This is a genomic window from Streptomyces buecherae (genome assembly GCF_014295035.1).
GTDB lineage: Bacteria > Actinomycetota > Actinomycetes > Streptomycetales > Streptomycetaceae > Streptomyces > Streptomyces youssoufiensis.
In genome coordinates, this window is record NZ_CP060404.1 from 3624628 (window position 1) to 3739970 (window position 115343).

Consider the following 115343-nt stretch of genomic DNA (forward strand, 5'->3'; position numbering starts at 1 on the left):
CACGGCGAAGGACGCGTACTCCTTGGGCACCCCGAGCCGCTCGGTGACCTTCTGCGTCAGCGGCATGGTGCCCACCGACGAGCGGGAGACGAAGGCGAGCTGGATCGCCGGCCAGGCGCCACGGTAGAAGTGCAGCGGGTTGAGCTTGGCGACCGTGGCGAGCAGCAGCGGGTAGACGCCGAACAGGACCAGGGCGCAGCCGACGTAGATGTCGGCGGTGAAGGTCGCGTACTTGCTGATCAGGTCCCAGCCGTACTCGACGATGGCGGTGCCGATCAGGCCGAGGGTGCCGAGCGGGGCCAGCTTGATGACCCACCACAGGGCCTTCTGGAGCAGCTCCAGGATGGCCTGGCTGAGACCCAGGATCGGCTCGGCCTTCTCGCCGAGCTGGAGGGCGGCGGCGCCGGCGACGGCCGCCATGAAGACGATCTGCAGGACGTTCAGCTCGGTGAACGGGGTGATCACGTCGCTGGGCACGATGCCGGTGAGGAAGTCGAGCCAGGAGCCCTTGTGCTCGGGCTTGGCGCCGTCGGCGGGGGTGAGCCCGGTGCCGGAGCCGGGGTTGGTGACCAGACCGATGAACAGGCCGATGGCCACGGCTATCAGCGAGGTGGCCATGAACCACAGCAGGGTGTGGGTGGCCAGCCGCGCCGCGTTGTTGACCTTCCGCAGATTGGTGATCGACACCAGGATCGCGAAGAAGACCAGCGGGGCGACGGCGAGCTTCAGCAACTGGATGAAGATCGAGCCGATCTTGTCCAGCGTGGTGATGAGCCACTGGACGTCACCGCTGCGGGCGGCCCAGCCGAGCAGCGCACCGGCGACGAGGCCGAGGAGGATCTGCGCCCAGAAGGGAACCCGCAGGGCGCGCGGGACGGACAGGCGTGGGGACGACAACGGACACTCTCCGAGGACAGACGGATGCCAGGTCAGATGTGAAGCGGGGGGCGGCGCCTGGAGCTCCGCTGAGATACGGGGTCTCCGGCCGCTGTGCGCACGTACTAGAGGCGGCGACAGGCCGCGGACAGACAGCGGCAAAGATCGATGTGCAGGCGCGCCACGAGCGGAACGCTCGTGGGGAATCGGGGCGCGGCTGCGGTCAACATGGCAATGACGTTAACACTTTAACTTTGGGGAACCCAAAGGAGATCTTTGGGACAGGGCGCCCCCACGGGCCTCGCGGATCGGCGCGCGGGCGGCCGGATCGGGCCCCGGGGGTGGCCGCGTACACGCCCGGAGAACGCCAACGCCCCCACCGCGGGCGGCAATGCGCGGTGAGGGCGTGGGTGGGTCGGGTGGGACCGGCGACGCGCCGGCCCGACCGGGGTGTGAGGAGCCTTACACCCCGTCTTCCTGGGTCTGGTGGGCCACCAGGCGCTCCTTGGCGCGGTCCACCTTGACGACGATCTGCTCCGACATGGCGTCCCGCTGCTTGCGCAGCACCACGAAGCTCAGCGGCGCCGAGACCACGATCGCCAGGAGCAGCACCCACAGCAGGTTGGAGTCGCCCAGACCGGACGGCAGGATGCCGAAGTGAACCAGGCCCCACAGGACCAGGAAGCAACCGACGAAGATGCCCAGACGCATGGCGGTGTATCGGAGCGTGGCGCTCGGCGTGAGAGACACGGCTGGTCTTCTTTCTCCCGGGGGTGCTGCGGTATCGGCCGGATGGTGTTCGCCTGCCCGTCTAGTGAATCACGTCGGAAAAGCGCCGTGGGAGGCGGCTCCACCGTCCGTCGCCGGCCGGGCCCGTGGACGTCAGTCCAGCCGCAGCCACATGCAGATGTCGTCCCGGTAGTCGCCCTCCGCCACCCTGATCGACTCGGGCACGCGGCCGACCTCCTTGAAGCCGACCGTGGCGTAGAAGGCGTCCACTCCGGTGCCGCCGCGCACCCCGAGGCGCAGCGAGGCGAAGCCCAGGTCACGCGCCATGTCGATGGCCTCGCGCAGCATGGCCTTGCCGTGCCCGCCGCCCTGCAGGGTCGGTTCGATCATGACGGTGACCAGCGTGGCCCAGTGCGTCATCAGCCGGTGCCGGTTGGACGCGATGAACACGGTGCCGACCAGTCGCCCGTCGGCGTACGCGGCGAGCAGTCGCGCCCCTCCCCCGCGCACGGCGTCGAGTTGCCCCTCGGCCACCGGGCGGATGTCGCCGTCCGCGACGGGCGGCACGAAGCCGACGGCGCCGCCCGCGTTGGTCACGTCGACCCACAGCCGTACCAGTTCGTCCTGGAGGGCGGGGGTCAGCTCGGGATCACGTACGTACGTAAGGGTCATTCCTGGATCGTAGCCATTACCTACTGCGTGGCGCACCCCTCCACCGATGTGACGCACGCTGCACTGACCACCCTTGACCAGCGCGGGGGCCGCCCTTCCGGATACGGCGGCGCGGGACGGGTGCGGCCGGCGGGGGCGCGGCTGGCGGGGCGGGGCGGTCCGTGCGCGGCCCGGCGTACGGCCCCCGGCGCGGCCCGCGCACGGGCGGGCGGGCTCAGGGCTGGGAGTCGAGCGCCCGTACGGCCACCCGCAGGTCCGAGACAAGGCCGGCGAAGACGGCCTCGCGGTCGTCGGCGCGCAGTACCGCCGAGGGGTGGATCGTGGCCACCAGGCAGTCGCCCCGGCCCCGGTAGTCGCCGATGGCCGGACACGGCAGCAGCACGCCGCGCTGCTTGGTGACCCGGAACGACGAGCCGAGCAGCGCCTTGCCCGCGCTCGCGCCGAGCGCCACCAGCACCTCGGGGTCGATCAGCGCCAGCTCGGCCGCGAGCCAGGGGCGGCAGGCGCTCAGCTCGCGCGGGTTCGGCGGCTTGTGGATGCGGCGCTTGCCGCGCTCGGGGACGTACTCGAACGAGAAGTGCTTGACCGCGTTGGTCACGTACGTCCGCTCCGGGTCGATCCCGGCCTCCTCCAGGGCCCGGTTCAGCACGTGGCCGGCGGGCCCCACGAACGGGTGCCCCTTGCGGTCCTCCTGGTCGCCCGGCTGCTCGCCGATGAGCACCAGCGGCGCCTTCGCGTCCCCCGCGCCGAAGACGGTCTGGCTGGCCGGGCCGTGCAGCGGGCACCCCCGACACTCGGCCGCCGCCCGGCGCAGCCCGGGCAGCTTGGCCCGGGCCGGTACGAAGGGGGTCGCGTCATACGCCCGCTCCGGCTCGTCCCCCAGCCCCACATCGCCACGGCCCTCGCCACCGGCGGCGCCGCCGGCCCGGTCGGCCCGCTCGCGGGCGGGCTCCGCCGCGCCGGCCTCGTCGCGGGCGGGCTTCGCCGCGCCGGCCCTGTCGCGGGCGGGCTCCGCCACGCCCCGCGCGCTGTTGCTGCTGCTTCCGCTGCGGCTGGTCACGCGCGCCGGGTACCCGCGCGGGCCCGGCTCAGACGCCGCCGCCCGCGACACCACTGCGGGGGCGGTGTCGCGGGCGGCGACGGACGGGCTCGGCTCCGTGCGGCCGTGAGGCCGTGGAGTCAGGGGCCGTGGAGCCGGGGAGACCTGGTCAGAGGCGCATCGGCTGGGGCGCGTCGCGGCGGGCCGGGTCGGGGCCCTCGTACTCGCGGAGGATCTCGTAGCGCGTGTTGCGCTCGACCGGGCGGAAGCCGGCGTCCCGGATCAGGTCGAGGATGTCCTCGCGGGTCAGCTTGTCGGGGGTGCCGTAGTTGTCCGCGTCGTGGGTGATCTTGTACTCGACGACCGAGCCGTCCATGTCGTCGGCGCCGTGCTGGAGGGCCAACTGGGCGGTCTGCACGCCGTGCATCACCCAGAACACCTTCACGTGCGGCACGTTGTCGAACAGCAGCCGCGAGACCGCGAAGGTCTTGAGCGCCTCGGCGCCGGTGGCCATGGTGGTGCGGGCCTGGAGCCGGTTGCGGACCTTGCCGTCCTTCACGTCCACGAAGTCGTGCTGGTAGCGCAGCGGGATGAAGACCTGGAAGCCGCCGGTCTCGTCCTGCAGCTCACGCAGCCGCAGCACGTGGTCCACCCGGTGGCGGGGCTCCTCGATGTGCCCGTACAGCATCGTGCACGGGGTCTTGAGGCCCTTCTCGTGCGCCAGGCGGTGGATGCGGGACCAGTCCTCCCAGTGGGTGTCGTGGTCCACGATGTGCTGCCTGACCTCCCAGTCGAAGATCTCGGCACCGCCGCCGGTGAGCGATTCGAGGCCGGCGTCGATCAGCTCGTCCAGGATCTCGGAGGCGGAGAGCCCGGAGATCTTCTCGAAGTGCTGGATCTCGGTGGCCGTGAAGCACTTGAGGGAGACCTGCGGCAGCGCCTCCTTGAGCGCCCGCAGCGAGCGCGGGTAGTAGCGCCAGGGCAGGGTCGGGTGCAGGCCGTTGACGATGTGCAGCTCGGTGAGGTTCTCCGCCTCCATCGCCTTGGCCAGCCGCACGGCCTCCTCGATGCGCATGGTGTACGCGTCCTTCTCGCCCGGCTTGCGCTGGAACGAGCAGTACGCGCACGAGGCCGTGCACACGTTGGTCATGTTGAGGTGGCGGTTGACGTTGAAGTGGACGACGTCACCGTTCTTGCGGGTGCGCACCTCGTGCGCGAGGCCGCCGAGCCAGGCCAGGTCGTCCGACGCGTAGAGGGCGATGCCGTCCTCGCGCGTCAGCCGCTCCCCGGCGCGGATCTTCTGCTCCAGCTCCCGCTTGAGCCCCGCGTCATTCGCTGACACGGCCATAGACCCAGCCATCCGGCGCCTCCCATATACCTCTGTCCATCGGGCTGCACCGAGCGTACTCCCCGCCGCGCGCGCCCCACCCGCCCGGCTCACACCACGGCGGGCGACGGGTGGGACGCATCATGTTTAGGATCCCGGGCGCGCGGTCACACGTCCTCGGGCAGCTCCCCGACCCGGTTCTCCCACTTGGTGGAGAGCACGATCGTGGTGCGCGTGCGCGAGACGCCGGTGGTGCCGGACAGGCGGCGGATGGTGCGTTCCAGGTCGTCCACGTCACCGGCCCGGACCTTGAGCATGTACGAGTCGTCACCCGCGATGAACCAGCAGTCCTCGATCTCCGCCAGGTCGCGCAGCCGGTCGGCCACGTCCTCGTGGTCCACCGCGTCGGAGAGCTGGATGCCGATGAGCGCCGTCACGCCGAGGCCGAGCGAGGCGGAGTCGACGGTCGCGCGGTAACCGGTGATCACCCCGGCCGCCTCCAGGCGGTTGATCCGGTCCGTGACGCTGGGCCCGGACAGGCCGACGAGCCGCCCGAGCTCCGCGTACGAGGCCCGACCGTTCTCCCGCAGGGCCTGGATGAGTTGCCTGTCCACCGCGTCCATGTGACGGCACGCACCTTTCAAAGTTCTGCGATCAAGAGAGTTTGGGTGTAGAATCTAAGGCATGCAGGGCGAGATGCCCTGCGAATCTCTAGCTGAACTACCTCAATCAACGACGATTCTTCAGGAGTGAGCTACCCCTTGTACACGATCGAGATGGCTTATGCCCGCATGCGTGAGCTGCAGGAGCTGGCCAACCGCTCGCGTGCTCAGCAGGCTGCGCAGCAGCAGCGCGAGACCTCGGCCAAGGCCCACAAGGGCCGGGCCAAGAAGCGCTGACCGCAGCCGCACCGCATCGACCTGATGCGGCCTGACGCCGAGCGTCAGGCTCGCGCACTCCGGCGCCCACGCGTCCCGCCGGAGCCGCGCCCTCAGCAGGACGCGTCACGGCGGCAGGGCACGGGGCAGCACCAACCCCCCGGCCTGCCGCTTCTCCATGTCCAGGGCCCGCCCCGCGACGCCCGCACGCGCCACCGGCGCGCGCGCCGTCGCATCGCCACCGGCACCGGCGCGCCGATGCGGAGCTACCCCGCACGGCGCGAACCACTGGCACCACCGAGTTCCCCCTCCCATCGGCGGTACAGCGCGTGCGGCACCCCCGCCGCGTCCAGCGCCCGACCGGCGACGAAGTCCACCAGTTCCTGGATGTGCGTCGCCCCCGCGTAGAACGCCGGCGAGGCGGGCAGCACCACGGCGCCCGCCTCGTCGAGCGTGACCAGGTGCCGGAGCGTCTGCCCGGTCAGCGGGGACTCGCGCAGCGCGACGACCAGCGGCCGACGCTCCTTGAGCGTCACGCTCGCCGCCCGTTGCAGCAGGTCCTTCGAGAGCCCGAGCGCGACGCCGGCCACGCCCGCCGTGCTCGCCGGGACGATGATCATCCCCTGCGCCGGGTACGAGCCGGACGACGGACCGGCGGCCAGGTCACCGGCGGTCCAGTAGCGCACGTCGGCGGTCTTGTCAGGGGCCTCGTCGGCGCTCTCGACAGCGAGTTGTCGCACCTCGTCGGCGAACGCGTCCGCGCTGCCGTCGGCGCCCCGCGCCAGCCAGCGGACCAGGTCCGCGCGCCAGTGCGCGTCGCGGAAGGAGATGCCGGTCTCATCGAGCAGTGTCAGCCGGGCGGCGCGGCTGATGACCAGGTCAACGGGCTCGCCCGCGCGCAGCAGCGCGCGGATCACGGAGGCCGCGTAGGGCGTGCCGGAGGCGCCGGACACCCCCACGATCCAGGGTCGGCGCTGGGGTGCGGGTTGGAGTCGTTCCACGGGCCGAGCCTATCCGGCACCCCGCGGCGCCCATCCGGCCGCCGGTGCCCCGGCCCTTCCCGTGACGATGCCGCCGGGGGCCGCGCCGGGCGGGCAGGGCCCGGGAAACGGCGCCCCGAGGGCTGGACACGCCCCCGGATCGGCGGGCGCACGTGGGCAGTTGCGCGCCCCAGGGCGGCCCCGACCCGGGCGCCCGCGCGCCCCACCGCCGCCCGTGCCGAGACCGGGCCCGCCGCCCGGCCACCGGCTCAGAGCGTCAGGCCGCGTACGAACAGGTCGGCCAGCGTGCACACGAAGAGCACGATCCCGATGACGCCGTTGACGGTGAAGAACGCCCGGTTGAGCCGGGACAGGTCGTGCGGGCGCACGATGGAGTGCTCATAGACGAACGCCACCGCCACCACCGCCAGGCCCACCCAGAACAGCGCGCCCGCGCCCGTCGCCAGCGCGTACCAGACCAGCAGCCCCATCGTCACGACGTGGCTGCCGCGCGCGCCGTACAGCGCCGCCGGGATGCCGAACCGCGCCGGGACCGACTTGACGCCGTGCGCCCGGTCGGCCGCCACGTCCTGGCAGCCGAAGATCAGGTCGAAGCCGCCGATCCACACGCCGACCGCGAGGCCGAGGATCACCGCGTCCCACGACCAGGAACCGGTCACCGCGAGCCAGGCGCCGATCGGGCCCATCGCCTGCGCGATGCCGAGGATGGCGTGCGGGAAGTTCGTGAACCGCTTCCCGTACGGATAGACCACCATCGGCACCACCGCGACCGGCGCGAGCGCCAGGCACAGCGGGTTGAGCAGCGCGGCGGCGCCCAGGAAGAACACGAGCGCCACCAGCGCGCCGGTCCACGCCGAGCGCACCGACACCGCCCCGGTGACCAACTCGCGCCCGGCCGTGCGCGGGTTACGCGCGTCGATCTCGCGGTCGATGATGCGGTTGGCGGCCATCGCGAAGGTCCGCAGCCCCACCATCGCCAGCGTCACCAGGAACAGCGTTCCCCAGTGGATGTTCTCGTCCTCGCCGTACATCGCGGTCAGCGCCGCGATGTAGGCGAACGGCAGCGCGAAGACCGAGTGCTCGATCATCACCAGCCGCAGGAACGCCTTGACCTTGCCGGGCGGGGCGGGCTCGGGCCCGATGACTTCCGACGTTGCCGAATCAGCACTCATGGGGGCGGCCTCAGAGGCCGTACTCCTTCCAGCGGCGGGTGACCTTGTCGGCCGTGCCGGGGTCCGACTCGACCATCTCCGGCCAGCCACCGTCACGCGTGTACCCCTCTTCGGGCAGCTTGCGCGTCGCGTCGATGCCCGCCTTGCCGCCCCAGAACTTCTGGTACGAGGCGTGGTCGAGGTGGTCGACCGGGCCCTCGACGACGGTCAGGTCGCGGGCGTAGTCGGTGTTGCCGAGGGCGCGCCAGGCGACCTCGTGCAGGTCGTGTACGTCGCAGTCCGCGTCGACGACGACGATGAGCTTGGTGAGCGACATCATGTGCGCGCCCCAGATGGCGTGCATCACCTTCTGCGCGTGCTTGGGGTAGCGCTTGTCGATCGAGACGATCGCGCAGTTGTGGAACCCGCCCGACTCCGGCAGGTGGTAGTCCACGATGTCCGGGACCACGATCTTGAGCAGCGGCAGGAAGAAGCGCTCGGTGGCGCGGCCCAGCGGCCCGTCCTCCGTCGGCGGGCGGCCCACCACGATGGACTGGAGCAGCGGGCGCCGGCGCATCGTGATGGTGTCGATGGTCAGCGCCGGGAAGTCCTCCTGCGGCGTGTAGAAGCCGGTGTGGTCGCCGAACGGCCCCTCCGGCAGCGTCTTGCCCGGCTCCAGCCAGCCTTCGAGGACCACCTCGGAGTGCGCCGGCACCTGGAGCGGGACCGTCTTGCAGTCCACCATCTCGATCCGCTTGCCGCGCAGGAACCCGGCGAACAGGTACTCGTCGATGTCGCCCGGCAGCGGCGCCGTGGAGGCGTACGTCACGGCGGGCGGCGTGCCGAAGGCGATCGCCACCGGCAGCCGCTCACCACGGCGGGCGGCGACCTGGTAGTGGTTGGTGCTGTCCTTGTGGATCTGCCAGTGCATCCCGATGGTGCGCTTGTCGTGCCGCTGGAGCCGGTACAGGCCCAGGTTGCGCACGCCGGTCTCGGGGTGCTTGGTGTGGGTCAGGCCCAGGTTGAAGAACGAGCCGCCGTCACCGGGCCAGGTGAACAGCGCCGGCAGGCGGTCCAGGTCCACCTGGTCGCCGGTCAGCACGACCTCGTGCACCGGCGCGTCCTTGACCTTCTTCGGCGGCACGTGGGTCATCCCGGCCAGCTTGCCGAACGCCTCGCGCACGCCGGTGAAGCCCATCGGCAGCTCCGGCTTGAGCAGCCCGCCGATCTTCTCGCTGATCTCCTGGTACGACGTCAGGCCCAGCGCCTTGAGCAGCCTGCGGTCGGTCCCGAAGACGTTCATGGCCAGCGGCATCGCCGAGCCCTTGACGTTCTCGAACAGCAGCGCGGGCCCGCCCGCCTTCTGCACCCGGTCGACGATCTCCCCGACTTCCAGGTACGGGTCGACTTCGGCCTTAATGCGCTTCAGGTCACCGTCGCGCTCCAGCGCCCGCAGCAGCGAGCGAAGATCGTCATAAGCCATGCGGTCCAGTATCCGACACGGACTACCCTGGACACGTCACTGGGGCATCGCTCCCAGCACACCGCAACCGCCGCGACGTCTTTCAGGGGGCCTCCCAGCATGCTCAGGTATCTGCCGTTCCTGCTGATCCTGGCGCTGTGGATCTACGCCTTCATCGACTGCCTGAACACCCCCGAGAACGAGGTCCGCAAGCTCCCGAAGGTGGCGTGGGTCATCATCGTGCTGCTCTTCGGCGAGGTGTTGATCGGTCCTATCGCCTGGTTGACGGTGGGCCGCCCGCGCAAGGCGGTCGGCGGCGCGGGCGGGGCCGGCGGCGGCATCGCCGGGGCGTTCGGCGGCCGGCGCGGCGGCGGCGGTTGGGTCGCCCCGGACGACAACCCCGAGTTCCTCAAGTCGCTGCGCAAGGACCCGCGGCCCAACGACGCGACGGACCCCGGTTCCCCCTCGTCCCCCGACGCCGGTCCGGCCTCCGACCCGGACCCCGGTGCGGGCTCGGGCCCCACGACCGAGCCGGGCGCGGGCTCCGGGCCCGCCTCCGGCACGGGGTCGGGCTCTGGTACGGGGTCGGGCTCCGGCGCGGACTCCGGGCCGGCCTCCGGCACCGACCCCGGCGCCGCCGACCGCAAGCCCGAGGCCGACCGCCGCGACGACGAGGGACCGCAGGGCCCGCAGCGCGGCTGAGCCTCACCGACCCACCGCCTCACCGAAGCACCGCCTCACCGACCCGCCGGTGCCCGCCCCGCGCGCGGCTGCTCCCCGGGTCGCGCCACGACGCCACGGTCCACCACCGCCGTCGTGCTCGTCACCACGCCGGCCTTGGGCGTGTCGCACTTCTCACGGTCCGCGCCGGGCGCCTTCTCCGGGTCTACCAGGACGACCCGTACGCCGAGCAGCCGCAGGCTCTCCCGGTCGAACAGCCACTCGTCGCGCTCGCCCGTCACGTCGTCGACCCGGGCCACCGCGACACCGCGCCGGCCCACCGCGTCCACCGCGTTCCGGATCACGACCACGTCGGGGATGCGGGCCGCCGCCCGGTACAGCGCCGCCTCCGTCGCGGGCGGCAGCACCGTCTCGGCCAGCATCCCGCCGACCGTACGGAACACCTGCTGGTCGCTGGGGCGGCCGGCCGACTCGGCCGGGGACAGGGCGCGCAGCAGCGCGGCCGGGTCGCGCGGCAGCCGCTGGAGGTGGCGGAAGGCCGTCGAGGTGGGGCCCGGCGGATCCGGGTCGAGCCTGATCCGCTCGCCGGGGTACTGCTCGCTGCGCAGCAGTCCGGCCCGGGAGCCGTCCACCGAGCGCCAGATCTGGCGCTGTCGGAGCGGCTCGACGAAGGTGCACGCCGTCTCGTCGCCGGAGCCCGCCGCCACCGCGCTCTGGGAGCGCACGTAGGTGAACTCGCCGTCCCGTGGGTGGAAGCCATGGCCGCGCTCGGCGGCCGTGGCGGCGCGGGCGAGCAACTCCCGCGCCCCGCCCTTCTCGTCGCCCCCGCCGTGCGCGCCCGGCGCGTACGTGCTGCTCGCCGGCGGCCCCGCGGTGGGCCGGGGGCGCCCGAGCTGGTGCCCGTCTGACTTGCCGTCGAGCGAGGGGGCGACGGTGGAGACGACCTGGAAGACCATCGCGATGGCCACCACCGGCCCGGCGACGTCGGGCCCGAACAGCCGGGCCAGGCGCGAGCGCGCGGACGGCTCAGCCACCGCCACGGGCCCGTCCGCCGCGACCGGCTCCGCCGAGGCGGGCTCGGGGTCGGCCGGCTCGGCCGGGGTGGGTCCGGGGTCGGCCGGTTCGGCCGAGATGGCCCCGGGGTCGGCCGGCTCGCTCGACGCGGGCTCGGGCGCGGTCGACGCCGGTTCCGGCTCCGGCTCGGTCGGCGTGTCGGCCCCGGCCCCTCGCGTGCGCATCGGTTCCCCTCTTCCACGGGCCGGGCCCCGGCGCGGCCAGCTCTCCCCGCGCTCGTGGCCGGGCCCGAACACCGGCGTGTGTCGCCCCGGCGCCGCCCGTACGGTCGGCGCCGGACAGGGCAAGGCCCCGGTGCCCGTCCCGGACGGGGCGTCACCGCGTGAGCCGGCGCGCCGCGACACTCCGCGCGCCCCCTAGGAAGGGGACGCGTCAGGGGCGGCTGAGGTTGTGTCAGCGCGTCAGGTGACCTGCGGGAGAGGGGGTCAGCGAGGGGTGACCCGGGGGCGGCCCACCGGATACTGGCCCAGCTTGTCGACGATGGCCGTATAGAACACCGCCTCGCTGCGGGAGACCATGCCCACCTCGATGGGGCCCGAGTCCTTCAGCCACACGGTGCGCTGGCCGAGGTACTGCCCGGTCACCCTGTCGAAGATCAACTCCTCGCGGTCGTCGCCTCCGTCGCCCGTCCGGGCGACGGCCACCCCGCGACGCCCCGCGGCGTCCACCGCGTCCTCCACGACGACCGTGCCGGGGATGCGGGCGGCGGCCCGGAACAGGGCGGCGCTGAGGCCCGGCGGCATGGCGGCGTCACTGATCGTGTGGGCCACGATCTCGAACATCTGCTGGACCTCGTCTTCGCCGTCCCGCGCGTCGCCGTCCCACGTGTCGCCGTCCCGCGTGCGCGCGGCCTCCCGCAGCCAGGCGTACAGGGCGTCCGGCTCGGTCGGCAGGGACCGGAGGTACCGGTAGACGCTGCTGCCGGGGCCGTCCGAGATCCCGGCGCGCGGCCCGTAGGACCACTCCCCGCCCTCGGCGACCGTGCGCTCGCCCGTGCCGTCCACCGGAGCCCACACCGCACGCCGATGCGGCTCGGGAATCCTGATGGGTTTCTGTCCCACGTCGGCGACCGCCACCATGCCGTCGACGTACACGTACTGGTCATCCCGGACGGGCCCCTTCGCCCGCACCCGTTCCCGCTCGGCGAAGGCCGCCGCGTGTTCGAGGACCCGCGCCGCGCCGTCCCGCTCGTCGGCGCCCGCGTGGGGCGCGAAGGCGTAGCTGGCCGCGCCGCCCCGGCCCGCTGTCGCGTGGTCCTCGCCGCCGACCGTCACGGTCGTGGTGGCCAGCACGACGAGGGCCAGCGTGCTCGCGAGGGCCAGGCCGGCGAAGGCCGGCCGCGGCCACCGGCGCGCGAGGCGCGGGGTGGTCGCGGCGGGTCGGTCGGCGGCGGCCCGTCGGATCTCGTGCACCAGGTGCTCGCGCAACAGGTGGTGGCGGCCCGACGGGAGGTCTCGTTCGGGGGCGGACGGGAGGTCGGTCATCGGTGTCCCTCCTGGGTGGGCCGGGCCGGGTGCGCCCGGGTGGCGTGGCCGTCTCGTACCGGTTCGCGGGCGGCGCCGAGGGTCGCCGCCGGGCGCGCGGCCCCCCGTACCGCGCGCCCGGTGGTGTGTCCCGCGCGCCCGGCGGCCACCGCGGTGGCCAGCTTGGTGCGGGCCCGGGAGAGCCGGGACCGTACGGTGCCCACCGGTACGCCCAGGGCCCGCGCCGCCGCCGCGTAGTCGAGCCCCGACCACACGCACAGCGCGATCACCTCGCGCTCGGGCCTGCGCAGGGCGCGCAGCGCGACCTGGACGTGCTCCAGGAGTTCCGCGTCGTCGACGCGGCTGGCGACCTCGTCGGCGAAGTCGCGCTCGGCGGCCTGCGGCGGCACCCGGGACAGGGCCGCCGCGTGCCGGCGCGCGGCCCGGCGCGTGTTGCGTACGGTGTTGGTCGCGATGCCCAGCAGCCACGGGCGCGGGCTGCCGCCGTCGGCGTCCAGCCGGGTGCGCAGCCGCCACGCTTCGAGGAAGGTCAGCGAGACCACGTCCTCGGCCACCGACCAGTCGCCGGTCAGCCGGTAGGCGTGGTTGTAGACGGAGCGGGCGTGGGCGTCGAAGAGTTCTGCGAAGGCGGTGGGGTCCCCCTGGCGTATGAGCGTGCGCGGTGTTGTCTCCACGCCCTGGAACTGTCCATACGACAGCGGCCGGTTCCCGTGACCTGGGTCACAGGAACCGGCCGCTGCCGGGGGCGTGCGTCAGACGTCGGAGGTCAGACGCCCGCGTACGAGTGCTTGCCGGTGACGAACATGTTGACGCCGTAGTAGTTGAAGAGGAAGCAGGCGAAGGCGATGAGCGCCAGGTACGCCGCCTTGCGGCCCTTCCAGCCGGCCGTGGCCCGGGCGTGCAGGTAGCAGGCGTAGGCGACCCAGGTGATGAACGTCCAGACCTCCTTGGGGTCCCAGCCCCAGTACCGGCCCCACGCCTTCTCGGCCCAGATCGCGCCGGCGATCAGGGTGAAGGTCCACAGCGGGAAGACGGTGGCGTTGATCCGGTACGCGAACTTGTCCAGCGACGCGGCGGAGGGCAACCGCTCCAGGATCGAGGTGGCGAAGGCGCCCGGCTGCTTGCCGTCCGGGTTCTCCAGCTTCGTCTCGTACCGGTCGCGGAAGAGGAAGAGCAGCGTGGAGACGGCGCCGAGGTAGAGCACCGCGCCGGAGACGATGGCGCAGCTGACGTGGATCCACAGCCAGTACGAGTCGAGGGCCGGCACCAACTGGTCGCTGTCGGTGTAGAGCACCGACACCGCCAGGCCCAGGTCGAGCAGGGCGGTGGTGACCAGCGGCAGGCCGATCCAGCGCACGTTCTTGCCGCTGGCCAGCAGCACCACGTACGCGACGACCGCCACCATCGACAGGGTGATGGAGAACTCGTACATGTTGCCCCACGGGGCGCGCTCGACCGAGAGCGCGCGCGTGAGGACGCCGCCGACGTGCAGCAGCGCGGCCAGCACGGTCAGCGAGACGGCGATGCGTCCGTAGAGGTCGCCCTTCTCGGTGCCGCCCGCCGCGCCCGGGCCGTCCGGCACGTCGCGGGAGCCGGGGGCCGAGCGGGTGACGACCTTGGGCCGCTCCAGGACGGCGGTGCCGCCGCCCTGCTGCTTGACCTGGACGGTGACGGTGGACGCCTTCTCGGCCCCGGCGGTCGGGGCCAGCGCCGCGGCGGTGCGGCCGACCTTGCTGCGGCTGCCGAACACCCACTCGGTGATGTAGGCGATGAAGGCCAGGGTGTAGACCGCCATGGCCGAGTAGATCAGCACGTTGCTGATGTTGGCCAGGTTCTCGTTGGCTGCGGCAGCGAGGTTCACGCGCGCGCTCCTTCGGCAGGATCTGGTGACTCAGATTCCGGTTCAGCTTCGGCGGGGGCGTCCGCCTGGAGGGCCACCGCGAGGTCGGCCAGCTCCTCGGGGAGCTTGGCGGACTCGCTGCGGCCGAGCCCGGCCATCTCGACGACCGTCTGGCCGTCCTTGCCGGGCACGGCCCGTACCCACACCCGGCGGCGCTGGATGAACAGCGAACCGGCGAGGCCGACCAGCGCGGCGACCGAGCCGATCAGCGCGAGCTCGTTGCCCGGCTGGTGGGAGATCTGGAAGCTGGCCCAGGTCTTGATGCCTTCGAACGTGAGGGTTCCGGCACCGTTCGGCAGCGTCATCGTCTCGCCCGGCAGCAGCTTCTGCGCGAACGCCCTGCCGTCCGGGTTCTTGAACTGCTTCATGTTGTCGGTGTTGAGCTGGTACACGTTCTGCGGCAGCCCGCCGTCGATGCCCAGCCTGCCGTGGTACGCGGTCAGGAACATCACCGGGTAGTCCAGCGCGGGGAACTGCGAGAACATCGTCTTCGCGTCCGCGCCGCCCCAGGTCGGCACGAAGAAGCCCTGGAAGCCGAGCTGCTCCTTCTTGCCGTTCTTGTCCCGGTAGTCGGGCACCTTGACCACGCCGGACGAGGTCAGGTTGGCGTCCTGCTGGAGGAAGGGCACCGCGCCCTTGAACGCGATGTCGCCCTTGCCGTCCTTGACCGTGATGACCGGCGCGTACCCGGTGGAGAGCAGGAAGACCTTGTTGCCCGCGATCTCCAGCGGCTCGTTGACCTCGATCGAGGTCCGCTTCTCCTTGCCGTCCGCGCCCTCCCAGTACTTCACGTGGGCGCGGAACTCGCGGGCGGTGCCGCGCTGCGAGCCCTCGCGCTCGTAGCGGGCGTCGAAGCTCTCCAGCGAGAAGCCGAAGGGCTCCAGGTTGTCCTTGTCGAAGAAGGCGCCCGACTTGAAGTCGTCGTACTGGGTGAGGCTGTTGGTGAAGCCGTCCTGGTCGCCCTCGGTGATCAGCTTGCCGCCCTCGGACTTCCAGAGCTGGCCGACCGCGAAGGCCACCAGGACCACGATCAGCGCCAGGTGGAAGAGCAGGTTGCCGACCTCGCGCAGATAGCCCTTCTCGGCGGCGACCGCGTCCCCGGCCACGTGCGCCCGGAACCGGCGCCCGCGCAGCACCGTGCGCGCCGCCGCGAGCACCTGCTCGGGCTCCGCCTCGGTGCGCCAGGTGGTGTACGCGGGAAGCCGGGTCAGCCGGCGCGGGGCACCCGGCGGGCGACCGCGGAGCTGGCCCACGAACTGCCAGGTGCGGGGCACGATGCAGCCGATGAGCGAGACGAACAGCAGGATGTAGATCGCCGAGAACCACACCGAGCTGTAGACGTGGAACATCCCCAGCTTCTCGTAGAGCGGGGTCAGCGTCTCGTGCTTGGCCTTGAACTGCTCGACCTTGAGCGGGTCCACGCCGGTCTGCGGGATCAGCGAGCCGGGGATCGCGCCCAGCGAGAGCAGCAGGAGCAGCAGCAGGGCCACCCGCATGGAGGTGAGCTGCCGCCAGCACCAGCGCAGCCAGCCGTAGACCTCCCGGCCCGTCCAGGCCAGCGCCCCGAGTACGCCGGGGGCGCGCACCCCGCCGAAGGAGCCCGGCACGGCCTGGCCCTCGGTCGGCGCGGTGGACAGGTGCGTGCCGGCCGCGCCCAACTCGTCGGCGCCCGCGGACCCGGCGTCGGCACCGCCGTCGGCGGCCGGGGAACCCCCGTCGGCCGAGGAGCCGCCCGCGCGGGCCGGCGCGCCGGCCGCTGCGTCGCCGGTGCCGGTATCGGCGTCGGTGTCCGTGTCGGTGGTGGCCATGGATCAGATCCCAACGTTGAAGCTGGAGGTCCAGACCCGCATGTCGTCCATCATGCGGTCCCAGACGCCCGTGACGAGCAGCAGACCGAGCGCGATGAGCATCCCACCGCCGATCCGCATCACCCATACGTAGTGCCGCTTGACCCAGCCGAAGGCGCCGAGGGCCCGACGGTAGGCCACGGCCACCGCTATGAACGGCAGGCCGAGCCCGAGGCAGTACGCGGCGGTGAGCAGCGCCCCGCGCCCCGCGCTCGCCTCATTGAACGCCAACGCGTTCACGGCCGTGAGGGTGGGGCCGAGACAGGGGGTCCAGCCGATGCCGAACAGCACCCCGAGCACCGGCGCGCCGGCCAGGCCCACGGCCGGCTTCTGGTGGAAGCGGAACTCCCGCTGCCCGAAGCCGCGCAGCACGCCCATGAAGGACAGGCCGAGCAGGATCGTGACGATCCCGAGCACCTTGGAGATGGTCTCCTTGTGCTGCTGGAGCTCCCAGCCGAAGTTGCCGAAGAGGGCGCCGCCGGAGACGAAGACGGCGGTGAAGCCCAGCACGAACAGCGAGGCACCGGCGAGCATCCGCCCCCGCCGCGCCTCCCCGAGGTCGGTGCCGGTGACGCCGGTGACGTAACTCATGTAGCCGGGCACCAGGGGCAGCACGCACGGCGAGAAGAAGGAGACCAGACCGCCGAGGACGGCCACCGGCAGCGCGAGCAGCAGGGCGCCGGTGAGGACGGTCTGGTTGGGGTCGGTGGCAGCGGCGAGGACGCTCATGTCGCGGCGATCACTTCTCCGCGATCAACGGCTTGAGCGCCTTGTCGAGCGCCTCCTCGCTGAGCGGGGTCAGCGCCCGCACCGCGATCCTGCCGTCCCGGTCGAGGATGATGGTGGTGGGGATCGCCTGCGGGTTCAGGCTCCCCTTGGGGAACCGCAGCATGAGCTTCCCGATCGGGTCGTACAGGCTGGGGTACGGGACCTCGTACTCCTTCTCGAACTTCCGCGCGTTGTGCTCGTTGGTGTCCCGGGTGTTGATCCCGACGAACTCCACGCCCTGCTTCTTCGTCCGCTCGGCGACCTTGACCAGGTTGGGCGCCTCGGCCCGGCAGGGCGAGCACCACGAGCCCCAGATGTTGAGGACGACGATCTTGCCCCGGTAGTCGTCGACGTCGAGCTGCTTGCCTTCCAGCGTCTTGCCGGACAGACTTGGCGCGCTCTTGCGATCTTCCTTGGCCACGGTGCTCACACCGCCGGTTCCCTGCACGAACTTCGTGTCGGCCGAGCCGCCGGAGGTGCCGCCGGTCCCGCAGGCGGTCAGGCCGATGGCGGCCAGCGCCACCATCCCGGCGGCCAGCGGCGAACCGCCCTTGGAACACACTCGGGCAACGCGGCGTCGAGGGTCACGGCAGGCACTCATGTGAAAAGTTTCGCATGGCTGCCGCACGGATCTTCCGCGCCCCCCTGTTCACTCCGCTTCGCCCCAGGCCGCGCCCCGTGCGCCGGCGCGGCGGCCCGTCGCGCCGGGCTCAGGCGCCGAACTTCTGCCCCACGCCGAGCCCGCGCAGGCTCGCGAGGACCTGCGGGTCCTGCGCGTCGAGCCAGTCCACGAGCTGCCGGAAGGAGACGAGCCGCACGTCCTTGCGCTTGTCGTCGGCGATGTGCTTGATCGCCTCCTCGACGGCGTCCATGTAGATGCCGCCGTTCCACTGCTCGAAGTGGTTGCCGATGAACAGCGGCGCGCGGTTGGTCTCGTACGCCCGCTCGAAGCCCTTGATGTACGCGCCGGTGGCCTCCCGGCGCCACTCCGGGTAGCGCGCGGTCGGGCCCTGGGTGGCGTTCTTGGACTGGTTGGCGAGCATGTTGTAGTCCATCGAGAGCACCTCGAAGGAGTGGCCGGGGAACGGGACCTGCTGGAGCGGGAGGTCCCAGATGCCCTGCTTCTTGGTCGGCCAGACCTGGAGGCCGCCGGGCGAGCTGGCGTCGTAGCGCCAGCCGAGCTGCTTGGCGGTGGGCAGCAGGTTGTCCTGGCCGAGCAGGCAGGGCGTACGGCCGCCGATGAGCTCTTTCTGGTAGTCGAAGGGCAGCGGCTCCAGGTCGGTGAAGCCGGTGTTGGTGCGCCACTCGGTGACGAACGACATGGCCTGGTCGATCTCGGAGCGCCACTGCGCCGGGGTCCACTGGCCGACCGAGCCGGAGCCGGCGCAGAAGTGGCCGTTGAAGTGGGTGCCTATCTCGTGGCCCTCGAGCCACGCCTCGCGCACGTTGCGCAGCGTGTCCTTGATGTGCCCGTCGGTCAGGTAGCCGATGTCGGAGGCGCCCACGGGGTTGTTCGGCGGCCGGTAGAGGTTCTTCTTCGACTCGGGCAGGCAGTAGATCCCGGAGAGGAAGAAGGTCATCGACGCGCCGTGGTCCTTGGCGATCTTGCGGAAGCGCGGGAAGAGGCCGTTGCCCACCTCGCCGGCGCCGTCCCAGGAGAAGACCACGAACTGCGGGGGCTTCTGCCCCAGCTCCAGCTTCTCGGGCTTGTCCGGCTGGCCCGGCTGCGGTCCGGTGTCGGCGGTCGAGCCGTCGCCTATCGGCCGCGCCTTGGCCTGCTGGGTGGCCGGCCCGCCGCCCGGCGTCTTGTTCCCCCCGCCGCCGGAGCCGGTCGAGCAGCCCGCGACGGTCAGCGCCGCCGCCGCGCTCGCTCCCGCACCGAGGCCGAGCAGTCCCCGTCGACTCATGTCGCGCATTACATCCCCATCTCGTACTCGATATGCGTACCGCCGCTTTCCCCGAAAAGGCGACGCCCGGTGAGAGGGGATATGAGCCGATGGGGTTCCCATTCCGCGCGCCGGATGCGGGAATTTGGCGCCGACTTTGCCGCTACCAAGCCGTACGTATGCGCGGCCCTACGCAGAGCCAACGCCCAGCGAATAACGCCGCCGGGGCGCGACGCCGTCCCGGTTCCCGCCGCGTGACCGACCTACGGAGATCCCGTGGAGATCTCCCGCCGGGCGGCGCCGGGCGGTGTCCGGCGACGGCGGCGTACCCGGGCCGCTCGCCAAGCGCGCACGTGAGAGGCGTGGCAGCGGCCCCAGGGGCTCCGCGATGAGGCGCCGACGGCGACCGGAGGGCGGGCGCAAGACAACGGCCGGGCGGCGCGCGCCGTAACGCGCGGCCACCCGGCCACAAACACCGCCCGCCCGCGACCGTCAGCCCACGGCGAAATCCACGGGAAAACCGGGGAATTACGGAACCGACGGCGAACGGACGCGGCTGAGCGTTAGGCGCCAAACCCCTTGGCGCCGCCCTTCGTTCGCTTCGCGCCCACCCGCAGGTGCACCGGAACCAGGTCAATAGCCGGCTCCGAATAACCCACCGAGACGATCTTGTCGCCGCGGTAGGTGAAAGACGTGAGACTGGCCAGCGTGCACTGCCGCTGCCGCGGGTCGTGCCACAGCCGACGCCGCTCCACGAAGCTGCGCACCACCCAGATCGGCAACTGGTGGCTCACGCAGACCGCCTCGTGCCCGCGCGCCGCGTCGCGCGCCGCGCCGAGCGCGGCCATCATCCGCACCACCTGCTCGATGTACGGCTCGCCCCACGAGGGCCGGAACGGGTTGGTCAGGTGCCGCCAGTTCGCGGGCTTGCGCAGCGCGCCGTCGCCCACCCCGAACGTCTTGCCCTCGAAGACGTTGCCCGCCTCGATCAACCGCTCGTCGGTGGCGAGGTCCTGGCCGTGCGCCTTGGCGATGGGCGTCGCCGTCTCCTGCGCCCGCTCCAGCGGCGAGGCCACGACGTGCGTGACGTCCCGCCCGGCGAGGTGTTCCGCGACCCGGTCGGCCATCTGCCGGCCCAGCTCGGACAGGTGGTAACCGGGCATCCGCCCGTAGAGCACGCCCTCGGGGTTGTGCACCTCGCCGTGGCGCATCAGGTGCACCACGGTGGTCTCGCCGTCGCCGCCGCCACCCACGGGGCGCACGTTCTCGCTGTCGCTGTTGGTCATGCCGTCCATCATTCAGTGGCGTCCGCGGCGGCCCGCGCCGCCCCCGGCAGTGCGGCGGCGATCTTCTCGACGGCCCGCTCGTCGTGCGCCGTGGAGACGAACCACGACTCGTAGCAGGAGGGCGGCAGGTAGACGCCCTGGGCCAGCATGGAGTGGAAGAAGGCCGTGAACCGGTACGCCTCCTGCGCCTTGGCCCCCGCGTAGTCCACGACGGCGTCGGCGTCCGTGAAGAACACGGAGAACATGTTGCCCGCGACCTGGATCCGGTGCGCCACGCCCGCCTGGTCCAGCGCCCGCGCGACCAGCCCGCGCACCTCCTGCGAGACCGCGTCCACCGTCCCGTACGCGGCGTCGTCCAGCAGCCGGAGCTGGGCGAGGCCGGCGGCGGTGGCCACCGGGTTACCGGAGAGCGTGCCCGCCTGGTAGACCGGCCCGGCCGGCGCCAGCTCGGCCATCACGTCGGCCCGGCCGCCGAACGCCGCGGCCGGGAAGCCGCCGCCCATCACCTTGCCGAAGGTCATCAGGTCGGGCCGCACGCCGTCGATGCCGTACCAGCCGGCCTTCGAGACGCGGAAGCCCGTCATCACCTCGTCCGAGATGAACAGCGCGCCGTTGCTCTCGCACAGCTCCTTCAGGCCGGCGTTGAACCCCGGCAGCGGCGGGACCACGCCCATGTTCCCGGGGGACGCCTCGGTGATCACGCAGGCGATCTCGCCGGGGTGCGCGGCGAACGCGGCGCGCACGGCCTCCAGGTCGTTGTACGGCAGCACGACCGTCTCGCCCGCCTGCGCGCCGGTCACCCCGGGAGTGTCGGGCAGCCCGAAGGTGGCCAGGCCGGAGCCGGCGGAGGCCAGCAGCGCGTCCACGTGCCCGTGGTAGCAGCCGGCGAACTTGACGACCTTGGCGCGCCCGGTGAACCCGCGGGCCAGCCGGATCGCCGACATCGTCGCCTCGGTGCCGGAGGAGACGAGGCGGACCTGCTCGACGGGGTCGATACGGGCCACGATCTCCTCGGCGAGCGCCACCTCGCCCTCGCCGGGCGTCCCGAACGAGGTACCCCGCGCGACGGCCGCCTGCACGGAGGCGATCACTTCCGGGTGAGAGTGGCCGAGGATCATCGGCCCCCACGAACACACGAGATCGACGTACTCGCGTCCGTCCGCGTCGGTGAGGTACGGACCGGCACCGGACACCATGAACCGGGGCGTACCACCTACGGCGCGGAAGGCGCGCACCGGAGAGTTCACGCCACCGGGTGTGACGACACCGGCGCGATCGAAGAGCTTCTGCGAGACTGGGGCTTCATACGGAAAAGGCACTTGGGTCCTGACCTGCCAAGACGTAGGGAGGGGCCGCGGCATGAGGACGCGGCCCACCGGCGGGCGACGGCGCGGGAAATCTCCTCGCTTTCGGCCGGGCGTCAGCCCCCGCGCGTCTGCGAAACTGGGGTTTCGAACGGATAGCTCACACAAGCCATGGTGTCAGAGCCTCATGGGGACCCGCGGGCGGGCGTTTCACGGCGTCCTCCCGGGGGAGGTCTCTGACACGATGATCGGGTTGCGCGGCCGTGGCCGCGAGTGGTCGGGTGGAGATATGCATCGCGGTGGCGAACTGGGCGAGGGGACCAATGACCGGGGCCCCGAGCGGCCCGGCCTTCCCCATGCCGCGGGCCGACAGGCCCGCGGCGGCCGGGAGAACCCGGAGGGGCAGCGGCTCGGCCGCCACCGGCGGCGTGAGGCGAGCGCGGACAGCAGAGGCGGCCGTATGGGGGTGACGTACAAGTACTTCGGCGCGCCCGACGGCGCCACCGCGGCCCGCGTCCCCATCTCGATGCGCCCCGAGGAACTGGGCGGCGACGAACTCGGCCACGGCATGTTCACCAAGATCAAGCCGGAGACGATGGCCGCGATGGTCCTCACCGGCATCGAGGGCATACCGCTGCACAAGGTGCCCCCGCTGGAGCTCGTCGTCCTGCACCCCGACTACGCCGTGGTCAAGCTCCCCATGACCGTCGTCGACCCGCTCCGCGGCGTCGGCGAGGAGGCCGTGGGCGCCGCGGCCTTCATCTGGTCCACGGTCCCCGACCGCGGCGGCCCCCGGGACGCGTACGGGGTCTACCAACTGCTGCACGAGTGGCAGGACTTCTCACACCGGCTGCACGAGGCTGGCCACCAGGCGTACTGCCTGGTCTGGCCGTGAGCCGGACCGAGCCACTGAGCTGAACCATCGCTGTTAGCGGGCGGGGCCGCATTGAGGGCACGTGGGTTTCGGCGAGGGCACTGATATGCCCTGGGCTACGGGCGGGTCGCCGTCGTCTTCCGCCTCGGCTTCCGTTTCCGTGAGGGCGTCGTCGGTCGCCTTGCGGATACGGGGCTCGCTGGACGGCAGCAAGTGCGTGTACCTCCGCAGCGTGAAATCCGGGACCGAGTGGCCGAGGTGTTCGGAGAGCGCCTTGGCGCTTTCCCCGCGTCCAGGAGCACGGAGGCGTAGACGTGCCGGAGGGCGTGCATGCCGTCTTCCGGGGCCGCGCGGGGGTAACTCGCGCCGCGTTCGCGGGGAGGGGTCACGCCGGCGGCGGCCAAGACAAGCTTCTAGGCGCCCATGTTGGAGACACTGCCGTTGTAGGCCCGCCTCTTCTTGTCGTCGAAAAGTGCTCTGGTGTACGTTGCGTGCGGCGCTGCTGCGGCAGCGTGTCTCGCTACATCCGGTCCCGGCGCCGGAGCGAGCAGTGGGCTCTTGAGAGTCACCCGCAGTTGGCAGTCAGTACGCCTTAGGACATCCGATCTGTCTCTTCTTGTCGTCGCCGGGCGGCAAATAAGGAGGGCCGACGCATGTCCAATTCACGTAACACAAACCGTCTGGCCAAGAGGATTCGTAGCCAGACATCACTCACGCTCTCGACCGCTTCCAGGCTCGCCCGGCAGGCCAAGGTCTATCTCGGATCCTCAGTCGCAAACGCCGCCGATCCTCAACAACGCCGCCTTGAAGCACACATGGCCCATGTGCTGGCGAGCAGCTTCCAGGACCGTCAACTCAACGGTGCTCTCCTTGGCGTGCGTGAAGCGGGGCCAGACGGTCAGCGCTTGGTCCTGACCCTGGACTCCGACATGGCGGATGAGGTTCTGCGTGAGCTCCTGCCACGGTTCGATCACATCTACGGAGGCATCCGCGGCGTCCCCGGACTTCGCGTCCGAGGGCGCGGGGACCGCGTGGTTCTCCACGACGCCCTCGGCCCTGCGCAAGTCACCGTGACCCGCTCCGACCACGGTCGCATGCGTCTACCGTCCGCGCGCGAGGGCGAGGTGCTCCTTTGGAAGCGCACCTCTGGCGGCCTCTCGCACGACGAAAAGCAGGAGGTCGAGGAGTGGGCTGTCCCGCAAGGCAGGACGGACCTACGGGTGCGCGATCTGTTGATGAGTCGAATTCTGCGTTGTCCACGGTTGGTGAACCGAACAGCAGAGCCGCACGGATTCGCCAACTGTTACACGCACCACTCGGGCGATCTTGTCATCGAGTGGTGCTGCGGCGACACCGTGGAGGCACTCTGTGCAAACCTTCTCGCTCACGGCATCGCTGACAGCGTGCCACGGGAGAAGGCTATCGAGTTGCTCTCTCCTCACTCGGCTCACCTCGGCGAACGCACAGTGATCTTGAATCGCCACAATTCATGCCTGTACAGCAATGAGGCTTGGGATGTCGTGGAGTACATCAAGAAAGGCTACGCCTCATGACCTTGTCCGCGATGATGCTGGTGGTGCCAGCTTGCATGGCCCTGGTCGTGATCGCGCGTTGCGGGCGAGACCTGGCGGTGATTCGTAGACTGGAGCGACTTCTGGAGGGCTGCGACCAGATGCAGCGTGTTGAGATTTGTCGGATCCTCGCCGCCTCGTTGCACACGGCTCGCGCAGCGTACCCGCAGGATGCCCCACCGCCCGAGGAGCCTACCTGGCGTTCTGTCAAGTAGCGGCCACTATCGGCGTGTGGCCCGAAGGCGTCCCAAGAGAGTTAGTTCATGAGCATCGTAGAAGCCCATAGGGAAAAACTCCCCCTGAGCCCGAAAGGCGGCTCAGCAAGGTGACCAAACTAGTGGCTATCATCCTCCTCTCCGCCGTCGCCGGCGGAGTAGCTCAGGCCGTAACAGGAGGAATCATGAGCACCTGAAGTGACTGGGATGAGTGGAATGCCGGCCGGAAGAGTCGGGCGGTTTTCGATGCCTTCTAAGGTGCACGCCCTGAGGGTCCTCGTCGCGCACCGCTGGCTGCCATGCGTGTGTACCACCGAAACGCGGGGATGCCCGGGCAATCGCGGGATCAGTTCGATGGTCGACAGGATGGATTCGGCAAGAGGCGTTAATTCCCATTAGCCGGTGGCCAATATCCTTGACGAAAAGACCTTCCCTGCCTAGCCCAAGCTGCAGGTATCGATCGCCGCTCTCCTACACGTCGCCAACGTCGAGGTCCCCGACCAAGAGAGCACGGCTATCCGCGAACTGCGGCTCGCGGCACACTACGAGGAATGCGGCGGCGCCCCGCCAGTCAGCTTCCGCAGCACGTCCAACAGCGATGCGGGCCCCACTCTGGCGTTGACTCACTACTTGACTCGGGTGCCCACTGTGGCGTACCGCCGTCGACATCGGGCGGCACGCGCGGCCGGGCGACGGCCCCGTGCCCCGCACGGCGTACGCGGGCTCGCGCGGGCACGGGGCGGACCGCTGATCGGCCGTTCTGTCGACTCGTGGAACCGTCAACGCGTCGTTTGGCGGAACGCCAACGCGCCGTTCCGGCGGACCGTCAGTGCGCGTTCCGGCGACGCGTGGACCGGTCAGGCGGTCGTGCCGGCGTCGCCCGGGCGGATACGGCCGCGCCAACTGCCGTCGGTGCCGCCGCGCTCGACGAACTCCTTGAAGCGGTTCAGGTCACCCGTCACCCGGCGGCCGATCACGCCCAGCGCGTCCGCGCCCTTCTCGGCGAGGCCGGTGGGCTCGACGTCCATCGTCAGCTCCACCCGGGTGCGCGCCTCGTCCAGCCGCTCGAAGCGGACCGTGCCGCGCTGCTGGGTGTCGCCGTCGACGGTCCGCCAGGTGATCCGGTCGTCCGGGAGCTGGTCAACGATCTCCGTGTCGAACTCGCGCCGCACGCCGCCGATGCTGGTGGTCCAGTGGTTGTGCCGGTCGTCGATCTGCCTGACCTCCTCGACCCCCTCCATGAAGCGCGGGAACTCCTCGAACTGCGTCCACTGGTCGTACGCCTTGCTCAGCGGAACCGCCACCTCGACCGTTTCCTTGACCGTGCTCACGGAACCTCCTCGTCGGTTCGTCACGGGCCGGTCGCCGTGGGCGGGCCGGCCCTTCCGGGGTGTGCATGACGCCGGGTACCCAGGAACGGCGCCGTGATGACCGTCCGTCCCGTCGTCATCTCGTGGACGTACGGGAGGGGTTGCCGCGCCGCCGTCGGGTACGCGCGCGCCGCGCGGGCGGGGGCCGGGCGGGGCACAGGTGGGGGCCGGGTGGGAGCACGCCGTGGTGGCGTGGTTCGATTCGCGCCGCGCGGGGAAGCGATCCGGACCCGTCGGGCCCGGTTGTGTGTTTCCCTGGCATCTCGTGTCATCGAGGGGGGTATCAGGAGTCCATGAGGTTAAGCGTGCTCGACATCGGGTCGAACACCGTCCGACTTGCCGTGAGTGACACGAGGGACGGCGTACCGCTCCCGGTCCACACCGCGAAGTGGAAGCTGCGGCTTTCCGAACACGTGGGGGCGCAGGGGCAGCTCGGCGAGGCGGCCACCGAGCGACTGCTCACGGCGGTGCGGGCGGCGACGGAGACGGCCGCCCACTGGGGCGCGCCGGAGCCGTTGGCGTTCGCCACCACGGTGGTGCGCGAGGCGCCCGACCGGGCGGAGGTCCTGCGGGCGGTGCGCGAGCGGACCGGGCTGAGCCTGCGGGTGCTCCCGGGCGAGATGGAGGCCCATCTGACGTTCCTCGGGGCCCGGCGCTGGATGGGCTGGAGCGCGGGCCCGCTGTCCGTCTTCGACATCGGCGGCGGCTCACTGGAGGTCGCCTTCGGCCGGGGCCGGATGCCGGACTTCGCGGTCTCGCTGCCGCTGGGGGCGAACCGGCTCACCAACGAGTTCCTGCACGTGAGCGACCCGCCGTCGGCCGCCGAGATCGTCGCCCTGCGCCGCCGGGTGCGCCACCAACTCCGCGACGTCGCCGCCCGCATCCGCTGGGAGGCGCCGCACACCTCGGTCGCCACCTCGCGCACGTTCCAGCAGTTGGCGCGGTTGTGCGGGGCGGCCCCCGGGCGTCGCGGCCCGTTCGCCAAGCGCGTGCTGCGCCGCCGCGACCTGCGCGTGGCGATCGACCGGTTGGCCGCGCTCCCCGCCGAGCAGCGGGCCGAACTCCCCGGCATCACCGGACCCCGGGCCCGGCAGAGCCTGGCCGGCGCGATCGTCGGCCACACGGCGATGAAGCTCAGCGGCGTGGAATCCCTGGTCATCTGCCCCTGGGCGGTGCGCGAGGGCATCCTGCTGCGCTACCTGGAGGACGGGCCCGACTGGTGGGCCGAGGTCGAACACCCGGAGGCGGCCGGCCGGCCGCCGGAGTCCGCGCCGCCCGTGGCGGCCACGCCGCCACGCCCGGACGGGGCGGCGTCGGGCGGCACCGTGTCCCTGGCCCCGGCACCGCCCCTGGCACGTCCCCCTTCCCCGGGCCAGCCTCCCTCCCCGGGACAGCCCCCTTCCCTGGGGCAGGCGGCGTCCCTGGGCGCCGCCTCGACGGGCCATCGCCCGCTGCGGGTCGCCCTCGCGCGGGCGCAGCGCTGAGACGGGAGCGCGGGGCGGGCGAAGCCCGAGGCGGAGGCGTGGGAGGCGTACGCGGCGAACGGGTTCGTGCCCGGGTTCGTACGGGGCGTACGAGGGAGCGCGGGCCGTACGGGTCCGTGCGGGCGCGGGTGGCTCAGGCCGGGTCGGGGGCGGGCTCGGCGTCGGTGTCGGGCTTGGGTTCGGCGCCGGGCTCGGCCACCGCTTCGGACTCGGCCACGGCTTCGGCTTCGGCCACGGCTTCGGGCTCGGGTGCGGCTTCGGATTCAGGATGAGCGTCGGGCTCGGATGCGGGGACGTGGGGCAGGAGCAGGGTCGAGTCCGGGTGGACGGTGACGCGCACCGGCGTGAACGTGGTGGCGTCGATGGGCGGTTCGGCCGCGCTGGAGCCGCGCGCGTAGCGCGGGTGGGCGCCGCCGCTGAGTTGCCAGCGGACGCGGTGGCCGGCGGCGAAGCGGTGGGCGGTGGCGCTCATCGGGACCGTGACGTACGCGGGTCCCCGCTCAGTCGCGCGTATCCGGCCGAGACCGTCGCAGACGTTGACGGAGCGGCCTCGCTCGTCCACGTCGCACAGCCTGCTGAACAGGTCGGCCTGGCCGCCGTCCGTGCTGACGCTCAGCCGCGCCGCGACCGGGCCGAGGATGTCGATCGGCTCGGTGAGCGGGGGGCTGGTGAAGGTCAGGACGTCGTCCCGGGCCTCCAGGCGGCCGTTGTCGCGGGAGCCGGCGGCGCGGGAGAGCAGCGGGCCGCCGACGGAGGGGGTGGGGTCGGCGGGGTCGTAGCGGAACGAGGCGAGCGGTGCGCGGGCCGCGGTGGCCTGCCGGGTGAGGTGCCCGTCCGGGGCGGGGAACCACGGCGTGTTGGGCCGGGCGGGGGGCCAGTCGGCCAGGTCGCGCCAGGTGTCCGCGCCGCCGACGTGCACGCGCGCCCGCGTGCGGCGCGGTGCGGACGTGTCGGCGCACAGGTGCGCGCGCAGCCAGTCGAGGCTTTCGGCGAACACCTCGGTCCAGCCCTGTCGCAGCGCCGAGGTGTGCGTCCAGGGGCCGACGAGCAGGGTCGCCTCGCGGCCGGCCCGCCGCAGCCGCGCGTACTGCTCGAAGGTCTGGTCGGCCAGCACGTCGTGCCACCCGGTGATCAGGCTGGTCGGCACCCGCGTGCCCGCCGCCACGTGCGCCAGTGAGGCGCCGCTCCAGTACGGGTCGTCGGCGTCCGGGTGCGTCAGCACGTCGTCCAGCCAGGGCAGCGGGCCGCCGAGGGCCGTGGGGTAGGCGTCGCGCAGCGGCTGGGCGCCGGTGACCGCGCGCAGCCGCCGCTGGAGGCGCAGGATCGCCTTCACGAACGGTCCCCACCCCTGGTGCTGGTACGTCAGGCCGGCGCCGACGGCGAGGGCGTTCTCCAGTTGCAGCGCACCCCGGGTGTGGAAGAGGGCGTACGGGTCGTGCAGCCCGACCTGGACCACCATCGCGCGCAGTTCCGGCGGCGGGTCCGCGGCCAGCGCCCACTGCGCGTACCCCAGGTAGCTGGGGCCCACGGTGCCCAGCGCGCCGTTGAACCAGGGCCGCTCACGCAGCCACGCCACCGTGGCCAGGCCGTCGGGGGTCTCGTTGCGCCACAGGTGGAACGCGCCGCCCGAGCCGCCGGTGCCGCGGCAGCTCTGCAGGACCACGTGGAAGCCCTGTTCGGCGAAGAGGATGCCGAACTGCGGGGACCACGGGAAGCCCCGGCCGTAGGGCGAGCGCACGAGGAGGGTGGGGAAGTCGCCCGTGGCGCGCGGGAAGTAGTGGTCGGTGAGCAGCGGGCTGCCGTCGGCGGCGGGGACCGCGAGGCCCGGTTCCCAGCCCACCGCGTACCGCCTGGCCGGCAGGCCGCGCCAGGTCGCGCGCGCCAGCCGGGCGGCCAGCGGCGGCTTTCCGGGCGGCGGCGCCCAGGTCGGGGTCGGCGCGGGGTCGTGTGTGCGTGCTGCCATCGTCGCCCTCCTCATTCGCGTACGTCGTACGAGAATAGAGGATGCTTGGATGGGCACCCGCGGGAGCTGGCACTTCACGGCGCCGCCGGCGCGACGGCCGGCGCCCGCCGGAGCCGGTGCCGGGCGCCGCGACGTTCGCCGATGAACCAAGGGACCGATGAACCCAGGGACCCAGGGACCGAGGGATTGAGGAGGGTGCGGCCGTGACCCGTGACCCGGACGCCGGTGCGGCGGGGATCGACCCCGAGCGGCTCTGGCTGAGCGACCCGCAACCCCGCAGGGGCCGCCGGCCCGCCTACAGCCGGGAGGCGATCACGGCGGCGGCCGTCGCGCTGGCCGACGCGGAGGGCCTCGAAGCGGTCACCATGCGCCGGGTCGCCGCGCGGGTCGGGGCCGGCGTCATGTCGCTCTACAGCTACGCGCCCGACAAGGAGACCCTGCTGGAGCTGATGGTCGACCACGTCAGCGGCGAACTCACCGCCACCGGCCCGCCCACCACGCCCACCGGCGACTGGCGCGCCGACCTGAAGGCCGTCGCCCACCTCCAGCGCTCCCACATGCTGCGCCACCCCTGGCTGCCCGCCGCCCTGGCCACCCGCCGCAGCCCCGGCCCGAACACCCTGGCCTTCCTGGAGCACGTGCTCGCGATCCTGCGGCCCACCGGGTTGGACGGCGCGTCGAAGCTGGAGGTCTTCGCCCAGCTCACCGCGTTCGTGAGCGGGCACGTCGGGCACGAGCTGGCGCAGGCGGCAGCCGCCGCCTCGGCCGACCGCGCCGCGGCCGAGGCCCGCTACCTGGCCGCCGTCGCCGCCGACGGCCAGCACCCGGAACTCGCCGCGGCCCTCGCCTCGCCGGGCCGCCCGCTGGCCCCCGAGGCCACCTTCGGCCGCTTCCTGGGCCGCCTGGTCGACGGCCTCGACGCCGCCCCCTGACCGACCGACCCACCGACCCACCGACTCGCCAACTCGCCGCCTCGTACGCGGCGTGCCCGCGCCCGGCCCGCCCCGGCACCCTCGCGCGGCGGCGTCGGGACCGCCGCCTACTGTGAGCCCGGTGACGGACGAGAGCGCGGTGCTCCTGCGGCTGGTGGGGGTCGGACGGCGGTACGGGGACCGGCCGGTGCTGCGGGCGGTGACGCTGGAGGTGGCGCGCGGCGAGTGCGTGGCGCTGGTGGGCGACAACGGCTCGGGCAAGTCGACGCTGCTGCGGCTGGCCGTCGGACGGGAGCGACCGTCGGAGGGGACCGTGGAGTTCGCCGGGTCGCCGATCGACGAGGACGAGGCGGGCGTACGGGCGCGCGTCGCCACGGTGCTGGACGCCGGCGCGCACTACCCGGATCTGACGGTGCGTGAGCATCTGCTGCTGGTCGCGCTGGCGCACGGGCTGCGCGTGGCGACGGCCGAGGAGGCGGTGACGGCCGAGCTCGCCGCGTACCGGCTGACCGACCACGCCGACCTGCTGCCCGCCGCGCTGTCCTCCGGGCAGACCCAGGCGCTGCTGCTGGCCTCGGCGTTCGTCCGGCCGCACGACCTGCTCGTCCTGGACGAGCCCGAGCAACGGCTGGACGCCCACGCGCGGCGGGAGTTGGCGTGCCGGCTGGCCGCGCACCGGGACGCGGGGACCGCGGTGTTGCTGGCGACCCACCACGAGGGCCTGCGCGCGGTGGCCGACCGGGTGGTCCCGCTCGACGCCGTGCTGGCCGGGGCGGCGGACGAGGGCTGAGGTGGCGACCCATCCGGCCCTGGCCTACCTGCACGAGGTACGCGCCGGCGCGCGCAGGGCCAAGCGCGGGAACGCGTGGTTCGCCGCGTACGCCTGCGCCCTCATCGGGGGCGCGTGGGGGCTACCGCTCCTGCTGGCGGCCTCCTGGGCGGGCGGCGACGGCGGGCGGGGCGGCGCGCTCGGCACGCGCGTGCTGGACGCCCTGCCTCTGCTCGCGCCGGCGGCGCTGCTCCTGGCCCTGCTGCTGATCGGCTACGGCGCGACCTGGCGGGGCCCGGTGACCGTCGAACGCCCCGCGCTGACCTGGCTGTTGTCGGCCCCGCTGGCACGGGCGCCGGTGGTGTTGCCGCGCCTGCTGGCCGCGCTCGGCCTCGCCGCGGCGGGCGGCGCGATCGCGGGCGGCGTGGCCGGTTTCCTGCTCTCCGCCCTACGGGGCGGGCCGTGGGCCGGCGCCACCACGGCCGGCGGCTGGGCCGGCCTGTGCACGGCGCTGGTCGGCGGCGCGCTCGGCGTCGCCGTCGAGCGCCACGAGCCGTTGCTGCTCCGGCGCGGACCCGGCGTGCTGCGCGCCACGCGCGCCGCGATCGCCGCGCTGTGCGCCGGCGGAGCGCTGGGCGCGATGTGCGGCGTACCGTCCTGGCTCGGCGCGGTGTGCCTGTGGTCGGGCCCCTGGGGCTGGGCGGCGCAACCGCTGGTCGCGGCCGTGGGCGGGCCGGCCCCTGGCTGGCGCGTGGCGGCGGCGCTGGCGGCCGGGTGCGCGGCGCTGGCGGTGTGGGCCGCGCGCCGGGCGGCTCCCCTGATACCGCTGGCCGCGCTGCGCCGGCGGGCGACGGTCGCCGCCCAGGTCACGGCGGCGCTGTACGCCCTCGACCTGCGCCAGGCCCGCGGCGCCGTCCGCACCCTCGGTACCCCCGGCGCCCGCCCCCGGCTGCGCCTGCCCCCGCCCCGCCGCCGCTGGCTGCTCATCCCCTGGCGCGACGCGACCGGCCTGCTCCGCTCCCCCGCCCGCCTGGCCTGGGCCGCCCTGTGGACGACGGTCGCGGTGACCCTCACGGCGTACGCCCCCACGGCGCGCGGCGGCGCACAACTCGTCGCCGTCGCGGGCGCGGCCGTCGCGGGCTACCTGGCCGCGGCCCAACTCGCCGAGCCCGCCCGCGTCGAGGCCGACGACATCCACCGCGCCGCGCCGCTGCCCACCACGACGGGCGCCCTCGCCCTGTGGCACGCGCTCGTGCCGGGCGCCGCGCTGCTGACCGGCACGGGCGCGGGCGCCCTGCTCTGCGCGCTGGCCGGCCGGTGGCAGCCCGGCCTCGCGCTGCTGGTCGCGGCGGCGCCGGCGTACGTGGCGGCGGCGCTGGTCAGCGCGTACCGCGGGCCCGTGCCGCCGCACGTGCTGATCGGCGTCGAGACCCCGATGGGCAACACGGGCGGCCCGCAGGCGGTGGCCTGGTACCTCCGCGGCCCGCTGGTGCTGCTGGGCGCCACCACCCCGGTCCTCACCGCCACGGCCCGAGCCGGCGGGTTCACCCCGCTCGCTTTCGCGCTGGCCCTGCTGTGGCTGTTGGGCGCGGGGGCGGCGGGCCTGTGGTGGGCGTGGCGGACGGGACGGCGGGTGCTGCGGGGCTGAGCGGGGCCCTGCCGGGGAGCGGGGCGGGGGCTGGCCCCGAAGGGGTTGGAATCGGGCGAGGGGCCGGGCTCGGGCGAGGGCCGGGCTCAGGCGACGAGCCAGACCCGGGCCCGGACGCGTACGCCAAGCCGCCGCCCACCACGTCCACGTCGACGCCCACTCCAGCGGCGCGCACATCAGCGGCGCGAGCGCCCCTGCCACTGGCGTACGACACGAACGCCGCGCTCCCTCCGACGGCGCGGCATCCTCGCCGGCCGCCGCTGGGCCCGCGCCACGGGCATCACCCTGGCCGCCCTCAGCCTGGTGGCCCAGTTCCTCTTCCTGCCGTACGCCCCGTTCCGGTCGGTCGTCGTGATGGCGCTCGACCTGTTCGTGATCTGGGCGTTGGCGGTGTATCACGGGGGTCGGGTGAGGTAGGGGCGTCCGTCGCGACGAGGGGCGGGGTGGGTCTTCAAGGCCCCACCTGTGACGTGCCCATTCGATCGACTCGCGGAAGCGAAGCAGGGGGCTGATCGCCGAACCAGGCGTACTCAAGACCCGACAGCATCCCCGATTCGGTCCACAAGAGGATCTCGCCCACGAGTTCGCCCCCCTCATCGACAACCGTGCACGTCACCGGAGCAGGCCCGGACGGGATGCGGGCGCGAGGAACGTCACCCATGACGTGCAGGTCAACACTCACAGAACGAGCTCCCCACAGCGCCACCACCCGCGCTTCATCAAGTTGCTGACGCAACTCCTCAGCTCCCGCGAAGTCCGCTCGGAGGACCCTTTCCACCACCGCCCGTTCCTCGGCGGTGAGCGGTCGTGGCGTGAGGCCGCGAGCACCTCGTGGCGGCACGACGGGCACGTCTTCACGACTGCGCAGGGCCGACCGATCGACCCGACCAACCTCACCCGCACCTTCGTCGCGCTCCTCCGCAAGGCTGGCCTCCGCCGCATCCGCTTCCACGATCTCCGCCACTCGACCGCCACCCTGCACCTGGAACAGGGCGTCCACCTCGTCATCATCAAGGAACTCCTCGGCCATGCCCACGTGGGCGTCACCGCCACCGTCTACGCCCACGTCCGACTCCAGCGCCAGGCCATCGACACCCTGAGCGACGCACTGGGTGAGGGCGACGACTCCGAAGAGCCGCCGCCCTCAACGGTGGTCGTCCGCTGACGTTGCCGTCAGCGCTGCCGTCGAAGGGCGTTACGCAGGACTCTGGCCATCTGCTTCCACAGATATGCGGGCCACAGTCACTACGCCAGTGAACGAACTCTCCACCACAATGCGGTCACCGGGAGAATATATCCAGAATTCCGGTACGGATTCCGCGATGTCTGGCAGGTGAGAGATAGAGAATTCGAGCCCCATCTCTACACTCGGGACCGCCAGACTCTCCCAGAAAAAGATTAGGGTGTCAGCTTTCGGGGTGAATCGCTGGATTGCGGCGCCCAGCTCGATGGAACCCAACTCCCTCGAACTGAGCACCAAACGATCAGCAACCGCGTCCCACGCGATTGTACCGTCAGAGCTACGCGGGTAATGACTGAGGCTTTCGCGCTCGTACTGGAGATGCTGATCTAGGTTCAGCAACTGCACACCCGGCCGCCCAACCCAAGTCAGCCGTCGACCGCCCTGCCGATCTGCACGAACCACTCGAACCATAGATCTGGGCAGGAGGTCGGGCCTGGTTCCGTATACACCGTCGAGCGTCACGAATTACCGCTACGGCGATTCAGTCATCGCTCAGGGCTGACAGAACCCCCGCAAGGCCAACCTGAATCGATAATCACCTGGAAGGAGTGCAGCATCGCTGCCAGGCCGCCTTCCGGAATGATTACGAGATCGGAGCACTGAAAGCATGCGCCGCTGGCGCATTCTCCAGCCTCTCGCCAGCGATGCATTGCCTGCTCGATCGCCTGTAGCGTCATGAACGTGGCGCTCCATCGCGTCCCATGCGGGAGGCTTAGTTCAGCGTCGACGCTCTCAACGGTTTTCTTGTCGTCCTCCGTACCTAACATGAAGAGGGCACTGAACTGTCGATCCTCTACGCGGTAGAGAGAATCACTGGCCATACAGCTGGTTCAGCCTCACAATCCTTAGACTCGTTTGCCGTATCGGATTTCCCGACGACTTCCGGCACTACCCGCAAAGACGCGATGAACAAGCTCACCGAGAAGATCGCCGTCAGCGACCGCGGCGTCCCCATCCCGTCCACGGCGGGCAGCGTGGCTGCGTACCTGACGTACTGGCTGGAGAACGTCGCCATCCACCCTCTCCGCGAGAACATCCCCCGCTACACCGTCTGTGTCCACCGGTACCTGATGCCCGGCCTAGGCAAGAAGAAGCTGGCCAAGGACGTCCGCCCCTGGCTCAACCAGCTCCGCGCCCACGTAAGGCTCCGCCTCCAGCGAGACGCCATCGACGCCCTCGGCACCGCGCTCGACGGCCCGACGAACACCGAGACGGCACGCTCCGACGGCGACGAACCACCACCCTGTGCCTCACTCGCCCGCTGACGTTGCCGTCAACTACTGCCGTCACCCCACGCAGAAGCCCCGCCAGGACGTGCCTGACGGGGCTTCTGTTTTGCAAGCGTAATGAGGCGACCCGCTCGACGACCTGCTTCGACAAATGGCAGGGCCAGAGTCGAGAAATCCTCATTCTAACGAATGCGAGTCATGCGTACCCGTCAACGCCCCAGGTACAGCATGGGGTCCACTAGGCGGAATCTGGGAGACACGACGACCCTGACCTCACACTTGAAGCCGGGAACGTCCACTTCCACGACGATCCCGCGCTCCCCCTCTCGCGAGTACAGGAGAATCCGATCCACCTGTTCGCGGTAGATTTCTATATCACACTCACCCATCGACTCTCTGGTCAAGCGTACAGACCTAGCTCCGATGTCGAAGCTCAGTGCCACAAGCTCGCCAGCATCGCCTACCGGAGCCTCGACCCGCCACACATCAGGGTCATATTCCGTAGGCTCGGGGGCTGAGCCAAGCACTTCGATGAAATCCAGATCCTCTGGAATCTCCATAATGTCACTTGCCATAACCCCTCCCTCCAATGGGGATCATTGTAGTGAGCCGTACTCCGTTGTCGGTTACTTCAAAGTTGGCGCGAATCAGGAGAGCGCCACGCGGCCCGTGCAGGAGTGACTCCGTTCGCATGTTCGTGAGTCCAGACTTCGAATGCACGTAAGTCTCCACGACCCCACTCCTCATCGCCTCATTGAAGTGCCCAGTCAGAACTTCGCGCCCCGCAGCGTTGTCGCGAATTCCAATCGATTCCAGCTGATAGGCGTTCTGGGCTGACCTTTCCGCATTGTGCGGATTGGATTTAACTCGCCCGAAGAAGTAATCCCACTTGCCGTCATCAATGGTCACGCCGCAGTTGCTGTTGTGAACGAGGACCGGCGTCTCGCCCGCCAGCACATAGTACGTATGCACCCCAGAAACCGTCAGATCATGTGTCCGCTGCAGATCCGTGAAGTGCCGCGTCGACGCGACCTGGACCGTGCCGCCTTCCGGCGTCCGCAACCGCATGCCCGCCGTTATGTCGCCCGCGTCCACCCAGGTCTTGGAGTCCATCACCCAGAACGGGTGCGTCACCGTCGCGACAAGGGAGTTCCGCTCGCCGCCGGCCACCTTCAGGTCGACGAACTCCTTGTCGTCCTCCGTGACGATCGTGCCGACCACCTCGCGGGGTGCGGTCTCGCCCGTTTCGGGGTCGGTGACCAGGACCTTGTCACCGGTCTTCACGTCCTTGATGGGGCGGGTGGTGCCGTCCGCCAGGAGGACGTCCGTTTCGGGGAGGAAGCTGTGGCAATCCGAGGGTTCCGGCTGCGAGCGGGCCTTCTTGCCGGGGCCTATCCGCTTGAGGCCCTTGCCGACGAGTGTGCCGGCCAACTTAAAGGCTCGGCCGGCTGCGAGGGCTGACGCCCCCTCCTTGGCGCAATCCCATTGGGCGGGATCCCCGGTACATTCAATGATCTTTGCAGCATCAGGCGCGAGCAGTTCCTTCATAAGCTTCGAGAAGCCAGCCCCGCTCCGCACCATGAGCTTCGGAAGCCCGTAGGCACCGAAGGCTTTTCGGACTTCTTGGTAGGGGTCTCCCATGTAGAACGGGTTGCTGTCCTCCTGCGATGCCGTAACCCGATACGTGACCGGCCGATACCGGACTGGCCGGTACTTCCTCACCGGCCGCCCGGCGAAGCCGCTGTAGCTGCCGCTGCCAGATACCCGGCCGCCCGCCGCGCCGGAGCCGTAGCCGCCGCCCTTGGGGCGCTGGATGTTCACGGGGCCGCCGAAGCCGAAGAGTTTACCGCTCGGGTCGCTGTACAGCAGTGGGTTGTTGTTCCCGTACGAATACCCGTGCATCTGCTGGGCGTCGGTCAGGTCCATGATCGGGTCGACGCTGATGAAGCGGCCCAGCTTCGGGTCGTACTCGCGGGCGCCGAGGTGGGTGAGGCCGGTGGTGGTGTCGCGGGTGCCGCCCACGAAGCCCTTGCTGCCAGGCCAGGTGGTCGGGTCGGTGCCACGGGGGGCGCCGAAGGGGAGGTTGCGGCGTTGGGTGAGGGTGACGTCGGCGGCCTTGACGGCGAGTTCGCCGGTGCCGTGGTGGTCCGCGACGGTGTAGGTGACGCTGCCGTCGTCCTGGATGACGGCCTGGTGGCCGCCGCCGAGGTCCAGGTAGCGGGTGGCTTTGGCCTTGTCGGCGCCCCTGGCCAGGGTGACCTCGGAGTGGCCCAGGTAGAGCGTGGTCTCGGTGTCGGTGCGGCCGATGAGGCGGTTGCCGTCGGCGTCGTAGAGGTAGGACGTGGTGCGCTTGCCGTTGTCGCCGACGGGTTCGGTGACCTCGGCCAGGTGGCCCTCGGCGTCCCAGGTCAGGTTCTGGGTGTCACCGGCGAGGGTGCGGGCGCGGGTGTTGCCGGCCGCGTCGTAGTCGTAGGTGTCCAGCGCGGTGCCCGTGGGGCCCTTGGTGGCGACCGAGGCCAGCGCGTGCGGGCGGGGCTGGCCGGGGGTCGGGTAGGTGTAGGTGCGGGTGGTGTTCTTGGCGGTGGCGCCGGTCAGGTCGTGTTCGGTCTCGGTGAGCCGGTTGCCGACCTTGTCGTAGCTGTAGGACTGCCAGTACGGGGCGGGCCCGCCGATCATCTCGCCCGACGGCGCCGGCGCGCAGGTGGCGGTGGGTTGGGTCCACGCCTGGGTGAGGCGGCGCAGGTGGTCGTAGGTGAAGCACTGGTTGTCGGTGCCGTCACGGGAAACGTCGGCCAGCGAGGTGACGTTGCCGGCCGGGTCGTAGTGGTAGGTGGTGTGGCGGTCGACGCCGGGGACGTTCTCGCGGTCCACCCGGCTGGTGGCCAGCCGCTGGGTGCCCCACTCGTAGGACTGGGTGGTCCACGTCTTGCGCTCACCGTCGGTCAGGCCGAAGGCGTACTGCTGCGGCTTGCCCGTCAGGGTGTAGGTGAGGGCGGCCCGTGCGCCGCTGCCGTGGGCGAGGATCTGCCGCTGCGTACCCGTCTCGTAGGTGTAGGACAGGCCGCCACCGGGAAGCGAACCGGCGCCCCCGAAGCCCATGTTGCGGAGCAGACCGGACAGGTGGAAAGCCTGCTGCGACTGGTACCTGCCCGCCAGCGCGCCCTCGGCCTCGGGGATCACGACCTCGCTCTTGAGCGCGCGGTAGAGCCGGTCGTAGTAGGTGACCTTCGAGGTGTAGGGGTTGCCGTTCACGTAGCGGGTTGACTCGGCGAGTTGGCCCTTGCCGCCGGCGACCGTGTCGTAGACCCACTTGGCGCGCAGTGTGCCGGTGGGCGTGGACTCGCGGAGTTCGGTCTTGCGGCCGAGGCCGTCGTAGACGTGGACCAGCGTGGTGTCGCGGGCGTCGGTGGTGGAGGTGAGTTGGCCTCGGTCGTCGTAGCGGCTGTGGGTGGTGCCCTTGTCCGGGTCGTCGGCGCGGATCTGCTGGCCGCGTTGGTCGTACGCGTAGCCCCACGAGTTGCCGGCCGGGTCGGTGACCTTGGCCAGCTTGCCGGCCGGGGTGTACGCGTACCGGGTGGTGTCGAAGGCGGCGTCGGCCGAGCGCGCGTGGTGCTGGCGCAGCTCGATGGTCTGGTCGCGGGCGTCGGTCACGGTGGTGACGGCGCTGGCGCCCTCGGGCGGGATGACGGTGGAGCGGTCGCCGCCGTGGAGGGTGCGGGTGGTGCTGAGCACCTTGCCGCCGTCGCCGTTGCCGGCGACCTCGCGCACCTCGGTCTCGCGGCCGAGCCCGTCGTGGGTGTGCCAGGTCTGGGTCTCCACCGACAGGGCGTCGTCCATCGCGAACAGGGCGGTACGGGGCGCGCCCTCGGCGTAGTACGGGGCGAACTTCTTCGCGGGCAGGCCGCGGTCGTCGTAGAAGACGTCGGAGAGCACCCGGCCGCCGCCGGGGCCGGGCTCCTGGGTCTGCCGCTCGCGCAGCAGGCCGTCCAGGATCTGGTACGTGGTGCGCTGGCCGCCGGAGTTTTCCAGCGTCTTGGTGCCGATCGCGACGGCCTTGCCCTCGGCGACGGTGTAGGTGAACTCGTAGTTGGCCGGCGTCGCGTTCGAGGAGGCGCGGTCGGCGAGCCAGATCCTGGTGGCGCGGCCGAGCGCGTCGTACACGTATTTGGTGTGGTTGCCGTTGGTGTCGGTGATCGTGGTGGGTTGGCCGGTGAGGACGTCGAGGTCGGTGTTTGTGGTCTGGGTGGTGGTCGCGTCGCCCGGGGTGGCGGGCGGCGACGTTTCGGTGATCTTGGTGGGGTGGCCGGTGGCGGGCGCGTACGCGGTGGTGGTGGTCCGCCCGTCGGTGCGCGCCTGGCGTACCGGGATCGCGTCGCCGGTGGCGGTGAGGGTCGCGGTCAGGTCGGTCTCGGTGCGCACGCGTCCGTAACCGTCGACGGTCCGGCCGCTCTCCAGGTAGGTGGCCTTGGTGCCGTCGTGGGTCTTGAGGGTGGCGGTGGCGGTGCCGTCGCCCTTGGTGGGTGCGTCGCCGTAGGTGCCGCCGTCGTAGGCGGTACGGACGTCGGAGATGACGTCCTTGGCCCGGTCGGGGGTCTCGCCGCAGGCGACGGCCACCGTCTCCTCGCGGGCGGGCAGGGTGAGGATGTTGGCCGCGGTGTTGACGGCGTAGGTGGTGCGGGTGCAGCGGTCGTCGCTGGTGGTGGCCGTGTCGCCCGCGTCGTCGACCTGGGTGATGCGGCCGGCGACCGTGTCGTACGTGGTGGTCGTCTCGGTGGTGCGCCACTTCTGGCCGGCGCCGTCGTCCAGCGAGGTCCACTCCTTGCTGTGGCCGGTGCCGGTCAGGTCGGAGGTGACCGTGCCCCAGTCGCGGACGCGTTGGGCGGTCTGGTGGTGCCAGGGCCGGTTGACGGTCTTGCCCAGCACCTTGCCGCCGGGCCCGGAGAAGGTGACGGTCTTGTAGCCGAAGCCGGCGGTCGACGCGTGGTCGGGGATGGCGGCGCCCTCGCCGGCGCCGAGGGTGACGCTGACGTCCTTGGTGCCGCCGGACGGGGCGGCGCGGTCGCCGTCCATGCCGCGCAGGAAGTAGTGCTCCTCCTGCGTCTTCATGCCGCTCTCGCCCTGGCCGCCGGTGTTCACCCGCACGTGGCCGTAGCCGCGCCACTGGGACCAGGTGCGGTGCTTCTCCTTGGTCATGCCGTCGTCGTCATCGAAGTGCCAGGCGGCGTCGCCCAGGTAGGTGTACCGGGTGACCTGGTCGGGGGCGCCGCCGGTGCGGTCGGTGCCGGTCGTGGACGTCACGACGTACTTGTTGAACCAGTGCCGCTCGGGGTCGTCGGTGTTGGAGCCGCCCATGAACTGCGGGAAGCAGCGGGTGGTGTTGGTCTGCGGGGTCGGCAGTCCGGCGTGCGAGCACGCGGGCGCGGAGTAGCCGACGTCCACCTGGCCGCCGTACTCGTCGGCGACGCTGGACAACCGGGCCTTGATGAACGGGGCGTACCCGTCGCCGATCTTGTCGAGCCGGTTCTCCAACTGGGTGTACGTGAACGTCGTCTTCGGCAGCGTGATGGGCGTCGTGGCGGCGTGCCCGGTGTGCTGGACGCTGTCGAGCAGGAGCTGCCGGTCCACGTCGGCCTCGCCCCAGCGGTGGCTGAGCGCCCAGGAGTCGACCTTGGCGTACGCGGTGCCCTTGAGGAGTTCGGTGGTGACCTCCACCAGCCGCTTGCGGGTGAAGAAGCTGGGCGAGAGGCGGCCCTTGTCGCAGGTGGTGCCGGCCTTGCAGTTGAGGTCCCAGGGTGTGTCGTACCAGTAGAACTTCTTGTCGTCGATGGTCTCCGGCGCGCAGGTCACCCCGGTCTCGGGCAGGCACCGCTCGGCCTGGGCGAAGTCCACCCGGGCCAGCGCCTTCTCGGCGTACAGGTCGGTGGACTTCAGCCCGTACTCGACGCGGTCCAGGTAGCCGCCGCGGGTGTACGGGGTGTCGTCGGTGTCCTTGAGGTTACGACCGTAGGAGTTGGTCTCCTTGTCGTAGTAGTACGCCATCGCGTTGCCGTGCGCGTCGACGACGTAGTCCAGGTTCCAGCGCCAGCCCTGCTGGCACCAGGAGTCGGCGAAGGCGTCCTTGTGGCAGGGCTCGTTCGCGTCGTCGCCGTAGACCGGGACGCTCCAGGTGGAGTCGGTGGTCTCCTTGCCGCTGGCCCAGCCGGGCAGCCGGTGGTAGCCGAAGAAGTACTGGGTGCCGTCGGTGTCGGTCAGCCGCCAGTACTCGTTGTCGTTGTCGCCGTTGGCGCGGTCACCGCTGGTCAGCCGGGTGACCCGGGTGCCGTCGTCCTTGCGGAGCTTCCACTCGTCCTTGCCGGTGGGGACGAGTTCGCCGCCCTTGCCGTTCATGGTCAGGTACGCGTTGTCGTACCCCCAGCACAGGTCGCCGGGCTCGCGGCCGTCCGCGTGCTTGACGCCGTCGTCGTAGCAGGGCTTGTAGCGGCGCTCGATGAAACCGGGCGAGAGGTCGAAGCCGTCGCCGACCCAGGACGCCTGGTTGTTGGTGGAGCTGGTCCGGCCGTCCAGGGCACCCGAGGAGTACGCCAGGCTCAGCTCGGGGGCCAGGTCGCCGGGGACGTCCGGCGCCTCCATCGGGTAGGACCAGCCGAAGTCGCCGGTGTTCAGGGCGGTCTGCCAGGACGCGGAGGGAGCGAGGGTGCTCGCCTTGTAGTCGCCGGTCTTGCCCTCGTCGCCGGCGACGGCGGCCAGCACGGTCGGCGCGTCGGCCCGCAGCGGCACCGACGCGGCCTTCAGGCGTCGGTGCTCGGTGTCGTTGACGGTCGGCACGGGCGTGGCGGTGCGGCACTTCGCGTCGTCGGGGGTGGTCAGCGCGCAGCCGGGGAGTTGGACGAGGGTGAGGCGGGAGAGGTAGCCGCCGCCGTACGCCTCGGCGAAGGCGGCGTAGTCCAGCTCGACGCCGGAGGCGCCCGCCTGCCGCGCGGACAGGGACAGCAAGACGCCGGATACGCCGGTCTCTTCGGCCTTCGCGCGCGGCTCGACGCGCACGGTGACGTCGGTGGCGGGGGTGGTGTCCGTGGCAGGCGTGCGCTGTTGGGCTGCCGGTGCCGCCGTCCGCGCTGCCGGCGTGAGGAAGACCGGCAGGGTGCCGGCCCGGGTCGGGGTGGGTGGTGCGGCCTTGGCTGCCGTCCGGCGCCCGTCGGACGCGGGCAGCCGCACCGTGGCGCTGCCGGCCTGCGGCCAGGCGGCCCGAGGCGCGCGGCTCGGCGTGCGCGGGCCGGCGTTGGCCGGCCGTGGCTTCGCCTTGCCGGCGTCGGCGCCGGCCACCGGCCTCTCCGAGCGCGGCAGGTCAGGACGGCCGCTGCCGTCGTCGGCCGCGCGGGCCCCGGTCTCACCGGTGGCCTGGACGAGTCCGGCGAGTAACGCCACCGAGACGAGCACGCCGATTCTTCGGCGGCCCACCCGTCGGTGTCGGGTGGCCGTGGGTCTGTCGTTCATCTCTCTCCCGCTGTGTTGGGTACGGTCACGGCTCGCGCCGCGACGCGACGGTGCGGCCCGCCGCGGCGGGCCGGTCATCGGGGTGGGGGAAGGGGGCGGGCCGCCACCGCGCCTGGCGTCGGCGGCGGCCCGTGGGCGTCAGCCCCGCGGGACCTCGGTCTCCAGGTCGTGCCGTCCCGTGGCCAGCTCGGCCACCTGCTCCTCGCTCAGCGCTCCCTGGAAGGCCCACACGTCGTCCACCGCGCCCGGCCAGTAGCCGCCGAAGGTCCCGGCGGTCTTGGCCCGGCCGACCTGGAGGGCCCTGGTGCCGTGGAAGGCCAGCGCGTTGTCGGACCAGGAGACGTGGTTGGCGCAGCCCGCCTGGTCGGCCGTGCCGTCGTCGTCGCCGTCCGGGCAGACCAGGGACTCCAGTTGTCCGTTGACGTAGAGCCGCACCTGGTCGGCGAAGCCGTCGTAGACGACCGCCAGGTGGTTCCAGTCGCGGACGTCGGCGAAGGAGCGGCTCTCCACGGTGGTCACGCTCGCCCCGTCGGCGTCGGTGGCCGGCAGCGTCACCCGCCAGCGGCCCGGCGAGTCGGCGTCGGGGCCTGGCACCCAGCCGACCGTGACCGCGCTGCGCCGCTCGCCCTCGATGCCGAGGACGGTCACCGACCCGTCGGGGAGGGCCGCTGCCTGCGCCCAGCCGGCGACGGTGAAGCTGGCGGCCGTGTCGATCGGCGAACCCGTGGTCGCGGCGTGGTCGTCCCGCCCGTCCAGGACCAGGGCCCCGCCATCCACCCAGCCGGGGCCGACGCGGGCCCCGGAGGCGAGGGTGAGCGGGCGGCGGGCGGCGGAGTCGTCGGGCGAGGTGGTCGGCGTTCCGGTCGCCGACTCCAGCTTCCAGCGACCCTTCACGAGCGGGCGCTGGCGGAAGAGTTGCCGCACCTCGTCCTCGGAGATCACCCGGTCGTACAGGCGGGCCTCGTCCAGGTCACCCCGGAGGAAGCCGCCGAAGCCGTCGGCGTACTCGGTGGCCCCGAGGGTGACGTGGCCGCGCGCGAGCCACGGTGTGGTGAACGCCTCGGTGGCCTTGAGCGAGCCGTTGACGTACAGCTTCATCTGCCCGGCGTCGTGGTCATAGACGGCGACCACGTGCGCCCACTCGCCGAGGCCGGCGCCCGCGCAGGCCGGGCTGGCCTCGGGGCACGGGCGCTGGGCGGCGCGGACCACCGGGGCGTTCGGGTCGTCGGCGCCGGCGCGCAGGAAGACCCAGCCGAGGGTGGGCGAGTGGTAGAGCTCGAAGCCGCGCAGGGTGTTGCCGGCCTGGCTGAGGGCGACCATGGACCGCTCGCCCCGGTCCTTGGGCAGCCTGGCCCACAGCGAGGCGGTGAAGCTCTGGTGGGTGTCGAGCACGGGTTGGCCGGTGCGTACGTGGTCGTCCACGCCGTCCAGGGACAGGGCGCCGCCGGCCACGCCGGGCGCACCCAGGGTCGGGCCGCCGTGCGGGGTGCCGGTGACGCGCTGGCCGCGCCCCGCGACGGCGGTGGCCGTGGCCTCCTCGTCCAGGTTCCAGACGGCCTTGGCCGGCCGGCCGCCCGAGGTCACCGGCTTCCTGTCGGCCAGCGTGCGGAGTTGCGCGTCGCTGAGCTGGTAGTCGAAGAGGTGGGCCTCGTCCAGGGCGCCGGGGAAGTGGCCCTCGCGCTTGCCGTAGTGGGAGGCCGCGCCGAGGTAGGTGGCGCCGCGGGCGTCCCACGGGTCGCGGTAGGCGGCCGAACCCGCCAACGCGCCGTTCACGTACAGGCGCAGTTCGCCGGCCGGGTGGTCGAAGACGCCGGCGACGTGCGTCCAGGTGCCGAGCCGGCCCGTGGCACACGCGGTGTCGCCGGTCGGGCAGGCCGGCTGGGTCGCGCGGGCCGTGCCGTTGCCGCTCGCGCTGTCGCCGGTGTGGCGCAGGAAGACCCAGCCGCCGGCGGCGCTGGAGTAGTACAGCTCGTAGCCGCTGGCGTGGTTGCCGGCCTGGGCGATGGCCACCGGCGCCCCGCTCACGCCATCCGCGGGCAGCCTGGCCCAGGTCGCGACGGAGAAGCTCTTGCCGGTGTCCAGGACCGGCGAGGCCGTCGCCGCGTGGTCGTCGACGCCGTCCAGGTGCAGCCCGCCGCCGAGCGTGCCCTCGCCACCGGCCCGGGCCCCGCCGGCCAGCTCGGCGGGCCAGGCGCCGCCGACGCCGCTGACCTCGCTGGCGCCCGCGGGCTCGTTCAGCTCCCACGTCATGCGGTCGGGCTGGCCGGCGCGCACCCGGAAGGAGTACGTGCGCGGCTCGCTGCCGTTGCCCGCGGCGTCGAAAGCCTGGGCGGTGACGAAGTTGACGCCGGGGCGGGTCGGCATGAAGCGGATGGTCTTCGCGCCGCCGCCCGAGGTGTTCAGGGTGTGCTTGCCGCTGGGCTGCTCGTTGACGCCGAACCAGTAGCGCGTGACGTCGGAGGACGGCGCGTCGATGGTGAAGGTCCCGTACCGGCCGACCCCGTCCCGCCACGGGTCCTCGGGGTCCTCCGGGTCGGACGCCGCGTACTGGCCCGAGGTGATCGACGGGCCGGCCGGGACGCTGGTGTCGAGCACGAGGTTGCAGCCGGGGGCCGCGCCGTCGTAGCTCCACGGCGACCACTGCGCGCCGTCCGAGACGCGGGCGTGCCAGTCGACCCGCTTGTTCTTCGGCAGGCTGGACGGCAGCTTCACGGAGAAGTCGGAGCCCGAGCGCTTGGTGGTGGTGGTCGAGGTCCAGCGCGGCTTCCAGCCCTGCCCGTCACCGGCGTCCCAGGTGGCCTGGAACTGGACCGTGACGTTGTCCCCGTCCGGGTCGCCCACGTTGTTCACCCGCACCGTGGGCAGCGACCGCACGCGCACCGCCTGGTCGGCCGGGCGGCATGTGCCGCCCGGGTCCGAGGTGAGCTGGGCGGTGCGCAGTTGGGTGGGGCGGCGGTTGTACTTCACCCGCAGGTACGCGTTGTCGGCGAACCGCTTCCAGCCGTAGCGGTCACTCTCGTTGGAGGCCCGCAGGCCGAAGGTGATCGAGGGCCAACCCTGCTCGGCGGCCTGCCGTACGACGCCGCCCACCTCGAACTCCGCGTCCGCCGCGGCACACCCGTCGGCGCCGTACGCGAAGCTCCTGTTCCGCAGGTGGTCGGCCCAGAAGCCGTCGGCGTTCTGGGAGTTCCAGGTGGTGGACGAGGAGATGGGCTTCGTGCGCCACAACTGCACCTCGCGCGCCTCGCAGGAGGCCGCGTGCGTCTCGCGCACCACGAACTCGGCCGACAGGACGGAGCGGCCGGTGAAGCGCGAGGTCGGGATCTGGTAGAAGAGCCGCTTGGTGTCCTCCGGCTTGCAGTACGCCCAGCCGCAGTAGCCGAGCCCGGCGTCCGGGTCGCCGTTGAACTTCCACTGCGGGGTGCCGGCCCAGTACTTCGAGGCCACCGTCCAGGAGGAGGCCCGGGGGCTGTACCACTGCGGGTCGATGTAGACCGGGTAGACCGTGTCCTCGCCGGTCAGCAACGCCTCGTCCGGGGTGAGGACGAGTTCGCCGCCGCCCGCGCCGACCTCCACGCCGACGGGCGCGGGCCGACCGCCGCCGGCACTGCCGGGGGCGGGGACGTCCTCGTCGCCGGCGCGGGAGGCGGCGGGCTTGAGGCCGGCGCTCGGGGCGGGCTTGCTGTCGGGGCCTCCCGCCGTACGGGCGCCTGCGGCGCCGGTCGGGGCCGTCGTACCGCTGGAGTCCCACATCACCGGCCGCGGGGCCTCGAAGACCGCGTTGCCGGCGCCGTCGTCCACCGCCGCGAGGGTGCCGTCGGGCGCCTCCTGGACGGTCACACCCTGCGCCGCGACCCGTAGCCGCAGCTCGGCGAGTTGTTCGCTGGCCGCCGCCGTGGCCGACTTGACGACGAGCAACTGCGCGAAGCCGTCGGCCTCCGCCGTCAGCCGCAGGTCAACCCCGGGCAGCACCTCCGGATAGACGGCGGAGTCCCCCTCCAGCCGGGGCGCGGGCAGCGGCGTCGGCCAGCTCAGCGCCAGCTCCCGGCCGGCCCGGCGCAGCCGCGCCATCGGGGCCGTGCCGCCGCCGGAGAACTCCAGGCCCACCGACGTACCGCCGGGCACCACCGCCCCGTCGACCGCGCGGCGCAGCGAGGTGTCCACCGGCCTCCAGCCGCCGTCCGCCCGCACCCGCACCGGGCGCACGTGCTCCCGGGCCTCCAACTCACCGCCGGGCGTGGCGAACACCTCGCTGGTCTCGGTGCGCAGGGAGGTCACCTCGACGTTGGCGCCGGTACGCCGGGCCTGGTCGAGGGCGTCGGACTCGGAGCTGGCGGTGGCGGTGGCGGGGCCGTAGGGCGCGGGCGCGTCGGCGGAACGTTTCTGCCCCGCGCTCGCGCCGCTCGCCTCCCCCGCTCCGGAAGCCGCCACGGAAGTCACCCCCGAAGCCGCCGCGGTCGCCGGTCCGGCGACCGCGTCCGGCGCCGTGGCCGGCAGCAGCCCGACCGTCAGCGCCAGCCCGAGCACGGTGAAGACGGCACCCCGGAATCTTCGCGGGCGCGCACGACCTGACATCCCCTCAGTCCCTCCCCTGCCGCACGCGATGCGAGCCATCGCGGTGGTGCGGGTGACCGTAGGGACACGGAGTGCTATTGATCCACTACAACAAAGAGCAACAAAGGCCGCATTCAACCTCTCGATATCGACATGCCGATATGACTCCCGTCACAACTTCAACCGGCGCGTGAACGGCGGAAGGCGCCCCGGAATGCCGCACACGTCCGCCACACACTGTGGATGGTTCGTGGACGCGACGTGAAGGCATGCTGTGACGGGAGCGCGCGGACGTCACAGCCGAGCTATCCGCCCGTCCCCTCCCCCGCCTCCGGGCTCGGCTCCAGCAGTGGGTTGGTCCGGTGGGCCACCACGTCCTGGGCCGCCTCGGCGAAGGCGCGGAGTTGGCGGGTCGTCGCGGCGGTGCGCCACAGCAGGCGCCAGGCGAAGGGTGGCGCGTCCTCGATCGGCACGTACACCACGTCGGGGCGGGAGTCGAAGCGCTGCGCGTGCGCGGGCACGGGGTAGACGCCACGCCCCGCGCCGACGAGGGCCAGCATCTCCTGGATGGTGCCGAAGTCCGGGCCGCGTTCGATGAGGTGGCCCCCGGGCGTGGTCGCGGGCACGGCCAGCGCGTCCACCTCGGGCCCGAGCAGCCGGGGGCGCAGCACCGGGGTGCGGGCCAGGTCGTCGAGGCGGACCTCGGCGCGGCGGGCGAAGGGGTGCCGGGCCGAGACGGCGAGCACGGGGTCCTCGCGGAAGAGGACCGGGCTCTCGCTCATCTCGGCGGTCAGCGCCGGCGCCACGCAAAGCAGCACGTCGATCTCGCCGCCGGCGAGCAGGGTCGAGGCGTCGGCGTACCGCTGCTCCAGGGCCTGCACCTCGCCGGCGGGGTGCCGGGCCCGGAACGTCTCCGCCACCTCGTACACGAACATGCCGACCCCGGCGCCGATGAACCCCACCCGCAGCACCCCGCCGCCGCCCCGGCCCGCCTCGACCGCCCGTGCGACGGCCGCCTGGATCTGGTCGTACGCCGGCGCCAGGTCGTCCCGCAGTTGGCAGCCGATCGCCGTCAGGGCGACCAGGCGGCTCGTGCGGTCGAACAGGCGGGCCCCGATGCGGCGTTCCATCTTCTTGACGGCCTGGCTGATCCGGGCCGGGGACACGTGCAGCCGCTCGGCGGTGCGGCCGAAGTGCAGTTCCTGGGCGAGCGTCAGAAAGATCTCGATGTCGCGGTGTTCCACCCGGCCCCCTCATCCGTAACCCACAGATTAACGGACCGTGCGGATTCGGCCATTGTTACCGCTGTCGCCCCGGCCGACAGTAGTGAGCGACGGCCGAGCGGTCGTCACGGCGGCCGAGCAGCGGTCAGGCAGCGGCTGGCAGCAACCAGGCAGCGGCCAAGCAGCCATCAGGCAACGGCCACGCACCAACCAACGGGGAGCACACCATGACGCAGCACCACCCCATGACCCTCGTCCTGGGCGGCACCGGCAAGACCGGCAGCCGGCTCGTGAGCCGACTGACGGCGCGCGACCTGCCGGTACGCATCGGCTCGCGTTCCGGCGGGCTGCCCTTCGACTGGGAGCGGCCGGAGACCTGGGGCCCGGCCCTGGACGGCGTGCACGCGGCGTACGTCTCGTACTACCCCGACCTGGCCGTGCCGGGCGCGGTCGAGGCGGTGGGCGCCTTCGCGGAGTTGGCGGTGGCCCGTGGCGTGCGGCGGCTCGTGCTGCTGTCGGGGCGCGGCGAGGACGAGGCCGTGGCCTGCGAGCAGGCCCTCGCGGCGGCGGCCGAATCGGGGGCGGGAGCCGGTGCCGGCGCCGACTGGACGGTGTTGCGGTGTAGCTGGTTCAGCCAGAACTTCAGCGAGGGCTACCTGCTCGGCCCGGTGCTGGCCGGGGAGGTAGCGCTGCCGGCGGGACCGGTGGGCGAGCCGTTCCTCGACGCGGACGACATCGCCGACGTGGCCGCCGCGGTGCTGACCGAGGACGGGCACGCGGGCCGGGTCTACGAGCTGACCGGGCCCCGCCCGCTCACCTTCGCCGAGGCGACGGCGACCATCGCCGAGGTCACCGGCCGCCCCGTGCGCTACGCGCGGATCAGCCCGGAGGAGTACGCGGCCGGCCTCGCCGCCGAGCGGGTGCCGGCCGACGTGATCGCGTTCCTGGGCTACCTCTTCGGCACGGTCCTCGACGGCCGCAACGCCCGCGTCACCGACGACGTGCGGCGCGTCCTGGGCCGCCCCGCCCGCGACTTCGCCGACTTCGCCCGGGCCGCGGCGGCCTCGGGCGCCTGGGACGGGAAGTGACCCGCGATGCAACTCAAGACCCTGCACACCGTCGCGCTGCTCGCGGCGACCCTCACCACCGGCCTGATGGCCGGGCTGTTCGCCGCCTTCGGTTACGCGGTCATGCCCGGCCTCGCCGGGTCGAGCGACCGCACCTTCGTGGAGGCGATGCAGAAGATCAACGCGTCCATCCTCAACGGCTGGTTCATGTTCTGCTTCCTGGGCGGCATCGCGTTCACGGCCCTCGCCCTGGCACTGAGCCTGCGCTCGGGCGCCGACCGCGCGGCGCTGCCGTGGATCATCGCCGGACTCGTGCTCTACCTGGCCATGTTCGTGATCACCAGCGGCGTGAACGTGCCCCTCAACGACCAGTTGGCCAAGGCGGGCGATCCGGCCCGGATCGCCGACCTGGCCGCCGCCCGCCGGGACTTCGAGGCCCGCTGGGTCACCTGGAACACCGTGCGCGCCGTCGCCAACATCGCCGCCTTCGCCGTCCTGGCCTGGGCCCTCATCCTTCACGGCCGCGCCACGGCGTCGCCTGCGGCGTCGGCTGAGCCCGAGGCTGGGGCCTCGGTTACGACTTCGGCGTCAGCTCCGGCTGCGGCTTCGGTTTCCGCCACCGCCGTGGCCGCGCCGAACACGTCCGGGCCCGGAGCGGTCTCGTACGGGCCGGGAACGGTCGCGTACGGGCCAGGGGCGGACTCGGACGGACGGGGAACGGGCTCGTAGGGGTCGGGGTCGGTCGCGTACGGGCCGGGTACGGTCCGGGTTTCGGCTCCGTCATGAGCCATCGGGCCCCGCGAGGGCGGCGTCCAGGGCGGCGAGGTGGTGGGCGACCGGGCCGAGGGTGAGCAGCCCGCTGCCGGCTCCCGCCAACTCGTCTTCCGCAGGCAGTAGTTGGGACCGGGCGAGACGGATGACCGCCCGGTCGCCGATGCCGATGGCGGCCCGGCCGATGAGGCACCACAGGGCCTCGTACAGCAGGTCGTGGGGCGGCGGCGGGGCCGCGCGGAGCGCCGTCGCCGCCTCCGCGCGCCGCCCGTCGGCGAGCAGGGCCAGCGGGCGGACCCACGGCGCGTAGGGGCCCCAGTCGGCACCCCGGGTAGCGGGCAGGGCGGCGCCCTGGTCCTCACGGGTCAGCCACAGGCACAGCAGCGCCAGCGGCAGCAGCCCGCGCTCAAGGCCCGGCATGCCGGCGCCGTCCAAGCGCGCGGCGGCGGCGCGGTAGGCCCCCTCGGCTTCGGGCCCGGTGGGGTGGCCCGTCGCCACGAGGCTGAGCGCGCGGTACCACTGCGTGAACACGCCCACCAGCGGTAGTTCGTGCCGGTCGGCCAGCCGATCCACGGCGGCGGCGTGCCGGTCGGCGGTCGCGAAGTCGGCGAGGGCGGACCGGGCCTGGACGCGGATGAGGTGGCCCAGCACCTCGTAGGCGACCAGGCCGTGCCGGGCGGACAGGGCGACGAGTTCGGCACCGATCGCGTCCCGGTCGGGGGCCAGGCCCGCGCGCTCGAAGCACTGCATGAACCGGCCGCCCAGCGCGAACGCGAGCAGCGCCGGGTCGTCCAGGCGGCGGGCGATCTCCTCCGCCTCGCGGGCGGCGCGCGTCGCGCGCGGGGCTGGGGCCTGCGGGGCCGGGGGCCGCGAGGCGGGGGCAGCAGACGCTGGAGAGCCGGTCGCCGCGAGGGTGGCCAGGTCGGCGGCCTCCGGCGGGTCGGTCGGGGACCGGGTGCCGCGGGTCTCCAGGGCGATGGTGGCCAGCAGGCGGGCCCGGGCCGCCGCGTGGCCGGGGGCGGGGAGGGCGGCCAGGGTGCGTTCGGCCGCGGCGACGATGCGCGCCGCCTGCTCCGGGTCGTCCGCGCGGGTCCAGATCGCCGGTACGTCGTACGCGCCGATCACCCGCGCGGTCAGCTCCGGGTCCCCCAGCTCCTCCGCCGCCGCGACGGCCGCCAACCGGTGCGCGCGGGCCGCCTCCAGTCCCTCGCCCCCGGTCAGCGCGAGGTTGCGGAGGAGGCCCACCGTCGATTCGAGCCGGGCGCGCGCCCCGGCGGAGACGGCCCGGTCGTAGTCGGCCGCGGCCCGCGCCCACACCCGGGCCGCGGCGCCGGCGGGGTCGGGGGCGTCGGGGGCGTCGGGACCGGGCGCTGGCCGCACCTCGGAGGCCGAGGCCGGGGCCGGGGCCGGGGCCACGCCCGACGGACGCTCCGCGTCCGGGCCGGCGGCGACCGGGCCGGCGGCGTCCAGGTGGGTAACGTCCGGGTGGGCGACGTCCAGGTGGGCCGCCTGGTCGAGCACGTCCGCCTCCAGTTGGCGCAAGGCCGGGCCCGGGTCCACGCCGAGCTGCTCGACCAGCAGCGCGCGGGCCCGGCGCAGCACGGCGAGCGCGTCGCCCTGCCGGCCCGTGCGGTAGAGCGCGAGGGCGAGCAGCCGCCAGGCTTCCTCGCGCCACGGGTGCTCGGTCACGTGCGCGTCCAGGTCCGGCACCGCCTCGGCGGCCAGCCCGAGCGCCAGCCGCGCCCCGGCCCGCCGCTCGACGGCGTGCAGCCGCAGTTCCGCCAGTTTGGCCCGTTCGGCGCGGGCCCACGGCGCCTCGGCGAACTCGGCGTACCCGGGCCCGCGCCACCACCCGAGCGCCTCGTCGAGCCGTGCGAGCGCGTCGGCCGGCGGCAGCGTGGCCGTCGCCGTCACCGCCCGCTCGAAGCGCCACGCGTCCACCGCGTCCGGCTCGGCGCGCAGCGCGTACCCCGGGCCCTCGGTGACCAGCAGCCGGGCCGGCGCGCGCGGCGGGCGCTCCGGTTCCAGCGCGCGCCGGAGGGCGGCGACAAAGGTGCGTACGGCACTCACGGCGCCCGCCGGCGGCTCCTCCCACAGGTCGTCGACCAGGTGGCCGACCGGTACGACGCGGCGCCGGGCGACGATCAACCGGGCCAGCACCGCGCGGTGCCGTGGGCCCTTCAGGGCGATCGGCTCCCCGGCGTCGTCCCAGGCCGACACCGGCCCCAGCACCCCGAACACCGCCCGCACCCGCACCCGCCTCTCCGTACCGCCAGCCTTTCCGTACCGCCGGCCTCTCCGGATCACCCGCCGCCCATCGCGTACCGGGTCCGCGCCCGCCGCCACCGCGCGCCGCGACCCCGCGCACAGCGCCCGGCCGCCCGTCCGTCCCTCTGGCCGGCCCCGCCCCACGTGCCCCACTCCTCGCCACCGTATAGCGCGCTCATCCATCGCTCATCCGCGCCCAGCAGGCTGGGAACGTACCCGCCCACGGCGCGCGGCGGCGGCCCGACCGCCCCGTACCGCCCGCCCGGGCCCCCGCTCCGACCCAGGACGTGCGCCATGCCGCTCACCCGTCTCCCCCACTTCGCCTACCAGCGCGTTCGCGTCGCCGACGGCGTCTCGCTGAACGCGGCGGTCGCCGGCTCCGGCAGCCCGATCGTGCTGCTCCACGGCTTCCCGCAGACCCACCTCATGTGGCGGCACGTGGCCGCCGCCCTGGCCGCCGACCACACCGTGATCTGCCCCGACCTGCGCGGCTACGGGGCCAGCGACAAGCCGGCCGAGGGTGGCGACCCGCTCACGTACGCCAAGCGCACCATGGCCGCGGACATCGTCGCCCTCGCCCGCGCGCTCGGGCACGAGCGGTTCGCGCTGGCCGGGCACGACCGGGGCGCGCTCGTCGCCTTCCGCGCCGGCCTCGACCACCCGTCCGCCGTCACCCACCTGGCCTGCCTCGACGTGCTGCCCACCCTGGACATGTGGGACGTCATGCACGGCACCAGCGCGGCCGTCGGCTACCACCTCTACCTGATGGCCCAGCCGCCCGGCCTGCCCGAGCGGATGATCAGCGCCAGCGCCGACGCGTTCTTCGGCTCGTTCCTCGACGCCTGGGCCAACGACCCGCGCGCCATCCCCGCCGACGTACGCGCCGCCTACCTGGACGCCTGCCGCGCCGCCGTGCCCTCCATCGTGGCCGACTACCGCGCCTCGGCCGGCAGCGACGTCGAGCACGACGAGGCCGACCGGGCCGCCGGCCACCAGTTCGCCATGCCCGTCACCGTCCTCCAGCAGGACTGGGGCGCCGCCCTCGGCTTCGACGCGGCGGCCCGCTGGCGCGCCTGGGCCCCCGACCTGCACCACGCCACCGTCTCCTGCGGTCACTTCATGGCCGAGGAGGACCCGGAAACGATCACCGCTGCCCTGCGCGACCTGCTGAAGCGCTAGCCCTGGCGACCCGGCCCGACCCCACCCGCACCCCAACTCCCGCACGCACCAGACCACTTCTTGACGCCACGCCACACGGGCGTAGCTTCGACCGGACGGATTCGCCGCCACCACCCGCACCGCGCTCCCCCGTCCCGAGGAGAGGTCATGGCCGCCGTGGAACCGATCGCCCGCATCACCCAGGGCACCGTCCGGGGCCGGGCCCGGGAGGGGGTGGCGGTCTTCACCGGCGTGCCGTACGCGGCGGGGCCGACCGGCGCGGCCCGGTTCGCCCCGCCCGCGCCACCCACCTGGCGCGGCGAGTGGGACGCGCGCGAGCCCGGGCCGAGCGCCCCGCAGGTCGGCGAGCCGGGCCGGTCGCCGCTCCAGGACCTGATGGGCGAGGGCTGGCTGCCCGGCGCCGAGTACCTGACGGCCAACGTCTGGACGCCGTCCCCCGAACCCGGCGCGCGCCTGCCGGTGCTGGTCTACCTGCACGGCGGCGCGTTCGTCGGCGGGCGCGCCACGGCCGGCCTGTACGACGGGACCTCGTTCGCCCTGGCCGGCGTGGTGCTGGTCAGTCTCAACTACCGGGTCGGCGTCGCCGGTTACGCCCACCTGCCGGGCGCGCCCGCCAACCGTGGCCTGCTCGACCAACTCGCCGGCCTGCGCTGGGTACGCGACAACGTGGCCGCCTTCGGCGGGGACCCGGACCGGGTGACCGTCTTCGGCGAGTCGTCGGGCGCGGCGAGCGTGTGCGCGCTGCTGGCCTCGGCCCCGCGCGGCCTGTTCCGGCGCGCGATCAGCGCCAGCGGCGGCGGCTCGCAGTCCCTCACCCCGGCCCAGGCGAGCGCGACGACCCGCGCCCTGGCCGACCATCTCGGCGTGCCCCCGACGGCCGAGGCGTTCGCGCCACTCCCCGACGAGGCCCTGGTGAACGCGCTGGCCCACGTCCTGGCCGAGCCGCCGAACCTGACCGTCGCCGGCGTACGCGACCCACTGATGGGCCTGACCCCGCTGGGCCTGGTCATCGACGGCGAGTCGGTACGCGGCCAACCGGAGGACGCGATCCGCGCGGGTGCCGCGTCCGACGTCGCCCTGCTGCTCGGCAACACGGCCGACGAACTGAACCTGTTCCAGCTCACGCGCGGCACCCCACCCGTCGACGCGCGGTCGCTACCGCTCCTCGTCTCCCGCCTGCACCCGGACCCGGCGCGCGTCATCGCCGCGTACAAGGCCGCGGGGCGCGGTACGACGCCCGCCGAACTCCTCTCCGCCATCGGCACCGACTACATGTTCGCCGTCCCCACCGCCCGCCTGGCCGACGCCCACGCCCCGCACCCGGCCGGCACCTGGCGTTACGAGTTCACCTGGCGCTCCCCCGCCTTCGACGGCCTCCTCGGCGCCTGCCACGGCCTGGACCTCCCGTTCGCCTTCGCCAACCTGTCCCGCGTGGACCTCCACACCCTCGGCCTCGTCCCCGACGCGGCCGAACCCCGCGAGCTGGCCCGCCGCACCCACGCCGCCTGGGTCGCCTTCACCACCACCGGCGACCCCGGCTGGCCCCGCTACACCCCTGACCGCCCGACGGTGCAACGGCTGACCCCGTCCTGGCCGACGACGGAGTCGGCGGACGGGGCGGAGCGGGGGGTGTGGGCGGGGGTTCGGTGGTCTTGTTGGGTGGGTGTGTTTCGGATGTGTGGGCGGGCTTCGGGTGTAGGGGTGGCCTTTGGCTGGGTGGGTGGGCATCGGCTGTGTGTGTGACTGCTGGGGCAGTCCAGCCTTGCGGGCCAGCGGGAGCCGTTGGGTGCCCGAGCCTGCCGGAGGGCAAGCCTGCGTGCGGGCCCCGGCTTGCGGTACGCGCCGGCCCCAGCCCCGCGCGGCGGGGACGTCGACGGGGTGCCGTTCTTGGCCTTGATCTCTCAGGGGCCAACCCCGCGCGTGCGGGGAGCGCTGCTCGCTCTCGTCCTGCGCCTGCTCAACGGCCGGACCAACCCCGCAGCGGCGGGGAGGGCCCACGCATCCCGGAGCTGACCGAGTAACCGACGGGACCAACCCCGCGTGCCTGCGGGGACACCTCCAGGCCCAGCGCCAGTTTGGCCTGCACCTCGGGGCCAACCCCGCAGGGCGGGGACACGGGTATGACGGCCCTGATCATCGGCGGCAGCGGCGGGCCAACCCCTGCGGGGGCGGGGACGAGACGAAGCCCTCCAGTTGCAGCCACGCGTAAGCGGGGCCAGCCCCGCGCGCGGGGACGAGGGACCAATTGAAGATGCCCTGCTTCTTCATTCGGGTCCACCCCACAGGGGCGGGGGACGAGGCCGATCGGCAGACCCGAACCCTCCGTGTGCCGGGGCCACCCCCGCATGCGCAGGGACCAGTGCGTCCCGGTGTGGTCGCCGCGCTCCAGCGCGGGGCCACCCCCGCACGCGCGGGGACGAGCTGTGGAGCCTGCCCACCATCCGAGCTTCGGAGGGGCCACCCCCGCACGCGCGGGGACGAGAGCAATTGACCTGCGGATTTACCGCGCCCGACCCCGGTTTTTTGCAACTTCCGCGAACTCCGACCTATCGCCCAAGCCAGACAAGCAACTCACAGCCCCCCTGCACGATCCCGCCAGCGTCCCGCCGAAGACCCGGTTACCGACCACACATCACTCCGGCACGGGCAGACACTCGGCGAGCAGGCCGACAACATCGCGCCAGGCCCGTTCCGCGTGCAGCGGGTGGTGGCTGACGCCTGGGCGTACCGCGTGGTCGACCGGCGGGTGGTGGAAGGCGTGCTCGGCGCCGCCGTAGACCACCAGTCGCCAATCGACGCCTGCGGCCTGCATCTCCGCAGTGAAGGCTTCCCGTTGCGCGGGCGGCATGATCGGGTCCTCCGACCCCACCCCGGCCCACACGGGGCATCGAATGTTCGCGGCCTCACCCGGTCGGCCCGTAGTCACCGCGTTGATCGTCCCGATCGCGCGGAAGTCGACGCCCGCGCGCCCGAGTTCCAACGCGATGGCGCCCCCGGTGCCGTATCCGATGGCGGCGATCTGATCGGGGTCCGTACGCGGCTCGGCGCGCAAGACGTCGAGCGCCGCGTAACCGATGTCCCGCATCCGGTCGGTGTCGTCAAGAAGAGGCATGACGTACGCCAACATCTCCTCGGGGTCGCTGAACCAACGCCCGCCGTTGAAGTCGAAGGCCAGCGCCACATAACCCAGTTCGGCCAAGGCGTCCGCCCGTCGGCGCTGGAAGTCGTTCAGCCCCGTCCCCTCGGGCCCGACCAGAACCGCAGGCCGACGACCCACGCCGGCCGGAATCGCAAGGCGCCCCACCATCGTGAGGCCGTCGGCCGGATACTCGACCGTGCGCGTTGTTATCGTCGTCATACGTCTGGACGGTAATGACCGCCGAGCCCAACCGGGCATGTGTTCACCGCCGGCAGAACGACGCCGCGCGCCTCTGAAGTGCGGCGACGGCTCGGCAGGTTCGCCGCGAAGCAGAGGTTGTGGGGCGGTGTTGGGCGCCCGCCTTGGTCATGGCGACGGACAGGGAAGCGCGCCGAGTTCAGGGCGGCGGGCACACCGACCCCGACAAGCGCCAGAGGCCAACCCCGCTCGCGCGGGGACCAACACGCGCCGATGACATTCTTCCGTCCGGCTTGGGGACCATCCCCGCGCGCGCGGGGACCAGAGCAATTGACCTGCGGGTTTACCGCGCGACACCCCGGTTTTTTGCAACTTCCGCGAACTCCGGCCTATCGCTCAAACTCGGCAGATCGCCCACAACGCCCCCTTGCTGGCCAGGCTTCACAGCCTATCTGCGTTCGCCCCCTGAGGCTCAAGGACAAGAAAGCTGGACCGCCAACCCGCCAACTGTGCCACCCCGTTCACAAGACGGCACAGCCAGCGTCACCCACGGCCACCCCCGCACCCACCCAGCGCCCCCCACCCGCAGGCGCCGGCATCCCACACCACCGCCCCAACGCCACAGCCCGCACCGCCTCCTCACCCCGCCTACGGGCCAGCACTCGGCCCGATGTCCTCAGCCGGGGTGACCAGCCACCGCAAGGTGACCGTCGCCGCGTAGCGGACGTGCCGGCCGTCGGGGTGGTCGCGGGCCGTGTGGCTCGTGCACCAGCGCTGGGCCTGGTGGTGTTGGTCCGTGATGGACTCCGACGGCTCTGGCTCCGGCGACTGCTCGCCACAGGTCACGCACATCGCGCGGACGAGATAGGCGTCAGTCTCCGGGTCAGGCCCCAGGCGCATCTCGACGTAGCGGTACCGACTGCGGCTCATGTGCGCCGCCGGCTGGCGGGCGAGCGCGCGGCGTGGTCACATGCGGGGTTGACCTCCAGGCAGCAGGGGACGGGTTCAGCCGGGCCGGATCGACCTCCGGCCGGCGCCTCTCCCGTACGCGCCGAGTCCCCCACACACACGGGGCATGGCGACGACAGCGCAGCCGTGCCGTGGGTGAACCGTACGGCCGAGGCGAGGATCGCGCCGAGGTAGTGCGGTTGGGCCAGGTACCGCCCCGACCAGTCGCGAGGGAGCCGCCAGTGCAACCCAGGGCCGGCATGCCGCAGGGCGGACGGCACCCCGACGTAGTGGGTCCCGGGGCCGGGCCCCAGCAGGGCGACATGCCGCCCCAACCGCTCCCACTGCGGCACCACGGACGCCTGACCGGCCGGCACCAACCAGTACGCGGCAGCGGTCAGCGGATCAACGATCGCGGCGCACCTCTCGCTCACGTCCAACATCTCGAACGCCCGCCGAGCCACGACCATGGACGTCCGAACCGCGTCCCAGCGCCGCCCCGCAGGCAGCAGGGCAACCGCCTCGCACGAGGGTGGCACCCAGTCCATTTCGCTCACGAGCGAACTCCCGGACGCAACACGGCAATCGCCTCGACCAACCGACCCGCGTCCGTCAGCAGCCGCCCCGGCTCCGGCGGGACACGCCACCACACCATCCGGGCCCGCGCCATGCCCGGAACGAAGACGTACGCCCCGTTGTCGCCCGCGAGGCTGACCACCTCGTGCCCGTACAGGTGCCGCACGGCCGCCGCCTTGGGCTCGATCAACCACACGAGCCGCTCCGGCACGTCCTCCTCGATGACCGCCCCGCTCTCGTCGCCGAGCGCGGCCAGCACCGGGTTCCCCAGGTAGTACGGCAACGACAACGTGTGCCAACCCAGTTCACCGATCCTGGTCCACCGCACCCCACCCCCGGGCGGCACCCAGTCGAAGGGTGGGGGCGAGGTGTATTCGGTCCAGGTCGGCATGGCGCAGCCCTCCAGCGTGGTTGGTGATCGAACGACTACCGACCGTAAGGAGTTGGCGGCTGCGCCTCAATGGTCATTCGTCACAGCCGAGCGGCGAAGGGGTATCGCCGCACTACAGCGGCACACCGATCGCGTCAGCCAGGCGCCGCATGTCCGGGGTCAGCGTCCGCCGCTTGCGGATGACCCTGGTCGCGATGTCCTGTGCGTACCGCTGCTGTGGAAGCCACTCGGGGGACACATCCTGGATGCCGTACAGCACCTCCATGGCCTGGCCGTACTGGCGCATGCGAGCGTGCGCATCGGCCACGTCGAGCAAGTGGCGATTGCGGTTGTTGCTGGTCGCTCGTAGGCCCCCGGAAGGGATCTTCCGCGCAAGACTCAGCACGACATCCGGCTTGTCGGCGATCGCCGCGTTCTCGGCGCGCTTCAGCGCCACCGTGACGGGGCCGAAGGAACGGAGGAAGTCCCCTCGGGGGGCGTGCTCGCGACCCAGCGCAGCCGCCGCCGAACATGCCATACGCATGGCATGCGCCGCCTGCTCCGGCTGCGCGTCTCGCACCGATGCCGCCGAGACCCGCAGCATCATCCATCCCCACGAGGACAACTCGTCGGGAGTGGCCCGGGACAGCCGGGGTTCTATGTCGTCACCCCACCGGGCGGCGAGTTCACGCGCCTTCGTCAACTGACCGGTACGCATGAGCAACCACGCCGTCGTGTTGACCGATGCCGAGCCATCCAGGCGGTCCGCTGACATCGCCGTCGCCTGTGCGAGCGCGCGCTCGGCCGCCTCGTACTGACGCGTTTGGGTGAGTAGCCACCCTGTGAGCTGGAGCAGCCTGCATCGAACGGCACGGGATCGGGGGTCACTCTCGTCCAGTGCTTCGGAGTCCCGGAGCAACCCCGGCAGAACCACGGCCAAGTCGGCGAAGCGGTCCTCGGAGAACAACGGTTCGGCCGCTTGCAGCGCGGCCTTCACACCCACCGGAGTGGGTGCGTCACCCTCGATGTACTCCGCTGCCGGGGCCCTTAGGAGCGCTGCGCGCACCGGCTCCCAGCGCTCTTCCGTTGGGAGGCTGGCCACCTCGGCGTCACGGCGCAGCAGGTAGGTTGTCGGCACGCGCAGGGCGAGAGCGAGGGCGCGGACGGTCTCCATCCTGGTTTCCCCGCCAGTACCCTGCTCCAGTTTTCGCACGGTTGAGTGAGACAGCCTGGCCGCACGAGCTAAAGCTTGTTGCGAGAGGCCGCGTCGCTTACGTAGGTCACGGACGCGCTCGCCGAGCATGGTCGGGGTCTCAGACATACTGGACTCCTCGTTCTGACGTAGGCACCTGAAACGGTACTCCCAGCTCGAACACGAGCGACAAACTTCTAGCTCGATCAACCTAGTTGGGCTGTCGCGCCGTTGACTTCCAGTGATGCAGCGCGCATCGGTGGTGGCCAGCCCCGCCTGCGCAGGGACCAGCCCCCTCTTCGATCGGCATCCGCGAGCACGACGGCACCATCCCCGCACGCGCGGGAACCAAGGTTTCCGGAACTACGACGGGGGAGAAGGCGGGGACCATCCCCGCACGCGCGGGGACCAGTCCGGCCGTACGGGCCACAACTCCAAGGGCACGGGACCATCCCCGCACGCGCGGGGACCAGAGCAATTGACCTGCGGCTTTATCTCGCCACACCCCGGTTTTTTGCAACTTCCGCGAACTCCGGCCTACCACCCAAGCCCGCCAGATCACCCAAAACTCCCCCTTGCCGCCCTCCAGGCCACCCAGGCTATCTCTCGGCCCCCACGCACGACGCCGACGAACAAGTACGTGAGTCCGCCAACTCCTCCGAGCCACCCCACCCTTCGCCCCCACCCCCTCGCCGTGGTTGGAACGACCACCACCCATCCCACATCCCCACGCCAGCGCCCACATGTAAGCCAACTGTCGGCCAGACTGGACCCATGGGGAGCGGCGTCGGGGCGAACGTCAGGCGGGAGCGGGAGCGGCTCGGGTGGAGTCAGGCGCGGTTGGCGCGGGAGGTCTGTCGGGTCGCTGGAGTTCGGGGCGAGCCGGTAGGCCGTCAGGAGATCAGCCGCTGGGAGACGGGGAAGCGCACCCCGCGTGACTGGCTTCCGTTTCTCGCCGCCGCCCTCCGGGTGTCCTCAGAAGCGCTCACGCGGCGGCAAGGGACACGCACGGGGCCGCAGCCCGCCGAGCCGCCTTCGCCGGCGCTGGCCGACTACCTTCCCGAGGGAGACCCGCTGGCCCCTCTCCGCGCCCGCGAGGGCCGCCGCGTCGGGATGGGCCAGGTCACCGACCTGCGGCAGCGCGTACACGGCCTGCGGCTGGCCGACGACGTACTCGCTGGAGGCGACCTCATCCGGCCCGCACTCCGGGAACTTCGGTCCGCCGTCCGCTTGTACCGCGAGGGCGCCCACACCGGAGCGGTTGGACGCGAACTCCTGCGCCCAGTTGACGAGTTGGCGCAGATCGCCGGATGGATCGCGAGCGATGCCGGACGGCACGCCGAGGCCGAGCGGATCTACCAGCTAGGGCTCAGCGCGGCGAGGCAAGCCGAGGACCACGCCCTGGCCGGGAACCTCGCCGGGTCGCTGGCCTACCAGTTCAGCAACACGGGCCGGGCGGGCGACGGCCTGGCCCTCGCCCGTGCCGCGCTGGACGGGGCCGGGGCGGACGCGCCACCCAAGGCCCGTGCGCTGTTCCTCGATCGGGTGGCCTGGGCGCACACCAAAGCCGGGGGTCGCGCGCACGCGCAGCACGCGATGCGGGCGCTGGGGGAGGCGGCGGAAGCGCTGGCCGAGGACAGCGAGGGCACCGAGTCCCCGGCATGGCTGTACTGGGTGGACGCCGGCGAACTCCAGGTCATGGAAGCCCGCGTCCACACCGAGCTACGCCGACCGCTCCGCGCCGTACCGCTCCTGCGTGCTGTGCTCGGCCAGTACGACGCGACGCACACGCGAGAACTGGCCCTGTACCTGTCGTGGCTCGCCGTGGCCTACGCCGACGCCAACGAGCCCGAGGCAGCGGCGGCGACCGCCGCGCGGGTCATGAGCCTGTCCGCCGACGTGGCCAGCGAGCGGACGGCGGCACGGGTCCGGGTGGTGCTGGCGCGGCTGGCCGAGTACGCCGAGGTGCCCGAGGTGCGAGCCGTACTCGACAGCGCGGTCTGACCACTCCCACGCGGGATCAAGCGCGGCGGGCCCTTGGTGGCGTGGTGGGCAGGGCACCCGCCCCCATCCACAGGCTGTGCACAGCGCACCCCGCCCCCGACCGGCCGCGCCCCCGCCTCCCATTCCACCAATCCGCCCAAGATCCACATGCGCCCCCGCACCGAGTCTGGTGACGTGACTACGACAGGGCCTCCGGCATCCGCCGAGGTCACCCCGTCCACGGCCCCTGACCCCGCAGGAGGCAGTCATGGCCGCCACCCCGGACACGACGACGCTCGCGGACCGTACGACGTCCGCCAGCCCGGCCCCCTCCACGCCGAGCCCGAAGGCGGACCCGTACGCCAGGCCCTCCCGTACGACCCCGTACGCCGGCCGGTGACCGATGAGCCAGCCGCAGCCCGACCCCGCCGACCCGGGGCGCCAGCCACAACCCACCCCGGCCTCCACCCCCACCCCCGCCAGCGCATGGCGCCGCCCCATGGTGGCGCGGCTGGCCAGCGAGGAGCATCGCACCGCGACCGTGCTGGAGCTGTTCTTCGACCTCTGTTTCGTCACCGCCGTGGCCCAGGCTGCCCTCGCGTTCGAGCATGAGCTGGCCGAGGGGCACGTCGGGCACGGGGTGCTCGGCTACGTGCTCGTGTTCTTCGCGATCTGGTGGGCGTGGATGAACTTCACCTGGTTCGCCTCCGCGTACGACACCGACGACGTGCCGTACCGGCTGCTCACCCTGGTGCAGATCGTCGGCGCCCTGATCATGGCCGCCGGTGCGGCCGAGGCACTCCAGAACGACGACTTCACCGTCATCACCTGGGGCTACGTCGTCATGCGGCTCGCCATGGTCACCCAGTGGCTGCGGGCCGCCCGCGCCGACCCGGAGCGGCGGCGTACGTGTCTGCGGTACGCGGTGGGCATCCTCGTGGTGCAGATCGGGTGGGCGGTGCGGCTCGCCCTGCCCGACGACGTCGGGCTCCTCACGTTCGGGCTGCTCGTGCTGGCCGAACTCGCCGTCCCGGCCTGGGCGGAACGCGCGGCCACCACCACCTGGCACCCGCACCACATCGCCGAGCGCTACGGCCTGTTCACGCTGATCGTGCTCGGCGAGACCATCACGGCGGCCACCGGCGCCGTCCGTACCGCCCTCGACACCGACGCGAGCATCGGCGACCTCGCGCCGCTCATCGTCGGGGGCGTCCTCACCGTGTTCGCCCTGTGGTGGCTCTACTTCGCCCAGCACGCGCCCCGCCGCCTCACCGGCCTCCCCAACGCGCTGCTGTGGGGCTACGGTCACTACCTGGTCTTCGCCTCCGCTGCCGCCGCCGGCGCCGGGCTCGCGGTCAACGTGGCGCACGCCACCGACCACGGGCACCTCACCGACCGCACGGCCGCCGCCGCGTACACGATCCCGGTCGCCGTCTTCATCACCCTCGTGTGGCTGCTGCACCACCGCGCCGCCGAGTTGCGTAACCCGGCCGACGTGATCCATCCGCTGGCCGTGCTCGCCATCCTGGCCAGCACCTTCGCGCCCGCCCCGGCCCCGGTCCTGGTCACCGGGGTCCTGGCGGCGCTCCTCATCGCCGCCACCCTCGTCCTGTCCGCGCGCGGCGCCGCCCGCGACCCCGCCCGCTCCCCCACCTGACCAGCGACGACGGGCGCTCAGTGGCCGCCCTTCGGCTCGAAACAGCCACCCTCCGCGTACAGCCCGTTGACGCCGACGTGGTAGTTGGTGGGCTGGGTGTACGCCGTGACGCAGGCGTCGTCACCCACGTACAGCGCGACCCTGGCCCCCTCGGGGGTGCCGTGCTGGTCGGCCTCCCCGCCCGTGTCCAACCCGGACACGGTCAGCGTCCCGTCGCCCGACTCGCCGCCCGCGCCCTGGCTCCGGTAGCCGAGTCCGAGCAGGGCCGCGCGTACCCGCTCGGGGTCCCACACCTTCGCCTTCCAGAGCCGCGCGATGACGGGCTCGACGCGGACGGCCTCCACCCGGGCGGCCCTCTCGCTGGCGGGGGACATGGTCTTCTCCGCCTTGAAGCCGTTGTTCTCGCCGTGGTGCGGGGCCCCGTCGGGTACGACGGGATCCACGTTGCCCTGGGGGCCGACGGGGGTACGTGTGGGCGAGGGTGCGGGCGAGTGGGTCGACGAGGGGGTGGGGGTCGCCCGCTGGCCCGACGCGGAGTCGGCGCGCTCCTGGCCACAGGCGGTCAGGGCCAGGGCCAGGGCGGCGCCCAGGTAGAGGACCGTGGTGACACGTCTGGAGCTGGGGCTGGGGCTGGGTCTCGGTATCCGCATGACCGGGACTCTGCCACGAGCGCCGGACCGCTCCGCACCCACGCGGGCGATCCGCCGCGTGACGTGGCCGCATCACGTGACTGCCACGCCCGAAGTGCCACCGGCCCGGACCGCACACGCGACCCGGGCCGGCAGCGGAGCGCTCAGAGGGGCACCCGGCCAGGCGCCCAGCCGAGATTCAGCTCACGACGCCGCCGGCAACGGCAACCGCACCCGGGCCGCCGACGTGCCCAGCCCCGTCGGGCCGCCCGCGACCCAGTCCGTCTTCGGGGCGAAGGTGCGGCGCAGGTCGGCCTCCTTGTAGCGGACGCACTCGCGGTGCCAGTTCAGGATGCCGGCGATCCAGTCCTTCAACTCGCCCACGTACGTGTCCACCTCGTGCCGCCCCTCCGCCGACAGCTCGAAGTCGTCGTAGAGCACGGGCAGTTCGTTCTCCGCGACGTGCAGGAACTGGCTCAGCCGGGACTCCATCAGCTCGTGCACCAGGCGCAGGCCGGTCGGGTAGTCGATGTCGAAGAACTTCTGCACGACCAGCACGCCGTTGTGGATCTCGCCCTCGTACTCGATCTCCTTCTGGTACGAGAAGACGTCGTTCAGCAGCGTCGCGTAGTCGGAGACCGCGTTCTCCAGGGAGCGCATCGGGCTGCTCTCGTACACCGCCGGCGGCACCTGCTTGCCGTGCCGCAGCCGGCACAGGCTCATGGTCAGGTCGGAGCCGAAGGTGTGGCGGCGCATCTCGATGTAGTCGATGGGGTCGGGAACGCGGTTGTGGAACTGGTTCTCCAGCTCCCACAGCCAGCTCGCCGTCATGTTCTCGATCGCCGCGCGGAACGTGGCGCGGTCGGCGGGTCGCATCGGACCGGCGGTGCGGGACCACAGGTCGATGAGGCCGCGTTCGAGGGCGTTCACCGGCTCCGGCGGCGTCGAGTCGTCCAGCGGCATGCAGGCGGACAGCCGCGCCGTGCACCGCTTGGCGCCGGCCAGGTCGCGCGGGGCGCCGAAGACGACGGGGTAGTAGTCGTCGCCGTACGTGCCCCAGGCCAGCCAGCACGCGCTGAGGTCCAGCTCCTCCGGCGTGGCATCCGGGTCGAGGCCGGCCGAGCACAGGGCGAGGTCGTAGCCGGCGAGCAACTCCTCGTTCCACACGTCCGAGTTGGGCACGCCAGGCTGGGCCTCCAGGATGCCCATCCGGTGCGCCCAGTCGATGACGTGCCGGCGCGAACCCTCCAGGTGCGGGCTGAGCTGGAGCGGGAAGGGCGGGTTGAGGTCGGGGATGCGGGACGGGCCGACCTTGGTGAAGGGCACGTGGCTGTACGAGCGCAGCCGCTTGGCCCCGGTGAGGGCGATCAGCGACGTGATGTTCGCCGACTCGGTGCCGAGCCCGGTGAGCGCGAACGGGCCCCACGGCGTCAGGCCCGCGGGCGCGTCCGCGCCGCCGCCGTTCATGTAGCGGCTGGAGCGCATGTGCCACTCGTGCCCGCCGGACTGCCAGTCCTGGAGCCCCTTGACGTACAGCAGCACGTCGGCGCACTCCCGCGGACTCAGCCCCTGGTCGGCGAAGAGTTGGGGGAGTTCGAGCAGGGTGGTGTTCTCGAACTGCTGGAGCCGCGAGGTGAGCAGGTCGTTGACGGCGTCCGCGGCCTCCTGCGTGGTGCAGTCGAGGAACCGCTCCAGGACGAGCACGCCGTTGCTCAGCTCGCCCTCCTCCTCGATCTCGCGCTGGTACGAGAAGAGGTCGTTGCGCAGGTGGACGCCGTCCGAGAAGGCGTCCCGCAGCACGCGCAGCGGGCGCGAGCCGGCGACCCTGGCCGGGACCTCGGCGCCCACCGCGTACTCGACCAGCCCCGACGACCAGGGCGCGCCGCCGACCTTGCGGCGCATCTCGATGTACTCCACCGGGTTGGACACCCGGCCGGCGTTGATGTTGGACAGCTCCCACAGCGACTCGTTGAGCAGGTTCTCGGTGCTCTCGGCGAAGCGGGCCCGCCACTCCATCGACATGCTGGGGACGGTGCGCCGCCACAGGTCGGCGAGGCCGGCCTCGACCGGGTTCTCCGGCTCGGGCATGGGCGTGGCCAGGTCCATCGGCATGAAGGCGGGCAGCCGGGCCAGGTGCTGCTTGCCGGCCTCGCGGTCCTGGGTGCGCTTGAACTTGTCCAGGAAGTAGTCGTCGAAGAAGAAGACCCACACGTACCAGTCGGTGACCAGCGAAAGGGCTTCGGCCGAGGTGTCGGGGTGGGTGTAGGCGCAGAGCAGGGCGTAGTCGTGGGCGTCCAGATCGCTCTGGTCCCAGATCCCGGAACCTTCCAACATGTCCATCTGCCGAGCCCACTGGCGGGAGTGTTCCCGGGCCGTCTCGACATGCGGGTTCAGCCGTGCCGGATAGGGCATGTAGAAGTCCGGCAATTCAAATGGCTGCGCCATTCTGGCCCGCCTTTCGCTCAAACTCACGGGGTGTGCGGAACTCGCGGCGGCGCGGGCGGTACGCCCGATGGGCACGTTTGTGCGAAGGCAGGGTGAAGCGCTTATTCGTTCGAATAAAATGCCGCCACCTCCACCGTGCCGCGTTACCGACCGCCACAGCACTACCCTGGGGCACGCCGGGTTACCCGCGCGGAGTTCTCCACATCTCTCCGCCTTTTTTTCCAAGCGTCGTTTTCCTTACGCGCCCCCGTTCGCCCCCGTGTTCGCCCCGCGCTCGCCTCGATGCCGCGCCCCCGTTCGCCCCGTGCTCGCCTCGATGTGTGTCCTCGCGTTCGCCCCCGTGGTCACCCCCGCGCTCGTCCTCGTGTTCGCGCTGGAGCGCCGCCGCCCTCCGCGCCCATGGCGGGCGCGAAGGGCGGCACGGGGCACGCGGGTCCCGTCGGGGGTCAGCGGCCCCGGTGGAGCGGGATGCGCAGCTCCTTGATCCACTGGTTGCGCAGGTAGTCGCGGGCCTTGAGGACGACCTCCTTCTTGCCCACCTGCACGCGCAGCCCGGTGTTCTCCTTGCCGGACATCGACGTCTCGCCACCCTTGCCGTCGTCGGTGAACGAGGTCTGGACGGCGCCGGTGTTCACGACCGTGAAGCCCTCCAGGTTGCCGGTGCCGGGCACGACCTTGCGCACGGCCCAGTCGGACAGGCCCAGGCTCCAGTGCGTGTGCGAGGTGAACAGCACCGCGTCCTTGTACTTGCCGAGAATGCCGAGCAGCCGGTCGGCCTGGAGGTAGTCGCCGCCGTACATCTTGTTGCGGGTGCCGGAGACGGTGTCGGGCAGTACGTGGTGCGAGAAGACCATCACCGGCTTGCCCTTGCGCTCCCAGTACCGCAGGCGCGCGTCGAGCCAGGCCAACTGCTCCTCGCTCATCCACACCTCGTCCCACTTCGCGGCGTCGTGGTACTTCATGTACTTCTCGGTGCCGAGCATCAGCATCGGCACGCCGTCCACGACGCGCTCGTAATAGACCTTGTCGAGGCCGGTGAAGTCGTAGAAGTTCTGGAAGAGTTCGCTTTCCTTGGTCCCGTTGGGCCAGGTGTCCTGACAGAGCTTGGACGCGTTGCAGTACTTCGGCACGTAGAACTCGTGGTTGCCGATGGTGAAGTACGTCTTCTTCGGGTGCGGGTGCGCGTTCAGCGTCTTGCGCACCTCCTGGTATTCGTGCGGGTAACCGCGGTTGGTGATGTCGCCGTTGACGACCAGGGCGCTGCTCTTGCCGGGCAGCCCCTTCATCTGGTCGAGGGCCCGCCCGAGGTCGGCCGTGTCCCCCTGGACGTCGCTGACGACGTCGAAGGTCACGTCTCTGTGCCGGTCTCTGGCCTCGTGGCCGCCGGGCGCGGCGCCGGCGGGGACGAGGGCCGCGGCGGCGAGGCCGATGGCGGCGGTGAGGACGGCGGCGCCGGACACTATGGTGCGTTTCACGGCAAGGCTCCTGTTCGTCGGTACGGCCCGCGCGGCGGACGGGCGGCGCGGGCCGGCGGGGGAAGTCGGGCCCGAGCAGCGAAACAACGCCCCCTGAGCGTGGGCGAACGCGGCACAAAGCGGAGCATGGCCGGCGCGTGAATATCACGTTCCCATTACCGGTCTAGGCCGAAGCCGACCCCGTGCCCGCCGCCTGACGCCCCGCTGGCGGCCCGCCGGTCGGTGGTCGCTCGGCCCGCCGGCTGATGCTCCCTCGGCCCGGGGCGCCGTCGTACGCTGCCGGCATGCTCGTCGCCCGGTCCATCGCCCTGTTCGTCCTCGCCGCCCTGCTGGAGATCGGCGGCGCCTGGCTGGTCTGGCAGGGCGTGCGGGAGCACCGCGGGTGGCTGTGGATCGGGGCCGGGGTGATGGCGCTGGGGGCGTACGGCTTCGTCGCCACGCTCCAGCCGGACGCCGAGTTCGGGCGCATTCTGGCCGCGTACGGCGGGGTCTTCGTCGCGGGCTCGCTCGCCTGGGGCGTGGTCGCCGACGGCTACCGCCCGGACCGCTACGACGTCGTCGGCGCGCTGACCTGCCTGGTCGGCGTCGGGATCATCATGTACGCGCCGCGCGGCGGCTGAGCCCGCACCGCCCCGCACGCCACGGCCGCCCCAGCCACCACAGCCGACAGGACCGACCGGGCCGATCAGACGCTCGGCATATCCTGCGTACGGAGATCATGACCGCCGTACCCAGGAGGTTTCCGTGACCGCACCCACCGCCGTCATCACGGGCGCGAGCAGCGGCATCGGGGCCGCTACGGCGCGCCGGTTGGCCGCCGCCGGATACCGGGTCATCCTCACCGCCCGCCGCGCCGACCGGATCGAGGCGCTGGCCGCCGAGCTGACGGTGGCCGGGCGGCAGGCCGTCGCGTACCCGCTGGACGTCACCGACCGCGCCGCCGTCAACGCCTTCGCCGCGACGCTCGACGACCACCCCTCCGTGGACGTCCTGGTGAACAACGCGGGCGGGGCGCTGGGCGCGGACCCGGTGGCCACGGCCGACCCGGACGACTGGCGCACCATGTACGAGACCAACGTGCTCGGCACCCTGCACCTCACCCAGGCCCTGCTCCCGGCCCTGACGGCGGCGGGCCAGCGGGCCGCGGCGGAGTCGGGCGGCTCGGGGGCGGGCACCGTCGTCATCGTGTCGTCCACGGCCGGGCTCGCGACGTACGAGGGCGGCGGCGGGTACGTGGCTGCCAAGCACGGCGAGCACGTCCTGGCCGAGACGCTGCGGCTGGAACTGTGCGGCACCCCGGTCCGGGTCATCGAGGTCGCGCCGGGCATGGTGAAGACCGAGGAGTTCGCCAGCACGCGCTTCAGGGGCGACCTGGAGAAGGCCGCGGCCGTGTACGCGGGCGTCGCCGAGCCGCTGACCGCGGACGACGTCGCCGACACCATCGAGTGGGCCGTCACCCGGCCCAGCCACGTCAACATCGACCTGCTCGTCGTCCGCCCGCGCGCCCAGGCGTCCAACTACAAGGTGCACCGGGAGAGTTGATCGCCGCAGGGCCCGGCCCAGCCCCGAGCCCCGACCGGTGGCCGCCGCCTCCGCCCGCTGCGACGCGGGCGGAGGCGGTTGGGCGCGTGGTGCGGGACGGCGCCCGGTAACGCCGCGGGGTGCGTGCTGCGGGGCGCGCGGGCGGGGGTACGCGTTCACGCACGCACACCCACAGCCGCGCCTCCGTGCTAGACGGCCCGGGACAGGGTGTCGAACTCGGCGTCGGAGAGTTCGATGGTGGCGGCGCGCACGTTCTCGTCCAGGTGGGCCACGGACGAGGTGCCCGGTATCGGCAGCATCGCCGGGGAGCGCTTGAGCAGCCAGGCCAGGGCGAGTTGCGACGGGCTCACGCCGCGCTGCTCGGCCAGCGTGGCCAGCGGGCCGTCGCCCTGCGCGAGCCGCCCGGTGGCCAGCGGGTACCACGGGATGAAGCCGATGCCGTGCTCGGTGGCGTAGTCGAGCAGCGGCTCGGCGGTGCGGTTGGCCAGGTTGAACAGGTTCTGCACGGAGACGATCGGCGCCACCTTCGCCGCCTCCTCGACGTCCGCGATGGACACCTCGGAGAGCCCGATGTGCCGGATCTTCCCCTCCTCCCGCAACTCCTTCAACGCCCCGACCTGGTCCGCGAGGGGCACCTTGGGGTCGATGCGGTGCAACTGGAGCAGGTCGATCCGGTCCACCCCGAGGAAACGCAGGCTCAGCTCGACCTGCTGACGCAGGTACTCGGGCCGGCCGACCGGGATCCACTGGTCGGGCCCGGTGCGGGTGAGGCCGGCCTTGGTCGCGATGACCAGGCCGTCCGGGTACGGGTGCAGGGCGCGCTTGATGAGCGGTTCGGCGACCGCGGGACCGTAGGAGTCGGCCGTGTCGATGAAGTTCACGCCGAGCTCCACCGCCCGGCGCAGCACCCGTACGGCCTCGTCCGGGTCCTTCGGGTCACCCCAGACACCCGGTCCGGTCAGTTGCATCGAACCGAAGCCGAGGCGGGTGACCGGGAGGTCAGTACCCAGGGTGTAGTCGCCCGCCGCCAGTGCGGGTCGCTGGTCCGAGGTCACAGTGCGTCTCCTTCGCTCGTCCGTCCATGGCTGGCGGACTCCGTTCGTCGCTTGCCGCGCCCGCGCGTGGGTGCGCGCCGGGCGCGTACGGGACTCGACGGTTACCAACCGCTGATCGGCGAGGTGAATTCCGTGACCGTACGCCCCATCTCACGCGGGGCACCCCGGCCCGCTCCGCGCGGGCTCCGCCCCGGGGCGTCGAGGCGAGGGCGCCGCCCCGCGCGACCGCGCGCACGACGGGCGGCGCAACCGACGGACACCGCACCGAACGGACGCCGGGGCCCGACGGGCACCGCACGACGGGCGCCGGCGACCACTCCAACGGCCGCCCCGCACGCTCACCCTCCGGCGCCCACGCCGCACTCCGAGTTATCGTTTCCTCGATCGACAACGTCGACACGACGGTGGTGGTGCGGATGTCCGACGCGACGACAGTCCCGGTCAGCGGCGCCCTCGCCCCGCGCGTGGGGCCCGCGTGAGGCCGGCGCCCCCGGGCGCGGCCGGCGGCGCCACCGAGCCCCTCGCCTCGCCGGTCAGCTCGCACAACGAGTGGGACCCGCTGGAGGAGATCGTCGTCGGGCGCATCGACGGCGCGACGATCCCGTCCAAGCACCCCGTCGTGAGCTGCAACGTCCCACCCTGGGCGGCCCGCCTCCAGGGACTCGCCGCCGGCTTCCGGTACCCGCGCGCGCTGATCGAGCCGGCGCGGCGCGAGCTCGACCAGTTCGTCACCCTCCTGGAGTCCCTCGGCGTCACGGTCCGGCGGCCGGACCCGGTCGACCACCGGAAACGCTTCGGCACCCCCGACTGGACCTCACGCGGCTTCTGCAACACCTGTCCGCGCGACAGCATGCTCGTGGTCGGCGACGAGATCATCGAGACCCCGATGGCCTGGCCGAGCCGGTACTTCGAGACGCACTCCTACCGCACTCTGCTCAAGGACTACTTCCGGCGCGGCGCCCGCTGGACGGCGGCGCCCCGGCCGCAGCTCACCGACGCGCTGTACGAGCGGGACTTCCGGCCGCCCGGTCCCGGCGAACCCATGCGCTACATCCTCACCGAGTTCGAGCCGGTCTTCGACGCGGCGGACTTCGTACGCGCCGGCCGCGACCTGTTCGTCACCCGCAGCAACGTCACCAACCGGATGGGCATCGACTGGCTACGCCGCCACCTCGGCCCCGGCTACCGCGTCCACGAGATCGAGAGCCGCTGCCGCACGCCGATGCACATCGACACCACGTTCCTGCCGCTCGCACCGGGCAAGGTGCTGGTCAACCCGGAGTACGTGAACGTCGACCGGCTGCCCGAGGTCCTGCGCTCCTGGGACGTCCTGGTCGCCCCCGCACCCGAGCCGGTGCGCGAGCCCCTGCTGAGGGCGACCTCGCTGTGCGGCAAGTGGCTCAGCCTGAACGTCCTCGTGCTCGACGAGCGGCGGGTGATCGCCGAACGCCACCACACCGGCATGCTGCGCGCCCTGGAACGCTGGGGCTTCGACCCCATCCCGTGCGACCTGCTCCACTACGCGCCGTTCGGCGGCTCGTTCCACTGCGCGACACTCGACATCCGACGTCGGGGAACCCTGGAGAGCTACTGCCCCTGACCCCTCGGCCACCGGCGGCGGCAGCCGTCCCCACCCACGGACGAGGCGGCCCGACCCACGGACGAGGCGGCCCAACCCCCGGACGAGGCGGCCGGCCACCGCGCCCCGACACGACCGCGCCCCCGGCACCACCGCGCCGCGAGGCCACGCGCGACCAGGCGCGCGTGGCCTCGCCGGCCCCACGCCACCGCTCAGGCGCGGCGCCCCAGCAGCTCCGCCAGGCGGGACAGTTCGTCACCACCGTGGCCCAGCCCGATGGCGCGCCGGGTCAGGCCCTCCGCCGCGCGCATGACGCTCGCGTCGATGCCGTGCGCCTCGGAGGCGTGGACGATATGGGTCATCGTCGACGCCGCGGACGTGAGCGGGTTGATCTTGGCGGTGTAGGTGCCGTTGTCGACCTCGACCGCGGCCTCGTCGAAGGCCGGCGGCAGGATGGCCCCGATGCCCTTGGCGAACGGCGCCAGTTCCTGGGCGCTGATGCCTTCGGCCCGGGCGATGGCCAGGGCGTGCATGTAGCCGGTCATCGCGGTCCACCAGATGTCGAGCAGGGCGATGTCGTACGCCGCCGCCCGGCCGATGTCCTCGCCGAGGTGGCTGTGGGAACCGCCCAGCGCGTCCAGGACCGGCTGGTGCTCGCGGTACAGCTCCAGCGGGCCGCTGTGCAGGAACACGGCGTCCGGCGTGCCGATGGTGGGCGCCGGCGTCATGATCGCGCCGTCGAGGTAGTGGATGCCGTGCTCGGCCGCCCACACCGCGGCCTCCCGGGACCGGTCGGGGACGTCGGCCGAGAGGTTGACCACGGTGCGGCCCTTGAGCGCGGCCGTGACCTCGGGGCGGCGCAGCACGGAGTCCGCGGCGTCGTAGTTGACCACGCACACGACGATCAACTGGCTGGCCGCGACCGCCTCGTCGGCGGACCCGGCGCCGACCGCGCCGCGGGCGACCAGCTCCTGATCCCGGCCCGGCGTGCGGTTCCAGACCGTCGTGGCCACCCCGGCCTCCAGGAAGGCACCGGCCAGAGCCCGCCCCATCGGGCCGAGCCCGATCACCGTGACGGCAGACTGGGGGGTGGTGGGGGTGTGTGCAGACATGCTTCAGCTCCCGTACAGGATGAAAGTTCTCGATGAGGAAGGTGGTGGCGATGGCACGCATGCGGGCGCAGGACCCGAACGTGTGCGGGGTGACCGCCGCGATCGCGGTGATCGACGGCAAGTGGAAGACGGCCTTGCTCTGGGCACTCGAAACCGGTCCGCGCCGACCGGGCGAGTTGCGTCGGAAGCTGCCGGGGCTGTCCGAGAAGGTGCTGACTCAGGCGCTACGCGAGATGGAGACCGACGGCCTGGTCCACCGCGAGGTGCACGACGTCCTGCCGCTCAAGACGGTGTACTCCCTGACGGAGTTCGGCAGGGACCTCTCGGAGGCCCTGGCTCCGGTCTCCGACTGGGGCCACCGCCGGCTGGACATGCTCGCCGCGCAACAGTCCACCGACGAACACGCGGTCTCCTAACCCGTCAACCCATCACGCCTTCTCGCCTCCGTGGCAACGGCCAGCCTCGCGACCGTACGACCATCCGGCTCCGACCGTCCGGCCGTGCCACCAGGTTCCCCCGTACGCGGCCCGCCGCCTAGTACCCACAAAAAGGTGGCTACCCCTCCTCGGGCGTCAGCGCTGGGGCGACCCGCCCACGCGATCGGTCGGCGCACCGCGCGGGTGCGGGCGGAACGGGCCAGTGGTGCGCACCCCTGCTGAGGGCGCCCTCGCTGTGCGGCGCGTGGCTCAGCCTGACACTCGACGCCCGGCGGCGGGGACCCCGGAGAGCTACTGCTCCTGAGCCGTTGTGGGGGGGGCGGCTGGCCGCCCCCCGGAGGCGCCGGCCCGGCCTCTAGCTTTTCGGCCCGAGCCCCTCCGAATACGTGCGCCGCGTTACGCAAGCCGCTCCGACATGGCCCCCTTTTCCCGATCGGCCTATGGCCACGAGAGCCCACTTGTACAGTGACATCGCCCATCGAAATGGACCGAAAGGCACTGTCATGAGTGAGGGAATTCAGTGGCTTGCCGACGAGTGGGGGCGTAGCGACCTAAACGTCACCTTCGCCCGAAGAATCAACCCAAGGGATCTGGCGATCCGACTGGGGGCAGACCCCGTAGCGCCCCTCCAACCGCTTACGGCCTATCACGCTGAGGCCATGCTCCAAGGCGGCGAATGCGCGCGAGTAGCTCGCGTAGGGCAGTCCGGAGAGTGGTCGTACGCGGTGGAGCCGTTATGCCCTTCGCGGGCATGGTGGGGCAAGCCGGAGCTGTCGATGGGAGACCTGGAGGTTCTCCATCTGACGCCCAAGTCGTACGATCCACCGAAGGAGTTTTGGTACTACCGCGACGGCGTGACCCTAGGCAGATTTGACTTCGGTGAACAGCCCGGCGAATTGGAATTCCTGACGCCCTCTCTGGAAGCGGAAGGCGCGCTGAACGTCAGAGGGCCCAACGGACTGTACGCGAGGATCGACGACGAGGCGAGAAAGATCCTCGCCGCCCTGGAAAGGCACTTCGGCCTCTCACTCCCGTACGAGGACGTGGTCCACGGAACGCTGCCGGGAGTGGTCACGGCGATGACGCCCCCTGAGAACCTCGGGGACTAAGGCTGGGGTAAGCCGAGGACGCACGCCCTCGGCTCACCCACCCTTACCTCGCCACTAAGCGACCCTTAGCCTCACAGCAGGACGATCACAACTTGCCGACTAGAGACGAAAGGAGCAGCGCACCGTGTCGCCTGTAGTGCCACAACTATCGAACCCGGGTCCATTGACCCAGTAGGCGTCATGATCCATGAGTCGCTTCTTCGAAGGTCCCGACCCACTTATTCTCGATCGACACCTTCGCGGTGTGATAGTCAAGGGATTGACTGTCCCAAAGATTCCCTCCGGAAGGTGACCATTTCTCCTCCGCAGATTCACAGAAGGCCGATAGCTCACAATAGTCGACCATCATGATCCACACCTTACCCAGTTTCTCAGGATGGCTGGACACAAAACCGGTGGGCACGAAGGCCATTTCTTGCGCGAAGGTGCGCGATTCCGGATTGAATTTGATCTGTGCATTCGTGACTCAGGTGGCGTATCCGATCTGCACGCCATCAGGGTCGAGGTACACCATTTTGAGCTCCGTGACACCTCTGTCTTTCCAGCACGCTTCTGTCCTGGTGAACCAGGTCGCAGAACACGACACACATGGCGAGACCAGACCCCAAGACCAGCTCACCAGCCACGCTTACCCTGCTCGCGAGAGTGAGACGGCTACCCCCACACCCACCGCCCGGGCCGAACGATGGCCTCGCTGCCAATCGGCGTGAAGCCCGCGGCGAGGAACGCCCGCAGGGAGCGCGCGTTGCCCGGGGAGACGGCGGCGAACACTGGCTCGCCGGCGGGGACCAGGGTGAGCGCGGCGCGCAGGAGAGAGCGTCCCGCTCCCGCGCTGGCACCGTCCGGGCTGGCCAGTTCGATGCTCAGCTCGCGGCGGCCGGCCAGCCCGCTCGCCAAGGTGACGAGGCCGCGTTCGTCTCCGTAGACGTTGACGTCGGTACGGAGTTCCCTGGCGTAGCGGACGCGCGGGTGGTCGTCGGCGTCCCGGCGTGGTGGCAGTCGGGGAGGGCCGGAGAGGCCGCGCGCGACGAGCACGGCGTCGGTCTCGCCGATCCACCCTTTCGGGCCGGCCAGGTGTCGTAGGAAGTCGGGCGCCATGGAGCCGCCGTAGCCGTCGGGCCCCTGGGCGTGGACCTCGGCGGCGGGCAGGGCGGTGGCGATGACGGCGTGCGCGGTGAAGGCGACCGAGCACTCCAGCCCGTACGCCAGCGGCGGCAGGACCGTCACCTGCCCGTCCGCTGCGGGAAAGCGTCCGTCGGCGGCGTCGAGGAAGTACGTCAGCAGGGGGTGCGGCCCGTTCATGCGGCCACATCATGCACGGCACGTGACACCGGCCGCCGACGAGGGCCGGGCACCGAGGCCGGCCACCAGGGGGCCCGGCACCCCGACGCCCGGGCGCGGGCCCGCGCCCAGCGCCCACCCGCCCCCCGCCATGAGCGGAGACGCGGACGGACAGGCAGGCCGCGGGCCGTCACCCCTTCACGCAGACGACCTGCTTCAGCTTGGCCACCACCTCGACCAGGTCCCGCTGCTGGTCGATGACCTTCTCGATCGGCTTGTACGCGCCCGGGATCTCGTCCACGACGCCGGAGTCCTTCCGGCACTCCACGCCGCGCGTCTGCTCCTCCAGGTCCTGCGTCGAGAAGCGCTTCTTCGCGGCGTTGCGGCTCATCTTGCGGCCCGCGCCGTGCGAGGCGGAGTTGAAGGACGCGGCGTTGCCGAGGCCCCGCACGATGTACGAGCCGGTGCCCATCGAGCCCGGGATGATGCCGTACTCACCCGCGCCGGCCCGGATCGCGCCCTTGCGGGTGACCAGCAGGTCCATCCCGTCGTAGCGCTCCTCGCTGACGTAGTTGTGGTGGCAGGAGATGACGTCGTCGAAGGTGACCTTCGCCTTGCGGAACTCGCGCCGCAGCACCTCCTGGAGGAGCGCCATCATGATCGACCGGTTGCGCTTGGCGTACTCCTGCGCCCAGAACAGGTCGTTGCGGTACGCCGCCATCTGCGGGGTGTCCGAGACGAAGACGGCCAGGTCACGGTCGACCAGACCCTGGTTGTGCGGCAGCTTCTGGGCCTCGCCGATGTGGTGCTCGGCGAGTTCCTTGCCGATGTTGCGGGAGCCCGAGTGCAGCATCAGCCACACCGCGCCCTCGCCGTCCACGCAGACCTCCACGAAGTGGTTGCCGCCGCCGAGCGTCCCCATCTGCTTGGTCGCCCGGTCCTGACGGAACTTCACCGCGTCGGCCACGCCGTCGAACCGGGACCAGAAGTCGTCCCAGCCCGCCGTCGGCAGCCCGTACAGCTTCCCGGGGTCCACCGGCGCGTCGTGCATGCCGCGGCCCACCGGGATGGCCTGCTCGATCTTGGAGCGCAGCCGCGACAGGTCGTCCGGCAGGTCGCGGTCGGTCAGCGACGTCTTGACCGCGCTCATGCCGCAGCCGATGTCCACCCCGACCGCCGCCGGGCACACCGCGCCCCGCATGGCGATGACGGAGCCGACCGTGGCCCCCTTGCCGTAGTGCACGTCGGGCATGACGGCCAGGCCCTTGATCCACGGGAGCGTCGCGACGTTGCGAAGTTGCTGCATCGCGACGCCCTCCACGGTGGCCGGGTCAGCCCACATGCGGATCGGCACGTGGGCGCCCGGTACCTCTGTGTAGGTCACGACATACTCCATTCCCCCGCGAAAGACAGAAAAAAGACAGAAAAGTCAAAAGCCGGACCTGGCGTCACATTCATGGCCGCGAACCGGCGAACGCGCTAGCGGTTGAGGTAAACATTGTTTCCATCGGCCGCCCTGGTGCGGCAACCAGTTTTCCGGGGAAGGGAGCCGCGGACAGTGCAGCGAAGGCCGTACGTTCCAGGCACCGCGCTGACCGCCGCCGTGCTCGTCACGGGGCTCGCCGGATGCAGCGGCGAGACCAGCGCCCGAGGCACCGACGACGCCAAGACCGGGGGTTACAGCTCCACGGCCAACGTCCGGCCGGGCAAGTTCCGCACCCTCCCCGAGCCCTGCGGCACGGTCGGCGGGGACAGCCTGCGCTCCCTGCTGCCGGGCCTTGAGGAGCAGGACGAGGCGACGCAGAAGACGGTGTTCGAGGGCCAGCCGGCCGTCACGTACGACACCGACCGGCGCGTCGGCTGCCGCTGGAAGCTGACGACCCCGGAGGGCTCCCGGCACCTGACGCTCGACTTCGAGCGCATCGTCTCCTACGACCCGCAGGAGGGCGACGACGACCGGGCCGCCGCCGCGTACGCGAAGAAGGCGGCGGCGGCGAAGATCCCGCTCGACACCGCGCCCCCGAGCCCCGGCCAGAGCGACCCCGGCGGGACGGGCACCGAGACGCCGGCGCCCGGGGCCTCCGAGCCCGGCGGGACGGGCAGCGCGTCGCCGCGCGGCGACGACGAGGGCGGGGCCGGAGACGGAGCCGGGGAAGAGGACGGGCAGGAGATCGTGCGGGGGTCGGGCGACGCCCCGGACGGCGACACCCGTACGGAACCGGAACGCACGGCGGACGTGGCCTCCTGGCGCCTGGCCGCCGCGGTCGACGGCGACGGCGACGGCGACAGTGGCGGCCAGGGCGGTGGTGGCGGCGCCGTCCGCGCCGGGCTCGCCCGTACCCACCACGCCGGCGCCGCCGACCCGGCGGTTACGGCGGGCGCGGCCGGTACGGCGGAGCTGCGCGCCGACCGGGTGCGCGAGGGCGCCGCCGTGGCCCCGGCGGCGGACACGGAACCGACCGAGAAGCCCGCCGCGGGCTCCGACCGGGACTCCACCGACTCATCCACGCCCCCCGACGAGGCGCCGGCCACCCCCGGGACCCCCGGCACCGGCCCGACTCCGGGCGGTGGCGAGGACCCCGGCGACGGAGGCGAATCGGGCGACGAGCAGGGTGACGGGCAAGGCGACGAGGGCGAGGAAGGGGACGCGAGCGAGGACGCCGTCGACCTCTCCCCACGGCAGCTCGACGGGATCGGCGACGAGGCGTTCCTGAACGACGAGTTCAGCACCGGCGACTCCGGCGTCCACCGCGACATCACGATCGTCTTCCGATCCTCGAACGTCATCGTCACGCTCGAATACGACCAGTGGTCCACCGATCCACGGCACGTGCCCAGCAGCGCCGAGCTGCAGGACAAGGCCCAGGACCTGGCCCGCAAGCTCCCCGGGCACTTCGGCGACTAGCCCGGCGAGTACCGTCACGGTTCGGCCGACCGGACACCGCTACCGCGTACCGTGCCGAACGAGTCACGCGGCGGGACGGCCGCCCACCGACAGAGAATGAGCGAAGGACCATGCCCCGAACAGCACCGAGACTCGCCCGAATGCTCGCCTGCGCAGCCGTACCGGCGATGCTCGTCGCAGGCTGCTCGTCCGACTCGGGTGACAAGGACCCGAAGGACGACGCGTCGAAGTCGGCCACCACCAGTCCGTCGCCGACCGTGGCCCCCGCGAAGTTCGCCAAGCTTCCCGAGGTCTGCAAGACGCTGCCGAAGAAGATGGTGGGCAGCCTCGTCCCGCACGCGAAGGACGAGAAGGGCAAGACGCTGCCCTCGGCCGACATCAACGAGTCCGCGAGCTGCCTGTGGTCCGGCCTCGACGGGTTCCAGTACCGCCAGCTCACCGTCTCGCTGAAGCTCTTCCCCTCCGACGTCGGCCTCGGCACGGGCGACAAGCGCGCCGCCGCGTACGCCAAGCAGCAGGTCGAGAAGGCCGGCACGGCCGACGGCGCGAAGGGCGCCAAGACCGGCGCGACCAGCGGCATCGGTGACGAGGCGCAGACCGTCGCGACGACCACGAAGAAGGACGGCGACGAGTTCAAGAACGAGACCGTGGTCTCCCGCACGGCCAACGTGGTCGTGACGGTCGAGTACCGCGGTGCCGGTTACGAGGACGCGAAGCCGCCGAAGCCCGAGGACCTGGCGAAGGGCGCCCAGAAGGCCACCAGGGAAGCGGTGCTCGCGGTCGCGGACGCGAACGGCGCCGTGGCCCCCGACGAGGGCGCCACGAGCGGCGACACCGGCGACGGGAAGACCGACGACAAGGCCGACGAGAAGGCCGACGAGAAGGCCGACGACGCGAAGAACGGTGACAAGGCCGACGGGGGCAAGGGCGCGCGCCCGGCGGGCAACTGATCTCCGCCGCGAGCCGCGGGACAGGCGCCGGCGCGTTCCCGCACCCGGGAGTGGGTGCGCGCGCGGGCGTCGGGTGCGGGTGCGCGCGTGGGTTCGGCTGCGGGTGCGCGCGGGTTCGGATGCCGGTGCGGGTTCGGCTCGGGATTCGGGCGACGCGTCGTACGGTCGCGCGCCCGGGCGCCGGGCGGGTGGCCGCGCCGGGCCCGCCCTGCCGCGCCGGCGCCGCCCGCTCCCCCATCCCGCCTCGTGCCCGTGCCGTACGGGCGAGGCCGGGTTCCGGCATGCGCCGGGCAGGGGTGAGAGCGCGCGGGTCGGGCGCCTGACCACGCGGGTTCCGCACGGAGTGGACGGGGGGCGAAGGGAAGCGGAACGGGGCGCCTCCGTACGCCTGTTCGGCCCTGGTCGCACTCCTCGCTTGACGCGTATGCCAGGCTTGGCGCGCTAGTTGCCGAGGGCGGGGAGGGATCGCGGGTGGCCGCGATGCAATTGACGCGCACACACCGAATACTTATCGGGGTGATCATCGCCGGTGCGGCGGTGATCGCCGCGATCGGGTTTGTCGGTTCCTACGCCGCGGTCCGTGACCTCGCGCAGGAGAAGGGGTTCGGCAGCTTCGCCAACGTCTTCCCGATCGGCATCGACGCCGGAATCGTCGTCCTCCTCGCCCTCGATCTGCTGCTGACGTGGATTCGCATCCCGTTCCCGCTGCTGCGGCAGACGGCGTGGCTGCTGACCGCCGCCACCATCGCCTTCAACGGTGCCGCCGCCTGGCCCGACCCGCTGGGCGTCGGGATGCACGCGGTCATCCCCGTCCTGTTCGTCGTCGCCGTCGAGGCCGCCCGGCACGCCATCGGCCGCATCGCGGACATCACCGCCGACCGGCACATGGAGTCGGTCCGCGTCGCCCGCTGGCTGCTCGCCCCCGTCCCCACCTTCCGGCTGTGGCGCCGGATGAAGCTGTGGGAGCTGCGCTCGTACAACGAGGTCATCCGGCTGGAGCAGGACCGCCTGGTCTACCGCGCCCGGTTGCGCGCCCGCTTCGGCCGGGCCTGGCGCCGCAAGGCCCCCGTGGAGTCCCTGATGCCGCTGCGGCTGGCCCGCTACGGCGTGCCCATCTCGCAGACCGCCCCGGCCGGGCTCGCCGCCGCCGGGATCGTGATCCCGCCGGAGATGGCGCTGGCCACCGGCGAGGCGACCAGCGGCGCGGTGGAGCCGGCCGCCGCCATCGAGACGGCGGGCACGGTGGAGCGCGCCGACGCCAAGGCCGACGCGGGCGCGGCCACGGCCGTCGGCGCGGGCCAGCGCGGACTGACCGCGGGGGCCGCGACGCCCGCGGCGTTAGCGCAGGCCGCCGACGCGCCGCAGGCGCCGAAGGCATCGGACGAAGCGCGCGCGGCCAACGCCGCGCGGGCGGCGCAGGACGCGCAGGGCACGCAGGCGACCCAGGGCGCGCCGGAGGCGCGGGACGGGAGCGCCGCGAAGGCGGCGGGCCCGGTCAACGGCGTGAGCACGCACAAGAACGAGGCCGGCGCGGCTGGCGCGGCGAACGGTACGAACAGGGCGAACGGGTCGCAGGCGGCAGCCGCGCCGCAGGCCACCGGCGCGCCGCGGGGCACGGACCCCGGGGACGCCGCGCGCGCCGCGCAGGCCGCGGGCGCGCCCGCGGCGGCGCACCCGGCCGCCGCCATCCCCGCCCCGCGAGCGGCGCACGCCGGAGCGCACCCGCACGCTGGGGCGAACCCGGAGGCCGGCGCGCGCCCGGAGGCCGGGGCGGGCCGCGAGGCAGCAGCCGCCGGCCCGGCGGCCGAGGCGGGGCGGGAAGCGGGTGACGGCGCCGGCGGTGGCGGCCCGGAGGCGGGCGTGGCCACGGAGGGCGTGGGGCCCGACGGCGGGCCCGTGACCGTGCCGGTCGGCTCCGGCGGACGGCGGCGCACGCTGGGCAACGCCCAGTACGTCGGCTACCCGGCCGTGGCGGGCGGCTACGCGGACGAGCGGCCGTACGCCGCCGACCCGCAGGCCAGCACCGACCCCCAGGCCGCCGCCGCGCAGCGCGCCGAGCGCCCCGCCCCGTACGACGACCGCCACCCCGACCAGCGCCAGCAGCCCGGCCACCCGCACGACCGGCAGCGCGACCAGCAGCGGGCGGGCGACGGGCGGCGCCCGGACGGCGCCGGCGACCCGGCGCGCGAGACGGCGGCCCGCGACCAGCGCGCCGAGCGGCGCCCGGCCCAGGCACCCGAGTTCCCGCCGGACGCCACGCAGGAGATCGCGCTGTCAGCGCTGCCGGAACTCTCCACGCTGCCCGACGACGTACCGCGCGACGAGGCGTTCTACGGGGCCTTCCGGCGGTTCGTCACGGAGCACGGGGCGTTCCCCGACTCCCGCCAGTTCAGCCGCTACCTGCTCGACCACTACGGCATCGCCGGCGTCGGCGGCGGCCCGATGCCCGCCCACGGCCTCCGCCGCGAGATCCGCGAACTGCGCGAGCGCTACCGCATGGAGATGGAGACCGAGCACATCCCGTAACGGCCCCCGGCTGGCTGCGGGGCAGGGTCCGGGAGTGCTGGGCCAGGGCCCTTTCGGGCCAGGTTCGCCTCGGACCGGTTGCTTACGGGCTTAGGGTCCGGCGGTCTGCGACCCAGGGTCCGGCGGTCTGCGGGCCAGGCCCGGGGGTGTGGCCCCGGCCCCCCGGGTTCAGGCCCGCTTGCGGGCGGCGCGGCCGGACTCGCCCCAGGCGGCGAGCACGAGGCCGACCACGGCCAGGGCCACGTAGCCACCGGCCGGGATGTCGAACCACTGCTGGAGTACGCCCCACGGCTTCTCGCCGACGACGCGCCCGACCACACCGAGCGTGCCTTGGATGGCGACGACTATGCCGACGATGCCCAGAATCTCTCGCATGGCCCCAGCATCGCCGGCCCACCCCCGCCCCCGCGTCCTCCCGGCGGCCGAAGCCGGGGTCAGCCGAAGGGTGCAGTGCCCGCCCGCCCCGCTCCCCCAACGCGGCGCCCGGCACCCCGCACCACCCGGGCCCCCGCCCGGCAGCGCGGCGCCACCCCGCCCCGCTGCCCCGGGCTGACCCGGCGGACCCGACGGACCGGCTGACCAGCGGACCGACAGGCCGAACGGACACAGGGCAACGGCCCGTGGGAATCCCCACGGGCCGTTGCCCCGCGATCACCGGCCCAAGGCCACCAGCCCCAGCCATACGCACCGGACCGGCCGGGGCGCACCCGGAACCAGCCGGCGGCCGGCCGCTACGCGCCCAGCAGGCGACGCACCCGGTCCGCGCCCACCGCGAGCAGCAGTGTCGGCAGTCGCGGACCCGTGTCGCGGCTGACCAGCAGCCGGTACAGCAGGGCGAAGAACGTCCGCTGGGCCACCTTCAGCTCCGGCGTCGGCTTCGCGTCGGGCTCCAGGCCCGCCTGCACCTTGGGCACGCCGTAGACCAGGGTGGTCAGGCCGTCGAGCGACCAGTGCGAGTCCAGCCCTTCGAGCAGCAGCCGCAGCGACTCGCGGCCCTGCTCGTCCAGCGAGCCGAGCAGTTCCTTGTCCGGCTCCTCGCGGACGAGGGTGCGCTGGTCGGCCGGGACGTGCGTGGAGATCCAGCTCTCGGCGCGGTCGAGCCGGGGCCGCACCTCGTCCAGGCTGGCGATCGGGTTGGCCGGGTCCAACTCGCTGAGGATGCGCAGCGTCTGGTCCTCGGCGGCCGCCGTGACGTCCACGACCGAGGCGAGCGTGCGGTACGGCAGCGGGCGTGGCGTGCGCGGCAGCTCGCCGGCCGCGGTGCGGGCTGCGCGGGAGTGGGCGGCGGCGTCGGCCGGCAGCGCCGTACCGTCCGCCACCTTGGCCTCCAGCTTGTCCCACTCGTCGTACAGCCGCTGGATCTCCTGGTCGAAGGCGATCTTGAAGGACTGGTTGGGCCGACGTCGCGCGTACAGCCAGCGCAGCAGCGGCGCCTCCATGATCTGCAACGCGTCGGCCGGGGTCGGCACGCCGCCGCGCGAGGAGGACATCTTGGCCATCCCGGAGATGCCGACGAACGCGTACATCGGCCCGATCGGCTGCTCGCCGCCGAAGATGCCCACGATCTGCCCGCCGACCTGGAACGACGAGCCGGGCGACGAGTGGTCGACGCCCGACGGCTCGAAGACGACGCCCTCGTACGCCCACCGCATCGGCCAGTCCACCTTCCAGACCAGCTTGCCGCGGTGGAACTCGCTCAGCCGCACGGTCTCGCCGAAGCCGCACGCCGAGCAGATGTACGTCAGCTCGGTGGTCTCGTCGTCGTACGCCGTGACGGTGGTCAGGTCCTTGCCGCAGTCGCCGCAGTACGGCTTGTACGGGAAGTACCCGGCCGTGGTGGCCCCGTCGTCCTCGGCCGCGGCGCCGGAGCCCTCGGCGGCTTCCAGCTCCGCCTCGTCGAGCGGCTTCTGCGACTTCTTCGGCGGCGCCTTCTTCGTGCGGTACTGCGCGAGGATCGCGTCGATGTCGCCGCGGTGCTTCATGGCGTGCAGCACCTGGTCGCGGTAGACGCCCGAGGTGTACTGCTCGGTCTGGCTGATCCCGTCGTACTCCACGCCCAGCTCGGCCAGCGCGTCGGCCATCGCGGCCTTGAAGTGCTCGGCCCAGTTCGGGTGCGGGGAGCCGGCCGGGGCCGGGACGGCGGTGAGCGGGCGGCCGATGTGCTCGGCCCACGACTCGTCCACGCCGGGCACGCCCGCGGGCACCTTGCGGAACCGGTCGTAGTCGTCCCACGAGATCAGGTGGCGCACGGCGTGGCCGCGGCGCCGGATCTCGTCCGCCACCAGGTGCGGGGTCATGACCTCCCGCAGGTTGCCGAGGTGGATCGGGCCGGAGGGGCTGAGACCCGATGCGCAGACGACGGGTTTGCCCGGGGCGCGACGCTCCGCCTCGGCAATGACCTCGTCTGCGAAACGGGAGACCCAGTCGGCCTCGATGCTCTGAGCCACGGTCGGCACTTCCTTCCTTGCGGTCCTGGCGGTGACCATTCTCCCAGACGACGGGGGCCGGGCTCGGGGTTGCCCGAGGTGCCCGGCGCCCCCGGGGCGCTTCGCCACCCACCGCCACGGCCGGAGCGCGGTTTAACAGAAAACCGAGCGGCCCCGGCGTGGAATACTTGACTGACCCTTCGCACCTCTAAAGGAATGGCACCCCTGTTATGGCCTCGGTCCCTTCCCTTGCCGCTACGGTCCACCAGCGCGTCGCGAACGCCCTCTCGGCTGCCCTGCCGGAGGCCGGTTCCGCCGACCCGCTGCTGCGACGAAGCGACCGGGCCGACTTCCAGGCCAACGGGCTGCTCGCCCTCGCGAAGAAGCTGAAGGGCAACCCGCGCGAGCTGGCCGCCCAGGTCGTGGGCGTGCTCGACGGCACCGCCGAGGGCGCCGAGCGCCCGGCGGACGACGTGGTCCAGGACGTCGAGGTCTCCGGCCCCGGCTTCCTCAACATCACCCTCAGCGACCAGGCCATCGTGCGCACGCTGGCCGCCCGCGCCGCCGACGCCCGGCTCGGCGTCCCGTACGCGGAGCACCCCGGCACCACCGTGATCGACTACGCGCAGCCCAACGTGGCCAAGGAGATGCACGTCGGCCACCTGCGCTCGGCCGTGATCGGCGACGCCGTGGTGCGCATCCTGGAGTTCTCGGGCGAGCAGGTGGTCCGCCGGCACCACATCGGCGACTGGGGCACCCAGTTCGGCATGCTCATCCAGTACCTGATCGAGCACCCGCACGAGCTCGACCACGGCGGCGAGGGCGAGGTCTCCGGCGAGGAGGCGATGTCCAACCTGGGTCGGCTCTACAAGGCGTCGCGGGTGCTGTTCGACTCCGACGAGGAGTTCAAGGCCAGGTCCCGGGACCGGGTCGTGGCCCTCCAGGCGGGCGACGAGGAGACGCTGGCGCTGTGGCAGCGCTTCGTGGACGAGTCGAAGATCTACTTCTACTCCGTCTTCGACAAGCTCGACATGGAGATCCGGGACCCGGACGTGGTCGGCGAGTCCGGCTACAACGACATGCTCGACGAGACCTGCCGCCTCCTTGAGGAGTCGGGCGTCGCGGTCCGCTCCGAGGGCGCGCTGTGCGTGTTCTTCGACGAGTTCAAGGGCCCGGACGGCAAGCCGACCCCGCTGATCGTGCGGAAGTCCAACGGCGGTTACGGCTACGCGGCCACCGACCTGTCGGCCATCCGCGACCGCGTCCACAACCTCAAGGCGAACACGCTGCTGTACGTCGTGGACGCCCGACAGTCGCTGCACTTCCGGATGGTCTTCGAGACCGCGCGCCGGGCCGGCTGGCTGGGCGACGACGTACGGGCGGAGCAGTTGGCGTTCGGCACGGTGCTCGGCAAGGACGGCAAGCCGTTCAAGACCCGGGAGGGCGAGACCGTACGGCTGGTCGACCTGCTCGACGAGGCGGTCGACCGGGCGGCGGTCGTGGTCCGCGAGAAGGCCCAGGACCTCACCGAGGAGGAGATCGCCGAGCGCGCGGCCCAGGTCGGCATCGGCGCGATCAAGTACGCGGACCTGTCCACGTCGGCCGCCCGGGACTACAAGTTCGACCTGGACCAGATGGTCTCGCTCAACGGCGACACGAGCGTGTACCTCCAGTACGCGTACGCCCGCATCCAGTCCATCCTCCGCAAGGCCGGCGACACCCGCCCCGCCGCCCACCCGGAGCTGACCCTCGCACCCGCCGAGCGCGCGCTCGGCCTGCACCTGGACCAGTTCGCGGAGACGCTGGCCGAGGTGGCGGAGGCGTACGAGCCGCACAAGCTCGCCGCCTACCTCTACCAACTCGCCTCGCACTACACCACGTTCTACTCCGAGTGCCCGGTCCTCAAGGCGGACTCCCCCGCCCAGGTCGAGAACCGCCTCTTCCTCTGCGACCTCACCGCCCGCACCCTCCACCAGGGCATGGCCCTCCTCGGCATCCGCACCCCGGAACGCCTCTAACCCTCCGGGCCCGGCCCCTCTTCGGCCTCGCCCCGCCGCCGCCCCGTCTGCCACGCGATCGCGTGGGAGGCGGGGCGGTGGTGTGTGGGGTCAGTAGCCCGTCTTCTGGCCCTCGGGGGCTTGGTAGCAGGCGGACACGAGACTCACCGACAGGAGTGGTCTGGTGCGGTCGGAGTGCGACGAGGGCTCACGCAGAACGATGTAGACAGAGAACTTACTCTCCTCGTTGTTGGCCTTCAGATTACGAGACTTGGCCTGCGTGTTTTCTCGGCCGTTCTCGGCTATCTCCCAACCGCTCTCCGGGAGCTTGGCGACGAGTCGATCCATCGCAGCTCGCATATCTGCCGCTGACGGGCCGGCTATCGACCAGAAGTTATTGATGCGGTAGAACTTTTCGCTGTCCCGGTCACCACACAACCCCACCGCGTACCCCGGTGGGTCCAGGTCGCTCCGCAGGTTGATGATCCCCAGCAGGTCGCGAGACAAATCGTTCGACTGCCGCTTCACCTTGCTTACGTCTTTCACCGTGGGCTCATCTTCATTCATGCCCGAACACCCTGCCACTCCCATCGCCGAAATCACCGCTACAGCTGAGAAGATGAACCTCATTTGCCTCATGCGAGGCCGCCGCAAGTCGAGCACCTCTACCCCGAGCCCTTCTCAACGTCGCCGTACTTGCCCACGACGACGAGCGCCTGGTTCTTCAGGCTCCCGGAATCCGTGTCCCAGTAACCGCTGTGCCCGTCGGTGTCTGTGCGCATCTGATGCGCTCCGAACACGCGGTCGCTGGGGATGATGTAGACCGCGGTGTCGAGAATCTGCTCTCGATGGCCGTGCACGTAACGCCCCAGGCCCGGGATCTTGTCGCCGTCCGCTTCCTCGTTCCAGACATGCCCCTTGGGTACGTCCAGGTCCGTCGCCCGGCCCACTTGCACGCCCGGGCTGCCCAGCGTGACGATGTCATCCGCGTGCAGGTCGCCTTGACGGGCGGCGGAGCCGATGAGCGTCGTGCCGTAGCTGTGGCCCGTGACGGTGAGGTGCCCAGGGGAATCCGTCGCATGTGAAGCACGGATTCCGTCAACGAAAGTGTTGAGATGCGGGGCGCCATTGTTGGCGTATTCCGAAGAGGCGGGCTGTTTGATGCCCTGAGGTGCGTCGTAGCCGAGCCAGGTGATGGTGGACACGCTCTTCCCGTCAGCCTCAGAGTTGGCGGCGAGCCACAAGTTCGTCATGCGCTTGATATCGTGCGCGAAATTTCCCAACCCGGCGTCCGTACCCGGCACGTAGACCGCCGTGTGATCAGCGGTGTCCGGGTTGCCGTTCGCGATGACGGCGCGCCCCCGGCCCTCCGGAGAGAAGGCCAGCAGGTAAGCACGCGGGAAGCGCTTCTCGCCCGGTTCCAGATCGTTGCGCGCGAAACGGTTCTGAATGTCCCCCATCCCCTTGAGCGACGCTTCGAGTTGGGACCTCTTGTCGCCCCACTTCTTGTCCCAGGCGATCCACTCGGCCGTCCTCGTGGCGATGGGACTGCCCACCCGGCCGGGCTGGATTTTGATCGGCTCCGGAGGTATCGCGTTGAGCTGCGTCTGGTAGTCGGCCCGCTTCTCGGCGAGGACCGCGCGGTTGGCCTCGTCGCGGACCGTGGCCGGGAGGCCGTCCAGGGCGCCGACGCTGGCGGGGTGGAGCGCGATGTAGTCCGCCTGCTCGTCCTGCGAGAGGCCCTTCCACCAATCGGCGTTCTCCTTGGGGGACTTGCCCTTCGGAATGTCCCCCGCGGGTACGTGGTCGGCCGCGCCGCGCACCGCGGCCATGTCCCGCTGGGCGTCCACCCACTCCGCGTCGGAGACGTTCAGGTCGCTGTCGGCGTGGAGCCGGCCCAGTGCCCGCGCGTACCGGGCGTCCGCCTCGGTGGCCTCCCTGAGCGCGGCTCCGATGCGGTCGGCGTACTCCTGCGCCTTGGCCCGCTTGGGGTCCGGGTCCGACCCGATGACCATGCTGGGCCTGCTGCCCCGCACGCTCTGGTGGGGCGCGAGGGGCGCCGCCGGGTCCTTGTCGACCCAGTGCACCGAGCCGTCCGACTTCACGGTGAACTGCTCGGCCTCGGCGTCCGCCACGGCGTCGGCCAGCTTCTTCTGCGCGGAACGCAACTCGCCGGCCAGGCCGTTGAGGGCGGTGCGGATCAGCCCGGTCTCCACCTGGGCGTGGTGGCAGCTCCGCGCGAGGTCGTGCAGCCGCTCGACGGCGGCGTCCACGCCCTCTCCCGTCACGGCGAGCTGTAACCGCGTGGCGATCTCGTCCGTCACCCGCCCCTTGGCCGTGCCCGCCGCGCTGCTGAGGCGGTGCCATCCGTCGGCCGCGTCCTCCAGTTCAGCCGGGCGTAAGTCCCTGAGCTGGTCGAACGTCACCACCGGGACTGGCCCCCTTCGCCCGGCGTGGGCCGGCCGACTCCGGGCCGATCGTCCGGGGCGGCGTCCCGACTCTTGAACGCGTCTCTGACCGCGTCGTCGGTGCGGTAGTACGACTGGGCGGCCTTCTCCATTTTTCCCTGTACGTCGTCGCACTCCCGCTGCATGTGGTCGACCTTGCGTTTCCACGACTGGAAGACGCTGCGCTGCGCCGTCGCGCTGAGCAGACCCGTCACGCCAGCGTCACCGCTGCCGGCGCCGCGCTGCCCCTCGGAGAGCCCGCTCACCGCCGTACGCAGGTCACCGCGCACGGCCCGTACGCCCTCAGACGCCTGACTCCAGGCGCGCTTGGACTGCCGCAACTGCCCCTGAGCGTCGCCTCCGCCCGGCCCGTCGGCGCTCGCCAGCCGCAACCGGGTCGACGCCTCCCCCTTGAGTTCCGCCCATTCCTGATCGAACGTCACGTGTCTCCCCCCAGGCCCCCACGTCACGGCATGCGCCGTTGACTCCTTGGAGTACGAACGTAACAGGCTGTGCAAGCTCGGGGGTGGGCGGGCTCGAATCCGGCGCTGGGGGGAACCCGCTGGTTACGGGGAACACAGGCCCGGGGGCGGTCTCCGCGACGGCACCTCACCGGCGTGGAGGCTTCCTCGGGGAAGCCGGGCATCAGGCGTACCGCACGAACCCGTCGGTAGCGATCTTCGCGCCCAGGGCCGTGAGTTCGACGCCCTCGCCGAACCGCCCGCGCAGGCTGCCCTGGAACTCGCCGTCGCGGGGCGTGGTGCGCAGGGTCCAGGTGCCGTCGCGCGGATCGATCAGCAGGTAGGCGGGGATGCCGGCGTCCGCGTACCAAGCGACCATGTCGCGCGTGTCCTTGGCGCTGTTGCCCTTGAAAACGACCTCCACGACCAGCTCCACGTCCGCCGGATCAGCCAACCAGTCGTCCGACTCGCCGAATGCGGCGTCGCAGACCATGAGGTCGGGGGTGGCGTAGTCGTCGGCATCGTCCGGGAGGGAGACGGAGGCGACCTGGAAGGCGTCCAGGTGGGCGGGCAGACCGCCCAGCAGTTGCTTGGCGACCGCGTTGATGATGCCCGCGTGCTTGCCGCGTGGGGTCGGGGACATCATGAGGACTCCTCTGATGATCTCGCCGCGCAAACCGCTGGCCTCCTCCGCGGCCTCAGCGGCGCGGCGCAGCGGCGACATGACCTGCTCAGGGGGCGTCATGGCCATGATCGACACTCCCTTCTTCTGCAGAAAGAGTAGTCGCGGCACCTTGCGTGAACCGGAGACCTGAGCACGCCACGGGGCCGACCTCACCATTCCCGGGCCCCCGCCTCGCACGGAGCCCCGCTCCCGGGCACCCTCACCCCGCCCCGCCCGCTACCACCTACACGGCAGCGTGCGAGGCGTGCTCCGTCGACGTGTCGCCGGGCGAGCCCGCGCCCGCCGCGCCGGCCGCCCCCTCTCCGCCCGCCGCCAGGCGGCGCTCCAGTCGGTCCCGGGCCGGTGGCCACTCGTCGGCGAGCATCGAGTAGTAGACGCTGTCCCGCCAGGTGCCGTCCGGCATGGCCATGTGGCGGCGGAGCACGCCCTCGCGGTGGGCGCCGAGGCGGGCTATCGCCTCCTGGGAGCGCGCGTTGAGATGGTGGGTCTTCCACTGCACGCGGCCGACGCCCAGGTCCTCGAAGGCGTGGGTGAGCAGGAGCAGTTTGGCCTCGGTGTTCACCGCCGTGCGCCACACCTGTCGGCCGTACCAGGTGCCGCCTATCTCCAGGCGCTCGTCGCGCACGCTGATGTCCAGGTAGGACGTCTGGCCGACGGCGCGGCCCGTCTCGCGCAGCACGGCCGCCCACAGGATGGCCTCCTTGGCCTCGTCGGCGAGCTGCCCCGCGACGATCTCGCGCAGCTCGGCCTCCGTGCGCGGCATGGGGTGGTTCAGCCAGCGCCAGACCTCCTCGTCGCCGCCGCCGGCGCGGAAGAGGTCCGGCACGTGGGCGAGGGTCAGCGGCTCCAGCCGCACGGTGTGACCCTCAAGGATCCTGGGGACGGGCTTCACGGAGAGCATGCGAAAAGGCTAACCCGCTTACGTACTAGCGGCAAGAGGTTTTTGTTCTAGGGCAATCCTTTTGGGATGGGGCCGCTCCCCCGGAGCCAGCCCAACTCCTCCACGCGGGCAGCTCAGCGCTCCGTGCCGCACAGGGTCTGGTCGAGCAGGCTCTGGAGGGAGCGCTCGGCCTTCATCAGCCACGCCTCGTTGGACGCCTTGCCGCTGGCCGCGATCACCACGCCGCGCTTGCCGTCGGCGGTGAAGCCGGTGCGTACGGTGCCGCCCTCGACGTCGCCACCGTGGCCCCAGCGGTCACCGCCGCAGGCCAGCGGCTGGCGCATCAGGCCGAGGCCGTACCGCAGTCCCGGCATGACCTGGTCGAAGTCCGCTGACACGGGGACGACCTCGCGCATCTCCCCGAGCTGCTCGGCCGGCAGCAGGTCGCCGGTCAGCAGCGCGGTGTAGAAGCGGTCCAGGTCGCGCTCGGTGGTCACCAGCGCGCCCGCCGCGTCGCCCCAGGACATGTTGCGCACCGTGGTGTCCGTGAGCCGCCGCGAGCCGGGGAACTGCTGGTAGATGTGGGCGTGCGGGCCCCGCAGGTACGGGTCGTCGCCCGGTGCGTAGGTGCCCTTGAGGCCGAGCGGCTTCACGATGCGCTGCCTGACCTCCTCGCCCCACGGCCGCCCCGTGGCCTTCTCGATGATCATCCCGAGGAGCACGTAGCCGGGGTTGGAGTAGTTCCACCTGGGCGTGGGGTCGTCGGGGTCGGCCGGGTCGAAGTCGGGCTCGTGGCGCAGGGCGCCGGCGATGAGCTGCTCCGGCTCCAGGTGCTCCAGCCGCGTCCGCTCGAAGTCGGCGGCGGTGTTCCCGGTGTCCTCGGTGCGGTCGTAGTTGTACAGGCCGCTGGTGTGCTGGAGCAGGTGGCGGATCGTGATGCGCCGGCCGTCGTTGCCGTTTCCAGTGATCAGGCCGGGCAGCCAGTCGTGCACGGTGTCGTCGAGGGACAGCTCGCCCTCGGCGACGAGTTGCAGAACGACGACGGCGACGAACGACTTGGTGGTGCTCCCGCCCCGGAAGGAGGCCCCGGCCGGCACGGGGCGGCCCGTGTTCAGCTTCGCCTCGCCGGCCCGGGCGGTGGTGTGCCGGGTGCCGTCGCGTACGTCCACCGAGACGTTGACGTAGCCGGCCTCGCGCAGCGTGCGCTCCACGGCCCGTCGCAGTTGCCGCTGGGTGAGCGGCTTACGCGTCGCCTCGCGGGCGCCGGCGGTGTCGGACGAGGCGGGTGCCGAGCCCTCTCCGGGTGCCGTGATCCCCGTGGTGGCGGCCCGCTGGGAGGAGGGCGCGCGGGTGCCGTCGTCGGCGACCGCGGGCGCGGAGGCCGCGAGTCCGGTCATCGTCGCGGCCAGCGCGACGGCGGCGGTCAGGCGTACGCGGGGTGCTCGGGTGCGTGTGTTCATGACCCCCAGCGTCCCGGCCGGGCCGGCGCGCGACCATGTGGCAGGCTCCCCAACTGGCCGGGGGCTAACCCGAATTCGTCCTGGTGCGCCCGCCGACACGTCCGGCTGGGACCCTGCTCCTACAGCCCGCGGGCTCCGGTGAGTTTGTCGGGGTTCGTCACGGAGTAGATGGCGGTGATCCGGTCGTCGTCAGGTGCCAGGTCCACGATGAGCGCGGCGAGCGGGCCGTCGTCGGTGACGACGAGCGCGCACGGGTCGCCGGCCGTCCGACGGAGGTGGAGGCGCGGCGGGTTCGGGGGCAGTGCGCCGGCGATCGCCAGGAACAGCGCCGCCACCCGCTCGCGACCGCGTACGGGCCGGGCGCTGACCGCGGGCCCCTTGCCGCCGCCGTCGGTCCACAGCGTGACGTCCGGCGCCAGGACCCTCAGCAGCGCCTGGAGGTCACCGCCCAGAGCGGCCTCGGCGAACCGCGCCGTCACCTCGGCGTGCCGGCCCGGTTCGGGCCGGTGGCGGGGGCGGCGCGCGTGGACGTGGCGGCGGGCGCGGACCGCGAGTTGGCGCACCGCGGCGGGGGACCGGCCGAGGGCGTCCGCGATCTCCGGGTGGCCGAAGCCGAAGACCTCGTGCAGCACGAACACCGCCCGCTCCAGCGGCGACAGGGTCTCCAGGACCACGAGCACCGCCATCGACACGCCCTCGGCGCGCTCGACGGGGCCGCTGGCGTCGTCCTCGGTCACGAACAGCGGCTCCGGCAGCCAGCAGCCCACGTACGTCTCCCGGCGGCGCCGCAGGTCGGCGCGGCGGGCCAGTGCCTGGTTCACCGCCGTACGCACCAGGTAGGCCCGCGCGTTGACGACGGGGCCGGCCGTCGACGCGCGGTGTCGGGCGGCCCAGGCGAGCCACACCTCCTGGAGGGCGTCCTCCGTGTCGGCGACGCTGCCCAGCATGTTGTAGATCACCGAGAACAGCAGGGGGCGCAGGCGCAGGAACCGCTCGGTCACGGCGTCGTCGATCGCCCCGTCCCCCGCCGTCACCTCCGTCACCTCCGTCATCTTCGTCACCTCCGTCATCTCCGTCGCCTCCCTCTCTGTCACCGCTTCGGCCGCCGCCAACGCCTCGTTCCCCACGGCCGCCTGGATCGGGGTCACCGTCATGTCCGCCTCCTCCTCCGTCAGTGACGACATCCGGTCACGACATCCGGTCACGACACTGGTCACGCCACCGGTCATGACCGTAGAGACCCGCCGTCCCGCGCGTGTGACACGCGAGGGCCTCCCTATGACGCACGTCACCGCACCGGCCGCCGATGTCACAGCCGGCGGCCCCGGCTCCTCTGTGCTGGCGTCCGGGAGAACACCACTGGCAGGAGTTGCCGATGCGCACACTGATCCGCGATGTCACGGTCTTCGACGGCGAGCGCACCACCGCGCACGTCACCGTGGAGCTGGTGAACGGCCTGATCACCTCCGTACGACCCGAGCCCGAGCCACGGGACGCGGCCGGCCCGACGGTTGGCACGCCGGGCAACGCGCCGGCGGGTGCGCCGGCTGACGCGCCGGGCGAGCACAGGATCGACGAGGAGGTCGACGGCCGGGGAAGGACCCTGCTGCCGGGGCTGATCGACGCGCACACCCACGTCTTCGACGGCAGCCTGAGCCAGGCGCTGCGGTACGGGGTCACCACCGAACTCGACATGTTCTGCCTGCCCCACGTGCTGCCCGACCAGCGCCGGTTGGCCGCCGAGCGGGACGACGTGGCCGACCTGCGCAGCGCGGGCACGCTGGCGACGGTCCCCGGCGGCCACCCGACGCAACTGCTGCCGGACTTGCCCGGGGCGCCCGAAGGGCCGGTGGTCATCGACGTCATCGACGACCCGGCCCGGGCACCGGAGTTCGTACGGGCCCGGCAGGCCGAGGGGGCCGACTATCTCAAGATCGTCATCGATGACGGCTCCGTACACGGCACCGACCTGCCGACCATGACGCCGGAGCTGGCCGCCGCGCTCACCTCGGCGGCGCACGCCGTCGGGCTGCGGGTCATCGCGCACGCCATCACCGCGGCCGAGGTGGCGACGGCCCTCGACGCCGGCGTGGACGGCCTCGCCCACGTGTGGACCGACCTCGCGCCGGGCGACCCGGCCTCGCGGCGGCTGGCCGAACGGGTGCGCTCGGCGGGGGTCTTCACCGTCACCACGCTCGCCTACTTCGAGGCGATCACCGAACGGGAGACCAGGGCCCCGGCCTGCGCCCACCCCGGCGGCTCCCGCAACGCCGCGGGCGCCGTGCGCGCCCTGCGCGAGGCCGGGGCGCCCCTGCTGGCCGGGACCGACGCCACCCCGTACACCCCGGGCCACGGCAGCGGCATGCACCGTGAGCTGCGCCTGCTCCACCGGGCCGGCCTGAGCCCCCGCACCGCGCTGGCCGCCGCGACCAGCCTGCCCGCGCGCCACTTCGCCCTGACCGACCGTGGCCGGATCGCCCCCGGCCTCCGTGCCGACCTGCTGCTCGTGGAGGGCGACCCGACGCGGGACGTCTCCGCGATCGCCGCCCTCACCGACGTGTGGCGACGCGGCGTACGCCACCGCCACCCCGCGCGCTGAGCCACCCGCGAACCACCGCCGGTGCGCCAGGCGTCATCATCGGGGGCGACCCGTCCGCGCGTCGTGCCGCGACGAGCGGGCGGGGGCGGGCGGGCGGGGAAAAGAGTGCGGCGGGCGCGGGGGGAGACGGCGTTGGATTCGGTGTCCGTGGTGTCGGCGGTCGTCGCCGTGGTCGGGGCGGGCCTGACCGGCCTGCTCGGCTACTGGCAGCAGCGCCGGCTGAACGCGCGAACGGAACGCAACTACATGGAGCGGTACGGCTCGTCCCTCGCGCTCGCCGCCTACGACCTACAGAGCCGGATCTACAACATCCTGCGCGGCCACGTCGTCGACCACACCCCCTCCCTCGGCTACTCCGGCTACCTGACGGCCTTCCTGACCCACGGCACGCCGACGGAGGCCGAGTACGCGCGGCGCAGCACCGTGTTCGTGCTCGCGGAGTACCTGGGGTGGGCGGAGATCCTGCGCCGGGACATCCAGTTCCTCAACCTGGGCGGCAGCCGCACCAACCGGCGGATCATGCGGCAGTTGGGGGAGATCAGCACGCTCGTCGGCAGGATCTCCGAGACCAGCAACGAGCTGCGGGTCTTCCGCGCCCACCAGCGCGCGATCGGCGAGTTGATGGTCCACCCGGACAGCGTTCCCGGGCAGCGCTGGTGCCTGGGGTACGCGGAGTTCTCTCGCCGTCTGGACCAGGACGAGGTCTTCCGCGCGTGGTTCACGCACCTGCTGGAGGACGTGGACCGGCTCGCCGTCGACCCCACCCCGGCCCTGGCCCGGCTTGAGGCGCTCCAGAACGCCCTGGTCCAACTGGTGGACCTGCTGGACCCGACCGCCGTGCAACTCCCCCACAACCGCCGGCGCTTCCGCCTCGCGACGTACACGGCCGGCCCGCTCCCAGGCCCTTGACCCGGCGACGGCCCAAGCCCGACCCGCCCGAGGCCAGGCCGCGGGCGGGTCAGGTGGCAGCGGGGGCGGTCGGGCCCCGTCAGGCCGTGGGGAGCCCGGCCGCGATGGCCTCGATGTCGGCCGGGCTGCCGGTCATGATCGTGTGCACGTGCTCCGTGACCGTCTCCAACGGCCAGTTCCACCAGGCCGCCCGCAGCAGCCGCTCGACGTCCTCGTCCGCGTACCGCTGTTTGACGGTACGGGCCGGGTTGCCCCCGACGATCGTGTACGGCGGCACGTCGGAGACGACCACGGAACCGGTGGCGACGATCGCGCCGTCGCCGATGGTCACGCCCGGCATCACCGTCACGCCCCGCCCGAACCACACGTCGTTGCCGACCACGGTGTCACCCCGGCTCTCGATCTCCGCGAACACGTGGGCCGTGCGCTCCGCCCACGTCCCGCCGAAGATGGTGAACGGGAACGTGGACACGCCGTGCGTGGCGTGGTTGGCGCCCGCCATGACGAACCTGGTGTCGGTGGCAAGCGCGCAGTACCTGCCGATGACCAGCCGCTCGGGCCCGTACGCGTACAGCACGTTGCGTTCCTGGAAGGACTCCGCGTGATCGGGGTCGTCGTAGTACGTGAACTCCCCGATCTCGATGCGCGGGTCGGTGACCAGCGGCTTCAGCAGCACCACCCGCTCGTGTTCGGGCAGCGGGTGCAGCATGGTGGGATCGGGGATCTCGATCCCCGCCGGCTGCCGCTCGGCCTGTCGCGGGTTCTGGTCGGGCATGGACACGTCCTTCGGGCGGGGGGGTGGCGGGCTGTCGGCGCGTGGCCGCGCCTCATCCTGCCTCAGCCCGCCCTCCGGTTCGACGGAATATCCGCCGCGTCGGGGCAGGTCACGTCGTGCGCCGGCCGCCGTCCCGCGACCAGGAAGTCGGTCACCAGGCGGTCGCCGCAGGCGTTGCCGTCGACCGCCATGTACGCGCCGTGCCCCGTCGCGTCCACCGACACCATGCGCGCCCGGTCGCCGAAGGCGCTCCGCAGTCGCAGCGCGCCGGAGTGCGGCGTCGACACGTCGCGCAGGTTCTGTACGAGCAGCACGTTGGCCGGGCCACGGTCGGTGATCCGTGTCGCGGGCTCGCGCGGCGCGTACGGCCAGAACGCGCACGGCATGACGCTGGCCGGCATGCCGGCCGTGAGCGGGTGCCGGGCCCGGTCGCGGGCCACGTTCCGCTCGTAGGTGGGCAGCGAGCGCGGCCAGGAGACGTCGTTGCAGATGGTGGCGACGGCCACCGCGATGTTGTTGCGCAGGAACGCGTCGGACGGCTGCGCCCCCGGCGCGGGCAGCGCGCCGCCGGTGCGCACCGCGTTGACCACCTGGGCCAGGAAGGCGAACCGCGCCGGGTTGCCCAGGCTGTCCAGCATCACCTGGCGCAGGTGGTTGCCGGTGAGCCGGTCGGGGTTGGCGCCCGGCCACGGCAGCGGGTCGCGGTCCAACTCGGCGGCCAGCCGCAGGAACAGCGGGCGCACCTGTTCGGGCCGGTCGGCCACGACGGGCCCGTTGGCGGGGTCGGTCGCCCAGGCCGCGAAGGCGGGGAACGAGTCCTCGACGCCGACCGCGTAGTTCGCCTGCCACTGCCGCGCCACCCGCCGCGGGTTCGGGTCGTCGTTGCTGTCGAGCACCCAGCGGTCGGTGCGGTCGGGGAACATCCGCGCGTACACGGACCCGGCGTACGTGCCGTACGAGTGGCCCCACGCGGAGAGCTTGTCCTCGCCCAGCGCCCGCCGGATGCGGTCGATGTCCCGGGCCTCGTTGCGGGTGCTGATGTGGCGGGCCAGTTCGCCGCCGTCGCGGGCGCAGGTCTCGGCGATGGTACGAGCCCGGGTCACCGGCCCGGTGAGCCCACCGTCCGCGTCGGGCCAGGCGCGCAGGTTGACCGTGGCGAGCTGTTCGTGCGGGAGGTCGCAGGTCACCGGGGTGCTGCTGCCCACGCCCCGCGGGTCGAACCCGATCAGGTCGTACGCGCCGCGCACGCCGCTCGGCAGCCGCTGCCCCTTGCTGGACGGCCCGTTCAGGCCGGAGTTGCCGGGGCCGCCGGGGATCAGGAGCAGGGCGCCGCGCCGGTCCCCCGGCTGCTCGCTGCGGATGCGGGAGACGGCGATGTCGATCTGCCGGCCGTTCGGGCGGGCGTAGTCGAGCGGCACCCTGACGGTGGCGCACTCCTGTCGCGGGTCCGCGCCCTCGATCGCGCACCGCTGCCAGTCCAACGCCTCGCCACCCCGCGCGCCGGGCGCACCGGACGCGCCGGGTGCCCCCGTCGGGCGCGCCGCCTCGGCCGGGTTCGCCGCGCCGAGCAGGGACGCGGCGAGCACGAGCCCCAACGCCGGCACGGCGCACCGGGCGACCCGTCCCCGGGGCACGGCCCGGCGCGCGGGCCGGTAGGGCGACGCGGGGGCGGCGGCCCGGGGCATGGAAGTGATCGCGCTCGCGGGCCTGGAGCCGGACCCGGTCTTGGTTACGGGCTCCGACCCGGGCCCGGCCTGGGTCTCGGGGCCGCCCGGGCCGCGCTCCGTACGTGCGCCGGGCCCGCCGTCGCCGCGCGGGTTCCGGCCGTTCTCGTTCTGTGGGTACGCCATGCCGCCGACACTCTCCCGGAACCAGGCCCCGGACCAGTGGTGCCAGAACGAAAGAACATGGGGCGGTTATCCCCCTTGCGCATCGGCACAGTTGCCCACTGGATGGGCGTTCTCGCGCGGTGACGATCACGGCTCGCCCAAAGGGAGAGCGGCCTCAACCTCCGTACGGAGAGGGGACTTTGCGATCTCCGACGGTGACGCACGGGGCGGCGCGTCGGGGCGGCGTGGTGACCGTCGGGCGCGCCCGGGGCGGCGTATGCGCGCCAGCGCGCGCTGAACCGTCGACGTGCCAATTCTGCTTTTCGCACGCTCCGTTGGGGGTCCGAACGCGCCACGCGGCCACGGCCTGGCGGGCAACCTTTTGGGCAGGCGGCTCGTCACTTACCCGAAAGCACGACCGCACAACGCGCGCGTGATCAACATCTACATGGGGGTAAGCAAATGCGACGGTGGGGCACTGCACTGGCCGCGATCGTGCTGGCGAGCGCCGGTCTGGCGGCGACCGTCACTACGGCCAACGCTGCCACGCCACCGGCCACGACGGCCGACACCGACCGCGACCCGATCTGGGGCAGCGGCACGGACGCGCCGTGCGACCCGATCTGGGGCAGCGGCGACAAGACCGCCGAGCCGACCAACTACCGCCCGCTGGAGAACATCAGGGCCGGTCAGCACGCCTGCTTCGACCGCCTGGTCTTCGACGTGCGCGGCACCGACGACCAGCCGATCGGCTACCGCGTCGGCTACGTCGACGAGCTGCGCCAGGACGGCTCCGGCGACCTGATCAAGGTCGGCGGCGGCGCCATACTGGAGGTGCGCGCCGCGGCACCGAGCTACGACCCGCAGACCGGCGGCGCCACCTACCAGGGCCGGGCCGGCCAGCCGCTGCCCGGCGTGAACCTGACCGGGTTCAAGACCTTCAAGGACGCCCGCTTCGGCAGCAGCTTCGAGGGCGACACCCAGATCGGCCTCGGCGTCCGCGCCAGGCTCCCGTTCCGGGTGACGCAGACCGCCAACCACCTGATCGTGGACGTCGCCCACTCCTGGACCGCCACGCGCTGACGCCGGGAGACCAGGACACCCCGGTCGCGGCACCACGACCGGCGGGCAGGCACCACGGCTGGCCTCGTCACGGTTGGCCTCGTCGCGGCTGGCCTCGTCGCGGCTGATCCCGCTGGCCCCGGCCCCCCATCGGGCCGGGGCCAGTCCACGCCCGGCCGCTGGCAGGCGCCGGGTGGCCCGCCCAGGGCCGGGCCGCCCGGCGGCCCGGCCTTCGCACCCAGCAGAAGGTCACAGCACATGAACCACCCCCTGAGGAACACCCGCACCACGCCCCCCATACCCCTCGCGCCCGACGCGCCCCGCGCGTCCCGCTCCCGCCCGCTCCCCCGGCGCGCCGTTCTCGGTGGCGTCGCCGCGGCGGGCCTCGCCGCCGCCCTGCCGCTCCCGCTGGCGGCCCCGGCGTCGGCCGCGCCCCGGAGCGGCGCGTTCCGCTTCGACCTGCCGGCCCCGACCGGGCCGCACCCGGTCGGCACCACCCACCTGCACCTCGTCGACCACACCCGCACCGAGCGCTGGACCGAGGAGCCGAACCGCCCCCGGGAGCTGATGGTCAGCGTCTGGTACCCGGCGCGCGCCGGCGCGGACGCCCCGCGGGCCCCGTACGTCACGCCCGGCCTGGCCGCCGTCCTCGACGCGTACGGCGAAACCCAACTCGGCCTGCCGGCATCCGCCCTGAACTGGGCGGACATCGGCACCCACGCGACCGCCGGTCCGCCCGTCGCGCCGAGCGCGCGCCCGCGCCCGGTGGTCCTCTACACGCCCGGCTTCCAGTCGTCCCGCGACACCGACACCGTCGTCGTCGCGGAGTTGGCCAGCCACGGCTTCGTCGTGGTCAGCGTGGACCACACGTACGAGGCGATGGCCGTCGAGTTCCCCGACGGCCGCCTGCACACCATCTCCCCGCTCCTGACGGAGCTGCCGGACGCCGAGATGGTGCGCGTCGCCATCGCCACCCGGACGGCCGACCTGCGGTTCGTCGTGGACCAGGTGACGGGGTTGGCCCGCGGGCGCAACCCGGACGCCGCCGGCCGGCCGCTGCCGCGCGGCCTGGCCCGCGCCGTCGACCCGCACCGGATCGGCGGCTACGGGCACTCCATCGGCCCCTCCGGTCTCTTCGACGCGATGCTGGCCGACCGTCGCATCCGCGCGGGCGCCCTCCAGGACGGCCCGCTCGTCCAGGGCGGGGGCCGGCCCACCGCCGCCGCGCAGGCCGGCCTGCGACAGCCGTTCCTGCTCATGTGCGGCATGTTCGGCGAGAGCGGCGGCGAGCCCTTCCACCACCGCAGCCCGCTCGCCGTCGGGCTCGCCGCGCTGTGGGAGAACTCGCCCGGTTGGAAGCGCGACCTGTGGTCGAAGGGGGCCGGCCACCTGTCGTACACCGACTTCATGCACCTACTGCCCGTCCTCGACCGGGAGTTCGGCGTGCGCGACGAGGCGATGGGGCTGATCGGCTCGCTCGACCCGGCCGGCTTCGTCGCCACCCGCCGCGCCTACCTGACGGCGTTCTTCACCCAACACCTGCTGCGCCGCCCGCAGCCGCTGCTCGACGCGCCGTCGCCGCGCTACCCGTACGTGGAGTTCATCGACTAGCGACGCACCCGCGCGGGACGGGGCGGGCCGGGAGAGCGGCCCGCCCTGCTCGCCCTCGCTAACTCACCGCGTCCGCCCCCTCACCCTGGCCGTCCGCCGCCTTGCGCGCCAGCAGGTACGCCTGCGGGGTGCGCTCGGTCGGCTCGGCCTCGCGCACCAACGTGGCCCGCACGTCGAGCCCGGCGTCGGCCAGCAGCGCCGTCATGCGGTCCGGCTGTCAGCGGTGGAAGTCCAGCGCGATCTACCGGTCGAACGCCTCCGACAGGTGCAGCGGCTCGTCGCCCACCTGGAAGGCGAGCAGCGCGTGGCCGCCCGGCGCCAGTACCCGGTGGAACTCGGCCAGCACCGTGGGCACCAGCTCGGGCGGCGTGTGGATGACCGAGTACCAGGCCACCAGCCCGGCCAGCGCGCCGTCCGCCAGGTCGAGTTCGGCCATCTGCCCCTCGACGAACCGCAGCCCCGGGTAGGTGCGCCGGGCCAACGCGACCATCTCGGGGGACAGGTCGACGCCGAACACGTCGAGCCCGAGCCCGTGCAGATGGGCCGCCACCCGGCCCGGCCCGGTCCCCACCTCCGCCACGAGACCGCCCCCGCCGGCCCGCACCACGTGCGCGAACGCCGCCAACATCGCCGCGTCGAAGGGCTTGTTCGCCAGGTCGTCGCGGGCGAACTCCGCTTAGGGAACGGCTATCGCGTCGTCACCGGCCCGGGTGGTCTGGAGGTACGAAGGTTCGGTCATGGCCGGGACCCTAACCCCCACCTCTGACATCCCCCGCACACCCCCGCCCACCAGCCACCCTCCCCGCCGGCCCACACCCCACCGGCCCACATCCCGCCGGGCCAGCGAACGCCGGGCGACCGGCCCGCCGGACACCCGCCCGGCCCGGGCCCGCGCCCCTTCCGTCACGAGCCCCGCCCCGGCCCGGGCCTGCACCCCCTCCGTCACGAGCCCCGCCCGGGCCTCCGCTCAACCCGAGACCGGGCCCGCACCCCTTCAACCCCCTCCCCCGCCCGGCCACCGGCCCGGGCCGGGCGCCCGCTCAGCCCGGGACCGGACTTCGCCCCTGGCCCGCGCCCCCGCCGCCCTCGCCCGCCGCCGCGCGCAGCGCCCGCACCTCCTTCGCCGGGTCCAGGCCCACCCGGGAACGGTCCGGGCGGTGCGGGGCGACCCCGCCGATGTCCTGGAGCCAGCGCCAGGTGTCGGCCACCGTCTGCTCCACGGGCCGGCAGCGCAGCCCCGCCGCCACCGCCCGGGACACGTCCGTACGGTGCAGCGCGTCGTACAGCTCGCCCGCCGCCGCCCACACCGGCAGCTCCGTCCACGGCTCGATGCCCGCGGCCAGCACCGCCCCCGCGTCCAGCCAGCGCAGCGTCGCGCCACCGCCGGTCACCCGCGCGCACGCCGTGAGCAGCTCGCCCATGGTGGCGTGCCCCGCCGGGCTGATCACGTTGTACGGGCCGCCGAGCCCGGCCGCGCCCGCGTCCAGGCACCAGGCGGCCAGGTCCCGCACGTCCACGTACTGCAGGGCCAACTCCCGCGGGCCCGGCGCCAACACGGTCCCGCCCCGCGCCATCCGCCCCAGCCACCACGGCAGCCGCCCGATGTTCTCGTACGGGCCGAGGATCAGCCCGGCCCGCACCAGCAGCGCCCGCTCGCCGAACGCGTCGAGCACGGCCAGCTCACCGCCCCGCTTGGCCCGCGCGTAGTCCACGGCGTCGCCGTCGTCCGGCGAGCCGTCCACCACCGGCCAGCTCTCGTCGTGCCCGGCCACCGACGGGTACCGGTACACCGAGCCGCTGGAGACGTAGACGTACCGCCCCACCCGGCCGGCCAGCACCCGAGCCGTGTCCCGCACCGCGGCCGGCGCCTTGGACCAGGTGTCCACCACCAGGTCCCAGGCGCGCCCAGCCGCCGCCCCCTCGGTCAGGGCCGCGAGCCCGCCCTCGGCCGTCCGGTCGCCGAGCAGCGTCTCGGCCCCGGGCGGCGCCGCGTGGCGCCCCCGGTGGAAGACCGTGACCTCCCAACCCCGCGCCAGCGCCGCCTCCGTCACGGCGCGCCCCACGAACTCCGTCCCACCCAGCATCAGCAGTCTCATGCGTCCGACCCTGCCCCCGACGACGCCGGCGCGAAAGCCCCGCACGCCCACAGCGCAATCGCCCACAGCGCAACGGCCGCGCGACAACCCGTCCCCGAGACGCCACCACCGCCCCCGCCCCGGCCGCCGCCCACACGACGAAGGCCCCGCCCCCTCGGACGTGCCGAGGGGGCGGGGCCCAGCGCGAGCCGGTCCGGGGCGGTGTCAGGACGTCGCCCCCGGTCGGGCCGTCAGCGTCCGCCGCGCAGCCAGCCGGCGACCTCCGAGGCCCAGTAGGTGAGGATCATGTCCGCGCCGGCCCGCCGCACGGACGTCAGCGTCTCCATGATCGCCCGGTCCCGCTCGATCCACCCGTTGGCGGCGGCGGCCTCGACCATCGCGTACTCACCGGAGATCTGGTACGCCGCGACCGGCACCTGCGAGGCGTCCGCGATCTGGCGCAGGATGTCCAGGTACGGCAGCGCCGGCTTGACCATCACCATGTCCGCGCCCTCGGCGACGTCGAGGGACAGCTCGCGCAGCGCCTCGCGGGCGTTGGCCGGGTCCTGCTGGTAGGTCTTGCGGTCCCCCTGGAGCGAGGAGCCGACCGCCTCCCGGAACGGCCCGTAGAAGGCCGAGGAGTACTTGGCGGTGTACGCCAGGATCGACACGTCCTGGTGGCCAGCGCCGTCCAGCGCCTCGCGGATCACCCGGACCTGGCCGTCCATCATGCCGCTGGGCCCGACCGTGTGCGCGCCCGCGTCCGCCTGGGCGCGGGCCATCTGCGCGTACCGCTCCAGGGTCGCGTCGTTGTCCACCCGGCCCTCGGCGTCCAGGACGCCGCAGTGGCCGTGGTCGGTGTGCTCGTCCAGGCACAGGTCCGACATGATCACCAGGTCGTCGCCGACCTCGGCCCGCACGTCCCGCAGCGCGACCTGCAGGATGCCGTCCGGGTCGGTGCCGGGCGTGCCGACGGCGTCCTTCTTCGCGTCCTCCGGCACGCCGAACAGCATGATCCCGCCGACCCCGGCGGCCACCGCCTCGGCGGCGGCCTTGCGCAGCGTGTCCCGGGTGTGCTGCACGACGCCCGGCATCGACGCGATCGGCACCGGCTCGCTGACGCCCTCGCGGACGAACGCCGGCAGGATCAGCTCGGCCGGGTCCAGCCGGGTCTCGGCCACCATGCGGCGCATGGCGGGGGTCGTACGCAACCGGCGGGGCCTGACCCCGGGGAAGCTGCCGTGGTCCATCAAGAGCGTGCCCTCCTACGCGATCCGGGCCGTCGCTCGCTCGGGCGCGTGACCGGGTCCCCGGCCTCGATGGCGGCGGCCCGCCGCGCCGCCCCGAACTCGGCGAGCGCCTCGGCCAGCTTGTGCACCGAGGGCTCGGGCGACAGCACGTCCACCCGCAGCCCGTGCTCCTCCGCGGTCTTCGCGGTGGCCGGGCCGATGCAGGCGATGACGGTGACATTGTGCGGCTTGCCCGCGATGCCGACGAGGTTCCGCACGGTCGACGACGAGGTGAACAGCACCGCGTCGAAGCCGCCGCCCTTGATGGCCTCGCGGGTCTCGGCCGGCGGCGGCGACGCGCGCACCGTCCGGTACGCGGTGACGTCGTCCACCTCCCAGCCCAGCTCGATCAGTCCGGCCACCAGCGTCTCGGTGGCGATGTCGGCCCGCGGCAGGAAGACGCGGTCGATCGGGTCGAAGACCGGGTCGTACGGCGGCCAGTCCTCCAGGAGCCCGGCCGCCGACTGCTCGCCGCTGGGCACCAGGTCCGGCTTGACGCCGAACTCGACCAGCGACCTCGCGGTCTGCTCGCCGACCGCGGCGACCTTGATGCCGGCGAAGGCGCGCGCGTCGAGCCCGTACTCCTCGAACTTCTCGCGCACCGCCTTGACCGCGTTGACCGATGTGAACGCGATCCACTCGTAGCGCCCGGTGACCAGGCCCTTGACGGCGCGCTCCATCTGCTGCGGGGTGCGCGGCGGCTCCACGGCGATGGTCGGCACCTCGCTGGGCACCGCCCCGTAGGAGCGCAGTTGGTCGGAGAGCGAGGCGGCCTGTTCCTTGGTGCGCGGCACGAGCACGTTCCAGCCGAACAGCGGCTTGGACTCGAACCACGACAGTCGGTCGCGCCGCTCGGCCGCGCCGCGCTCGCCGACCACGGCTATCACGGGCTGCCCGCCGTCGGCCGACGGCAGCACCTTGCCCGACTTGAAGACCTGCGCGATCGTGCCGAGCGTCGCCGTCCAGGTGCGCTGCCGCGTGGTGGTGCCCGCGACGGTCACCGCGAGCGGCGTGTCCGGCTTGCGGCCCGCGGCCACCAGCTCGCCGGCGGCGGCGGCGACCGTCTCCAGCGTGGCGGTGACCACGACGGTGCCGTCGCTGGCGCCGACCTCGCCCCAGCAGCGCTCGTCGGCGTGCCGGGCGTCGACGAACCGCACGTCCGTGCCCTGCGCGTCGCGCAGCGGCACCCCGGCGTACGCGGGCACGCCGACCGCCGCCGCGACGCCGGGCACCACCTCGAAGGCGATGGACTCGGCGGCGCAGGCCAGCATCTCGTCGGCGGCGTCGCCGTCGAGCCCCGGGTCGCCGGCGACCGCACGGACGACCCGCTTGCCGCCGCGCGCGGCCACCATGACAAGATTGGCGGTATCCCTAAGCACCGGGACTCCGGCGGTCACTGACGCGCCGTCAGCCTCGGTCTGCCGTAGTGCGCTCTGCGCGTCGGCCGCGACATTCGGCCGTACATGCGGACGCACCACGTCGAGCACCTGCGCGTCGGCGATCAGCACATCGGCTGTAGCCAGTGCCTCCACGGCGCGCAGCGTCAGCAGGCCCGGATCGCCTGGCCCGGCACCGAGGAAGGTGACGTGCCCGCAGCCGGGGTGGTTCGGGGCGGTGGGGTTCAAAGTGCTCGCTCCCCCATAAGACCGGCCGCACCCTTCGCGAGCATGTCAGCGGCAAGTTCGCGCCCCAGTGTCGCGGGGGTCACGGCGTCGTCCGTCGCGCTGCGAGAGGAAGAGGTGGGTACGGGACCAGTGGTGGACATCTGCACCAGCGCGGAGCCGTCGGTCGTGCCGACGACGCCCCGTAGGCGCATTTCGGTCATAGCCTGCCCGTCGCCCAACAAGTCGGCCAGCGCCCCCACAGGTGCGCTACAGCCGGCCTCCAGGGCGGCGAGCAGAGATCGCTCGGCGGTCACGGCGGCCCGCGTCAGCGGATCGTCGAGTTCGGCGAGTTGGGCGACGAGCGCGGTGCCGTGCACGGGGTGCGAGGCGGCACACTCGATCGCCAGCGCCCCCTGGCCGGGGGCGGGCAGAATCGTGTCGGCGTCGATGATCTCGGTCGCCTCCCCGATCCGTCCGACGCGGTTCAGGCCAGCCGCGGCCAACACCACGGCGTCCAGCTCACCGGAGCGGACGAAGCCGATCCGGGTGTCGATGTTGCCGCGGATCGGGACCGTCTCCACGGCCAGTCCGTGCGCCCGGGCCCACGCGTTGAGCTGGGCCATCCGGCGCGGCGAGCCGGTGCCGACGCGCGCGACGCGACCGGCCGCGGCGCAGTCGGCGGCCAGCGCCTCGAACCCGAGGCCGTCGCGCGCCACCAGGGCGTCACGCGGGTCCTCGCGCGGCGGCACGGCGGCCAGCACCAGGCCGGGAGCGTCGGCGGTCGGCAGGTCCTTGAGGGAGTGCACGGCGAAGTCGATCGCGCCGCCGAGCAGCGCGTCGCGCAGCGCGGAGACGAACACGCCGGTGCCACCGATCTGCGCCAGGTGCTCACGCGAGGTGTCGCCGTACGTGGTGATCTCCACCAGCTCGACCGGGCGGCCGGTGACCCGCTCCACGGCCGCGGCGACCTGGCCCGACTGCGCCATGGCCAGCGCGCTGCGCCGGGTGCCGAGTCGCAGCGGGGCGCCGGAACCGACGCCACCGCTGCCGTCGGCGGCCGAACCCGGTGGGCCCGCCGCGCGATCGGGGGTGGGGAGTGTGCTGTCGGTCATGCCCGTCCTCGCTTCGGGTGGTTCCCATCGGCCCGGCTGACGGCCGCGACCGCCTCCGGGTCGAGGTCGAAGAGCTCGCGCAGGGCGTCGGCGTAACCGGCCCCGCCCGGCGTGGCCGCGAGCTGCTTGACCCGCACCGTCGGCGCGTGCAGCAGCTTGTCGACCACACGGCGGACGGTTTGGGTGATCTCCGCGCGTTGCTTGTCGTCAAGATCGGGCAGTCGCCCGTCCAGCCTGGAGATCTCGCTGGCCACCACGGAGGCCGCCATCGTGCGCAGCGCGACCACGGTGGGCGTGATGTGCGCGGCGCGCTGGGCGGCGCCGAACGCGGTGACCTCGGCCGAGACGATCGCCCGGACCTGGTCCACGTCGGCGGCCATCGGAGCGTCCGCGGACGCCTCGGCGAGCGACTCGATGTCCACCAGGCGTACGCCGTCCAGGCGGTGCGCCGCGGCGTCGATGTCCCGTGGCATGGCCAGGTCGAGCAGGGCCAGCGGCCGGTCGGGGCGCTGGCCGACCGCCGCGCGCAGCGCCTCCGCGTCCAGCACGAGCCCGGTCGCGCCGGTGCACGAGACGACGATGTCAGCCGCGGCGAGCTCGGCCGCGACCTCGGTCATCGGCACCGCGCGGGCCACCAGGCCGGCCCGCCAGGCACCGCGTGCCGGCGCCACGACCCCGGCCTCGTCGATGTCGGCCGGCAGCGCGGAGCAGGTGCCGTCCGGCGTGGGCACGCCGGCGACGCACGCGTGGTGCGGCTGGTCCGGTACGGCCACCAGCCCGGCCACCCCGGCGGCGGGCCCGAACGCGCTGCCGTGCCCCGGCGAGGCGGCCCCGGGAAGATCGTTGCCCTGGCCATTGACCGAACCATTGGCCAGGTCCATGCCATGGCTACGGGCCTGTTCGGCCAGCGAGGTCGCGAGCCGCTCGGCCCGCTCCAGGGTGCGGTTGGCCACCGCGACCTCGGCGACCCCGGCGCGCGCCAGCGTGGTGGCGGCCAGCGAGGACATCGAGCCCGCGCCGATCACCAGGGCACGCTTGCCCGCCGCCCACCGCTCCACCGAAGCGTCCTCGGCGAGCTGTTCGAGACCGAAGGTGACCAGCGACTGCCCGGCCTTGTCGATACCGGTCTCGCTGTGCGCCCGCTTGCCCACCCGCAGCGCCTGCTGGAACAGGTCGTTGAGCAGCCGGCCCGCGGTGTGCAGCTCCTGCCCGAGCGCGAGCGCGTCCTTGATCTGGGCGAGGATCTGCCCCTCGCCGACCACCATCGAGTCGAGCCCGCAGGCCACCGTGAACAGGTGGTGCACGGCCCGGTCCTCGTAGTGCACGTACAGGTACGGCGTCAGCTCGTCCAGCGGCACGCCGGTGTGTCGCGCGAGCAGCGTGGACAGCTCGGCGACGCCCGCGTGGAACTTGTCCACGTCGGCGTACAGCTCCACCCGGTTGCAGGTGGACAGCACCGCCGCCTCGACCGCGGGCTCGGCGACGAGCGCGTCCTGCGCCAGCTTGGCGCGCTGCTCGGCCGGCAGCGCGGCGCGCTCCAGCGCGCTCACCGGGGCGCTGCGGTGGCTCAGTCCGACGACCAGCAGGCTCATGCCGGCATCACGGCGGGCACGTCCCCGTCAGGTCCCTGGTTGTCCCGCGCGTCGGCGCTGGCCACGGGCGCGGTGGCGGCCCCGGTCGCGGGGCCGGTGGCGGCCGTCGCGGGGGTGGCGGCGGCGTCGGGCAGCACGCGGCTGGCGCGCGCGGGCGCCGGCGCCGTGGCCCCGGCCTGCGCGGCGTCCTGGGCCGCCTCCTCGCCCGCCTTGCGCTGCTCGTGGAAGGCGAGGATCTGCAGTTCGATGGAGAGGTCGACCTTGCGCACGTCCACGCCGTCCGGCACGGACAGCACGGTCGGCGCGAAGTTGAGGATGGAGGTCACGCCGGCGGCGACCAGGCGCTCGCAGACCTGCTGGGCGGCCCCGGCCGGGGTGGCGATCACGCCGATGGAGACCCCGTTGTCGCTGATGATCGACTCAAGCTCGTCGGTGTGCTGCACGGCGATGCCCGCGACGGGCTTGCCCGCCATCGCCGGGTCCGCGTCGATGAGCGCGGCCACCCGGAAGCCACGCGACGCGAACCCGCCGTAGTTGGCCAGCGCGGCGCCGAGGTTACCGATGCCGACGATGACGACGGGCCAGTCCTGGGTGAGGCCGAGCTCACGGGAGATCTGGTAGACGAGGTACTCCACGTCGTAGCCGACCCCACGGGTGCCGTACGAGCCCAGGTAGCTGAAGTCCTTGCGCAGCTTCGCCGAGTTGACCCCGGCGGCGGCGGCCAACTCCTCGGAGGAGACCGTGGGAACCGAGCGCTCGGAGAGCGCGGTCAACGCGCGCAGATACAGCGGAAGCCGGGCGACGGTGGCCTCGGGGATCCCTCGGCTTCGGGTCGCCGGTCGGTGAGTTCGGCCAGTTGCCACGGTGCTCCTGCGGGTAGAGCGGGGCTGCGGACGGCCCGTCCCAGGACCGCCCCGTGAAGTGCAGGCTATGCCTTTGTGAACGCGTGCACAAAGATGGTGTCCGCTTTGTCCGAGCAAAGTGACCGGTGTCACGCGCCCTTTCGAGCCGATTCCGGAACCGCCACCCGGGCCACGCCGTTCACACCGTTCACCGCTTTCCCGAAGGGCCCGCGGGGTCGACAACGGGAGCACGCGCCCACACTCCTCACCGCTATGCCCCCGGATGCCAACAAATCGCCCACGATGGTAATCCACCGCGCACCGACTTCGAACCCGTCGGACATCGCGCATACGCACCCGACGAACGGCGGCACAATGGCGAACATGAGCCCGCTGCTACGCCGATCAGGCCGCAAGAACCCCGCCGAGAGCACCGTGACGCTGATCGGCAAACCCGGCTGCCATCTGTGTGATGACGCACAACAGGTGATCGAGAAAGTCTGCGCCGAACTCGGCGCCGCGTGGGAAAAGAAAGACATCACCCAGGACGAGGAGCTGTACCGGAAGTACTGGGAACAGATCCCGGTCATCCTCGTCGACGGTGCCCAGCACGATTTCTGGCGCGTCCAGCCGGACCGACTCCGCAAGGCACTCGGCGGCTGAGCACCGCCCACACCGGGCAGCCGAGCAAGGCGCCGCAAGGCCGCCAGCGACCGGGCGGCGCCGCCCGCACCCGCGCTGAGCAGGGAGCACATCCGCAAGACGGCATCCGCGACGGAACGCCGGAACGGACCCGCCGCACGGAAATTCCCGTAGTGGAATGTTCACGCTCCGCGAATCATCCCGACTCCGGATGGACCGGCCCATCTGGCTATGCTCGCGCTATGGCGGCTCTAGGATGGCTCACTCCCCGCAGGCGCTCGGCTACCGCACGCAGTGTGCTGGCCGGCGAAGCCGCGGCGGAGGCAGCACGAAAAAGCGCGTCGGAACTCGGCGAGGCGCCCTCGGGCGCGGCCGTGGAAGCGCCCCCGGCGGCCGCGGAACCCGAATTCCCCGTCCCCGGAGATCACCACGCCGCCGCCTTCTTCGACCTCGACAACACGGTGATGCAGGGTGCCGCGCTCTTTCACTTCGGTCGCGGCCTCTATAAGCGCCACTTCTTCCGCAAGCGCGAACTCGCCCGCTTCGCCTGGCAGCAGACCTGGTTCCGACTCGCGGGCGTCGAGGACCCCGCGCACATGGAGGACGCCCGCAACAGCGCCCTGTCCATCGTCAAGGGCCACCGTGTCTCGGAACTGATGTCCATCGGCGAGGAAATCTACGACGAGTACATGGCCGAAAGGATCTGGCCCGGCACCCGTGCGCTCGCCCAGGCCCACCTGGACGCGGGCCAGAAGGTCTGGCTGGTGACCGCCGCCCCGGTGGAGACGGCCACGATCATCGCCAGGCGCCTCGGCCTGACCGGCGCGCTCGGCACGGTCGCGGAGTCCGTCGGCGGCGTCTACACCGGCAAGCTGGTCGGCGAGCCGCTGCACGGCCCGGCGAAGGCCGAGGCCGTCCGCGCCCTGGCCGCGGCCGAGGGCCTGGACCTCGCGCGCTGCGCGGCCTACAGCGACTCGGCCAACGACATCCCGATGCTCTCGCTCGTCGGCCACCCGTACGCGGTCAACCCCGACGCCCGGCTGAGCAAGTACGCCCGCGAGCGCGGCTGGCGGTTGCGCGACTACCGCACCGGCCGCAAGGCCGCCAAGATCGGCATCCCGGCCGCGGCCGGCCTCGGCGCCGCCGCGGGCGGCACGGCAGCCGCCATCGCCCTGCACCGCCGCCGCCGCTGACCCCGGCGGCCCCGCCCCGAGACGAGGCCGCCCCCTACGCGCGGCGCGCCGCGAACCGACCGCCCGCGCCGCGGGCCGCGCGGACCAACGGTTCACGCGGGTGCCGCCGACCGACAGCCCATTCGGGCGTACCGCGTGCCACTGACGGCGTAAGGCCCCGCGTGGCGCCGCACCACCCGACCGCCGGGGCGCGGGGGTGACCGTCAGCGTGCGGCGGGGTCAACGCGCCGCCTCACCTCGCCCCCGGTCACGGAGAGCGATCACCGCCCCCAGGCCGTGCCCCCGCGGTCACGACGCGCCCGTGCCGGCCGGTCACCACACGTCCCACCCGCCCCCGCTCACCCGCGGACCACGCGCCTGACCTCGCCGTCAGGCCGCGAACGGCACCCACCGTGATCGGCGGCCGGGTTCGACCAATCCAAACTGCTTACCCCCGCGCCCCTCCCGCCAGTCCCGTTGTGCCCGGATTACCACAACACGCCCCGCAATTAAACAGATTACGAAGCTTTTCGATCAACAACCGATCAGTGTTCGACTCCTGATTGGCCGTCAACGCACCACAGAGCGGACGGAAACGGCGATTTAAGCAACTGGGTGTAGCGTCACCTATACGAAGCGTTATTCTCCTCAGACGCAACCGGTACCCACACGTCCCTACGACGAGTGAACGGTCCCGCACTGCACGTGATGGAAGCTCTGCCTCTGGGAGTCCCGTGTACCCACACGTCGGGGTTGACGCCTCGGGCCTGGCTACGCTCCGCGAAACGGTCGTCGACCGCCTTCGCGGCTACGTCCCCACCGCGTACGCCGTACCCGCTGTCCCCGCATTCGCCACACCCGTCCCCGCCGCCTCAGCAGCACCCTGCTACACCGTCGCCAACGGAAGCGCGACCGTCGGAAGACGAGCCCGCGGCAACGCCTCTCCCGCGACCACCCGCCGTCCCAGCGCCGACAGCGACAGTCACCGCATGATGGAACTGGTCGAGCGCGCCCAGTCCGGCGAGTCCGAAGCCTTCGGCCGCCTCTACGACCAGTACTCCGACACGGTCTACCGGTACATCTACTACCGCGTCGGCGGCCGAGCCACCGCCGAGGACCTCACCAGCGAGACCTTCCTGCGGGCCCTGCGCCGCATCGGCACCTTCACCTGGCAGGGCCGCGATTTCGGCGCCTGGCTGGTGACCATCGCCCGCAACCTCGTCGCCGACCACTTCAAGTCAAGCCGCTTCCGCCTCGAGGTCACCACGGGCGAGATGCTCGACGCCAACGAGGTCGAGCGCAGCCCCGAGGACTCCGTTCTCGAATCGCTCTCCAACGCTGCCCTCCTCCAGGCGGTCCGCAGACTTAACCCCCAACAGCAGGAATGCGTCACGCTGCGCTTTCTGCAAGGTCTCTCGGTCGCCGAGACCGCCCGCGTGATGGGCAAGAACGAAGGGGCCATCAAGACCCTCCAGTACCGCGCGGTGCGCACCCTCGCCCGGCTGCTCCCCGAAGACGCCCGCTGACCCACCCGGCGCCCCGACGGCGCACCTCGTCCCCCGTCACCGCTGTCCCAGCGGAGCCGCCCCACCCCCAGCCCCGGCGGCACCCTCCTCCACTCCCCTCACCGCACCCGCGGGCCGGCAGGTCATCCTCCCCTGCTCCAGTCGGCGGTCCGATCATCGTGGCCGCGTAACCCGGCTGCCGCGCCGCTCGTTGTGCGGGATGCAGGCTCCCTGCGGTCACGCCATGCCCGCAACTACTCACTCGATCGAGTGGCGGCGCTCAAGGCGTGCAACCTCCAAGGCGCCCTGAGGAGTCGACCATCATGACGAGAGGAGGTGCCGCCCGTGATCGCGAACGTATCGGCGCACCGGCGGGCTCACGCCTTCGCCCAGGCCCTGGAAGAGCAGGAACACCAGGGCACGGCAACCGACCAAGCCGAGCGCGCGGCCGAAAGCGCCGAGCGCCGACGCATGCTGGCCCTGACCAACGAGCTCGGTGAACTGCCAGCTCCGGAGATGGACCCAGCAGCAAAAACCGTTCAGCGGGCCCAGTTGATCGCCGCGATGGAGTCGGCCTTCGCTGGCCAGGACGCCCGTGTGCCCGAGCAGCGCTCGGCGCGCTCCGCCCGGAAGAGCGCCAGCGCCGCCAAGGCCGGAAAGACCGGGAAGGGGAGCCACCGGGCGAGCCCGCTCAGCAGACTCCGCCCCCGCTCGCGATGGTCGAAGGGGCTGGCGGCGGGGGGACTGACGGTCGGCGTCGCGGCGGGCGCGTTCGGCGGAGTGGCCACGGCCAGCTCCGACGCCCTGCCCGGCGACTCGCTCTACGGCCTCAAGCGGGGCATAGAGGATCTCAAGCGCGGCATGGCCGACGACGACGCCGACCGTGGCCGGATCTACCTGGACCAGGCGTCCACCCGACTCCAGGAGGCGCGGCGCCTCATGGAGCGGGGCCGCGCCGGCGAGATGGACCAGGAGTCGCTCGGCGAGATGCGCAAGGCCCTCTCGGGCATGCGCCACGCGGCGTCGGAGGGCCACCGACTGCTGCACGACGTCCACCGGCGCGACGGCTCGCTCGGGCCGATCCGCGACCTGTCCACCTTCACCAGTGGCAACCGGCAGAGTTGGAGCACCCTCCGGGAGCGCCTCCCACTCCCGCTCCAGGACATGGGTGACCAGGTGAGCCTGGTCCTTGAGGCCATGGACCTGGACGTCGAGCCGCTGCGGTCGCTGCTCACGCCACAGCCCCAGGACGTGGAGCCCGAGGCCGAGCGTGCGCCCACCGCGCCCAGCGCCGCCCCCACCGCGTCACCGGACCACTCCGCGCCGCGGCACGCCAAGCCCAGGCAGCCGGAGCGCACCGAGCGGCGGCACGAGCAGGCTCCCGCCCCCTCCGCCACTCCGGCCGAGGAGAGCCCCGGCCTGCTCGACGGGCCCAGCCTGTTGAAGCTGCCGGTGGACGAGAGCACCCAGCCGGCGCCCGAGAAGAGCCCCAGCGCGACGCCCACGCCGGACATCACGATCCCACCGCTGCTGCCGCCCGACCTGCTCCCAGGGCTCGGGCTCGACACCCAGCAACCGTCCGAGTCGTCCCCGTCCCCCAGCGACTGACGCCCCGCCAGCCCGCCGAGAGCCCCACCCGATCACCACCCCGGCGCTCCGTCTTCACCCGCCGGGCCGACATGCTCGTACGTCGGCCCGGGAGGCTCAGAAGAAGACGGAGCGCCGCCGTACGAGCAGCTTGTACAGGGTGTGCTGGATCGTCTCGCGCACCTGGTCGGTCAGGTTGAACATCAACATCGGGTCGTCGGCGGCCTCCGGCGAGTACCCGTCGGTCGCGATCGGCTCGCCGAACTGGATCGTCCACTTCGTCGGCAGCGGCACCGCGCCGAGCGGGCCGAGCAGCGGGAACGTCGGCGTGATCGGGAAGTACGGGAAGCCGAGCAGCCGGGCCAGCGTCTTGGAGTTCCCGATCATGGGATAGATCTCCTCGGCACCGACGATGGAGCAGGGCACGATCGGCACCCGGGCCCGCAGCGCCGTCG

At 72.5% G+C, this 115343-nt stretch carries 86 protein-coding genes and 7 pseudogenes (2 of these 93 only partly in view); 35 read left to right on the plus strand and 58 right to left on the minus strand.

Annotated elements, in window-relative coordinates; translation table 11 throughout:
* From H7H31_RS13730 to H7H31_RS13770, 9 genes are all read right to left on the minus strand, one after another.
* Positions 1 to 897, minus strand: partial view of a dicarboxylate/amino acid:cation symporter gene (locus H7H31_RS13730; RefSeq protein ID WP_187060077.1) — the 5' portion only. It extends 423 nt beyond the left edge of the window; the window shows 897 of its 1320 coding nt (coding positions 1-897); the start codon lies at positions 895 to 897; its stop codon lies off the left edge, out of view.
* A 441-nt stretch (positions 898 to 1338) separates the two neighbouring features.
* Positions 1339 to 1626: a DUF4229 domain-containing protein gene (locus H7H31_RS13735; protein WP_269475451.1), complete on the minus strand. Its 288-nt coding sequence runs from the start codon at positions 1624 to 1626 to the stop codon at positions 1339 to 1341.
* Positions 1627 to 1758: 132 nt separating this feature from the next.
* Positions 1759 to 2277 (minus strand): GNAT family N-acetyltransferase, encoded by a 519-nt coding sequence (locus tag H7H31_RS13740; RefSeq protein ID WP_187060078.1) that lies wholly within the window; start codon positions 2275 to 2277, stop codon positions 1759 to 1761.
* Positions 2278 to 2491: 214 nt separating this feature from the next.
* The gene (locus tag H7H31_RS13745; protein ID WP_187118243.1) at positions 2492 to 3166 is read right to left on the minus strand and encodes a UdgX family uracil-DNA binding protein; all 675 of its coding nucleotides are present in this window, start codon (positions 3164 to 3166) and stop codon (positions 2492 to 2494) included.
* Between the two features lie 319 nt (positions 3167 to 3485).
* The gene (gene mqnE, locus H7H31_RS13750; RefSeq protein ID WP_187063586.1) at positions 3486 to 4664 is read right to left on the minus strand and encodes an aminofutalosine synthase MqnE; all 1179 of its coding nucleotides are present in this window, start codon (positions 4662 to 4664) and stop codon (positions 3486 to 3488) included.
* Positions 4665 to 4810: 146 nt separating this feature from the next.
* Positions 4811 to 5266, minus strand: coding sequence for an Lrp/AsnC family transcriptional regulator (locus H7H31_RS13755; RefSeq protein ID WP_176163376.1), 456 nt, complete (start codon positions 5264 to 5266; stop codon positions 4811 to 4813).
* A gap of 521 nt (positions 5267 to 5787) precedes the next feature.
* Positions 5788 to 6522, minus strand: a complete 735-nt coding sequence (locus H7H31_RS13760; RefSeq protein WP_187063587.1) for a UbiX family flavin prenyltransferase — start codon at positions 6520 to 6522, stop codon at positions 5788 to 5790.
* 248 nt (positions 6523 to 6770) lie between these two features.
* The gene (gene mqnP / locus H7H31_RS13765) at positions 6771 to 7694 is read right to left on the minus strand and encodes a menaquinone biosynthesis prenyltransferase MqnP (protein ID WP_187063588.1); all 924 of its coding nucleotides are present in this window, start codon (positions 7692 to 7694) and stop codon (positions 6771 to 6773) included.
* Positions 7695 to 7704: 10 nt separating this feature from the next.
* A complete protein-coding gene (locus H7H31_RS13770; protein WP_187063589.1) occupies positions 7705 to 9156 on the minus strand; it encodes a menaquinone biosynthesis decarboxylase in 1452 nt (483 codons plus the stop codon).
* Positions 9157 to 9255: 99 nt separating this feature from the next.
* On the opposite strand from H7H31_RS13770, the gene H7H31_RS34755 reads away from it, so the two are divergent.
* Positions 9256 to 9837, plus strand: a complete 582-nt coding sequence (locus H7H31_RS34755; RefSeq protein ID WP_308284226.1) for a PLD nuclease N-terminal domain-containing protein — start codon at positions 9256 to 9258, stop codon at positions 9835 to 9837.
* Between the two features lie 35 nt (positions 9838 to 9872).
* On the opposite strand, the gene H7H31_RS13780 is transcribed toward H7H31_RS34755, so the two are convergent.
* The 10 genes from H7H31_RS13780 to hemL all read right to left on the minus strand — a co-directional run bounded on the left by H7H31_RS13780 (position 9873) and on the right by hemL (position 21422).
* A complete protein-coding gene (locus H7H31_RS13780) occupies positions 9873 to 11054 on the minus strand; it encodes a CU044_5270 family protein (protein ID WP_187063590.1) in 1182 nt (393 codons plus the stop codon).
* A 261-nt stretch (positions 11055 to 11315) separates the two neighbouring features.
* Positions 11316 to 12374: a CU044_5270 family protein gene (locus H7H31_RS13785; RefSeq protein ID WP_187063591.1), complete on the minus strand. Its 1059-nt coding sequence runs from the start codon at positions 12372 to 12374 to the stop codon at positions 11316 to 11318.
* A complete protein-coding gene (locus H7H31_RS13790) occupies positions 12371 to 13048 on the minus strand; it encodes an RNA polymerase sigma factor (protein WP_187063592.1) in 678 nt (225 codons plus the stop codon). Before H7H31_RS13790 ends, H7H31_RS13785 begins: the two co-directional genes overlap by 4 nt.
* Before the next feature lie 92 nt (positions 13049 to 13140).
* Positions 13141 to 14235 carry a c-type cytochrome biogenesis protein CcsB gene (gene ccsB, locus H7H31_RS13795; RefSeq protein WP_187063593.1) on the minus strand — a complete coding sequence of 365 codons (1095 nt, stop codon included), beginning with the start codon at positions 14233 to 14235 and terminating at the stop codon, positions 13141 to 13143.
* Positions 14232 to 16082 (minus strand): cytochrome c biogenesis protein ResB, encoded by a 1851-nt coding sequence (gene resB, locus H7H31_RS13800; RefSeq protein WP_187063594.1) that lies wholly within the window; start codon positions 16080 to 16082, stop codon positions 14232 to 14234. The genes ccsB and resB overlap by 4 nt, the downstream gene beginning before the upstream one ends.
* A 3-nt stretch (positions 16083 to 16085) precedes the next feature.
* On the minus strand, positions 16086 to 16850 hold the full coding sequence (locus H7H31_RS13805; protein ID WP_187063595.1) for a cytochrome c biogenesis CcdA family protein: 765 nt from the start codon (positions 16848 to 16850) through the stop codon (positions 16086 to 16088).
* A gap of 10 nt (positions 16851 to 16860) precedes the next feature.
* Positions 16861 to 17490: a TlpA family protein disulfide reductase gene (locus H7H31_RS13810; protein ID WP_187063596.1), complete on the minus strand. Its 630-nt coding sequence runs from the start codon at positions 17488 to 17490 to the stop codon at positions 16861 to 16863.
* A 109-nt stretch (positions 17491 to 17599) separates the two neighbouring features.
* On the minus strand, positions 17600 to 18805 hold the full coding sequence (locus tag H7H31_RS13815) for a polysaccharide deacetylase family protein (protein WP_187063597.1): 1206 nt from the start codon (positions 18803 to 18805) through the stop codon (positions 17600 to 17602).
* Between the two features lie 533 nt (positions 18806 to 19338).
* On the minus strand, positions 19339 to 20061 hold the full coding sequence (locus tag H7H31_RS13820) for a histidine phosphatase family protein (RefSeq protein WP_187063598.1): 723 nt from the start codon (positions 20059 to 20061) through the stop codon (positions 19339 to 19341).
* 8 nt (positions 20062 to 20069) lie between these two features.
* Positions 20070 to 21422, minus strand: a complete 1353-nt coding sequence (gene hemL / locus H7H31_RS13825; protein ID WP_187063599.1) for a glutamate-1-semialdehyde 2,1-aminomutase — start codon at positions 21420 to 21422, stop codon at positions 20070 to 20072.
* Positions 21423 to 21825: 403 nt separating this feature from the next.
* On the opposite strand from hemL, the gene H7H31_RS13830 reads away from it, so the two are divergent.
* Complete coding sequence (locus tag H7H31_RS13830) at positions 21826 to 22260, plus strand: hypothetical protein (protein ID WP_176163363.1); 435 nt, start codon at positions 21826 to 21828, stop codon at positions 22258 to 22260.
* 33 nt (positions 22261 to 22293) lie between these two features.
* On the opposite strand, the pseudogene H7H31_RS33885 reads toward H7H31_RS13830, so the two are convergent.
* Positions 22294 to 22718: pseudogene (locus H7H31_RS33885) on the minus strand (site-specific integrase); the annotation flags it as partial.
* A gap of 174 nt (positions 22719 to 22892) precedes the next feature.
* On the opposite strand from H7H31_RS33885, the gene H7H31_RS13835 reads away from it, so the two are divergent.
* Positions 22893 to 23792: a hypothetical protein gene (locus tag H7H31_RS13835; protein WP_232109824.1), complete on the plus strand. Its 900-nt coding sequence runs from the start codon at positions 22893 to 22895 to the stop codon at positions 23790 to 23792.
* 1090 nt (positions 23793 to 24882) lie between these two features.
* On the opposite strand, the gene H7H31_RS13840 is transcribed toward H7H31_RS13835, so the two are convergent.
* Complete coding sequence (locus tag H7H31_RS13840) at positions 24883 to 25356, minus strand: SRPBCC family protein (RefSeq protein ID WP_187063600.1); 474 nt, start codon at positions 25354 to 25356, stop codon at positions 24883 to 24885.
* A gap of 332 nt (positions 25357 to 25688) precedes the next feature.
* Between H7H31_RS13840 and H7H31_RS13845 the strand changes: the two are divergent.
* A pseudogene (locus H7H31_RS13845) lies at positions 25689 to 26675 on the plus strand (Ppx/GppA phosphatase family protein); the annotation flags it as partial.
* 337 nt (positions 26676 to 27012) lie between these two features.
* Here the strand turns inward: H7H31_RS13845 and H7H31_RS13850 are convergent.
* A complete protein-coding gene (locus H7H31_RS13850; protein ID WP_187060522.1) occupies positions 27013 to 28842 on the minus strand; it encodes a CocE/NonD family hydrolase in 1830 nt (609 codons plus the stop codon).
* Positions 28843 to 29045: 203 nt separating this feature from the next.
* On the opposite strand from H7H31_RS13850, the gene H7H31_RS13855 reads away from it, so the two are divergent.
* From H7H31_RS13855 to H7H31_RS34760, 6 genes and pseudogenes are all read left to right on the plus strand, one after another.
* The gene (locus H7H31_RS13855; RefSeq protein ID WP_187060523.1) at positions 29046 to 29774 is read left to right on the plus strand and encodes a TetR/AcrR family transcriptional regulator; all 729 of its coding nucleotides are present in this window, start codon (positions 29046 to 29048) and stop codon (positions 29772 to 29774) included.
* Positions 29775 to 29886: 112 nt separating this feature from the next.
* A complete protein-coding gene (locus H7H31_RS13860) occupies positions 29887 to 30564 on the plus strand; it encodes an ABC transporter ATP-binding protein (protein WP_372455939.1) in 678 nt (225 codons plus the stop codon).
* Between the two features lies 1 nt (position 30565).
* Positions 30566 to 32191, plus strand: coding sequence for a DUF6297 family protein (locus H7H31_RS13865; protein ID WP_187117917.1), 1626 nt, complete (start codon positions 30566 to 30568; stop codon positions 32189 to 32191).
* Between the two features lie 240 nt (positions 32192 to 32431).
* A pseudogene (locus H7H31_RS35145) lies at positions 32432 to 32608 on the plus strand (DUF7144 family membrane protein); the annotation flags it as partial.
* Between the two features lie 394 nt (positions 32609 to 33002).
* Positions 33003 to 33356: pseudogene (locus H7H31_RS13870) on the plus strand (tyrosine-type recombinase/integrase); the annotation flags it as partial.
* Positions 33357 to 34318: 962 nt separating this feature from the next.
* A pseudogene (locus tag H7H31_RS34760) lies at positions 34319 to 34567 on the plus strand (site-specific integrase); the annotation flags it as partial.
* Positions 34568 to 34872: 305 nt separating this feature from the next.
* Here the strand turns inward: H7H31_RS34760 and H7H31_RS13880 are convergent.
* From H7H31_RS13880 to H7H31_RS13895, 4 genes are all read right to left on the minus strand, one after another.
* Positions 34873 to 35238 (minus strand): hypothetical protein, encoded by a 366-nt coding sequence (locus H7H31_RS13880; RefSeq protein ID WP_187062928.1) that lies wholly within the window; start codon positions 35236 to 35238, stop codon positions 34873 to 34875.
* Entirely contained in the window at positions 35228 to 42157 is a 6930-nt protein-coding gene (locus H7H31_RS13885; RefSeq protein WP_187062929.1) for a polymorphic toxin-type HINT domain-containing protein, read from the minus strand. Before H7H31_RS13885 ends, H7H31_RS13880 begins: the two co-directional genes overlap by 11 nt.
* A 138-nt stretch (positions 42158 to 42295) precedes the next feature.
* Positions 42296 to 46732, minus strand: coding sequence for a LamG domain-containing protein (locus H7H31_RS13890; protein ID WP_187062930.1), 4437 nt, complete (start codon positions 46730 to 46732; stop codon positions 42296 to 42298).
* 284 nt (positions 46733 to 47016) lie between these two features.
* On the minus strand, positions 47017 to 47955 hold the full coding sequence (locus tag H7H31_RS13895; RefSeq protein ID WP_187062931.1) for a LysR family transcriptional regulator: 939 nt from the start codon (positions 47953 to 47955) through the stop codon (positions 47017 to 47019).
* Positions 47956 to 48161: 206 nt separating this feature from the next.
* Here H7H31_RS13895 and H7H31_RS13900 point away from each other — a divergent pair, with 206 nt between their 5' ends.
* Entirely contained in the window at positions 48162 to 49022 is an 861-nt protein-coding gene (locus H7H31_RS13900) for a Rossmann-fold NAD(P)-binding domain-containing protein (RefSeq protein ID WP_187062932.1), read from the plus strand.
* A 6-nt stretch (positions 49023 to 49028) separates the two neighbouring features.
* Positions 49029 to 49730, plus strand: coding sequence for an anthrone oxygenase family protein (locus H7H31_RS13905; RefSeq protein ID WP_187062933.1), 702 nt, complete (start codon positions 49029 to 49031; stop codon positions 49728 to 49730).
* 51 nt (positions 49731 to 49781) lie between these two features.
* Here the strand turns inward: H7H31_RS13905 and H7H31_RS13910 are convergent, their stop codons facing one another.
* A complete protein-coding gene (locus H7H31_RS13910) occupies positions 49782 to 52022 on the minus strand; it encodes an AfsR/SARP family transcriptional regulator (RefSeq protein ID WP_187118244.1) in 2241 nt (746 codons plus the stop codon).
* 312 nt (positions 52023 to 52334) lie between these two features.
* Between H7H31_RS13910 and H7H31_RS13915 the strand changes: the two genes are divergently transcribed.
* Together H7H31_RS13915 and H7H31_RS13920 are read left to right on the plus strand one after the other, a co-directional pair.
* The gene (locus H7H31_RS13915; protein WP_187060110.1) at positions 52335 to 53219 is read left to right on the plus strand and encodes an alpha/beta fold hydrolase; all 885 of its coding nucleotides are present in this window, start codon (positions 52335 to 52337) and stop codon (positions 53217 to 53219) included.
* Positions 53220 to 53366: 147 nt separating this feature from the next.
* Positions 53367 to 54962, plus strand: coding sequence for a carboxylesterase/lipase family protein (locus H7H31_RS13920; protein WP_187117918.1), 1596 nt, complete (start codon positions 53367 to 53369; stop codon positions 54960 to 54962).
* An 889-nt stretch (positions 54963 to 55851) separates the two neighbouring features.
* On the opposite strand, the gene H7H31_RS13925 is transcribed toward H7H31_RS13920, so the two are convergent.
* The 5 genes from H7H31_RS13925 to H7H31_RS13945 form a co-directional block, all read right to left on the minus strand.
* Positions 55852 to 56577 carry a dienelactone hydrolase family protein gene (locus tag H7H31_RS13925; RefSeq protein ID WP_187059721.1) on the minus strand — a complete coding sequence of 242 codons (726 nt, stop codon included), beginning with the start codon at positions 56575 to 56577 and terminating at the stop codon, positions 55852 to 55854.
* A gap of 627 nt (positions 56578 to 57204) precedes the next feature.
* Positions 57205 to 57486, minus strand: a complete 282-nt coding sequence (locus H7H31_RS13930) for a DUF7848 domain-containing protein (RefSeq protein WP_187060340.1) — start codon at positions 57484 to 57486, stop codon at positions 57205 to 57207.
* A complete protein-coding gene (locus tag H7H31_RS13935) occupies positions 57483 to 58061 on the minus strand; it encodes a hypothetical protein (protein WP_187060341.1) in 579 nt (192 codons plus the stop codon). The genes H7H31_RS13930 and H7H31_RS13935 overlap by 4 nt, the downstream gene beginning before the upstream one ends.
* Positions 58058 to 58471, minus strand: coding sequence for a hypothetical protein (locus H7H31_RS13940; protein WP_187060342.1), 414 nt, complete (start codon positions 58469 to 58471; stop codon positions 58058 to 58060). Before H7H31_RS13940 ends, H7H31_RS13935 begins: the two co-directional genes overlap by 4 nt.
* A gap of 112 nt (positions 58472 to 58583) precedes the next feature.
* Positions 58584 to 59771 (minus strand): helix-turn-helix domain-containing protein, encoded by a 1188-nt coding sequence (locus H7H31_RS13945; RefSeq protein WP_187060343.1) that lies wholly within the window; start codon positions 59769 to 59771, stop codon positions 58584 to 58586.
* Positions 59772 to 60416: 645 nt separating this feature from the next.
* On the opposite strand from H7H31_RS13945, the pseudogene H7H31_RS34765 reads away from it, so the two are divergent.
* The 4 genes and pseudogenes from H7H31_RS34765 to H7H31_RS13955 form a co-directional block, all read left to right on the plus strand.
* A pseudogene (locus H7H31_RS34765) lies at positions 60417 to 60623 on the plus strand (helix-turn-helix transcriptional regulator); the annotation flags it as partial.
* Positions 60624 to 60755: 132 nt separating this feature from the next.
* Positions 60756 to 61646: a hypothetical protein gene (locus H7H31_RS13950; RefSeq protein WP_232109825.1), complete on the plus strand. Its 891-nt coding sequence runs from the start codon at positions 60756 to 60758 to the stop codon at positions 61644 to 61646.
* A 247-nt stretch (positions 61647 to 61893) separates the two neighbouring features.
* On the plus strand, positions 61894 to 62025 hold the full coding sequence (locus H7H31_RS34585) for a hypothetical protein (protein WP_261905707.1): 132 nt from the start codon (positions 61894 to 61896) through the stop codon (positions 62023 to 62025).
* A 99-nt stretch (positions 62026 to 62124) separates the two neighbouring features.
* Entirely contained in the window at positions 62125 to 63282 is a 1158-nt protein-coding gene (locus tag H7H31_RS13955; RefSeq protein WP_187063248.1) for a low temperature requirement protein A, read from the plus strand.
* Between the two features lie 17 nt (positions 63283 to 63299).
* On the opposite strand, the gene H7H31_RS13960 is transcribed toward H7H31_RS13955, so the two are convergent.
* The 3 genes from H7H31_RS13960 to H7H31_RS13970 form a co-directional block, all read right to left on the minus strand.
* Entirely contained in the window at positions 63300 to 63932 is a 633-nt protein-coding gene (locus H7H31_RS13960; protein WP_187063249.1) for a hypothetical protein, read from the minus strand.
* Between the two features lie 183 nt (positions 63933 to 64115).
* Positions 64116 to 66356, minus strand: coding sequence for a family 2 encapsulin nanocompartment cargo protein terpene cyclase (locus H7H31_RS13965; RefSeq protein ID WP_187063250.1), 2241 nt, complete (start codon positions 66354 to 66356; stop codon positions 64116 to 64118).
* A 446-nt stretch (positions 66357 to 66802) separates the two neighbouring features.
* Entirely contained in the window at positions 66803 to 67831 is a 1029-nt protein-coding gene (locus H7H31_RS13970) for a DUF4073 domain-containing protein (protein ID WP_232109827.1), read from the minus strand.
* Positions 67832 to 68115: 284 nt separating this feature from the next.
* Between H7H31_RS13970 and H7H31_RS13975 the strand changes: the two genes are divergently transcribed.
* Both H7H31_RS13975 and H7H31_RS13980 read left to right on the plus strand, forming a co-directional pair.
* A complete protein-coding gene (locus H7H31_RS13975; protein ID WP_187063251.1) occupies positions 68116 to 68451 on the plus strand; it encodes a YnfA family protein in 336 nt (111 codons plus the stop codon).
* 124 nt (positions 68452 to 68575) lie between these two features.
* The gene (locus H7H31_RS13980; RefSeq protein WP_187063252.1) at positions 68576 to 69373 is read left to right on the plus strand and encodes an SDR family NAD(P)-dependent oxidoreductase; all 798 of its coding nucleotides are present in this window, start codon (positions 68576 to 68578) and stop codon (positions 69371 to 69373) included.
* Between the two features lie 188 nt (positions 69374 to 69561).
* On the opposite strand, the gene H7H31_RS13985 is transcribed toward H7H31_RS13980, so the two are convergent.
* Complete coding sequence (locus H7H31_RS13985) at positions 69562 to 70428, minus strand: aldo/keto reductase (protein WP_187063253.1); 867 nt, start codon at positions 70426 to 70428, stop codon at positions 69562 to 69564.
* Between the two features lie 475 nt (positions 70429 to 70903).
* Between H7H31_RS13985 and H7H31_RS13990 the strand changes: the two genes are divergently transcribed.
* Positions 70904 to 72028, plus strand: a complete 1125-nt coding sequence (locus H7H31_RS13990; protein ID WP_187063254.1) for an amidinotransferase — start codon at positions 70904 to 70906, stop codon at positions 72026 to 72028.
* A 191-nt stretch (positions 72029 to 72219) separates the two neighbouring features.
* Here the strand turns inward: H7H31_RS13990 and H7H31_RS13995 are convergent, their stop codons facing one another.
* Positions 72220 to 73119, minus strand: a complete 900-nt coding sequence (locus tag H7H31_RS13995) for an NAD(P)-dependent oxidoreductase (protein WP_187063255.1) — start codon at positions 73117 to 73119, stop codon at positions 72220 to 72222.
* A 50-nt stretch (positions 73120 to 73169) separates the two neighbouring features.
* Between H7H31_RS13995 and H7H31_RS14000 the strand changes: the two genes are divergently transcribed.
* Together H7H31_RS14000 and H7H31_RS14005 are read left to right on the plus strand one after the other, a co-directional pair.
* Positions 73170 to 73535 carry a winged helix-turn-helix transcriptional regulator gene (locus tag H7H31_RS14000; RefSeq protein ID WP_187063256.1) on the plus strand — a complete coding sequence of 122 codons (366 nt, stop codon included), beginning with the start codon at positions 73170 to 73172 and terminating at the stop codon, positions 73533 to 73535.
* 524 nt (positions 73536 to 74059) lie between these two features.
* Positions 74060 to 74665, plus strand: coding sequence for a hypothetical protein (locus H7H31_RS14005; protein ID WP_187063257.1), 606 nt, complete (start codon positions 74060 to 74062; stop codon positions 74663 to 74665).
* A gap of 654 nt (positions 74666 to 75319) precedes the next feature.
* On the opposite strand, the gene H7H31_RS14010 is transcribed toward H7H31_RS14005, so the two are convergent.
* Both H7H31_RS14010 and H7H31_RS14015 read right to left on the minus strand, forming a co-directional pair.
* The gene (locus tag H7H31_RS14010; protein WP_187063258.1) at positions 75320 to 75967 is read right to left on the minus strand and encodes a hypothetical protein; all 648 of its coding nucleotides are present in this window, start codon (positions 75965 to 75967) and stop codon (positions 75320 to 75322) included.
* A 169-nt stretch (positions 75968 to 76136) separates the two neighbouring features.
* Entirely contained in the window at positions 76137 to 77330 is a 1194-nt protein-coding gene (locus H7H31_RS14015; RefSeq protein WP_187063259.1) for an RtcB family protein, read from the minus strand.
* A gap of 174 nt (positions 77331 to 77504) precedes the next feature.
* Between H7H31_RS14015 and H7H31_RS14020 the strand changes: the two genes are divergently transcribed.
* The 3 genes from H7H31_RS14020 to H7H31_RS33895 all read left to right on the plus strand — a co-directional run bounded on the left by H7H31_RS14020 (position 77505) and on the right by H7H31_RS33895 (position 82327).
* Complete coding sequence (locus H7H31_RS14020) at positions 77505 to 78851, plus strand: hypothetical protein (RefSeq protein WP_187063260.1); 1347 nt, start codon at positions 77505 to 77507, stop codon at positions 78849 to 78851.
* A gap of 140 nt (positions 78852 to 78991) precedes the next feature.
* Positions 78992 to 79801 carry a hypothetical protein gene (locus H7H31_RS14025; RefSeq protein WP_232109828.1) on the plus strand — a complete coding sequence of 270 codons (810 nt, stop codon included), beginning with the start codon at positions 78992 to 78994 and terminating at the stop codon, positions 79799 to 79801.
* A 480-nt stretch (positions 79802 to 80281) separates the two neighbouring features.
* Positions 80282 to 82327, plus strand: a complete 2046-nt coding sequence (locus H7H31_RS33895; protein WP_254391114.1) for a DUF2637 domain-containing protein — start codon at positions 80282 to 80284, stop codon at positions 82325 to 82327.
* A gap of 168 nt (positions 82328 to 82495) precedes the next feature.
* On the opposite strand, the gene H7H31_RS14035 is transcribed toward H7H31_RS33895, so the two are convergent.
* Entirely contained in the window at positions 82496 to 82702 is a 207-nt protein-coding gene (locus tag H7H31_RS14035; RefSeq protein WP_176163319.1) for a hypothetical protein, read from the minus strand.
* A gap of 356 nt (positions 82703 to 83058) precedes the next feature.
* Positions 83059 to 84783 carry a lysine--tRNA ligase gene (gene lysS, locus H7H31_RS14040; RefSeq protein WP_187060712.1) on the minus strand — a complete coding sequence of 575 codons (1725 nt, stop codon included), beginning with the start codon at positions 84781 to 84783 and terminating at the stop codon, positions 83059 to 83061.
* Positions 84784 to 84983: 200 nt separating this feature from the next.
* Between lysS and argS the strand changes: the two genes are divergently transcribed.
* The gene (argS, locus tag H7H31_RS14045; protein WP_187060713.1) at positions 84984 to 86771 is read left to right on the plus strand and encodes an arginine--tRNA ligase; all 1788 of its coding nucleotides are present in this window, start codon (positions 84984 to 84986) and stop codon (positions 86769 to 86771) included.
* Positions 86772 to 86861: 90 nt separating this feature from the next.
* Here the strand turns inward: argS and H7H31_RS14050 are convergent, their stop codons facing one another.
* From H7H31_RS14050 to sigJ, 7 genes are all read right to left on the minus strand, one after another.
* Positions 86862 to 87317, minus strand: a complete 456-nt coding sequence (locus H7H31_RS14050) for a hypothetical protein (RefSeq protein ID WP_187060714.1) — start codon at positions 87315 to 87317, stop codon at positions 86862 to 86864.
* Between the two features lie 98 nt (positions 87318 to 87415).
* A complete protein-coding gene (locus tag H7H31_RS14055) occupies positions 87416 to 89179 on the minus strand; it encodes an alpha/beta hydrolase (protein WP_308284227.1) in 1764 nt (587 codons plus the stop codon).
* A complete protein-coding gene (locus tag H7H31_RS14060; protein ID WP_187060715.1) occupies positions 89173 to 89640 on the minus strand; it encodes a hypothetical protein in 468 nt (155 codons plus the stop codon). Before H7H31_RS14060 ends, H7H31_RS14055 begins: the two co-directional genes overlap by 7 nt.
* 202 nt (positions 89641 to 89842) lie before the next feature.
* Complete coding sequence (locus H7H31_RS14065) at positions 89843 to 90409, minus strand: Uma2 family endonuclease (protein ID WP_197995958.1); 567 nt, start codon at positions 90407 to 90409, stop codon at positions 89843 to 89845.
* A gap of 157 nt (positions 90410 to 90566) precedes the next feature.
* Positions 90567 to 91244, minus strand: a complete 678-nt coding sequence (locus tag H7H31_RS14070) for a GNAT family N-acetyltransferase (RefSeq protein ID WP_187061941.1) — start codon at positions 91242 to 91244, stop codon at positions 90567 to 90569.
* Between the two features lie 113 nt (positions 91245 to 91357).
* Positions 91358 to 92683: a serine hydrolase domain-containing protein gene (locus tag H7H31_RS14075; protein ID WP_187061942.1), complete on the minus strand. Its 1326-nt coding sequence runs from the start codon at positions 92681 to 92683 to the stop codon at positions 91358 to 91360.
* Positions 92684 to 92802: 119 nt separating this feature from the next.
* Positions 92803 to 93867 (minus strand): RNA polymerase sigma factor SigJ, encoded by a 1065-nt coding sequence (gene sigJ / locus H7H31_RS14080; protein ID WP_308284228.1) that lies wholly within the window; start codon positions 93865 to 93867, stop codon positions 92803 to 92805.
* 191 nt (positions 93868 to 94058) lie between these two features.
* Between sigJ and H7H31_RS14085 the strand changes: the two genes are divergently transcribed.
* Both H7H31_RS14085 and H7H31_RS14090 read left to right on the plus strand, forming a co-directional pair.
* A complete protein-coding gene (locus H7H31_RS14085) occupies positions 94059 to 95282 on the plus strand; it encodes an amidohydrolase family protein (protein WP_187061943.1) in 1224 nt (407 codons plus the stop codon).
* Positions 95283 to 95423: 141 nt separating this feature from the next.
* Positions 95424 to 96191 (plus strand): hypothetical protein, encoded by a 768-nt coding sequence (locus tag H7H31_RS14090; protein WP_232110299.1) that lies wholly within the window; start codon positions 95424 to 95426, stop codon positions 96189 to 96191.
* Positions 96192 to 96270: 79 nt separating this feature from the next.
* Here the strand turns inward: H7H31_RS14090 and H7H31_RS14095 are convergent, their stop codons facing one another.
* Both H7H31_RS14095 and H7H31_RS14100 read right to left on the minus strand, forming a co-directional pair.
* On the minus strand, positions 96271 to 96966 hold the full coding sequence (locus H7H31_RS14095; RefSeq protein WP_187061945.1) for a CatB-related O-acetyltransferase: 696 nt from the start codon (positions 96964 to 96966) through the stop codon (positions 96271 to 96273).
* A gap of 62 nt (positions 96967 to 97028) precedes the next feature.
* Positions 97029 to 98816 (minus strand): alpha/beta hydrolase, encoded by a 1788-nt coding sequence (locus tag H7H31_RS14100; protein WP_232109830.1) that lies wholly within the window; start codon positions 98814 to 98816, stop codon positions 97029 to 97031.
* 441 nt (positions 98817 to 99257) lie between these two features.
* On the opposite strand from H7H31_RS14100, the gene H7H31_RS14105 reads away from it, so the two are divergent.
* Positions 99258 to 99878, plus strand: coding sequence for an AMIN-like domain-containing (lipo)protein (locus tag H7H31_RS14105; RefSeq protein WP_187061946.1), 621 nt, complete (start codon positions 99258 to 99260; stop codon positions 99876 to 99878).
* Positions 99879 to 100115: 237 nt separating this feature from the next.
* Entirely contained in the window at positions 100116 to 101468 is a 1353-nt protein-coding gene (locus tag H7H31_RS14110; protein ID WP_187061947.1) for an alpha/beta hydrolase family protein, read from the plus strand.
* A 58-nt stretch (positions 101469 to 101526) separates the two neighbouring features.
* Here H7H31_RS14110 and H7H31_RS14115 read toward each other — a convergent pair.
* From H7H31_RS14115 to H7H31_RS14145, 7 genes and pseudogenes are all read right to left on the minus strand, one after another.
* A pseudogene (locus H7H31_RS14115) lies at positions 101527 to 102096 on the minus strand (class I SAM-dependent methyltransferase).
* Positions 102097 to 102508: 412 nt separating this feature from the next.
* Entirely contained in the window at positions 102509 to 103564 is a 1056-nt protein-coding gene (locus H7H31_RS14120) for an NAD-dependent epimerase/dehydratase family protein (RefSeq protein ID WP_187059564.1), read from the minus strand.
* A gap of 230 nt (positions 103565 to 103794) precedes the next feature.
* Positions 103795 to 104793: a porphobilinogen synthase gene (gene hemB, locus H7H31_RS14125; RefSeq protein ID WP_187061096.1), complete on the minus strand. Its 999-nt coding sequence runs from the start codon at positions 104791 to 104793 to the stop codon at positions 103795 to 103797.
* Positions 104793 to 106457: a bifunctional uroporphyrinogen-III C-methyltransferase/uroporphyrinogen-III synthase gene (locus tag H7H31_RS14130; RefSeq protein ID WP_187061097.1), complete on the minus strand. Its 1665-nt coding sequence runs from the start codon at positions 106455 to 106457 to the stop codon at positions 104793 to 104795. Before H7H31_RS14130 ends, hemB begins: the two co-directional genes overlap by 1 nt.
* Positions 106454 to 107548 carry a hydroxymethylbilane synthase gene (hemC, locus tag H7H31_RS14135; protein ID WP_187061098.1) on the minus strand — a complete coding sequence of 365 codons (1095 nt, stop codon included), beginning with the start codon at positions 107546 to 107548 and terminating at the stop codon, positions 106454 to 106456. The genes H7H31_RS14130 and hemC overlap by 4 nt, the downstream gene beginning before the upstream one ends.
* Positions 107545 to 109140 (minus strand): glutamyl-tRNA reductase, encoded by a 1596-nt coding sequence (gene hemA / locus H7H31_RS14140; RefSeq protein ID WP_187061099.1) that lies wholly within the window; start codon positions 109138 to 109140, stop codon positions 107545 to 107547. The genes hemC and hemA overlap by 4 nt, the downstream gene beginning before the upstream one ends.
* The gene (locus tag H7H31_RS14145; RefSeq protein WP_187061100.1) at positions 109137 to 110003 is read right to left on the minus strand and encodes a redox-sensing transcriptional repressor Rex; all 867 of its coding nucleotides are present in this window, start codon (positions 110001 to 110003) and stop codon (positions 109137 to 109139) included. Before H7H31_RS14145 ends, hemA begins: the two co-directional genes overlap by 4 nt.
* A 363-nt stretch (positions 110004 to 110366) precedes the next feature.
* Between H7H31_RS14145 and H7H31_RS14150 the strand changes: the two genes are divergently transcribed.
* The 4 genes from H7H31_RS14150 (at position 110367) to H7H31_RS14165 (ending at position 114909) form a co-directional block, all read left to right on the plus strand.
* On the plus strand, positions 110367 to 110645 hold the full coding sequence (locus H7H31_RS14150; RefSeq protein WP_187061101.1) for a glutaredoxin family protein: 279 nt from the start codon (positions 110367 to 110369) through the stop codon (positions 110643 to 110645).
* 221 nt (positions 110646 to 110866) lie between these two features.
* Entirely contained in the window at positions 110867 to 111817 is a 951-nt protein-coding gene (locus tag H7H31_RS14155) for an HAD family hydrolase (protein WP_187061102.1), read from the plus strand.
* A gap of 713 nt (positions 111818 to 112530) precedes the next feature.
* Positions 112531 to 113322, plus strand: coding sequence for an ECF subfamily RNA polymerase sigma factor, BldN family (locus tag H7H31_RS14160; protein WP_187059568.1), 792 nt, complete (start codon positions 112531 to 112533; stop codon positions 113320 to 113322).
* A 324-nt stretch (positions 113323 to 113646) separates the two neighbouring features.
* Positions 113647 to 114909: a DUF5667 domain-containing protein gene (locus H7H31_RS14165; protein WP_187062708.1), complete on the plus strand. Its 1263-nt coding sequence runs from the start codon at positions 113647 to 113649 to the stop codon at positions 114907 to 114909.
* A gap of 96 nt (positions 114910 to 115005) precedes the next feature.
* Here the strand turns inward: H7H31_RS14165 and H7H31_RS14170 are convergent, their stop codons facing one another.
* A protein-coding gene (locus H7H31_RS14170; protein WP_187062709.1) for a lysophospholipid acyltransferase family protein crosses the window boundary here: on the minus strand, positions 115006 to 115343 show its 3' end. It continues 703 nt past the right edge of the window; 338 of the gene's 1041 nt are visible here — the last part of the coding sequence; its start codon lies beyond the right edge, outside the window; the stop codon is at positions 115006 to 115008.

Coding starts and splice junctions, on each gene's coding strand:
- H7H31_RS13740 (WP_187060078.1), bottom strand. CDS start 2,277: ATGACCCTTACGTACGTACGTGATCCCGAGCTGACCCCCGCCCTCCAG.
- mqnE (WP_187063586.1), bottom strand. CDS start 4,664: ATGGCCGTGTCAGCGAATGACGCGGGGCTCAAGCGGGAGCTGGAGCAG.
- H7H31_RS13755 (WP_176163376.1), bottom strand. CDS start 5,266: ATGGACGCGGTGGACAGGCAACTCATCCAGGCCCTGCGGGAGAACGGT.
- mqnP (WP_187063588.1), bottom strand. CDS start 7,694: ATGAGTGCTGATTCGGCAACGTCGGAAGTCATCGGGCCCGAGCCCGCC.
- H7H31_RS13770 (WP_187063589.1), bottom strand. CDS start 9,156: ATGGCTTATGACGATCTTCGCTCGCTGCTGCGGGCGCTGGAGCGCGAC.
- H7H31_RS34755 (WP_308284226.1), top strand. CDS start 9,256: ATGCTCAGGTATCTGCCGTTCCTGCTGATCCTGGCGCTGTGGATCTAC.
- H7H31_RS13780 (WP_187063590.1), bottom strand. CDS start 11,054: ATGCGCACGCGAGGGGCCGGGGCCGACACGCCGACCGAGCCGGAGCCG.
- H7H31_RS13785 (WP_187063591.1), bottom strand. CDS start 12,374: ATGACCGACCTCCCGTCCGCCCCCGAACGAGACCTCCCGTCGGGCCGC.
- resB (WP_187063594.1), bottom strand. CDS start 16,082: ATGGCCACCACCGACACGGACACCGACGCCGATACCGGCACCGGCGAC.
- H7H31_RS13805 (WP_187063595.1), bottom strand. CDS start 16,850: ATGAGCGTCCTCGCCGCTGCCACCGACCCCAACCAGACCGTCCTCACC.
- H7H31_RS13810 (WP_187063596.1), bottom strand. CDS start 17,490: ATGAGTGCCTGCCGTGACCCTCGACGCCGCGTTGCCCGAGTGTGTTCC.
- H7H31_RS13815 (WP_187063597.1), bottom strand. CDS start 18,805: ATGCGCGACATGAGTCGACGGGGACTGCTCGGCCTCGGTGCGGGAGCG.
- H7H31_RS13820 (WP_187063598.1), bottom strand. CDS start 20,061: ATGACCAACAGCGACAGCGAGAACGTGCGCCCCGTGGGTGGCGGCGGC.
- hemL (WP_187063599.1), bottom strand. CDS start 21,422: ATGCCGCGGCCCCTCCCTACGTCTTGGCAGGTCAGGACCCAAGTGCCT.
- H7H31_RS13830 (WP_176163363.1), top strand. CDS start 21,826: ATGGGGGTGACGTACAAGTACTTCGGCGCGCCCGACGGCGCCACCGCG.
- H7H31_RS13835 (WP_232109824.1), top strand. CDS start 22,893: ATGTCCAATTCACGTAACACAAACCGTCTGGCCAAGAGGATTCGTAGC.
- H7H31_RS13850 (WP_187060522.1), bottom strand. CDS start 28,842: ATGGCAGCACGCACACACGACCCCGCGCCGACCCCGACCTGGGCGCCG.
- H7H31_RS13880 (WP_187062928.1), bottom strand. CDS start 35,238: ATGGCAAGTGACATTATGGAGATTCCAGAGGATCTGGATTTCATCGAA.
- H7H31_RS13885 (WP_187062929.1), bottom strand. CDS start 42,157: ATGAACGACAGACCCACGGCCACCCGACACCGACGGGTGGGCCGCCGA.
- H7H31_RS13890 (WP_187062930.1), bottom strand. CDS start 46,732: ATGTCAGGTCGTGCGCGCCCGCGAAGATTCCGGGGTGCCGTCTTCACC.
- H7H31_RS13900 (WP_187062932.1), top strand. CDS start 48,162: ATGACGCAGCACCACCCCATGACCCTCGTCCTGGGCGGCACCGGCAAG.
- H7H31_RS13905 (WP_187062933.1), top strand. CDS start 49,029: ATGCAACTCAAGACCCTGCACACCGTCGCGCTGCTCGCGGCGACCCTC.
- H7H31_RS13915 (WP_187060110.1), top strand. CDS start 52,335: ATGCCGCTCACCCGTCTCCCCCACTTCGCCTACCAGCGCGTTCGCGTC.
- H7H31_RS13920 (WP_187117918.1), top strand. CDS start 53,367: ATGGCCGCCGTGGAACCGATCGCCCGCATCACCCAGGGCACCGTCCGG.
- H7H31_RS13925 (WP_187059721.1), bottom strand. CDS start 56,577: ATGACGACGATAACAACGCGCACGGTCGAGTATCCGGCCGACGGCCTC.
- H7H31_RS13930 (WP_187060340.1), bottom strand. CDS start 57,486: ATGAGCCGCAGTCGGTACCGCTACGTCGAGATGCGCCTGGGGCCTGAC.
- H7H31_RS13940 (WP_187060342.1), bottom strand. CDS start 58,471: ATGCCGACCTGGACCGAATACACCTCGCCCCCACCCTTCGACTGGGTG.
- H7H31_RS13945 (WP_187060343.1), bottom strand. CDS start 59,771: ATGTCTGAGACCCCGACCATGCTCGGCGAGCGCGTCCGTGACCTACGT.
- H7H31_RS13950 (WP_232109825.1), top strand. CDS start 60,756: ATGGGCCAGGTCACCGACCTGCGGCAGCGCGTACACGGCCTGCGGCTG.
- H7H31_RS34585 (WP_261905707.1), top strand. CDS start 61,894: ATGGCCGCCACCCCGGACACGACGACGCTCGCGGACCGTACGACGTCC.
- H7H31_RS13955 (WP_187063248.1), top strand. CDS start 62,125: ATGGTGGCGCGGCTGGCCAGCGAGGAGCATCGCACCGCGACCGTGCTG.
- H7H31_RS13960 (WP_187063249.1), bottom strand. CDS start 63,932: ATGCGGATACCGAGACCCAGCCCCAGCCCCAGCTCCAGACGTGTCACC.
- H7H31_RS13965 (WP_187063250.1), bottom strand. CDS start 66,356: ATGGCGCAGCCATTTGAATTGCCGGACTTCTACATGCCCTATCCGGCA.
- H7H31_RS13975 (WP_187063251.1), top strand. CDS start 68,116: ATGCTCGTCGCCCGGTCCATCGCCCTGTTCGTCCTCGCCGCCCTGCTG.
- H7H31_RS13995 (WP_187063255.1), bottom strand. CDS start 73,119: ATGTCTGCACACACCCCCACCACCCCCCAGTCTGCCGTCACGGTGATC.
- H7H31_RS14000 (WP_187063256.1), top strand. CDS start 73,170: ATGGCACGCATGCGGGCGCAGGACCCGAACGTGTGCGGGGTGACCGCC.
- H7H31_RS14005 (WP_187063257.1), top strand. CDS start 74,060: ATGAGTGAGGGAATTCAGTGGCTTGCCGACGAGTGGGGGCGTAGCGAC.
- H7H31_RS14010 (WP_187063258.1), bottom strand. CDS start 75,967: ATGAACGGGCCGCACCCCCTGCTGACGTACTTCCTCGACGCCGCCGAC.
- H7H31_RS14025 (WP_232109828.1), top strand. CDS start 78,992: ATGCTCGCCTGCGCAGCCGTACCGGCGATGCTCGTCGCAGGCTGCTCG.
- H7H31_RS33895 (WP_254391114.1), top strand. CDS start 80,282: ATGCAATTGACGCGCACACACCGAATACTTATCGGGGTGATCATCGCC.
- H7H31_RS14035 (WP_176163319.1), bottom strand. CDS start 82,702: ATGCGAGAGATTCTGGGCATCGTCGGCATAGTCGTCGCCATCCAAGGC.
- argS (WP_187060713.1), top strand. CDS start 84,984: ATGGCCTCGGTCCCTTCCCTTGCCGCTACGGTCCACCAGCGCGTCGCG.
- H7H31_RS14050 (WP_187060714.1), bottom strand. CDS start 87,317: ATGAATGAAGATGAGCCCACGGTGAAAGACGTAAGCAAGGTGAAGCGG.
- H7H31_RS14065 (WP_197995958.1), bottom strand. CDS start 90,409: ATGGCCATGACGCCCCCTGAGCAGGTCATGTCGCCGCTGCGCCGCGCC.
- H7H31_RS14070 (WP_187061941.1), bottom strand. CDS start 91,244: ATGCTCTCCGTGAAGCCCGTCCCCAGGATCCTTGAGGGTCACACCGTG.
- H7H31_RS14075 (WP_187061942.1), bottom strand. CDS start 92,683: ATGAACACACGCACCCGAGCACCCCGCGTACGCCTGACCGCCGCCGTC.
- sigJ (WP_308284228.1), bottom strand. CDS start 93,867: ATGTCGTCACTGACGGAGGAGGAGGCGGACATGACGGTGACCCCGATC.
- H7H31_RS14085 (WP_187061943.1), top strand. CDS start 94,059: ATGCGCACACTGATCCGCGATGTCACGGTCTTCGACGGCGAGCGCACC.
- H7H31_RS14095 (WP_187061945.1), bottom strand. CDS start 96,966: ATGCCCGACCAGAACCCGCGACAGGCCGAGCGGCAGCCGGCGGGGATC.
- H7H31_RS14100 (WP_232109830.1), bottom strand. CDS start 98,816: ATGGCGTACCCACAGAACGAGAACGGCCGGAACCCGCGCGGCGACGGC.
- H7H31_RS14105 (WP_187061946.1), top strand. CDS start 99,258: ATGCGACGGTGGGGCACTGCACTGGCCGCGATCGTGCTGGCGAGCGCC.
- H7H31_RS14110 (WP_187061947.1), top strand. CDS start 100,116: ATGAACCACCCCCTGAGGAACACCCGCACCACGCCCCCCATACCCCTC.
- H7H31_RS14120 (WP_187059564.1), bottom strand. CDS start 103,564: ATGAGACTGCTGATGCTGGGTGGGACGGAGTTCGTGGGGCGCGCCGTG.
- hemB (WP_187061096.1), bottom strand. CDS start 104,793: ATGGACCACGGCAGCTTCCCCGGGGTCAGGCCCCGCCGGTTGCGTACG.
- hemC (WP_187061098.1), bottom strand. CDS start 107,548: ATGACCGACAGCACACTCCCCACCCCCGATCGCGCGGCGGGCCCACCG.
- hemA (WP_187061099.1), bottom strand. CDS start 109,140: ATGAGCCTGCTGGTCGTCGGACTGAGCCACCGCAGCGCCCCGGTGAGC.
- H7H31_RS14150 (WP_187061101.1), top strand. CDS start 110,367: ATGAGCCCGCTGCTACGCCGATCAGGCCGCAAGAACCCCGCCGAGAGC.
- H7H31_RS14155 (WP_187061102.1), top strand. CDS start 110,867: ATGGCGGCTCTAGGATGGCTCACTCCCCGCAGGCGCTCGGCTACCGCA.